The following is a 115343-nucleotide window of genomic DNA, read 5'->3' as shown; positions in this document are numbered from 1 at the left end:
TGGATGACATGCGGGGCGCGGTGCTGGCCGGACTGGCGGGCGCGCTGGTGCTGGGGCTGGCCCTGGCGTTGTTCATCAGCCGCGCCATCGCCGAACCGGTGGCCCGGGTGACGGAGGTGGTGCGGGACGTGGCCCGGGGCGACATGTCGCGCGGGGAGCTGGACGTGCCGGCCACGGGCGAGGTGCGCCTCATGGCGCAGTCCTTCAACAAGATGCTGGGCACGCTGCGCACCTCGGTGATGGAGATGGTGTCGCGCACGGAGCAGCTCTCCGGCGCGTCGCGGGGCCTGCTGGGGGCGTCCGCGGACCAGGAGCACGTCATCAGCCAGCAGGCGGCGTACGCGCAGCAGATTGCCGCCACGTTCGAGGAGCTGAGCCGCACGGCCGAGCAGATCTCCAGCTCCACGGAGGTGGTGGAGTCGAGCGCGCGGCGCACCCACGAGGCCGTGGCGGAGGCCATGGCGGTGGTTGCGCAGGTGGTGGCGGGCATCAACGACATCCGCACCGAGTCCAAGGGCGTGGCGGACGCGATTGTCGGCCTCAACCAGGACCTGCAACAGGTGTCGAAGATTGCCCAGGTCATCAACCAGGTGGCGGAGCGCTCCGACTTGCTGGCGCTGAACGCGGCGCTGGAGGGCACCAAGGCGGGCGAGGTGGGGCGGGGCTTCTCGCTGGTGGCCGCGGAGATGCGCAAGCTGGCGGAGAACGTGTCCGCGTCCGCGCGTGACATCGCCCGCATCGTGGAGAAGGTGCAGGACTCCGGTGAGGAAGCGGCGGCCAAGGCCCGCGTGGGCATGGCCACCAGCGACCGGGGCGTGGAGGTGGCCGAGCAGGCCTCCTCCGTGTTCCAGCGCATCGTCGAGCTGGCGCGCGGCACCAGCGAGGCGGCGCGGCAGATCACCATCGCCACCCGTCAGCAGCGCCAGTCCAGCGAGCAGGCCGTGCAAGGCGCCCGCAACGTCGCGGAGCTGGTGAAGCAGGGCGTGGACGCGACGGGACGCACCACGCGCATCGCCCAGGACCTGCAGGCGGTGGCCGAGGGGCTCACCGCCGTCACCAGCCGCTTCAAGACGACGCGGAACTGAGGCTCACTCCCGCTGCCAGCGCAGCTGGAACTCGACCTCGTCCACGCCGCCCTCGCGCTCGTGCTCGATGTTGAAGAGCGCGTCGGCGGGGATGCGCAGGCGCTCGCCAGCGACCTGGATGTTGAAGGCCTTGCCCTCCTCGATGGCGTCCGCCAGCCGCCGCAGCTTCGCGACGAAGTCCTTGCGCGGGTACGTCTTCTCCAGGTCTCGGTTCGCTCGCTTCGCCTTCTTTTGCGCCATCGTCGAGGGCTCTTTCGTCCAGGGTTTCCCCGGATGATGGCATCGCCCGCGATGGATGCGCAGCCTGAATCAGCGCGGCCGTTGAGACACGCGTCAGCCCATCAGCCGGTGGAGGCTGAGGTCCAGGCGGCTCTGGACGAGGCCCAGGAGGCTCTCCACCTCGCGCCCGTCCAGCTTCAGCCGGGCGGCCAGCTCTCGGTGGGTCTGCTTCAGGAGCCGCTCACGGGCCTGGGCCACGTGGCGTGCCACACTGGAGCGGGGCTCCGCGTACAGCGTGGCGATGCGGTCCATGGTGAGGCCATGGAGGTGGTGCAGGCGCAAGAGCGCGCGCTCCCGTTCGGACAACGTCGCCAGCGCGGCCTGGAGGGATTCGGACAGGGCTTGCCGGGAGTGGGCCTGGAGCACGTTTCGCTCGGGGTCGTCCCGGGACAACAGCTGTTCCAAGGCCTCCGGAGGCGTGGAGGCCTGCTCGTGGCGGCCGGTCTGCTCCAGCAACTCGCCGCCGATGCGCGAGGCGACGATTCGCACCCAGCCGCCCAGCGAGCCCCGGCCCGAGTACTCCGCGATTTTCGGCGCGCCGCCGTGAACGCCCAGCAGGAGCCGCTGGCGCGTCACCTGGAGCACCTCGTCCACCATCGCCGTGAGGTGCCGGGACAGTCGTGCGGCGGATTTCTGGAGGACGTGCTTCTCGAAGAGCTGCAACGCCTGGGGCTCTCCCTGGGCACAGGCACACGCCAGGTAGACGTCCGCGGCATGGAGCTGCTGGAGCGCATCCAGGGGTGTGCCTTCCGCGCGCAGGTGCTGGCCCACGTGGTGCAACAGGGCCGCGGGCGCCAGCGCCACGGTGGGCCACGCCGCACGGCCTTGGTCGAGCAGCTCCGTGAGCAGGGCCTCCAGCGCGGGCGCGGAGCGCAGCGTGTCGTGCAGTGACTCGGGTGCCCCCGCGAGCAGCAGCGGCGTCAGCGTTTCCGGAGCCTGGCTCATCGGGTGACCTCGCTCACACGGGGCAGGTGCCGCGCCTGCCATGCCACGAGTTCGTCGTGCTCGCGCCGGGCGCGCAGACCCTGGGCCTCCAGCCACGCTTTCGCCTCGCGGACGAGGACCGTGGCCTGTTCGCGTCCCTCCGGGGTGGGGCGTTCCCACAGGGCCCGTGCGAGGAGGAAGGACACTCGCGCGGCTTCCTTCCGGTCCAGCCACACCCGAGCATGGATGCGCCGTGCGCGCTCGAGCAACGGGACGGCTTGCTCCGGCGCGCGCAGGCTCAGGTGGGCCTCTCCGAGGCAGGCGAGGTCGAGCGCGACGTCCGGGCTGTCGCCACCCTGCGCGGCTTCATCCAGCGCCAGGGCTCGTTGGCAGCGGGTCAGTGCCGCCCGGAATGCGCCCGTCTCCAGGTCCACCCGGGCCAGGTCCCGCACCACGCCACATGCCACCACGCTGTCGGTGCCGTTCTCCTTCTGGAGGAGGCCAAGCGCCTGCGTCAGGTTGCGCCGCGCCACCGCCGGCCGGCCCGCGCGCAGGTGAATGAGGCCCAGGTTGCGCAGCGACATCTCCAGGCGCGGCGAGTCCTGGCCCACGCTGCGTTGGATGCGCTCCAGCGCCTGCTGGTTGTGGGCGAGCGCCTCGTCGAGCCGGTCGGAATCATAGGCCACCATGCCCAGCCCGCCGAGCGCGGTGACGGTGCTGGGGTGGTCCGTCCCCTTGCTGCGCTCGAAGATGGCCAGCGCTCGCTCATAGTGGCTCCGGGCTTCCTCCAGGCGCCCCTCGCGGCGCAGCAGGCCGGCCAGGTTGTTGAGGGGGGCGGCCAGGCTCGCGTGGTCCCTGGAGCGCGCGGCCTCCAGCAGCGCCAGCGAGCGTTGGAACGTGTCGAGCGCTTCTTGCGTGCGGCCCAGGGCGAGCAGCTCGGTGGCGATGTTGTTGAGGTTGAGCGCGAGCACCGGGTGCTCGGGGCTCCACTGTCGCTCCTGGAACGCGTAGGCCTGCGCTTCCTGGTAGAGCGCCAGGGCCTCCTCCGCGCGAAGCTGCCGCGAGCGGACGCGCCCCAGTCCGGTGAGGAAGTACGTCACGCGAGGCCGTGAGGGGCCCGCGGTCCTCCGCGCCAGCTCCAGCCCCTGGGTGAACTCTGCGTCCGCTTCATCCAGCTTGCCCTGCACCAGGAGCAGTCCGCCCATTCGCAGGTGCAGGTCGGTGGCGATGTGTGGGAAGCGCTCGCGGCCCAGCCGCTCCACCGCGGCGCGGGCGTGGTGCACCAGCCGGTTCGCCTCGTCCATGCGCGCCATCTGGTCGCCCACCACCCACAGGAGGAGGTTCCAGACACGGGCCACGGTTTCGTCGTCGCGGCCCGCCTCGGCGGCCCAGAGCGCCTTGTAGAGGTGCTCCTCGGCTTCCTTCGGCTTGCCCGCGAGCCCATGGGCATAGCCGTGCAGCGTGAGGACCTCTGCCTCCAGCGGCCGGTAGTCCAGCCCCTGGATGTCCTGGAGCAAGGCCGTCGTCTCCTTCAACGCGCCGGAGTGGTTGCCCGCGTCCATGTACGCCCGTGCCTCGGCCAGCTTGCGTCGCGCCGCGTCCACGCGAGGCCGCAGGGCATCCGGAGGCTGCGGCCGGTTCGCCAGCTCTGGAGCATCCCGGCAGCCGGAGACGCCCTCCAGGGACGCCACCATCTGCGGCGCGTGCTGCACCGTTCGCGCGTCCGCCTTCTCCAGCACGTCGACGACGGCGGCCAGGTGCCACAGCCGCGTGTCCAGGCACGCGGCTGTCTGCCATGAGGCATGGGTGTCATCTCGCGAGGCCGTGCACGCGTCGGTGCGCAGCTCGCGCCACGTGTCCGCGTGTCCGTCGAGCGTGCTGGCGACGGCTTCCCACGCGGCTGCGGCGAAGGGCTTGCCCGTGGCCAGGAAGGCCGCATGGATTCGCGCGCGACGCTCCGGTCCCCAGATGGTGGTGAGCCGCTCCGCCTCCAACTCGCAGCGGGCCTGCCTCCGATGCGCCGCCACGTAGCCCACGGTGAGCCCTACGAGACACGCCACGGCGGCGGAGGCGCCCACCCAGGCAAGGCGCCTTCCAGCGCGGGGGGCCAGCTCGGTCAGCAGCGCCTCCATCGATGGGAAGCGCTCTTCCGGCTGGGCTCGCAACCCCCGCAGCACCGCGCGCCGCACGCGGGCCGGGATTTTCGCTTCGCGCTCCGGCGCGCGGATGCGTCCTTCCCGCGCGGCCTGGCCCAACGCCTCCAGCGTCCGGCCCTCGAAGGGGCGCACACCGTGGAGCGCTTCATACAGCGCCACGCAGAAGCTGAACTGGTCCGAGCGCGCGTCCACGCCGTGGCCTTGAAGCTGCTCGGGCGCCATGTACGCGGGCGTGCCCAGCAGCGCGCCCGAATGGGTTAGCGGCGAGTCCACCAGCGAGGCCGGCGCCGTCACCGTGTCCAGGCTCGCTGGCGCGGCGTGGCCCGAGACCCGCCGGTGGGAGGGCCGGGCCAGACCGAAGTCCGTCACCCGCACGCGCCCATCCTTCCCGACCAGCACGTTGCCCGGCTTGAAGTCGCGGTGGACCAGCCCGGCGGCGTGAGCGGCCGCCAGTCCCCGGCCCGCGTCCACGAAGACGCGCACCACGTCCTGCCAGGGCCGCGGCGCCTCCAGCCACTCCGCCAGCGACGCGCCCTCCACCAACTCCAGCGCCAGGAAGACGCAGTCCTCGCAGACGCCCACGTCGTAGACGGTGACGACGTGCGGATGGGCCAGCCGGGCCAGGGCCTGCGCCTCGCGCAGCAGCCGCAAGCGCAGCTCCTCCAGGTGTCGGCCCTCGGGGCGCAGCAGCTTCAGCGCGACCCTTCGGTCCAGCTCCGGGTCATGGGCCGCGTACACCTCGCCCATGGCGCCCCGGCCAATGCGCTCCTGCACCACGTAGCGTGAGAGCTGGGTGCCCGTGGCCACCAGCGGGCCATCGGCGGGCGCGGGCACAGCCTCCGCCACACTGGCGCCCAGGGCCAGGTGCTCCTGGCAGCGCTCACATCCTTCCACGTGGGCCAGGACGCGCGTGCGGTGCGCGTCCGGGAGCGCCCCTTCGAGGAAGTCGCTCAGTGTCGTCTCGCTCGGGCACCCCATGGATGCCCGGAGACTAACAAATTCCTGGACTTTTCACTTTTGCCCGCCTGTGGCGGTTCAGGCCTGGGCGCGCGACTTGAGGCGGGCGAAGAGCTCGGGAGGCATGGAGGCGGAGCCCAGCCGGTGGTCGGCGGAGATAGCCTCGCCGTGGAAGTCGCTGCCAGCGGTGGGGACCAGGCCCAGCTCCTTGGCCAGGCCGAGATACTTCTGGCGCACGCTGGGGTTGTGGTCCTCGTGCAGCACCTCAAGGCCCGCCAGTCCCGCCTGGGCGAGCGCGCGGATCTCCAGTCGCTCCATGCGCGATGCGCCCGGGTGGGCGAGGGTGGCCGTGCCGCCCGCGTTGCGGATGAGGCGGATGGCGTCCTCGCCCGCCAGCTTGAAGCGCTCCACCCAGGCGGCACCGCGCATGCCCAGGAAGCGGTCGAAGGCCTCCTTCACGTCCACCACCCAGCCGCGGTCCACCAGCACGCGGGCCAGATGGGGACGGCCCAGCTGCGCGTCGCCGGCCACCGCCCGGACGTGCTCCATGCGCACGGGGTAGCCCAGCTGCCGCATGCGCTCCAGCAGGGCTTCCATGCGCTGCTCGCGCTCCAGTCGGAGCCGGTCGGCGAAGCGAGCGATGTCCTCGTCGTCCGGCCTCAGGAAGTGCCCCAGGATGTGGCACTCGCGTCCATGAATGAACGCGGAGATTTCGATGCCCGGCACCAGCTCCACGCCGTGGGCGCGCGCCGCCACCTCGGCCTCGGCCAACCCCGCGACGGTGTCGTGGTCGGTAATCGCCAACACCGTCACCCCGGCGGCGGCGGCCCGCGCCAGCAGCTCCGTGGGCGCATATTGACCGTCGCTGGCGGTGGTGTGCGAGTGCAGGTCAATCACGGCGGGCTCCAGGGTGTGGGGTGAATGTTCCCCATACGCGACCTATGCCGGGTTTCACACCAACTTGCGGCATGGGGGGTGCCACCGCCACCCAGTGTGTGGCTACTGTCCGGGCCCTATGGGCAAGAAGTCCGATACGACCATCGAGAACCGGGTCTACCTTTTCGAGTCATTGGCGAGCAGCTACGTGGCGTCCGCCACCGAGGTCTTGTCCTCGGAGGACCCCGCGGTGCGGCAGCGCGCGCGCCGGGCCCTGGCGGAGCTGGCCTTCGTGTCCTGTGTCATGGCGGACACTGCTCATCTGCCGGCCGAGCAGGTTCGGGCCCAGGTGCTCGGCGCGCCTGAGCGCGTCCCGGAGGCACCTTCGAAGGTGTCCGGCGGCGCGGCCCGGAAGCGCAACAAGTAGCGGCCCCTGCCGCGGTTCGGGTGGTATGTCGGCGGAGCCCTTTTGCTTCGAGGAGCGCCGACATGAGCCCGCCGCAGACGCCCGCCACGGGCGTGGTGATGACGCTGGTCAGCCAGCCCCAGTTCAAGACGCAGCTCACCCATGGCCCGTCAGGCACGGTGAATCAGACGGAGGCGCCGCGCGACAACGGCGGCACCGGTGGCAGCTTCTCGCCCACGGACCTGGTGGGCGCGGCGCTGATGTCGTGCGCGGTGACGACGATGCACCTGTTCGCCTCGCGTGAAGGCATTGCCCTGGGCGAGGTGAGCGCCCGTGTGGAGAAGCGGATGTCGCCGCCGCCGCGCCGCATCGCCGAGCTGGTGCTGGACATCCAGATGCCGGCCGGCCTGTCCGCCGAGCACCGGGCCACGCTGGAGAAGGTGGGCCGCGAGTGCCCGGTGGCCCGCAGCCTCCACCCAGACGTGAAGCTGCCGCTGACGTTCAGCTATCCGGACTGAGGACGCCAGGCCGCTTGCCCTCCAGGGGGCCTGCCCGCGAATGCTGCGGGTGGGCCCCTTCGTGTCCATCCTCCCCGACTGCGGGGCTCGTCCTGGAGGACACGGCATGCATGCGAAGCGGCTGGGCATCTACCTCAATGACCACCTGGCGGGCTCGGTGGGCGGGCTGGAGCTGGCAATCCGCACGGAGGCGGAGAACCACGGCAACCTGCTGGGCCGCTATCTGGCGACGCTCATCCCCGAGCTGAAGGAAGACCAGTCCACGCTGCTAGCGGTGATGGACGCCCTGGAGCTGAAGCGAGATGGGCTGAAGACGCGCGCCGCGTGGGCCGCGGAGAAGGTGAGCCGGCTGAAGCTGAACGGCACGCTCGTGCGCTATTCGCCCTTGAGCCGGCTGCTGGAATTGGAAGGCCTGTGCTCGGCCACGGAGGGCCGCTTGTCCCTCTGGCGCACGCTGGCGCGCGTGTCGGTGAAAGACGCGCGGCTCGCGGTGTTTCCCTTCGAGTCGCTCGTACAGCGCGGCGAGGCGCAGCGCTCCGTGCTCCAGCGCCTGAGGGCCCAGGCGGCCGACGTGGCCTTCGCGGAGGAGCCGCAGCCTTTCGGCACCGGAGAGCCTCTCGTCGCGGGCCACTGACGGACGCCCGGGCATGAAGAAGCCCCCTGCCGCGGCGAGCGACAGGGGGCGAGGACTTCAATCTGGCGCGGGGCTCAGGTGCCCGACGTTCCCGAAGCGCCGGCGGGCGGCGTCGTGGGCCGGGCGCCCGAGGCGTCCGGCGTGGGCACCAGGCGGAGCTGGCTGGCGCTGCTGCCGAAGCTCGCGTCCACCTCGCGCTCCAGGTACGTGTAGCCGGACAGGCCATCCTCGTACATGCGCAGCAGGTTGCGCGACTCGTCCAGGGTGATGCGGCCCTGGCGCAGCGCGGCCTCGGTGAACTTGCGCAGCTTCGCCACCAGGTCGTCCTTGGTGTAGCTGACGTAGTTGAGCACCTCCGTCACCGTGTCGCCGGCCACCACATTGTCGATGAGGTAGCCTCCGTTGGGCCCCAGCGACACCTGCACGGCGTGCGTGTCGCCGAACAGGTTGTGGAGGTCGCCGAGGATCTCCTGGTAGGCGCCCACCATGAAGATGCCCAGGTAGTAGTCGTCATCGTTGAGCGCGTGCAGCTCGAGGGCGTCCTTCACCTCGCGCTTGTCGATGAAATGCTCGATCTTCCCGTCCGAGTCGCAGGTGATGTCCGCCAGCGTCGCGCGGCGCGTCGGCTTCTCCGCCAGCCGGTGGATGGGCATCATCGGGAAGAGCTGGTCGATGGCCCACGAGTCCGGCAGCGACTGGAACACGGAGAAGTTGCAGAAGTACGTGTCGTTGAGCGCCTTCTCCAGGGAGTCCAGCTCCTCGGGAATCTCGCCCTGCTCACGCGCGATGCGCATGATCTTGTGGCAGGTGGCCCAGTAGATGTTCTCCGCTGCCACGCGCTGCTCCAGCGACAGGTGGCCCAGCGAGAAGAGGGTGAGGCTCTCCTCCTTGGCGTCCTGCACGTCGTGCCACGCCTCCAGCAGGTTCTTGTTGGTGACCTCGCGGTAGGTGGACCAGAGGTTGCGCACCACGGAGGGCGCCTTCTCGTCCACCTTCTCGGGGACCGGCGCCGGGTCGAACTCACTGGTGCCCAGCACGTCCACCACCAGCACCGCGTGGTGCGCCACCACGGCGCGGCCGGACTCCGACACCAGCGTGGGGTGCGGCACGCCGGCCCGGTCGCAGGCCTCCATGACGCCGAACACCACGTCGTTGGCGTACTCCTCCGTGGTGTAGTTCATGGAAGAGGCGAAGTTCGTCTGGGAGCCGTCGTAGTCCACGCCCAGGCCGCCGCCCACGTCCAGGTACTTCAGCGGCGCGCCCTGACGGGCCACCTCCACGTAGAAGCAGCCCACCTCACGCAGCGCGTTCTTCACATTGCGGATGTTGGAGATCTGGCTGCCCAGGTGGAAGTGCAGCAGCTCGAAGGAGTTGAGCAGGCCCGCGTCCTTCATGAAGCTGATGCAGTTCATCAGCTCGGAGGAGGTCAGGCCGAACTTGGAGCGGTCGCCGCCGCTGGCCTCCCACTTGCCGGCGCCGCGCGTGGACAGCTTCACGCGAATGCCCAGCCGGGGGGCGATGCCCGTGCGCCGGGCGACCTCCGCGATGAGCGGCAGCTCGCTGGGCTTCTCCACCACCAGGATGACGTTGCGGCCCAGGCGCGAGTAGAAGAGCGCCGTCTCGATGTACTCCTCATCCTTGTAGCCGTTGCAGATGACGAGCGCGTTCTCGTTCTCCAGCAGCGCCATCACCGCGAGCAGCTCCGGCTTGCTGCCGGCCTCCAGCCCGTAGTTGTAGCCCTTACCCGCCTCGATGAGGGTCTCCACCACGTAGCGGTGCTGGTTCACCTTGATGGGGTACACGCCGCGGTAGCCGCCCTTGAACCCCTGATCGTTCATGGCCTTGCGGAAGGCCTCGTTCAGGTGGACCACGCGGTGGCGCAGCACGTCCGTGAAGCGGATAAGCAGCGGCAGGCCGATGCCCCGGCGGCGCACTTCATCGACCAGCTCCTTCAGGTCCATGTTCGGGGCCTGGGGACCGTCCGGGTGGACGATGACATGGCCCTTCTCATTGATGCCGAAGTAGGGGTTGCCCCAGTTCCGGATTCCGTACAGCTCGTGCGCGTCGGCAAGGGTCCAGCGGTGGGGAGGGGCGTTTACGGGCATCGGCGTCTCGAGGCTCCCGGGGGTAGATGGGGTGGACTCCCGTGAACAACGGACGATCACAGGAATCGCGCGGGAACTATCGGAAAGCCCCTCGGTATTCAACAGCCGCTTGTGCGGAGGGCAGGCAGGCTGGCGGGGCGGCCGCCCGGTGCTCCTCCTCCCGCGGGCCGACCCTCCATTCAATTCCTACCCTTTTCCCGTGAGTCATGAGGGACGCGTGGAAACAAGGGGAGGGTACATGGAGTCGTCCGCACGCAGGGAAGAGGCGCTGCTGACCCCGCGGGAAATCTACGAGCGGCTGGATCGCTTCGTCATCGGCCAGGACGGGGCCAAGCGCGCGGTGGCCATTGCGGCCCACAATCACCTCAAGCGGCTGCTGGCGCGAAGGCTGCGCCGGACGTCGCTCATCAAGAAATCCAACATCTTGCTGATGGGACCCACCGGGAGCGGCAAGACGCACATCGCCCGCAATCTGGCGGACATCCTCCACGTGCCGTTCACCACCGTGGACGCCACCGAGTACACGGAGGCCGGCTACTACGGGAAGGACGTGGAGGTGATGATCTCCGACCTCCTCTTCAAGGCGAACCACTCCGTGGAGGACACCCAGCGGGGCATCATCTTCATCGACGAGGTGGACAAGATTGCCCGCCGCTCCCAGGGCGCCCGCAACGGCGCGGGCAGCCGCGACATCGGCGGCGAGGGTGTCCAGCAGTCGCTGCTGAAGCTGCTGGAGGGCCGCGAGGTGTACGTGCCCCTCAACGTCACCCAGGCCTGGAACAAGAGCGACTTCGTGCAGGTGGACACGCGCGACATCCTCTTCATTTGCGCGGGCACGTTCAGTGACTTGCACGACTCCGGAGATGAAGGGAGCCGCGCCATGGGCTTTGGCGCGGAGGACCCGGCGACGCGCAGCCAGAAGCGCATCAGCACCCGCCAGCTGACGGACTTCGGCATGCTGGCGGAGTTCCTCGGCCGCCTGCCGGTGGTGGTGCAGTTGGAGCGGCTGGGCGAGGAGGACTTGCTGCGCGTGCTCAGCGAGCCGCCGGACTCCATCGTGCGCGAGTTCCGCGAGCTGCTGTCCATGGACGACCTGGAGGTGGACTTCGCCGAACCGGGCCTGCGTGAGGTGGTTCGCTATTCCGTGGAGCGCGGGCTGGGGGCTCGAGGATTGCGGTCCATCCTGGAGCACGTCATGGCGGACGTCATGTTCGAGGCGCCCGAGCGGCGGCGGCGCCAGGTGACGGTGGACGCGGGCTTCGTGCGAGAGCGGCTGCGGGGGCTGGATTCGACGCAGCTGGACGTGTGAGTCAGGGCTCGCGCTCGGAGGCGCGGGCCGCGGCGCCCAGCCGGGCCGCCACGTCCGGGTCCTGGATGAGCTGGAGCACACCGTCGTGGCGCAGCAGCGCGGCGGTGTCTCCTCGTGCCAGGGCCTGCTTCAGCTTCGGGTCCTGCAGCAGGCGCTGGAAGCGAGGGTCCTTGCGCAGGGCCTTGTAGGCCGGGTCGTCCTGGAGCCGACCCGCGCGCTTCGGATCACTGGCGGCCTTGGCGACCTCCACCAGGTTCTTCACCGGGGCGAACTGCGTCATCTCGAAGAGGTTGTAGCGGCGGGCGACCTCGATGGAGAGCGACTCCTTCGGGGACAGGCCCACGCGGCGGCCCGCGATGACGACGTGCTGTTCGAAGAAGGCGATGGCGCTGAGGACGACCCAGGCGATGATGCCCATCTTCGCGCCGCCCAGCACGAAGCCGAGGAAGCGGTCCACGCCCCGGTTCTCGTGGTGCTGACCGGTGGAGAGGATGCGCAGCAGCAGCGCGCCCAGGGCGTAGCGCACCGCGAGCCACGTGCAGATGAACAGGAGCACCGTGCCCACGATGGCGCCCAGGAAGAGCGGACTGCCCAGGGCCTCGGCCAGGTGGGGGGCCACCACGGGACCCAGGCGGCGCGAGGCGAAGTAGCCCACCGCCAGGCCCACCACGTTGGCGACCTGGCGCGAGGCCCCGGTGATGGCGCCGATCATGGCGAAGAACAGCACCAGTCCGAGGATGATGAGGTCGATGACCATGGGCGCCGCCGCCGTCAGCGGATCTTGAACGAGCCGCCCTTGTCGCGAGCCTCGTCCTGGGACTGCTTCTGGACCTCCGCCAGCCGCTCCTTGTAGCGGGCGTTGGAGGGCTCATAGGTGAGCGCCATCTTCAGGTTCCGCTCGGCGGCGGACCAGTTGCCGGCGTCCGCGTCCTTCTGCGCCTGCTGGAAGAACTGGCGTCCCTTGGGGTGGGTGCCGATCTGCTCTTCCTGCTCCTTCTTGGCGGCGGCCTTGGTCTCCGCTTCGGAGGCTTCGGTGAAGCGCAGCTTCTGGGCGCGCTCGGGGCCCGTCACGTCGACGACGTACTTCTTGCGCTTCGTGTCGTCGCGCAGGACGTAGTAGGCCTCAGTGACGCGCTTGTAGAGCTCGTTGATGCGCTCCTTCAGCTCCTTGGAGTCCACGTGGAAGAAGCGGTCCGGGTGGTAGGTGCGGCTCTCCCGGTAGAAGGCACGCTTGATGTCCGCGGGGGTGGCGGTCCTCTCCAGCATGAGCACTTCGAAGTAGTCGAGCTGGTCCAGCTTCGCGCAGCGTGATTCCAGGTCGGCGAGCTGCTGGATGTCCAGGCCCAGGTCCGTTGACGCAGCAGGCGTCGGCGGTGGCGTGACCGCCGTGGCCGCGGCAGGGGCGACGGGCGGGACGATGGGCGCCACGGAAGGAATCGAGGGCACCGCGCCGGACGAAGCGCGTGGGGCCGGCGTCAGCGGTGCGATGCCCGGGACGGCGGGCGCCACGGACGGGGGAGGGCGCGGCGGCGTGGCGCCGGCGGGCACCAGCGCTGGGAGGGACATGGTGGGCCGGGCACCGGGCTTCTGCTGTGGGGCCGTGGAGGGCGCCACGGGAGGGACAACCTGTCCCAACGCGAGTACGGGAGGCGGCCTCGACGTCGGTGCTGTTCCTTGGGAGCGCGCCGGTGCGGAAGGCACGGCGCCTGCCTGCGGCGTGGCTGCGGGGATTGCCGGGGCGACTGTCGGGACAGCCCTCGTCTGGGCCGGAGCGCGGGGCGCTACCGGGGCCACGGAGGGGACGACGCCTGTCAGTGAGGGCGAAGCCGGAGCGCCCACGGGGGCGATGGAGGGCACTGCGCCCGCGAGTGGAGCGGAGGCCCCCACGGGAGCGATGGGGGGAACGACACCCGCCGAGCTTGGCGACGCGGTTGCTCCCACGGGCGCGATGGCAGGGGCAACGGCGGGAATTGCGCCCATGGTGGGACGCTGCGCCGGAGGAACTGCACCAGCCGGGCGCGGAGGCGGCGTGTTTCCTCCACCTGCCGGGCGAGGCGCGGGCGTCGGTGCTCCCGCCGCATGGGGATTCGGGTCCTGGCGCGGGGCGGACGTGCTGGCTCCAGTGGCAGTGGCGCCAGCCGTCGCGACGCGTGGCACGGGCGTACTCGCGCCAGCGGCGGGGGAGGCCGGTGCCGGTCGCGAAGCGGGCGTGGTGGTGCCTGCGGGGGGCACGCGGGGGACAGGTGTGTTGGCGCCTGCGCCCGTCACCTGGCTCGGTACGAGGGGGGCGGCTCCCGCTGCTCCGGCGGCCGGACGCGGTACGGGCGTAGCGGCCCCGGCTGCATCGGTAGGCGGACGCGGTACGGCTGTGGCGGCTCCCGCTGCATCGGTAGGCGGACGCGGTACGGCTGTGGCGGCTCCCGCTGCATCGGCAGGAGGACGCGGTACGGCTGTGGCGGCTCCCGCTGCATCGGCAGGAGGACGCGGTACAGGCGTGGCGGCCCCCGCTGCACCGGCAGGAGGACGCGGTACGGGCGTGACGGCTCCCGCTGCATCGGCAGGAGGACGCGGTACGGGCGTGGCGGTTCCCGCTGCACCGGTAGGAGGACGCGGTACGGGCGTGGCAGCCCCCGCTGCTCCGGCGGCCGGGCGAGGCGCGGGCGTGGCAGCCTCCGCTGCTCCGGCGGCCGGGCGAGGCGCGGGTGTCCGGGCGTCAGCTCCGCTGGTGCCCTGCGGAGCCGTGGGCGCCTGCACGCCAGGGTTCGCGAGCGCCGAACGTGGCAGGGGTGTCCGAGCGTCAGCACCCGTTGCACTCGCGCCAGCAGCCGTACCCGGCGCGGACACCGAGGTCCCTGTGCCAGCTCCCGCCGGGCGTGGCACCGGCGTCGTGGCGACCGCGGCGGATGGCGCATCTCCACCAGCACTGCGTTGCCCTGGCATTGCGCCACCTGCCGACTGCCTCGCGGCGGGGCTCGTCGCGGCACCCACGGCAGGAATCGCAGGCAGCGTCGTGGGCGTGCCTCGCGGCGCACTCCCCGAACCCGGCACGGACGGCACCGCACCCGACGCCGGACGTGCCGGCGCCGCCGCGGGACTCGCACCCGGCGCCGTCGCACGTCCAGGCGTGGAAGGCGCACCCTCTCCAGCGCCTGTCCGCACAGTGGGAATCCCCGTCGTCGTGGCCCGGGGCGGCACCGGGGGTGTCACGCCGGTGGGACGTGCGACAGGTGTTCCCTGGGGCCGAGGCGGCGGAGTCGGCGCGCTGGCGGCGGGCGACGACGGAATCGTCCCGGGCGCGACGGGGCCGGGGACGGCGGCCGTCACGCGCGGGACTGCGGGCCGGGCGGGCGTGGCCGGTGTCCCGGGCGTGGCTCCCGGCGGTTTGCCGGCGCTGGGGTCTGAAGGCTCGGACATCGGCGTGGTCGAGTCGCGGCCTTACTGCGCCGCGGCGGGCAGGTCGTCGCTGTTGTGGCCAGCAAGCCGGATGTTCCGGTTTGCCTGGATGGACTGCTGGATATCGGCCTCGCTCATGCCGGAGGACAACGTGATGGAGGTCGACGTCTTCTGACCCGTCGCCGTGTCGCACGCGGACACGTGCACCAGGCCATCCGTGTTGATTTCGAAGGTGACCTCGATCTTCACCTCGCCGCGATAGCCGATGCGGAAGCCCGCGAACTCGAACTCGCCGAGCATCTCGCACTCGTCGGCGCGGTTGGACTCACCCTGGTACACGCGAATCTTCACCTTCTCCTGGCCGTCGCGGCTGGTGGTGAACGTCTTCGAGCGGTCGATGGGAACCGGCGTGTTCTTGTCGATGATCTTCTCGGTGTACCCACCCACCGTGCCGATGCGCAGCGACAGCGGCGTGACGTCCACCAGGAACGTCTGCGTCTTGCTGTCCAGCAGCGCGTGCGACTGGAGCGCCGCACCCATGGCCACGACCTGGTCCGGGTTGATGCCTTCCAGCGGTTCCTTCTGGAAGTAGTGCTTCACCGAATTGCGGATGATGGGCAGCCGCGTCGGCCCGCCCACGAGGATGACCGCGTCGATGTCGGCGGCCGTCAGGCGCGCGCTCTGCAGCGCCTCGTCACACACCTTGAAGGTGCGCTGCACCAGGTCCATCACCATGCGGTTGAACTGGTCCTGGTTGAGTTGCCCACGCAGGTCCATGACGTTGCCGTCCGCGTCCTGGCAGATGCCCTGGCAGAGAATCTCCGCGGAGCCCGTCTGGCCCACGTCGATTTTCGCCTTCTCCGCGGCCTCCTTGAGCATCTGCAGGCAGAACTTGTTCTGCCGCACGTCCAGGCGCGTGCGGGCCAGGAAGTCATCCGCCAGCCACGTCATGATGCGGTCGTCGAAGTCGTCGCCGCCCAGGTACGTGTCGCCCGCGGTGGCCAGCACCTCGAAGACGTCCTTGCCAATCTCCAGGATGGAGACGTCGAAGGTGCCGCCGCCCAGGTCGTAGACCACCACGCGCTGGTTGACGTCGCGCCCGAAGCCGTACGCGAGCGCCGCGGCGGTGGGCTCATTGAGGATGCGCAGCACCTCCATGCCGGCGATGCGGCCCGCGTCCTTGGTGGCCTGGCGCTGGTTGTCGTTGAAGTACGCGGGCACGGTGACCACGGCCTTGGTCACCTCCTGGCCCAGGTACGTCTCCGCCACCGCCTTCAACTCCTTGAGCACCAGCGCGCTGATCTCCGGGAGCGAATAGGAGTGCTCGTTCATCGCGATGCGCACCGAGTTGTTGTCGCCCTCGACGATGCGGTACGGCATCACCGCCTGCGCCTTCTTCACCTCGTCGGAGAAGTAGTAGCGGCCGATGAGGCGCTTGGCGGAATAGACGGTCTGCTCGGGGTTGGTGATGATGTTCTTCTTGGCCGCGTTGCCGACCAGGACCGAGCCATCCTCGAGGAACGAGACGCAGGAGGCGTGAGTCGTCTCTCCCCACTCGTTAGGGATGACGGTGGGCTGGCCGTCCTGGACCACCGCCACGCACGAGAATGACGTGCCCAGGTCGATGCCGATTGCGATGTCGTCCGCCATTCCATCTCCGGTGAAGACCTTCAGCAGAGGTCCGTCGGTGAAGGGCACGGAGGTTAGGCACCCCCAGAAGCGGGTGTCAACGTTCCCGTGTCAATAAAGCCCAGCCATTTCAAGGGCTTAGCGAGGGTGCAAGGGAGCACGCCCACTGGCTTGAGGGGGCGCTCCGAGGCCATTATCTCTCATGGCGAAGGGGGTTTACTCATCCATGTCCGTCATCCTCGCCGCTCTGACGTCCGACCCGAACCTGCTGCGCTGTGAGCTGCACCGCCTCCAAGGCCAGGTCCTGCTCCAGGGAGAGCCGAGGGCGAACGCCGTGGGGGTGGGAGCCTACGCCCAGGAGGAGGTCCTGTTGCGGCGCTTCTCCAGTAGCGAGGCACTGTCCCTGGACTCGCTCGTGCCCCCGCATGAATCGGAGGCGCTGCTGTTCCACGCCGGCCAACTGCCCGTGGGCTTGTCGCTGGAGGAGAATACGCAGCCCTTCCGCTCCCGGCGCTGGTTGTTCGCCCTTCATGGCGGCGTACAGGGCTTCGAGCTGCTTCGTGCCCCGTTGCTGGCGTCGCTGCCGGACCACCTGCGGCGTCAGGTGCGCGGCGGAACCGAAGGGGAGCTGCTGTTCGCCGTCTTCCTCAGGCGCCTGCGCGACCTGGGCCGCACGGAGGATCCACGGCTGGAGGCCGAGGTCGCTGGACGCGTGCTGGCGGACACGGCACGCGAGGTGGCTCAGGCCGCGGCCCAGGCCGGCGTGACACGCACGCCCACGCTCAACCTGGTGGCCACCAACGGCATCCTCCTGGCGGCGACCCGGTACGGCGAGCATCCCTTGTACTGCACGCGGCTGGAGGGGGCGGCCGAATGCGAGTTGTGCGAGGTGACGCCCTCGACACCCGATACGCAGCCCGCGGTGGGAGCGCACCGCCGCCGTCGCACTGTCGTGGTGGCCAGCGCGCTCAAGCGCACCACGGGATGGGTGGAGCTGGCTCATGGCCACACGCTGGCGGTGGGGCCGGATCTGCAGATGCACGAGCTGTCCGGCACGTGAGCGACGTGCGCGAGGCAGGTGCCTGGAGGCCGCTCCCGAATCGGATGCGGACCTCGGCGCCGCCTCGTGGAAGTCCCGGCGGTCCCGCCATGAAGCGCTGAACTCCCGACCGCGCTTCACGAATACCCCTCATTCACACCCAGGCTTTCCCGAGATGGGCGCTCCGGGTCCAGGATGACTGCGAGCCGCTTTACATCCCCGGAGGGGAAATGCTTCCATTGAGGATGCTTCATTGAAATGTTGAAGGCTTGCTGGATTTTCGGTGCTTGTGTCTCCCATGCTCTCAGAAGTTGAGCCGATGTTCAGCATCGAGATCCGCTTGAGGTCGGATGCGGCGGTCGCCGCCGCGTTGAGCCGCCGCTACGCCCGTGAGCATGGCCTGACGGCGCAAGCCAGCGCCGAGGTGGCGGTGGTGGTGAGCGAGCTGGCCACCAACCTGGTGCGCCACGCGGGGGGCCGGGGCTGGGTGGAGCTGTGGCTCGAGGCGGAGTGGCTCTTCATCCGCTCCCGCGACCGCGGCCCCGGCATGGAGGACCCATCCCGGTTCTTCGCTGGCAGGGAAGGGCGCCCGAGCCCCCTGCCCGGAGACAGCCTGGGCGAAGGCGGGGCCGCGGTGCGACGGCTCACCGACGACGTCCAGGTGGCCAACCGCGAAGGCGGAGGGTTCGAGGTGCTGGCGCGCAAGCGGGTGGTGGTCCAGGCGAAAAGGAGGCGTGGGTGAGCGGTGGTTGGGTGTGCTCGGCGCTGTTGCGCGTCTTGCAGCAGTTCATGTCGGAGACGGCGGCGCGGTTGGCGCTGCGAGGCACCGTGGAGTCCCTCCGGCTGTCCCTGGACACGGCGACCACGGCGGACCTGTCGCGCCTCATCGAGGCGCTGGAACTCGCCACCCGCCAATTCGTGGACCCTTCTCGCCGGCCGCAGATGATGGCGCAGCTTCGCGCGCAGCTCGCGCCCTCGGCGGGGCCGGAGGGCACGGCCACTTCCGCCTCGGCGGAGGTTCGGGCGACCACCTATCTGGTGCGCACGGAAGCGGACGCCAGCCACGCGCGGCTCGCCGCCCGGATGCTGTGCGAGTCCCTGGGCGGGCGCGGCTACGAGTGCCAGAAGGTGGCCACGGCGGTGAGTGAGCTGGCGCGCAACCAGATTTCGTATGCGGGGGGCGGCACCATCCAGCTCGCGCCGCAGTTGGCGCCCAAGCGGCTGCTGCGTGTCTGCGCCGAGGACTCCGGGCAAGGCATCCCGGACCTGGAGCGCGTGCTGTCGGGGACGTACCAGAGCAAGACGGGGATGGGCCTGGGCTTGTTGAGCGTGAAGCGATTGGCGGACCGCTTTGACGTGCGCACCGGCCCGAAGGGCACGCAGGTGGACTTCGAGGTGTGGCTGTGAGGCTCGCGGTCGCCCACCGCTCCCGTTTGATCGCCCGGGGAGTGGGTGTGCCGGCACGTGCCGCGAGGTGTGCGGGCACTGCTCTCGCTCCCACGCGTGGCGCGTCGACGACTGTGTGTCCATCCCGCACAGTCGGGACATTGTACGAAAGTGGGGCATGGGAACTACGCTAGGGCTCCGTCCCACGTGGGGGCTGTGTCCACCTCCGCGCAGATGCTCGCCATTGACGAATCGCCGTGGTGGCATTCCATTGGGTGAGGTCTGATGGTGCGGCTTAATCGGGACCGGATGGAATCAAGGAGCGGGTCGATGGCCGGCAACTCAGGGGAAGACAACGCCAACCCGGGAAACGCCCGGGAGGTGGCCCCAGAGCGCCCTGACGAGGGCGATTCGCCCGTGCTGGACGGCGTGTCGGATGCGGAGCTGGACGCCATCGTGGGCCAGCTGCGCACGGACAAGAGCCTGCGTGCCCGGCCCAGCGCGCAGCCGCGCTACCGCGAGGCCACGCAGTCGGAGCGACTGCACCGGGGCGCGGGCCGTTCACGGGCGTCCACCTTGGGCGAGGAGGAGGCGCCGCCGAAGGAAGCCGCGCCCGTCGTGAAGCATGCCTGGTACTTCGTCACGGGCGGCGCGGCCTACGGTCCTCACGACCTCGCGGACCTGAAGGCCCACGTGGAGCGGGGCTTTCTGGGCTTTGATTCCCTGTGCTGGCGCGAGGGGTTCAGTGAGTGGCTGCCCCTGGGGCACATCCCGGAGCTCGCCTCCGCGCTGTTGCCGCCAGCCGTGCCCGCGGGACCTCCGCCCATTCCGCCGGAAGCGTCCGGGGCCTTCATGCCCCAGGTCGCGCGCGCGGTGGACGTGTCCGAGGCCACCACGGAGCGGGTGAGCCTGAACGCACCGGACACGGTGGTGCCCCCCTTCGCGGCCATTGCTCCCGCCGCCGTCGTGGCCACTCCCGCGGTGAGTGCTGTCGCCCTGCCGCAGACGCAGGCGTCCGACGCACCCCATTCTGTGGAGGCCCCAGGGGCTCCGGCCGCGGGCGTTGTCGTCGGGCCTGCTCCAGAAGCTGTGGTCGCGACGCTCGCACCGGAACCTGTCACCGCGCCGGCCGCGAGTGACTTCTCCGCGTACGGAACCCCGGCGTCGGACCCGATGCCCGCGGCGGAGCCCGTGGGAACCCACGCGGTGCTCGCGTCGCCGTCCCCTGAGGAACGCGCGCGTCGCAAGCGCCGGCTGGGTTTCATCCTGGCGGGTGGCGCCATCGGCGGGGTGTCGGTGGCCCTGGCGCTGAGCGTCCTGGGTGTTGGGGGCGGCCGTGGTGCCGCGAGCCCCGGTGAGGCCGTGGACACGACGCGTGGCCCCGGTGCGCCGCCGCCCGCGGAACAGCCGGTGGCCGCCGCGCCCACGCCGGACGCGGTCGTGGCCGCGAGCCAGGGCGGCGCGGCAACGGGTACCTCCACGTCAGCGGGCGGCACGGGCAGCGCGGGCCCTGGTTTCCGCGGCGCGGGCGTCGCGACGTCGGCCGCCGAAAGCGCGCACGACCCGAGCCCGGTGCAGGAGCCCACACGCCCATCGACGCCCTCGCTCTCGGCCGCCTCGGTCGAGCGCGGAGGCCGCGTGCCGGAGCTGACCGGCACGGAGAGCACGGCGCGCGCCGCGACCGGCGGCGGACGGCCGTCACCGGAAGAACGCGTCTTCGAGCGGCCCACGGGCAGCCTCTCCTCGCGAGACGTCGCCGTGGCCTTCGTCATCGGGAAGCACTCCGTGGCGCCTGCTCCGGAGCCGGAGCCCGCCAGGCGGCCCGCCACGACGGTGGCCGAAGCCGCGACGGCTGGCGGCTCGGAGGACGACCTGGGGCCCGACGCGGACTTCGACCGCATGCTCTCCGGCCCAGGGCCCAACGCCACCAAGCACCACAAGCCGACCGTCTATGTTCCGCCCGACCCGACGGCGCCGCGCGAGTCGCTCGACCTGGCCACCGTCTTCGCGGTGGTGCATGCCCGGCGTTCGGAACTCGCGGCGTGTGCCCGGGAGCAGTCCGCGCCGCCGCAGGAGGGGGACCGGGCAGTCCTGCGCTTGAGCGTCCTTCCGAGTGGGAAGGTGGAGTCCATCACCACCGAGACGCCGTGGCTGCGAGGCACGTCGCTCGTGCGTTGCATGCAGCAGAAGATAGGCGCCTGGACGTTCCCCAGGCATCGAACGCAGGGAGCGCCCGTCGTCTTCCGATACGAGTTCTGAGCCGCCGCGAGGAGCGCCCATGCCTGCTTACGTCCTGGTCGAGGTCTCGGTGCACGACGCGCAGACCTACGAGCGGTACAAGCAGCTCGCGCCTCCGTCGCTCAAGCCCTACGGGGGCCGCTACCTCGTCAAGGGGGGCCCCACCCAGGCCCTGGAAGGCACCTGGCAGCCCCCGCGCTTCGTCCTGCTGGAGTTCCCCAGCGTGGAGCTCGCCAGGGCCTGGTGGGCATCCCCGGAATACGCCGCCGCCAAGGCGCTCCGTCACGAAAGCGCGCACTCCATCATGTTGCTGGTGGAGGGCGTGCCGGCCACGACGCCCGTCACCGAAATAGGGGAGTCGCCGGCCTGAGCGGCCGCCGGAAAGCCGAAGCCCGGCGCCAGTCCGCGGTGTGTCGCGGGCCGGGCCGGGCTCGGGGGGCTTCAGTGAAGCGGGAGGACTAGTTCACGCCGACGGCGGTCCAGCTCTCCTTGACCTTCGCCACTTCCACGGAGTCCGCGCCGTAGAGGTCCGTGGCCGCGTTGATGGTCGCGGTGCGGGCCTGGGCGAACGTGGTGCTCGGCGTCATGTAGTGGGCCAGGGCGCGGTAGTAGATCTTCAGGCCCTTCTCCATGCCGATGGCGTCCTTCACCTCGATGCCGGACGTGCGGTTGGTTCCGCCGTTGGCCAGCAGGTAGAAGGCGTTGTTCGCGATGCCGCTGGAGCCGTGCACCTCGGTCTGCTTCGGGTAGTTCTTGTAGTTGTCGACCGAGTAGTTGTCCTTCGTCGGATCGTCCATGTAGCGCAGGCCGTCGGTGGGGTCGCCGTCCTTCGGCGTCCAGGCCGTCTCGCCCACCGTCCAGTTGAACTTCACGTCGGGGTTCTTCTGGGACGCGTACCACTCGAGGCCAGCGCCCATGATGTCGCTCATCGCCTCGTTCAGACCACCGGACTCGCCGCGGTAGATGAGGCCGGCGGTGCGCTCGGTGAGGCCGTGGGCAATCTCATGGCCCGCGATGTCCAGCGCGGTGAGCGGACCGGAGTTGCGGCCGTCGCCGTCGCCGTAGCTCATCTTCTCGCCGTCCCAGTACGCGTTCACGTAGTTGTTGCTGACGTGGACGTAGGACACCAGCTTCTCACCCGCGCCGTCGATGGAGTCACGGCCGAGGATGTCCTTCATGTAGTCGTACATCATCTGGCCGCCGTAGTGCGCGTCCACCGCGGCCTTGTTGCGCTCCGGGTCCGTGGCCTCGCCCCACACGTCGTTGTTGTCCTTGATCTGCGTCTGGCCGCTGGCGCGCTCGCGGTTCATCGCGTCGTAGGTCGCCACGCCCTTGCCGCGCGTGCCGTCCTCGAGCGTGTACGTGCCGTCCGCCTGCTTCTTCGTTTCCAGCGCGACCTTGCCGCTGTACATGGACGTGTCGTCCGCGATCTTCTCGCTGGGGCCGGGCTCGTTGGGCTCAACGGCCTTCGGGGTGATGGTCAGGCCCCAGCTGTTCAGCGTGCCCGTGTCGCGGCGCGCGTTGTCCTTCACCGACAGCGTCCACTCGCCCTTCGCGGACTCGCCCGCGAAGGCGCTCAGGTCGAAGCTGCCCTTGATGTGGTCCGCGCTGCCACCCTTGCGGTTGTGCACCGTCTCCGACTTGCCGGAGGGGCTGGTGAGCGTGACCGACAGGTCGCCCTTGAACGTGTGGTCGATGTCCAGGTCCAGCTTCAGCTGGTCCACGGTGCCGTCCTGGGTCACGTTGATCTTCGACGTGACGGTGGCCAGGTCGGCGATCTCCGCCTTCGGCGTGGCCGAGGCCTTGATCTCGGAAGCCGTCGCGGCAGCGCCGTGGGCGTGGTCGGCGCCGTGGGCGTGGTCGGCGTGGTCGGCGTGGTCGGCGTGGTCCGCGCCGTGGGCGTGGCTGTGGCCGTGCGCGGCGCCGTGCTGGCGGGCGAAGCCGTCAATGGTGTTGAACTGCTCGAAGAGCTTCCCGGTGTTGGCGTCCACCAGGTAGTTCATCTTGCGCGGATTGTCGGTGCCATCCACGTTGGTGACTTCCACCCGGTAGGCGGAGTGGTACTCACCGGAGATGTCCTTGTAGATGACGCGCTCGGAGTTCGGCTGGCGGTCCGGCTTGCCGTCGAACGCCTTCATCGCGATGTCCAGCGCCTGGCTGTGCGACACCTTGGGCTTCTGCGCGCCCAGGCCGGCCGGGATCTCAGACTGGTCGCCGGTGGTGCTCTTGACCTTGCCGTCGGCGTCGAGGTGCGTGACGACCTGCTCGCCGAAGACCTTCACGCCCTCGTGCTGGCGGTCCAGACGCACGTGCGTCATGCCCAGCGAGTCACGCTCCACGCTCTTCGGCGTGTACGCCGGGAACTGCACGCCGCCGATGATGCCAGGGTTGCGGATGGAGGTCTGGGTGGAGGGGGCCAGGTGCGCCAGCGACGTCTGGATGGCGGTCTGCGCCTCGCGGCTCTCCAGGGAGAGCCGGCCCACGGGAGGCGGCAGCGGCTTCAGCGTCTTCTCCGCGCGCGCCAGGTCCGACGTCTTGGCCGCGGGACCGAACCCGTCCTTGATGACGTTCGGGGCGATGGTCGCGGGCTTGGCGGCCGTCTTCGACTGAGCCTCGGAAGCAGCAGTGGAGCGAATCGTGGGCTTCGGACCTTCGGTGCGGCGAATCGTCATTGGGGGTCTCGAACTCAGTGCAAGGGGGTTGAAGAGTTATCGCCGCAGTGTGGCGCAGAGTTTCTTGCGATATTTTCAAAGCAATAAGCGATTCTCGAAAGGCAAGTAAAACCCTGTCGCGGTTCCGTTGAAATCAGGTTACGGGCGCGTAAATTCGCCCGTTTTTCACGGGTGGTGTGCTCGGTGCTGCTGCACGGAGTGGGGGGCGCGGCGAAACTCGGCAGAAATCAGCCGAAAAAAGAAACCTCGAGAAACCGCACATAGAGGTTGCAAGCCGCGTGAAACAGGGCGGCGCCGATGACGGTGCCGGTGCGCTCCCGCATCCAGCCGAAGATCAGCGCTGGGAAGAACACGGACAGCCGCCACGCCTGGAAGATGGCCAGGTGGCCCAGGGCGAACAGCAGCGCCGTCAGCCAGAAGGCGGGGCCCAGCCGGCCCCCCAGGAACTTGCGGCCCTGGGGCCAGGCGTCGCGCAGCCGCGTCTGGAGGTAGCCCCGGTAGAAGAACTCCTCCGGCAGCGCGACGACGAAGAGCTGGTCGATGAACCACTCGCCGAAGCGCGGGGGCAGGCGGGGCTGGAAGCGGGCCTCGCCCATCAGCGGAGTGAGGTGCTTGGCCAGCGCCGGGGGCAGGTGGGGGAGCACCTCCACGAACGCGGCGAAGCCCAGGAAGAAGAGGGGGCCCACCACCGCGGACAGCAGCAGGAACAGGCGCAGGTCCTCGCGCCACGCGCGCAGCGACAGGCCGTAGTCCCCGTAGTCCTCGTCCCGCCAGCGCATGGGGATGAGCGGCAGGTAGAGGAAGCCCACGGTCGCGACCAGCTTGGGGATGCTGGTGCCGCCAAACAGGAGGAACGCGGCGACGATGGACAGGAAGCCCACCGCCCACAATCCCACCGCTTCCTGCACGGCGTTCGGTCGCCAGGGCGTCGTCACGGCCTGGGTCATGGCAGGTCCACCGACGCCAGCTCCACCTTCACGGCGCTCAGCGGAAGCACCCGGCAGCCGCGACGGTGCTTCTTCACCACCACCGCCACCAGCCGCCCCTCCGCGTCGAAGACGGGGCTGCCCGCGGGCAGGGCCAGGGGGACGTCATAGAAGGGGGCCTGGGTCGCCCGGGCTCGCGCCGGCACGGGGCGCGCGGGCTGGCCCTTCTTGGCGGGGAGGACGCCCACCAGCCAGCGGCCGTCAAGGCTGTCGCCGTCCCGAAGCACCTTCACGGGCGCCGCCGGGTACGCGCCATCCGGAGCGGCGAGCACCGCCACCTGGAGTTCCTGGCTGGCCATCACCACGCGGGCGGGCAGCGTCTTTCCGTCGTGCTCCACCGTGGCGGCATTCAGGCCGGTGAAGTGGGCCCCCACGGGAGTGACGGACGTGAGGATCTGCCCCGCGGACCCCACGAAGACGCCGGGTCCCGCGTTCCTGGGGCCCTTGACGTGCACCACCGAGCGCCCGTGTCGCTCCAGCACCCGTTGGAGGTCGGCGCGCGAGGGCTTGTCGGCCTCCGCAGCGGCGGAGGCGAAGGGGAGGACGCAGAGGAGGAGCAGCGGCGGCAGGCGGGACATCGGCGGGTGCCGCAGCCTATCACCGGCGCTCGCGCAGCGCGGTGACGAAGCGGTCCGCCGGGAGCGTGTTGAGCACGTCCCCCTTCCGGGCCCAGCCCCGGCGCGCGGTGGCCACCGCGAAGGCCAGGTTCCTCAGGTCCTCCTTCTGGTGCGCGTCGCAGCTCACCACCAGGCGGACGCCCTGCTTCACGGCCTGCCGGACATATTCGGCCTTGATGTCCAGGCGCGCGGGCTTGCCGTTGACCTCCACGGCCACGCCGCGTTCGGCGGCCCGCTCCAGGACCTCGTCCATGCGGACGGGGTAGGGCTCCCGGCTGTTGATGAGCCGGCCAGTGGGGTGCCCCAGAATCTGGAGGCAGGGGTTGTCCATCGCGGCCAGCAGCCGGCGCGTCATCTGGTCCTCGTCCATGCCGTGCCGGACGTGGATGGAGCCGATGACGACCTCGAGCTGCTCCAGGACGCTGTCGGCGTAGTCGAGCGCGCCGGACTCCAGGATGTCGACCTCGATGCCCTTGAGCAGCCGCACGCCGGAGACGGCCGCGTTGATGCGGTCGATCTCCTCCCACTGGCGCTTGAGGTCATCCACCTTCAGGCCGCCTGCATAGATGGCTGCCTCGCTGTGCTCGGTGATGGTCAGGTACTTCAGGCCCAGCGCCCGCGCCGCGAGCGCCATCTCCTCCAGGCTGTTGCGCCCGTCGGACCAGGTGCTGTGCGCATGGACCGCGCCCTGGACGTCCTCCAGCGTGAGCAGGTCCTGGGGAAGCTGTCCCGCGCGCGCGGCCTCCACCTCGCCGTTGTCCTCCCGCAGCTCGGGGGGCACGTACTGCATGTCCAGCAGGGCGTAGATCCCGGACTCCTCCGTCACGGGCACCTTGGTGCCGTCGTCCCGGTGGACGCCCCATTCGGAAATCTTGAGGCCGCGCTCCTGCCCCAGGTTCCGCAGGCGGATGTGGTGCGCCTTGGAGCCGGTGAAGTGGTGCAGGGCGGTGGCGAAGTCCTCGTCGGGCAGCACGCGCAGGTCCACCTGGAGGTCACCGGCCTCCAGCCGCACGGAGCATTTGCTTTCGCCCTTGCCCAGCACCGCGGCCACGCCGGGGGCGTTCGCCAGGGCATCCAGCACCGGTTCAGCCTCCGGCGCGGAGGCGATGATGTCCACGTCCGCCACGGTCTCCGCCTGCCGGCGCACGCTGCCACCCAGGCTGGCGCGTACCACGCCCGGCGCGGCCTTCACCCGCTCCAGCAGCGCCGTGGCCACCGGCAGCACCTCGCCCAGCAGCTTGCGCTCGCCGCGCGCGCGGCGGTACAGGGCGATGCCTTCCAGCATCTTCGCTTCACTCTTCGCGCCGAAGCCGCGGACCTGCCGCACGCGGCCCTCACGGCAGGCCCGCTCCAGCTCCTCGATGCTGCTCACCTGGAGCTCGCGCCAGAGCGTGGCCACCTTCTTCGGCCCCACGTCGGGCAGCTGCGTCAGCTCCAGCAGCCCGGGAGGAAACTGCGCCCGCAGCTCCTCCAGGTAGCCGAGCCGGCCGGTGGACACCAGCTCGGAGATCTTCTCGGCGAGCGCGCGGCCGATGCCTGGGAGGCTCTCCAGCCGGCCTTCCGCGACCAGGGGGCCCAGCTCCTGGGGCAGCCCGGCGATGCGGTCCGCCGCCATGTCATAGGCGCGGACGCGGAACCCGCTTTCGCCTTGGAGCTGGAGCAGGAGGGAGATGTCACGGAGGACCTGGGCGACGGTGGCCTTGTCGACAGCAGTGGGGATGGTCACGTCGGGAGTCACGGGGAGAAGGTAATGCCCGGGCATCGGGAGTGCAGCCAGTCCCGCGTTGTGGGAAAAGGGGCCGCGATGACGAAGATCAAGCTGGGACCGGCGGACTTCGCCGAGAGGGAAATGCGGGGCTACGAGGTCGGCAAGCGCAACGTGTGTATCGCGAAGATCCACGGGCGCTACAAGGGCCTGGATGACTGGTGCAACCACGCCGGGTGTCTGCTGTCCGGCGGTCGCATCGAGGACAACATGGTCGTCTGCCCGTGTCATGAGGTCGGTTTCGACATGGACACCGGGCGCAACGCGACCTCGCCGGGGGTCTGTGACGACCAGCCGACGGTGCAGGTCGCGGTCGAGGACGGCACGCTCGTCATCGATTGGCCCGACACGCCCTGAAGCCCCCTCTCGCACTCCGGAGTACCTGTCATGGCACACGACCACGACCACGACCACGACCACGGGCCTCACGGGCACCATCATCATGACCACGGGCCTCATGGGCACCACGGTCATGACCACGACCACACGCATCCTCACCACGACCACCATCATCACTACCCGCACGGTCACGACCACGGCCCGGCGGAGGAGCACAAGGCGCGAGCGCCGGTGCATGTCAGCACCTTCATCGTGACGTGCTCGGACAGCCGCGACGCGGCGCGCGATGACAGTGGACGGGTCCTGCGCGAGGGCCTGGAGGCGGCGGGCCACGGCATTGCTGGCACCCTCGTGGTGAAGGATGACCCGGAAGCCATTCGCGGCGCGCTGGAAGCCGCGCGCGAGGCGGGGGCCCGGGCCGTGTTGTTCACCGGAGGCACCGGGATTGGCCGGCGCGACTGCACGGTGGAGACGCTGCGTCCGCTGTTCGAGAAGGAACTGCCAGGGTTTGGTGAACTCTTCCGGATGCTGTCCTACCGACAGGTGGGGAGCGCGGCGATGATGTCCCGCGCCACGGCGGGCACCTACCAGGGGATGATTCTCTTCGCGCTGCCGGGCTCGCCCAAGGCCGTACGGCTCGCGCTGGAGGCGCTCATCCTCCCTGAGTTGGGCCACGCCGTCCGTGAGCTGTCGCGATAGCGTCCGCTGCGCGCTTGTCTCAATCCATGAGAATGGCTGAGGCCGGCGTGTTTTGTCGCGAGCAGTGTCCCCTGTTTTCGCCGGAAGTGTAAGTTGACGGTGAAGGCGGGGATTTCTCTCCCTGCCATCTCAACCGCACGTCCCCGCCTGGCAGTGGAGAAACGTATGTCCATGAAGCGCCTCGCTTCAGTCCTCCTGGTGCTCTGTAGTGTCTCGGCGTTTGCGAAGGCGCCCCCGACGAAGGCTCCCGACCGCGAGGTGTGGATCACCCTCGGCTCGGATGCCCTCGAGCACGTCAACGCCGCTTTCGCCAGCGCCGGACATGCGGCGCCATCGATGAGAGGGCAGAAGGCGGATGTGACCGCGCTGCGCGTGCGCGAGTCCCAGCTCAACCTCATCTCGCGGATGATGCACGAGAAGCTCAACCGCTGTGGTGGCTTCATCTACCACGACACCGAAGCGGCCGCGCTCGCCGCCCTGGACCCGTCGGTCGCGGCGAAGGCCGCCAAGGCCACCGCCGTGACGTACAGCCTCGACAACGCGTCGACGGTCAACGCGTTGCAAGCGGGGGTTCAGGAGCTCTCCATCCGAGGGGTCATCGACCACCTGTCCAGCTATGCGACGCGTTACTACACGTCGCCGACGGGCGTGACGTCCGCCAACTGGCTGAAGGGCTACTGGGAGTCGCTGGTTCCGGCGACACGCTCCGACGTCACCGTCGAATTCTTCAACCACGCCTTGTGGGCGCAGCCTTCCGTCATCTTGACGATTACCGGCACCACCCTGTCGGAAGAGGTCGTCGTGCTCGGTGGCCACCTGGACTCCACCAGCAGCGGCAGCACGGCTCCCGGCGCGGACGACGATGCATCGGGAATCGCCACGCTCACCGAGGTGATTCGCGTGGCCATGCTCCAGAACTACCGCCCGGAGCGCACCGTGAAGTTCATGGCCTACGCGGCCGAGGAAGTGGGCCTGCGCGGCTCTTCGGCAATCGCCACCCAGTACGCGGAGGATGAAGTCGACGTGGTGGGCGTGCTCCAGCTCGACATGACGAACTACAACCTGCGGTCGAACATCGACGTGGCGTTGGTGAGCGACCGGACGAACGCGGCGCAGAACACGTTCGTCACCAACCTCATCGACACGTATCAGCCCGAACTCGAATGGACCACGACGATGTGTGGCTACGCGTGCTCGGACCATGCGTCATGGACGAGCGCGGGCTTCGCGGCCTCGATGCCCTTCGAGGCGCCGCTGAGCGCGTCCAACCCGTACATCCACACCGTCAATGACACGCTCCACAACAGCGGGGGCGATGCCCGTCACGCGCTCAAGTTCGCGAAGCTGGCCGCCGCGTACGTGGCGGAGCTGGCGAAGGGTGGGGTGACGATTGACGAGACGCCGCCGGAGGTCGCCATCACCGCTCCTGCCGCCGGCAGCACGGTGACTGGAATCACGACGGTCACCGCCTCGGCCACGGATGCTTCCGGTGTGAACCGCGTGGAGTTCTTCGTGGACGGCGAACTGAAGGCGACGGACACCACGGCGCCTTATGCGTTCGACTGGGACACGGCCGCGGTGCCCAATGGCAGCCACACCGTGACGGCGCGGGCGGTCGACCTCGTGGGCGTCGCGGCGACCAGCGGCGGGGTGTCCGTGACGGTGAGCAACGCGACCAGTACGGCTGGATTCGATTCAGTCCTGGGGGCGCCGCGGTGTGCCGCGGCCTCCAACGCGTGTGATTCCGGCACGCTGCTCAATGGCCGCGGCGGCTACGTCGGGCCCGAGAGGAACGCGCCGAACACCATCAAGAACTCCTGCAAGGACGGCTCGTCGGGCGCGCACCTGGTGGACCAGTCGAACGAGCGCATTGTGGTGTCCACGCTGGACGGGACGAACTTCGCGCCGGGCAAGCTGGTGCGCGTCGATGCAACGGTCTTCGCCTACAACAAGCTCAACGACAAGCTGGACCTGTTCTACGCGGCCGACGCCAACAACCCTGTCTGGACGCTCATCACCACGATGCCCGTTCCGTCCAAGGGCCTCCACACGCTGTCCGCCACCTACACGCTGCAGGAGGGCAGCGCCGCCCAGGCCGTGCGAGCGGTCTTCCGCAACCGCGGGAGCACGGCGCCTTGCGTGGACGGCAACTACAACGACCACGACGACCTCATCTTCGCCGCGCAGCCGTCCGCGTTGCTGCGCTGACGCTCCCGGTGCGTCGGGTCCCCAGGCTTCGTCGCTGTCCGGGCCTGGGGACCTCTGACGGCGCGCGCACCTTGAGTCGCCCCAAGCGCGTCGATAGGGTGCGCGCATGCGAACCGTGGATGAGTGGAAGGCGGCGCTGCGTGCCGCATTGAAGGAGGCCATGCGCTCGCGGAGCTCGCAGGCTTCAGCGGTGCTTCGCGAACTGCTCGCGGCCATCGACAACGCGGAAGCACCGGACATGCGCGTGGCGCCCACCGCCGTGGGTGAGGTGTTCGCCGGAAGCGCTGGTGGGGTGGGGCATGGCGAAGTGCCCCGGCTGGCCTTGACTCCGGAGGCCGTGCAGGCCGTCATCGACCGCGAGCTTCAAGAGCGGCGTGACGCGGTGGCCCTCTACGAGAAGCTCGGCAAGCAGGACGAGGCGAGTGCCGTGAAGGCCCAGCTGGATGTGCTCCTGGCGCTATGAGGCGCGAATGCGCACGAATGCCTGCGGCGGGTATCGGGAAGACGGGCGGGCCGCTTGCCGTTCCTGGACCATGTGGGACCGCCTGACGTGACACCGCGCTCGAAGAGACGCAATGCCCTGGTTGCTGGACTCTCGCCTCGAGCCGCCGAGCACCTCCGGCCACGGCTGGAGGCCGTGCTGACGTCCACAGACGCGCGCGCCCGCATCGCCTTCGATCCGGTGGAGTTCCCGCACCGCTACCAGGACCCACGCGACATCGAGGTCAGCGCGCTGCTGGCGGCCGGGTTGGCGTACGGCCGCGCGGACCTGTTCCGTCCCAAGGTGGACGCGCTGCTGCGCCGCATGGGGCCGTCTCCCGCCGCCTTCGTCACGGCGCTCGACGTGGGGGGCGCGCGGGCGCTGCTCGAAGGCTTCGTGTACCGCTTCAACGTGGGCACGGACGTGGCGGTGCTCCTGCTGGGCATGGGGCGTGTGTTGCGGGAGCAGGGCAGTCTGGAGGCGCTGTTCCTCCAGGGGCTCCAGGCGCGTGACACCCTTCACGGCGCTTTGGACCACTTCACGACGGGCCTGCGCGCCATCCCCATGGACGCCTTGCGAAAGGCCCTGGGGCCGGAGCGCGGCCTGCATCACCTGCTGCCCTCGCCGCTGGGTGGGGGAGCGGCCAAGCGGCTCAACCTCTACCTCCGGTGGATGGTGCGGGGCCCGGACACCGTGGACTTCGGCATCTGGAAGCGCGTGCCACCTTCCGCGCTCCTCATTCCTTTGGACACCCACATTGGTCGCATCTCGCGGCACCTGGGACTGACTCACCGCAATGATTTGACGTGGCGCACGGCGGAGGAGGTGACAGCCGCGTTGCGCGTGTTGGACCCGGCCGACCCCGTCCGTTACGACTTCGCCCTGTGTCACTACGGCATGAGTGGGGCCTGCCCCGCCCAACCCGTGCCGGAGAATTGTGGTCGCTGCCCGCTGCTGCCGGTGTGCGCCGTGGGGCCACAGGTGGTGGCGGCGGCGACCCGCCGGGTCCAAGGAGCCACCGCTCGGAAGCGCAGAGAACTTTCGGCGACGCGACGACGTTGACCGTGGAGCGCCCGGGCGCTGCAATGGGCATGTGGCTTTGGCTCCTGCGCGCGGAACCCGGGGCTCATGGGGCCGGAGGATTGACGCCGTGTTTGTGACGCTGGTGGCATTACCTCCCGAGGTGTCGGAGGAGGTCGAGCGAGGGATTCTCGAGTCCGACGCGGGGCGGAACTGCCAGATCTTGCGTGTGCCCCTGGCGGGGACCCTGCCCGGGGCCATCTCCGAGGGACTCATCATCCTGTGGGACGACGGCGGCCCGCTGTCGGAGCTGTACACGAGCTGTCAGCGGTTGAATGCCCTGCGTCGCATACCCCGCACGCACCTGGTCGTGCTCACGGGCCGCGCGCCTGTGGAAGCCGACGCCCTGGCCGCGGCCGGTGCGGATGAGTGTCTGACCGCGCCCGGGACACACTGGGGCGTGCGGCTCGCGAGCCTGCGCCGGCGCCTGTCGGCGCTGTCGGAGGGGGAAGCCACGCCCACGCCGACCCTCCTCGAAGCCTCGGACCGCGCGCGGCTGGAGTCGCAGTGGGTGTTGGCGGATCGGATGGCGTCGATTGGCACGCTCGCCGCGGGCGTCGCGCACGAAATCAACAACCCCCTGTCCTACGTCAGCTCGAATCTTTCGTACCTGCGCGAGCTGCTCGCCCAGCCGGAGCTGTCCCACGAACAGCTCATGGAGCTGCGTGAGGTGGTGGCGGAAGCGCAGGAGGGCGCTGGACGCGTCAGCGCCATTGTTCGCGACCTGCGCACCTTCTCCCGCGCGGATGAAGAGCTGCATGGTCCGGTGGACATGGTGCACGTGGTGGACGGCGCGCTGCGGCTGCTCCGCAACCAGATTGGGTTGGTCGCCCGGTTGACGTGCACGTTGGAGCCGGTGCTGCCCGTTCATGGCAACGAAGGGCGCCTCACCCAGATTGTCGTGAACCTGCTGTTGAACGCGCTCCAGGCGCTGCCGGACCGTGCGCCCGAGAAGAACCGGGTGCGGGTGTCCCTGCGCGCCAGCAGCAGCCGGCACGTGGAGCTGGAGGTCTCCGACAATGGACACGGCATGGCGCCGGACGTGCAACGCCGCATCTTCGACCCGTTCTTCTCCACCCGTCCCGTCGGAGAGGGCACGGGGCTGGGGCTGTCCATCAGCCTGACGCTGGTGCAGGCCATGGGGGGACGCATCGAGGTCTCCAGCGCGCCCGGCTGGGGCAGCACCTTCCGCATCGTCCTGCCCACGCAGGCCGCGGGCTGGACGGATGGCGTGGAGCAAGCGCAGGTTGTGGATCCGCCGCCCGCTCGCATCCGTCGACGTCTGCTGCTCATCGATGACGAGCCCTCCGTGGGCAACTCGGTGAGCCGGCTGGTGCGTGACGTGTATGAGATTCACGTCGTCCAGGACGCGCGCGAGGCCCTGCGCTTGCTCTCCATGGGAGAGCGGTTCGATGCCATCCTGTGCGACGTGATGATGCCGGGCATGAGCGGGCTGGACTTCGTGGTGGAGCTGGAGCGGCTGGCGCCGGACCTCGCGCTGCGCACCGGGCTGATGACGGGGGGCGCCTTCACCGCGCAGGCACGTGAGTTCGTGGGCCGCCGCACGCGCGGGCTGCTGGAGAAGCCCTTCGAGCGCGAGCGCCTGTGCACCTTCGTGGAGCACCTCTTCCAATGATCCGGGCGGTGCGGCGGAGTCTGGCGGCGTCGCTGGTGGCGCTGCTGGCCGCGGGTTTCTTCGTGGTCCCGGGCTGGCTGCAAGGCGTGTCGCTGGTGGTGCGCGCGGCGGGCATGCAGGGCGGCGTGGAGACGGCGCTCGCGGACTGGCGCACCGGGCCCTTCGACGTGAGCGACGTGCAGGTGCCCACGCGCCACGGCCCGGTGCGTGCCCGGTTGTTCCGGCCGGTGACGCAGCGCGGACGCACGGTGGTGCTGACCTCGGGCGTCCACGCGGATGGCATCGACGAGCCTCGGCTCGTGAAGCTGGCGGAGGAACTGGCCATGGGCGGCCAGGCGGTGCTCACCCCGGAGCCGCCGGACCTGCTGCGCTACGAAATCACGCCGCGCCTGCCGGACATCATCGAGGACGCCGCCGTGTGGGCCTCGTCGCAAGCAGACCTGGCGCCCGACGGCAAGGTGAACCTGTTCGGCATCAGCTTCTCCGGCGGCCTGTCGGTGGTGGCGGCGGGACGGCCCGCCTTGCAGGACCGGGTGGCGGCCACGCTCTCCTTTGGCGGCCACGGGGACTTGCCGCGCGTGCTCACCTTCCTGTGCTCGGGCGAACTGCCGGATGGAAGTCACCTGGCCCCGCATGACTATGGCGTGGTCATCATCCTGCTCAACGTGGCGGAGAAGCTGGTTCCCCCCGAACAAGTGGAGCCCCTGCGCGCGGGCATCCGGACCTTCCTGCGCGCATCCCATCAGGCCATGGTGGATGGCCGCCTCGCGGCGGAGACGTTCGCCAAGGCGCGTGACCTCCAGGCGGAGCTGCCGGAGCCTGCGGCCACGTTGATGGGCTACGTGAACACGCGCGACGTGGCGGCGCTCGGCCCACGCTTGTTGCCCTTCGTGAAGACGTTCGCCGCGGACCCGGCGCTGTCGCCGGAGCGCTCGCCGCCGCCCAGCGCGCGCGTCTTCCTGCTGCATGGCGCGGGGGACACGGTGATTCCCGCCATGGAGTCCAGCCGGTTGACCGCGGCTCTGCGTCCACACACCGAGGTCCACGCGCTGGCGACGCCGCTCATCACCCACGCGGAGATGGACGGGCCACAGGCACTGATGGACGTGTTGCGGCTGGTACGCTTCTGGGCGGAACTGCTCGACGCCTGAGTGGCGCCGGCCTCCGCTTCGCGAGGCGATGCTCGCGGCGGTGCGCATCCCTATACCTTCTTGGCCTTGGGCGCGCGTCTGGGCTTGGGAGCAGCACGTGGGGCCGGAGCCGCCGGTTCGGCCGAGGCACTTGGAGCCGGAGCCGCCGCGGGCGCCTGCGCCGCCGAGAGCTGCTGTCGCGCACGGGAGCTGAAGTTGGGGTTGGTCGTCCACCAGTCCAGGCCCATCTCCTGCGCCCGCTCCACCGAGCAGATGATCAGTCGGATCTGGATGGTCAGCAGCTCGACGTTCGTCAGATTGATCTTGATGTCCCCGGTGATGACGATGCCCTTGTCCAGCACCCGCTCGAGGATGTCGGCCACGGAGCTGCTGCGGGTCGAGGTGGGCGGGTAGTGTCGCTGAGGGGGCGGCGTCACGCGATCGTCGATTTGGGCCATGGCTCCTCGCTCTCTGTCCGCTGCTCGGCCAGCCTCACAGCGTCGTGCCCAGCGGCCCGAGGTCCAGATTCAGGTCCTCGTCCGTCAGGTGGAATTGCTTCTTCAACGCATCCATCTGCTCCTGCAGGCGCAGGAAGGTGACGCCCAGCCTTTCAATCTGCTCCTCGCTCAGTGAGCCGGCGTCGATCCGTCGCAGCGCCTGCCTCTCCAGCAGCTGGCGGATGAGCTCGACGACGGCGAGCACCAGCCGCACCAGCCCGGCCTGGACGTTCTCCTCGTCCAGTTCCAGCTTGGGCGGCTTCGTCGGCTCCAACGCTCGGGCGAGCTCCTCCACCGCCTGTGGTGCGCCCTCGACTGCCATGGTTCACCCCGTCTCCCATCCCGCGCGTGGGCGGGTCCTCCACCCGCCTCACTGCAAGGGCTGCGGATGTTCGGGAAGGGTGCCCACCTCCAGGGCCGTCTCCACCGAGGTCAACAGCAGCCGCAGGCCCAGGTAGATGAGGTCCACGTCGGCCACCGAAATCACCAGGTCACCGCTGATGACCACGCCCTTGTTGAGCACCCGGTCCAGCAACTCCAACACCGAGGCGCGCTCCTGCTGTGCCTCGGGTGTCGTCGCCTGCCCGTTCATCTGTTCTCACCTCCAGGGCCTGTTTCAGGCGTCGCAGGCCCTGCTCCCTCCTGCGCTCCCTTCAACGCGTCCAGGCGGTCGAGCAGCTTCGACTCCTGCTCGTCGAACTGCTCCTCCGTGATCTCGCCGCGCTCGAGCTCCCGGTACAGGTCGCTCAGGCGGGTGCGGAGGTCGGTCTGCTCGTTGGCCTGTTCGTCCTGCACGGCCTTGTGCACCGAGCGGAAGATCCACGCGATGCTCCGGACAGGGGCCATCAGGATGTCGTCTAGAATGATCAAGGCGCCCCCTGCGCTGCCTCCTCCACCTGCTCGAAGTGGATTCGCAGATGGGTGAAGTTGTACGGCGGCCAGGGGCCGGTCACGTCCACCTGGAAGTTCTCGGGCAGCGTCGCGCCCAGCTTCTCCACGGTCGCGTTGAAGGCGTCGACCTTCTTTTGTGGCACCAGCGCGGCCAGATTCACCACCTCCGACTCATTGCGCGGCTCGTTGACCACGGTCTGCTTGACCACGGACTCGATTCCATCGAGCACCTTGTCGGCGGTCGCCTCACGGAAGCCGTTGAGCAGGTCGACGAAGTACTTCCCCAGCTCGATCTTCTCTTCGCGCGACGGTTCCCCCTCGCGGTAGAGGTCGTCCCGCATCGCCTTGAGCTCGGGGAAGGCGTTGACGTAGTAACCGAACGCATCGGGGTCGCTCAGCCGGATCCGAAGGCCCAGCTCCACATTCCCTCTCACCGCACGGAGCTGCGTGAGGAAGTCGTTCTCGTGCTCGGCCAGCAGATTCCGGACCTCCCGCTCGCTGTTGGCAATGATGCCGAACGCGACCGGCAGCATCGGCGCCTGGTCCATCACGTGGCCCAGCACTGCGCTGTGGGTGCTGAGGAGTTTGCGCTCCGGCCGAAGCGTCTGCTGCTCGATATTGCTGACGATGGCCGCCAGCTTTCCGGACGTCACCGGGTGCACGTCTGCACCCTGGATGCCGGGAGTGTCGAGGTTCAGCGAGTCAACCACCTCTATTGGAACCACCGCGTACAGGTAGCGTCCCTCCGGGGTGGACTTCGCGTGTCGAGTCTTGGCGCGTGGCATGACGTTGTCCTGTTCAGGTGGAGATTCAGACCGCGACAGGCGCAGCCGCAGCGGCAGTGAGGCCGATGGCGTCGGCGTACTTGAGGTAGGTCTCGACCGAAGCGATCACGACGCGTGCCTCGATAGAGAGCACCTCGATGCCAACCAGCGAGACCTTCACCCAGGCATCGACCACGATTCCCTTGTCCAGGATCCGGTCGATGACGTCGCCCAACGAGGACGTCCCGGTAGAAGTTGAGACATTTGCCATGACGTATTCATCCTTTCTCTTGGAGGTGCTCCAACTCGGCGAGGGCTGCGACGGCAGGCTTTGCCAGGTCTGCCACGAAGCCGTAGGGGGGCCACGGGCCGCTGAACATCACATTGCCGGGGCAGTCTTTCTGAAAGCGAAGGAAGGCCCGCCGGAACTCGGCGAGCTTGGGGCGCTCCACCAGGAAGGCCATGGAGAGCAGCTGCCCGTCTGGGCGAGCGGCATGGTCCCAGGTGCAGCGGACGAACAACCCGGAGAAGGCCGCCTGCGCCCGCTCCGCCATGCGCTGGGCAGCGCGGTCCACACGTGTCTGCTCCGCGTAGAAGCGACGCCGGTTGTCCAGGTAGGCCCGTCCGCGCGTCTGGGCGTCCGCCCCGGTGGGCGCCCCTGTCTGCTCCGGGGGCTCGGTCATGTCCGACTCCTTGAACAGGATGCGCAGCCCCATCTCGTCACAGCCCTCCACCTGAGCCAGCGCGTCAGAGAACTGCCGCTCGTAACGGTGCAGGAACTCCACCACCTGCTCGGGGTGATGGACGAAGCAGCCGTAGCGCATGGGTAACACCGCCAGTCGGCGGTGCAGCTGCTCGACCACCCGGGCGTACTCCAGCGCCTGCTCGATGCCGGCCGAGGAGGCCAGCTCCTCCGCCACCGGCGAGATGGCCGCAGCCAGGTTGCCGTGCTTCACCGCCATCAGCGGCGCCTGGTTCAGCCCCGGCGGCAGGGCCTCCTTCGCTGCCTGCCGTGAGTCCAGGATGCCGTACACGATTGACTTCACGGCCGCTCCTCCAGGCTGGGGCAGAAGCTGTAGGGAGGCCAGGGGCCGGTCGCCTCCACCGTCAACCCCTGCGGCTGGTACCGGGCCGCGAGCTGCTGCACGCGCTGGGTGAACCGCTTCACCTGCCCGGAGTGCACCAGGAACGCGGCGTTCAGCACCATGTCGTCCTGCCGGCCCGAGATTCCGCGGTCTGCCAGGCGCAGGGGTTTCACCGAGAGCGCCCCCGGGGCGAGCTCCTCGCGGATGTGGGCCGCCAGGCGCTGTCCCTCGTTGCGGCTGCGCACGTCGAGCTCGCGCTGCATCTTCTTCTCGTGGAAGTAGCGCGCGCCGGGAGACTCGGGGAGGTGCTGGAGGCGCTGGCGGAACTCAGGCGCTTGCTCCAGATGCGCGCGCAGGCGCTGGGCGTTGGCGTAGACCTTGACTGCCCATTCCTCCTTGTCGGCGATGTCGTCGAGGAAGCTGGAGATCTCCTGCCGGTGGGCGTCGACCGCCTCGGACAGCGCTCGCGGTGAGGAGAAGATCGCCCCGAAGCTCACCGGAAGCACCGGCGAGGACTGCATCACCTCCTCGAGCACGCCCTCGTGCCTGACCGCCCGGGGGGCCACCCACTCCAGGTCCTGGGTGTGGTCCGCACCCTCCGGCCCCAGGAACTCCTCCATCGAAAGAGGACTGTAGATGGCGGCAAGGGTCCCCAGCTTCAGCGTCCGCACGTCGGCGGCGCCGCTGACACCGGGAACGGAGAAGCGCTCCACCGCTCCTGCCCGCGTGAAGCCATAGACGTACAGGGCCTGCTGGCCCTTGCGACGCCTCTGCACATCGGGATGGCCGTGGGCTCTCATGACCGGCGTGCCTCCTTGTGTCCACGAATCGCCTTGAGCAGGCGCTCGGATGTGATGACGAGGCGCTTTCCCTTGCCGCTGATGACGTGACGCACGGCATCCCAGGCGGCCTGGTTGCACACGGCCTGGATGTCGGCGCCGGAGAAGGACTCGCTGCGTGCAGCGAGCACGCCCAGGTCGAGGTCCTTCTCCACCGGCTTGTCGCGCAGGTGGACCTGGAAGATGTCGCGCCGCGCCTCGCGGTCCGGCAGCGGCACGTCGACGAGCAGGTCGAAGCGTCCCGGGCGCAGCAGCGCAGGGTCGAGCAGGTCCTCGCGGTTGGTGGCCGCAAGCACCAGCACGCCAGTCAGCTCCTCGATGCCATCCATTTCGGACAGGAACTGGCTGACGACCCTCTCCGTGACGCGCTCGTCCATCCCCCCGGCGGAGCGCGTCGGCACGAGCGAGTCGATCTCATCGAAGAAGATGATGCAGGGGGCCGCCTGACGGGCCTTCTGGAAGGTCTCGCGCACCCCCCTCTCGGACTCCCCCACGAACTTGCTGAGCAGCGCCGGGCCCTTGACCGAGATGAAGTTGACCTGGCTCTCGTGGGCGGCGGCCTTGGCCATCAGCGTCTTGCCGCAGCCGGGAGGGCCGCTCAGCAGCACGCCCTTGGGGGGGCGGACCTTGGCCCGCGCGAACTCCTCGGGGTACCGGAGCGGCCACTCCACCGCCTCGATGAGCCGCTGCTTGAGCTGCCCCAGTCCACCCACGTCCTTCCAGCCCACGTCCGGGGTCTCCACGAACACCTCGCGGATCGCCGATGGCCCCACCTCGTGCAGCGCCGCCTGGAAGTCGGCCATCGTCACCTGGACCTGCATCAGCTCGTCGTAGGGAATCTCGGCCGAGGCGAAGTCGATGTGGGGAATCAGCCGGCGCAGGCAGATCATCGCCGCCTCGCGGCACAGGGCCTGGAGGTCTGCGCCTACGAAGCCATGCGTCACGGCCGCCAGATGGTCCACGTCCACGTCCTCTGCCAGCGGCATGCCCCGGCTGTGGATGGCGAGGATCTCCTTGCGCGACGTGCGGTCGGGGATGGAGATGGCGATCTCGCGGTCGAACCGCCCCGGGCGGCGCAGCGCCGGGTCCAGCACGTTGGGGATGTTGGTGGCAGCCAGCACGATGACGTGCCGGCGTTGGGCCAGGCCGTCCATCAGCGACAGCAGCTGCGCCACCACGCGCTTCTCCACCTCGCCCTGCACGTTCTCGCGCCGGGGAGCGATGGCGTCTATCTCGTCCACGAAGATGATGGCCGGGGCCCTGCGCTGGGCCTCGTCGAAGATCTGCCGGAGGTGGGCCTCACTCTCTCCGTAGAACTTGTGCATGATCTCCGGGCCGGTGATGGTGAAGAACGCCGCCGCCGTCTCGTTGGCCACCGCCCGGGCGATCAGCGTCTTGCCGCAGCCCGGCGGGCCATACAGCAGCACCCCCTTGGGGGCGTCGATCCCGAGCCGCTCGAACACCTCCGGATACCGCAGCGGCAGCTCCACGATCTCGCGGATGCGGCCCAGCTCCCGCTTCAGCCCTCCCACGTCCTCGTAGCTGACGGCGCGCGCCCGCTCGTGCGTCACCTTCTCCTTCTCCGGCGCCTTGGCGACCTCCAGCAGGGTGTTGGGGTGAATCACCACCGCCCCCACGGGAGCGGTCTCGACGACGCGGAAGTCGGCCGTGCGGCTGCCGAACAGCAGCGCCCGGACCCGGTCTCCCTTCACCACCGGCAATCCGTCCAGCAGCGTGCCGATGTAGGCCAGGTCACGCTGCGTGGGGGTGAACTCCAGGGGCGCCAGCACGACCTTCTCGGCGTGTCGGGCGGGGGCCAGGCTCAGCTTCACCGGCTCGTCCAACTGCACCCCGGTGTTGGCCCGGGTCACACCGTCAATCTGGAGGATTCCGCGCCCCCGGGCGTCCGGGTAGGAGGGCATCACCTTGGCCGCGCTGCGGCGCTTGCCGGACAGCGTGACGATGTCGCCGATATGTGCCCCCAGCCGCTGCATGTCGGCGGGGTCCATGCGGGCGAGGCCACGGCCCAGGTCCTTGCCGAGGGACTCGGCGGCACGCAGTGTCTGCGTATGTTCCCGTGTCGCGACGGTCACGAGCGGCGCTCCTCCTGGGCGGTGAGGCGGATCTCGAGGACGCCGTTGTGGCAACTGGTGTGCATCTGCCGGCGGGTGAAGCGCCTGGGGAGCAGGACCTCCTTGTGGTACTTGAGCGCCCCGTGCTCGGCATGCAGGGTCAGGATGTCTTCGCGGAGCTCCAGCGTGATGTCCTTGCGGTCGACACCTGGCAGCTCGGCCACCACCAGCACATCCGGCCCCTCCTCGAAGACATCCACCAGGGGCTCGCGGATGGGGTGGACGACTGCCTTGCCGGTCTGGTGGTCCTGGCGGATGTTCCCGAAGGGCTCCACGCGCGGAATGCCGCTCGGTTGACCGGGTGCGCCTCCTCCGATCCGCACGTTGAAGCCATAGACGCCCCTGAGCCCCTTGTCGGAGGCTCCGAACTCTCCGGAGCGTTGGAGCTGTTCGCCCTTCTCCGCGAGCTCCGCCAGTTTCGTGACGAGGGTGGTGATTCCTTCGAGGAACCCTCCACCGCTGATGCCGGTCTTCTCTGCCATGGCTCCACCTGTCGTGATTCAAAGCTCTGGCATCACCCCCTCCATGCCCAGCGGCAAGACGCGAAGGTGGGGATTCCGCCCGCCCCATGTCCGGCGAGGAGCGGCACGGATAGGGGCCGGCTGGTGATGCCTGGTGGCGGGTATTGGCGCATCGCCTGAGGGGGCTCGTCAGTCACGGCGGCCCTCTGCCCATCGCCCGGGAGGTGGCAGATCGACCTGGCAGGGGTGGGAGGGGCGGGGCCGCCTCACCTCCCTGAACTCCGCCGCCTGGCGTGTCTACGTTCTCCATGGACAACACATGCGCGTCTGGCACGCGTGTGCGTCAGCGGTGTGAGCACCCATGGCCTCGGTCAAAGGAAATGCGAACGGGGGGAACACGCGCAAGCGCGTCCAGCAAGAGACGCTCCCCCAGGATGTACAGGCGCAGGAACTGGAACGGCTCCACTCGCAGCGCGAGGCGCTCATCGCCAACGTCGCGCAGTCCGGAGCGAGGCTCCTCACGGTCGCGGCAAGGCGGTTGCCGACCGTGCTGACGCTGCCCGTGCTCGAGGGGGGAAGCCGCGTTCTCCAGGAGACCACCCTCTACCTTCAGGAAGCGTCGATGGAGGAGTTGCTCCGCGCCGCGCAAAAGAAGCTGAAGGCGAAGCCGGGGAGCTCCATCCTTGGGCTCCTGGGCATTGGACTGCTCGCCGGGCGGCTGCTCCGTAAGATGGCGGAGAAGGGGGGCGAGAAGGGAGTGGCCGAGGCCTTCCAAGAACGATTGCGCGAAGGCATGTTCCTGGCGACCCATGGTGGAGTGGGTCGGCCCCCAGCCGCCGCGCGTCAGCGGTTGCTGAGGGGTGGCGCGGGTGGAGCGCCGACGCAGGGCGGAGTGGCCGAGGGCTTCAAGGAGCGATTGCGCGAAGGCATGTCCATGGCGACCCATGGTGGTGGAGTGGGGCGGCCCCCGGCCGCAACGCGCCTGCGCCTGCAGAAGGCTGGAGGGCCGAAGCAGGGGGCGCCACGCAAGCGCGACATGAAGGAGCGAGCGCCGCGCGAGCCCGCGGTGAGGGCGAAGGAAGTGGCGCGAGACGTCGCCGAGGGCGCCCGGGACGCAACACGCGCCTTCGACGAGGTCACCAAGAGCGCCCAGGGTGCAACACGCGCGTTCGCAGAGGCGACCCGGGGCGCAGCGCGCAAGGGCGGTGAGGCTGCGAGCGGCGCGCGCAAGGCGATGAAGGACACCACGCGCGAGATTGCTCGAGGGGCAGCGAAGCCAGGGGTGAAGAAGTCGCCGCCCAGCACCGAGGCCACGTCCACGAAGGCGCCCGCACAAGCGCCGAGCGGCTACCTCGGGATGGGGGCCTTCCCCGTCCGGCTGCCGGAGAGGCTCGCGAAGGCCCATGGCACCCAGAGTGGCCTCAAGGTCGCGAGCGTGGAGCCGGATGGCCCGGCCGAGGAGGCGGGGCTGCATCCGGGCGACACGCTGCTCACGCTCGAGGGGCAGCCATTGCGAGAGGTGGATGACCTGGTCGCGCAACTGCCTCCGGAACGTGTGGGCCAGACCGTGCACGCCAAGGTGCTGCGCGCCGGGGCTGCCAGGGTCATCGACCTCACCGTTGGCACGCACCCCTGAGCCGGGTGTCGCGAGCGCTCATGCGGCTCACGATGACTTGACGGGGCCGGAGGAGGACCTGCGGCGCGAGGACGATGGGCGAGCCCTGGGCGCTCCCTGCTCACGAAGGCGCGCCAGCCCCGCGAGCCCTTTCAAGCCACTTCCGAAGTGCTTGCCTGGCGGTGGACATCTCCCAGCCGAGGAGGCTCGGGACGTGTCGATGTGTTTCGAGGCTCCGGATGGAGGAACTCCCGGGCATAGACTGGTGGCCGTTGTCCTCGCATCCTTCGAAGGGGCCCTCGCGCGTGCGTCCATTCTTCATCGTCCTTGGTTGTTCCTTCGTCCTCGGGTGCGCGTCCACGCCGAAGCCCGTTCCAGCAGCGCCTCCCGAAGCCGCCGAGACGTCCCAGGCGGAGCACGCGACACCGGCGTACCTCTCGCCCTCTGAAATCGTGAAGGTGCTGGAGGATTCCAAGGTCGCCTATCGGGTCGAGGGCAAGGACTCACCCCCGGGCGGGTGGGGCGACCAGCTGTGGCCTCAGCGCGTGGCCCTGATTGACGTCCCCCAGGTGGAGGTGGAGGACGGCCGCCGCACCATCCGCGAGTGGCCCACGCCCGCCGGGATGAAAGCCCTGCTCGATGAGGCCGAGCCCCACTTCCAGGCGAAGCGCTACGACGAGGCCGCGAAGCTGTACGCCCAGGCCACGGACCTGTGTCCCGAGTGCTACGTGGCGTGGGTCTTCCGGGGTGACGCGGACTACTTCGCCGGAGACGCGGCCGCCGCGCTGGAGCACTACGTCCGCGCCACCACCCTCAACCCCTATGACCACCGTGCCTGGTTCTTCCAGGGCAATGCCCTGGCGAAGCTGGGGCGCTTCGAGGAGGCGCTGGATGCCTGGGCGCAGTGCCTGGCGCTGAGCCCGCGCTACCCCGTCATCCGCCAGTTCTTCCGCACCAACGCGCACCTGGGGCTCGTCATCCGCGGCGACACCATTGTCCCGCGCGGGTATGCCGAGCGCGACGCGCAGGGCGTCTCCATCCAGTTCGACCCCAACCATGACCCAGCCTGGCTGGCGTTCGCCAACTGCAAGGCCCTGTGGCTGGGCGAGCCGTCACACCGGGCGAAGATGACGGGCTCCACCGAGGAGCAGTTCACCTCCGTGGAGGAGATGGAGTGCCTGGCATCGGCGCTGGCCGTCCATGAGAGCCAGAAGGCGGAGGGCAAGACGGAGGCCTCGGACCCCACGCTGGACCGCCTCTTCGCCATCGCCCAGGAGGGGCTGCTGCTGGAGGCGGTGTTATTCGAGGTGGGCGCGCGCGTTCACCCGCAAATCGCGCTCACCCTGGAGGATGAGCTCCGCCGGCGCCTCAAGAAGTACGTCCTGACGCACGTCCTGGTACCGGCGGGAGGCCACGGGGGCTGAGCGCCCTAGGCGCCTTGAGAGTCCCCCGCTTCCGTGGACACCCCCGATGCGATGGAAGGGTGTTCGATGTCGGAGCGCGAGGAGTATCGCGAGTGAAGGCGGCGGCGCGGTTGGGGATTGGCGCCGACGGGCTGGCGGGTGGAGGGGCTGACCGCGTGGCCGGTAGCCACTGGCCGAGGTCTTGTGGGGATGAAGGCAAACCGCTGGCTGTTGTTGTTGGCCTTGGGTCTCGTGGCTTGTAGCAGTGGAGACAGCGACAAGCCGCCCAACCCCCCGCCAGTCACGGTGGATGCCGGAACGGACGCGGGGCAGCCCCTGCCCGACGCGGGGCCCGGCTCCCAGTGCCTCGGCGAAGGCACGGCGTGCAGCCGGGACTCGGGCGCCCAGTGCTGTACCGGCCTCTGCTCTGATACGGGCGTCTGTCCTGCCCCCAGTGCCCAGTGCACCGCCGCGGGCGAGACCTGCACCAGCGGCATTGAGTGCTGCACGAACAGCTGCCTGGACGGCAAGTGCTCCACGCTGCAGTGCCTGGACGTGGGCAGCATGTGCGCCAGCGCGGAGGCGTGCTGCACGAAGCTCTGCGGCGCGGACGGCGAGTGCGCGGCGCTGCCTCCCAGTAGCACCGACAGTTGCAAGGTGCCGGGCCAAGCCTGCACCGGCGCGGGGGACTGCTGCTCCAACAACTGCCAGGGGGGGATCTGCAAGCCGGCGTACTCGTGCCAAGCCAATAACGATCTGTGCATGAAGGGCGCGGACTGTTGCGGAGGTGTGTGCACGCAGGAGAACACGGGCACCCCGGGCCGCTGCGTGGCGGTCAGCGGTGGTGGCGCGGGCAGTTGCCTCCAGGACGGCAACCCGTGCTCCGGCTCCAGCAACTGCTGTTCGCGCACATGCGTGGACCTGGGCTACGGGACCACCGTGTGCCAGCCGGTGGGCGGCTGCCGTCCCACGGGCAACTACTGCACCAACGACGGCGTGTGCTGTGGTGGTGAGAAGCTGTCCAACGCGGTGAGCTGCCGCGAGAGCCGCTGTGACAAGCCGAATGGCTGCAACCCCGTGGGCAACATCTGCGGCAGTGGCCAGCTGCCTGATGGCGGCATCATCGACGTGAACGCCCGCGAGGCCTGCTGCGACGGCATGAAGGCCGTGTGCAAGGTGGACTCCGTCGGCGTGCCACGCTGCTTCGGCGGCTGCCCCAACAACAACTGCCCGGCGGGCTGTCCCACGGGCTACACCGGCGAGGAGCCGTGCTGCATCGCGCAGGACCAGCAGTGCCAGTTTTCCGACCAGTGCTGCGGCGGCGCGCGCTGCCTGCCCGGCGCGGATGGCGGCCTGACCTGCCAGAAGGTGACGTGCGATCCCGTGGGCACGCCCTGTGATCCGCAGGATTCCAAGTGCTGTGCTGGCACCACCTGCTCCCTCGTCTCCGAATCCGCCTACGCGTGCCGTGCCGGGACCGTGCCGGGCGGAGGCGGTACGGATGGCGGCACGGGTGGGGCGGACGCGGGCACGTGCGCCGCGAACGGGAATGCCTGTGCCTCGGGGGCCGCCTGCTGCTCCGGCATCTGCAGCAATGGCACCTGCTCGACCCCCAACGCCTGTCAGCCCCAGGGCCAGGCTTGCACCTCGCCCGCGGACTGCTGCGTCGGGCTCGGCTGCAACATCCCGGGTGGGAGCATCGTCGGCACCTGCGAGACGGGTTCGACCTGCTCCGCCAGCGGTCAGGCGTGCTCGCCCACCAGCCCGTGCTGCCCGCGGCTCAACTGCCAGACGGTCGACGGGGAAGCCTGCACCGGCACGACGCCCTGCACGTGCCTCAGCCCCATCGGATGAAAGGCGACACCCATCATGCTCACACCACTTCCGCGTACCGTGACCGCTGTCGCGTGTTCCCTCTTCCTGTCCCTAGGCCTCACGGCTTGCGGTGATGACGAACTCAACTCCGACGAGCAGGCCCGCCGCGCGTACCTCGGACTCGACCCGTCCGTGGGCAAGGCGCTGCAGTTGGGCTTCGCCGGCTTCAACTCCGCGTCCACTGCGAACATCCCGCCCCAGTCCACGACGGGCGCCGTCTCAGGGACGCTGCTCGTCACCGGGCAGGTGGACCAGGGCAGTTCGGCCAACAAGGGCATGCGCCTGCGCATTGGCATGACCGGGTACTCCGACGGCGAGATCATCCTGGGCGGGGACGAGGACCCGGTGAACATCACCTACACTTCGAGCACGGACACGGCGGCGCAGCCGGAGTTCACCCTCCAGTTGCGCGGCATCCCAGACGGCACGTTCACCGGGACGCTCAAGGGGCCCTTCCAGATGACCGGGGACCTGGAGGGCAGCGTCACCCTGGACCTCGCCCTCACGGGTGAAATCGAGCCCGACGGCACCGGCCAGGTCCTCCGCACGATGGGCAGCACCCATGTGACGGGTACCGCCACGTCCAGCGACGGCGTCTATACCGTCGACGTCACGCTGTAACCGAGGGCCCACCGCTACGCCGCGAGGGAAAGCTCCCGCCGCTCCATGCAGCAGGCCTCGGGAACGGGAGGACAAGGCGTGGCTCCTGGGGGCGCGCGGATTCAGTCACCGCACGGGAAAAGCCCAGCAACCCGGTGGGATTGCTGGGCTTCTGAAGGCACCCACGGTGTTTCGGCTCCCCCTCGGCCTACGGCGCGAGGATGTAAGAGCTCGCCGTGCCCCCCCTACCGGTGCGTAGCGCTGACCATGCCGGCGCGCGCTGGACGGCCAGCGGTCAGTCGAAGGGCGCAAGCTTCGAGCATGCCTGCAACGCGCAGGCGGCGGTGGATGCGGCGCGCCAAAAGAGGCACGCGGAATCCGTGCCCTGCTGCGACGAGGACTGAAGGCCGCCTGGGAGGAGTGGGCCCCCATCTGCGCCACCCACAACCTCCTCAAGCTCTTCCGCATGATGGCTGCGTAGCGGCCTGCCTCACCCAGGGGCCGGACCGGCGTCTCGCTCCCAGCCCCATTACCGCTACACGCTCCTAGCGGGGCAGCTTGAGCCGCAGCGTGAACACGTAGGACACGCTCACCGTCCGGCCCTGGTACTGCACCGGGGTGTAGCGGCGGTTGTGCAGCGCATCGAGCACGGCCTCGTTCATGTGCGGCAGGCCCTTGATGATGCGGCAGTCCGTCACGTCGCCGCTCACCGTGATGACGCACTTGGCAATCATGGTGCCCTCCACGCGGGCGGCGAGCGCCTGGTGCGTGTATTCGATGCCCGGGTTTCCCATCAACCTGGGCGGCGACATGCCCTGGCCAAAGGGCATGACGTCGGTGCCCGTGGCTTCCTGCCCGGGGACCAGGCCGGGCACGTATTGCACGCCAATCACGTCGCTATCCTCGTAGCCCTCCGGATGCCCACCCGGTACGCCCGTCCCCGGGTCCGTCTCCTCGTCCGTCGAGGTGCTGGTGTCGTTGCTCGCCACCGTTTCCACCGGCTTGGGCGGCGCATCCACCACCGGCGGCGGCACGCGCGCGGGCACGCGGTCCCGGTTGCGCGGGCGAGGGCGTGGCGCGGTGGCGGCCTTCGGCTGCGCGGGGGCGGGGGAGCCCTTCGCCACGCGCGGGGGCTGCGCCACGCGGAGCACCAGCTCCTTCGGCTCCGGCGGCTCGCTGGGACCCGGCGGCCTCGCGGAGATGAAGAGCACCGCCCCGAACAGGGCCGCATGCAGGACGATGGACACCCACACGCCCGTGCCAAGACGTCCAGCCCGCTGCCGCTCGATGACCGAATTGAACATTCCGGATGGCCTCCCTCAGCGTCAGGCGCTCCCGGTGACGGCCGTGCAGGACGGACGGCACCGACGGGGACGGGTGGCTGCGGAGCGCCCTGTCCACGCAAGAGTCAACCTACGGAGTCGGCGTCTTCGAATGGCGGTGGGTCGGCCATCGCTTCGTCATGGTTGTGTCATGACGAAGCGACCTCCATGCGGTAGCCCACGCCCCGGATGGTGTGGATGGAGAATCCAGAGGTGCTCGTCCACCCCAGCTTCTTCTTCAGGCTGGAGACGAAGTTGTCCACCGTACGCGGGTCCACCACCACGTCGCGGCCCCAGACGGCGTCCAGGATTTCGCCTCGGGGCAGGGCCCGGTCCTGGTGCCGCAGCAGGAAGGCCAGCAGGTCGAACTCCGTGCGCGTCAGCTCCACCACCGAACCGTCCGCGCGGGACACCTGCCGCCGGCCCAGGTCCAGGGTGAAACCGCTGAAGCCCATCTGCTCCGGCGGCGCCGTGCCAGAGCGGCGCACCAGGGCGCGTACCCGGGCCAGCAGCTCCCGCAGCCGGTAGGGCTTGGTGAGGTAGTCCTGCGCGCCCACTTCGAAACCCCTGAGGATGTCGTCCTCCAGTGAGCGCGCGGTGAGCATCAGCACCATGCTCTTGTTTCCCTGCGTCCGCAGCCGGCGGCAGAAGCTGTAGCCGTCCTCTCCGGGCAGCATGACGTCCAGGATGAGCAGGTCGAACGCACGCTCTTGCAGCAGCCGCTCCGCGTCGCGGGTGCTGGGGGCTTCGGCGACGAGGTAGCCCTCGTCCAGCAGGTTGTCCCGGAGGCCGACGCGCAGGTGGGCGTCGTCCTCGACGATGAGGATGGCGGGACGGAGGGGCGGGGTGGATGTGGCGGTGTTCATCGAGCCGGCTCGTTGAATATCAGCGCGAAGGTGGTGCCGTCGGGTCCCGAGGAGGCCACCTGGATGTCGCCCCGGTGCAGCTTCATGATTTTGCGGCACAGGGCAAGGCCCAACCCGCTGCCATGGACCTCCGGTCCGGGCACCGTCAGCCGGTAGAAGTCCAGGAAGGCGTTCTCCCATTCGGATTCGGGGATGCCGATGCCGTTGTCCTGGAAGAGCACCGTGCAGCCGTAGCCGGGAATCATCTGCGCGCGGATGGAGATTTCGACGGGGCTTCTCCGGTTGTAGGCGCACGCGTTGCGGCCCAGGTTGGAGAACACCATCCGCAGCAGGCCCGGGTCCGCTTCCAGCTCCACACCTTCCAGGTCCGAGGTGATGTGGACGGGGACGTTCGTCACGTTGGCCAGGTCGTCGCGCAACAGGGGGATGAGCTCCTCCAGCTGCACGCGCGAGGTCCGCAGCGTCCAGCGGCCCTTGTCGATGCGGTTGAACGACAGGATGTTCTCCACGAGGAAGTGCAGCCCGTCCGCGGCCTGGACGATGCGCGCCGGGTAGTCGCGCACCTCCGGTGCCTGCGCCAGCTTCCGCTCCAGCGTCTCACCCAGCAGGCGGATGGAGGCCAGGGGCGTGCGCAGCTCGTGGGAGACGGTGGCCACGAAGTCGCTCTTGAGCTCCAGGAAGCGGTACTTGCGCTGCTGGGCCACCACCGCGAGCACGAAGATGGCCACCGCGAGCCCTCCGCACACGGCCACCAGCAGCGTCTTCAGCCCGTAGCGCGCGTCGATGTCCGCCTCCTGGCGCGCCCACTGAGGCATGTCCACCGCCAGCTTCAGCGTGCTCAGGGGACGGACGGCGCCGCCCGCGTGCAGCCGCAGGCGCCCCGTTGCGTCGAAGAGGCCGCGCGCCTGCATGTCCTGGGTGATGGGCTGGAGCATCGCCTCCAGGTCCACCGCGATGCCGTACACCGCCTCGCCGCGCAGCGCCACGTACCAGGACTCGCCCAGGAGGGTGGGCTCGTAGAGCTCCTCGGGAATCACCAGCATGCCCGCGTCCGCTTCGCCCGCTCGGGCGAGGAAGTCGCCCGTGGGCTCGCCCAGCGCGGCGCTCACCCGGACGATGCGCGCATGGAGGAAGTCGAAGTCCGCCCGCGTGAAGCGTGAGCGCTCGCGCAGCACGTCCCGCTGCAGCCCCGACGCCCGGGCGAAGCCGCCCAGGTCCTCTGGAAGGCCCTCGCGCAGCAGGGCCCGCACCAGCGGTGTGGTGGCAGGGCCGCGCTGGAGCCGCTCCACCACCAGCAGCAGGAAGGGCAGCTCCTGCTCCGGTGTCAGCCGGTTCGCCGCGTGGTAGCGCAGCAGCTCCTCCACGCGGGTGGCCGCGCCCCGCGCGTCCCGGGCCGCCAGCGCCGCCTCCACCGCGCGCAGCCGCGTGAGGCGGGGCTCCCATTCCCCCGCGGGGGCGCCGTCCTTCAGCCTCGCGCCCAGCAGGGCATGCACGTCCCGCGCGGGCGTCCCGGTGCCCGGCATGGGGATGGTGAGGCGCGGCAGGAACTGGTAGCCGCGGAAGTTGATGTAGTAGCCCTCGCCGGGCTCGAGCGGGTCGCCCACGGCGGCGTGGAGGGGGGGGACGCTCTCATCGAGCTTCTTCGCCAGGTTCTGCCGCAGGGCCTCTTCGGCCGCGTGGGCCAGCGCGTCCCGGCGCGAGCGCAGCTGCGCGTGGGCGTCATCACGCTCCTGGCTGAAGATGCGCTGGAGGCTGACCAGCCCCCAGCCAAGGGCCAGGAGGCCACAACCCAGGGCGACGAGCGTAGGAAGGAGCCGGCGCAGCATGTGGAGCCGCCGCTGACTATCGCACAGCCGCCATCCCCCAGAGGCTTTTCACTTCAGCCTCCTGGCCGGGGCGAGTGTCCTGGGCCGGTGAGCGGGCGGACTTCGGGTCCACGTCCGGACAGCCCCCGGGCCGCGCGGCTGGCGTGGGACGCCCCCACCGGGGAGGTTGGGGCTGGAGGTTCACGCATGCGCGTCGTGTTTCCCTTGTCACGGCCCTGGCCGGGGGGGCCGGTGGTGCTCTGGGGTGGAGCGCTTCCGGCAGGCAGTCTGAAGTACCTGACGTTCTCCCATCACCTCCAGTCCGCGCCCGCGGAGACGAAGGGCCTGGTGGAGCTGTCCGGTGCGTCGTCGGCGCTGGCGCTGGATGCGCTGGGCCGCGAGCGCGGACTGCCGGTGGTGGCCCTCACGGACACGATGGGCACCGCGTACCTGCGCGCCAACGGCTTCGGTGGGGAGGTGCGCACCGTGCACGGCTTCACGCAGGCCTGGGAGCTGGCGCTGGACTACGAGCGCCAGGGCTGGTTCTGGCCCCGGCAGCTCGCCAATGGCGCGCTGGTGGAGAGCGTGGAGTCATGGACCACGCGCCTGCTCGACATCGTCCAGGACGTGTACCCCGCCGTGCGCTGCGTGGTGTGTGGCTTCGGCACGGGCGCCACCGTCGCGGGGCTGTACCGGCCCTTCTCCGCCGCGGGCTACGAGGTGGTGGGCTTGCAACCCGCGTCCGGCAGGACGATGCCCGGCTGGCGGCGCTGGGCGGAGCAGAGCCTGGGCTCCAAGGACCTCTTCTATCCGTACCGCGAGGATGTGCCCCTGGAGACGGCGGATGCGAAGGCGGTGGACGCGCTGGCCGCGCTGCTGGCCTGGGCGCGCTCGGAGCGGCGGCCGGAGGAGGTGCTCGTCATCTCCCACAACGCGAGGCCCCCATTCGAATGATGGGGGCCTTCGTCACGGCGCTTCAGCGGCCTCGGCCCTGGCCACCGCGCTGACCGCCCGGGGGGCCACCCACGGGCCGGTCCTCGCGGCGCAGCGACTGGTACTGGGAGCGCTGGGCCTCGTCGAGGATGGCGTTCATCTCCTGGTCGGTCTGCTGGCTCTCGGTGCGCAGCGCCTGGCGCATGTCTCGCATGGTCTTCGTGCCGGCGCGGACCTCCTCCATGAGCGCCTGGCGCTTGGTGGACTCCGCCTCCAGCCGGCGCGTCAGCGTCTGCTCCTGGGTGTAGTTCAGCCGGGCGTCGGTGATGAACTTGCGCACGCGCTCCTGCTGCTGCGCCTGCTGCTGGATCTGCGCCTGCTGCCACTGCTGCTGCCGCTCGGCGCGCTGCTCATTGCGCATCTCGTTCTGGACGTTGCGCACCGCGTCCTTGAGGTAGTCGCGGCCGCCCTCGGAGTTCAGCGCTTCGCCGGCGACCATGCCGCGCACCTCGGCGCGCAGTTGCTCCACCTCCGCCGCGAGCGCCGCGGGCGGCGGCGAGGCCACCACCTTCCCATCCGCCGTCAACGTGGGGCGCCGCTCCACCTCCATCAGACGCCGGGACAGGCTGATGGACGTGTCCTCCAGGGCTTTTATCCGGCGCTCCAGGTTGATGACGTCCGCGGCGACGCTGGTGGGCTGCTCGGGCGGAGGGGACGGGGGCGGAGCCTGCACCGTCTCACGTGGACTCCAGAGGGCCACCACGAGCGCCGTGGCGGCAAGGAAGAGGGCGGCGATGCTGGCGAGCTTGTTCACGTCTACTCCGACGGAAGCTGGAACGACTTATTCCATATCAGGTGCTGTCCAGCCCCGTCCGCCCACCTGCCGGGAGGGAAATCGCCCCCGGAGCGGCCCGATGGCCCGCCCGGATGCCCGCTCCCCGTCCGCCCCCAGCGCGAGGCCTACTCCGCGCGCAGGGACACCGACGGAGGGACACGGCTGGCCCGCAGCGCGGGCAGCCAGCAGGCGACCAGGGAGATGACCGACAGCGCCACGGCCACGCCCAGGAAGATGTCCGGAGCGAAGGGCTCCACGCCATAGAGGGTCGCCGCCATGAGGCGGGTGCAGCCGAAGGCCGCGATGAGCCCCACGCCCACGCCCGCCGCGGTCAGCCGCAGGCCCTGGCCGAGCACCAGCCCCAGCACCTGCTGGGGATGGGCCCCCAGCGCCATCCGGATGCCCAGCTCCCGCGTCCGTTGGCTCACTGAATACGCGAGCACGCCGTAGACGCCGACCCCGGCCAGGAGGACGGCGAGCACGGCGAAGGCCGCCAGCAACCGTGTCGTGGCCCTGGGGCGGAGCAGCATTTTCTCCACCCGCTCGGTGAAGGGCAGCAAGTCGTAGATGGGCTGCTCGCCGTCCACCGCCTTGACTTCCTCGCGCAGCGCGGCCAACGCCGCCGCGGACGGGCCGTGGGTGCGCACCAGCATCGTCATGGCCCGCAGGGGATATTGCGCGAAGGGCACGTAGCTCTCGGGTTTCGCGGGCTCCGTGAGCGTCTCGTGACGGACGTCCTCCACCACGCCGACGATTTCCCGGAAGGGCTGCTCTTCAGACCAGCCCAGCCGCACCCGCCGGCCCAGGGCCTCCCCGCCACCGAGGAACTTCCGGACGAAGGCCTCGTTGACGATGATGATGGGCGCGCTCTTCTCCGTGTCCTGGGGCCCGAAGTCGCGGCCCTGTCGCACGCCAATGCGCATCGCGGAGAAGTAGCCGGGGGAGGCCACCCGGTACTCGGTGTAGTACCGCTCGCTGGGCGAGGCCGAACCGCCTTCCAGGAAGAAGTCTCCGCCGGAGCCCGAGCCCCCCAGCGGCGCGTCGTTGATGAAGCCCACCGCCTCCACCCCGGGCCGCGCCATCAGCCGCTCCGCGATGCCGTCGAAGAAGGCCCGCTTGCGCGTGTCTTCCGCGTAGGTGTCGGGGGCGAGCGTCAGCCGCGCGGCGACGACACCCTCCGCGTCGAAGCCCGGGTCCACCGCCTGGACGTTCTGCAGCGAGCGCACAATGAGGCCCGTGCCCACCATCAGCACCAGCGCGAGCGCGAGCTGCACCATGACGAGCGCGCTTCGCAGCGGATGTCCAGCGCGCGCGCCCACGGCGCTGCCGGATTGCCGCAGCAGGGGCAGCACGTTCATCCCCGAGGCATGCATCGCGGGCGCCATGCCGAAGAGCAGGCCGGTGCCCACCGACAGCAGCGCGCTGAACCCCAGGACGGTGCCGTTGAGCTCCAGCGGCGCCACGCGCAGCATGCTGGCCGGAAGCAGCGTGCGCACCAGCTCCAGGCCCCACAGCATCAGCAAGACCCCCAGCACGCCGCCGAAGAGGGACAGGAGCACGCTCTCCACCAGGGACTGCTGGAGCCGCCGCCCCTGGCTGGCGCCCAGCGCCGCGCGGATGGCGCCATCCCGCTGCCGGGACATCGTCCGCACCAACATGAGGTTGGCCACGTTGGCGCACGCGATGAGCAGCACGAAGCCCACCGCCGCCCACAGCATCCACAGGGTGTCCCGTGAGTTGGCGGTGAGGTGGTCCTGCCAGCCCTTCAAGCGCACGGTGTGCCGCGACTGCCCCGGCTCGGGCTCGCCAATGATTTCCGCCACGCGCTCCAGGTCCGCCCGAGCCGCTTCCAGCGTGGTCCCCGGCGCCAGCCGCCCCAGCACCGACTGGTAGTGGTTGCCGTGCTGCTGCGGGTCCTGCCACTCGGGAACCCACACGTCCGTCTCCTCGGAGAACTCCGGGAAGGAGAAGTCCTCCGGCAGCACGCCCACCACCGAGTGGCTGCGGCCGTTGAGCACCAGCGTCTGGCCCACCACGTCCGCGCCGCCCCCGAGCGCCCGCTGCCAGAAGCCGTGGCTCACCAGCACCGCGGAGGTGTCGCCCCCGGCCGGCGCGTCCTCTTCGCGGAAGTCACGCCCGTGCGCGGGGCGCACTCCCACCACGGAGAAGAAGTTGGGGGTGATGCGCACCGCCCGGACCCGCTCGGGCTCGCTGGTGCCCGTCCAGTTGAGACTGGTGCGCCCGAAGCCCGCCAGTTGGCTGAAGCCCTTCGAATGCTCCCGCCAGCCGAGCAGCTCCGGCGGTGACACGGAGGCGTGCGTCACCGAGTCCTGCTCGCACCAGACGCGCACCAGCGAATCGGGGGACGGAAAGGGCAGGGGCCGCAGCAGCATGGCGTGGATGGCGCTGAACAGGACGGCGTTCGCCCCGATGACCAGCGCCAGCGTGAGGCCCGCGGCCAGCGTGAAGCCGGGGGTTCGTGTCAGGGTGCGTATCGCGTAGCGGAGGTCCTGGCGGAGCGAATCCATGGCTGCGGCCATGAGCGAAGGCCATGCCAACCGCCTCGCGGGCGCAACCCCTGGGCATGTGGAGGGGGCCTCCCCGGAGCACGCCCTGGGAGTGCGCGGATGCGGGAAGGCCCGTCCCGGAAGCGGACAGGCCCGGGACGGGACGCCCGCTCACCGGCGCGTCAGTGGACGTCCCACCGGGCGGCGATTTCCTCGCACGCCAGCCGGACATCGTTCATTCGGCGCTGCTGGGCCTTGGGCGCCTGGAAGAGTCGGCCTGCGAAGACGTCGAACACGCCCACCAGCCGCGGGTCCACCGGGCCGCGCTGCTCCAGCCGCTCCTCGGCGTAACGCTGGAGCACCGTGGCGATGTACTGACCGGAGCGCTCGTCCAGCGGCGTGTGCTTGGAGAAGTAGAGCTTCAGCAGCCCGGAGCGCATCATCCCCTGGGCATCCACGCTGCGCAGCAGCACGTCCGGGCGCACGCTGATGTCCACGCCCGCCAGCGCCAGCGGCGGCAGGTCCGCGTCCACGGGGCTGGCAATCGCGCGGGTGGCCAGGTCTCCCGCGGACACCAGGCAACGCTGGAGCGCCTCCGCGCACAGGGCCAGCCGGTGCGCGTCGTAGTCGGACTCCGGCTGGGCGTTGAGGAGCCGCCGCTGGTGGTAGCGGAGGATGACCTCGTCCCGGCCTTCGCACAGGAACTCGATGATGGCCTGGGCGGCGGCGGGGTAGCGCAGGTACTGCGGGTCCACCGGGTGCTTCTGGCCCTGGATGATGCGCTTTCGCAGTGACGGCGTCGCGGTGAGGTACTGGCCCAGCTTGTTGACGGAAACGCGCGGACTCTCACGGGTGACGGTCATGGTTCGGCCTTCCTTTCCGGCTTCGGGAATGAAGGCAGACTACCGGAAGGGTCTGACATTCCCGGGGCGGCCCGACGGGCCCGCCGCCCCATGGAAATCACACCCGTGGAGTAGGCCGTGTCAGGCCCGTCGTGATGGGCCCCGGTTGGACATGGAGGCGATGACGGCCATCAGCTCCACCGGTTCGATGGGTTTGGGCACGTGGGTGGTGAAGCCCGCGAGCAGCGCGCGCGTCCGGTCCTCCATGCGGGTGTAGGCCGTGAGGGCCACCGCGGGGATGCCGCCACCCTGTTCCTCGGGCAGGGCCCGGACGCGGGCGATGAAGCGGTACCCGTCCTCCTCGGGCATGCCGACGTCGGAGACGAGCACATCGAACGATGCCTCGCGGAGCTCGGCCAGCGCGTCCTCCGAAGAACTGGCCGTGGTGACGATGCCGCCACACGTCTCGATGATGCTGCGAAGCAGCTCGCGCGTGTCCTCCTCGTCGTCCACCACGAGCACCCGCAGGCTCGAAAGCTGGGGCGGGCAGGGGAGGTCCTGCTCCTGCAACGGGCCGCGGAGGGTGGGGGGCACCAGCACCTCCCGCCTCAGCGCCACGGCCTGCGGCAGGCTGACGATGAAGGTGGCACCCCGGCCCTCGCCCTCGCTGGTGGCAGTCACGGTGCCGCCGTGCAGCTCCACCAGGTGCCGGACGATGGCCAGTCCCAGCCCGAGCCCGCCAGCCTTGCGCGTGGTGCTGCCGTCGGCCTGTCGGAAGCGCTCGAACACGTGCGGCAGGAACTGCGGGGAGATGCCCTGGCCCGTGTCGGCCACCGTGATTTCCACCGAGGAGTTCCGCCGCTCCACCAGCACCTGGACGCGGCCTCCCTTGGGGGTGAATTTCACGGCGTTGGACAGCAGGTTCCACACCACCTGCTGCAGGCGGCTCATGTCGCCCATGATGGTGCCGCCCGAGTCGAGCGCGGCCTGGATGCGGATGCCCTTCGCCTCGGCGGCGGGCCGCAGTGACTCGAGCACGGCCTCCACGACCTGGCTCACGTCGACGGACGACACGTCCAGCTTCAGCTTGCCCGTCATGATGCGGCTCACGTCGAGCAGGTCCTCGACGAGCTGCCCCTGGGCGCGGGCATTGCGCTCCACGGTGGCCAGCGCCCGCTCCCGCTTCTCTGGCGGCAGCGTGCCGGTCCGCAGCATCTGCACCCAGCCGAGCACCGCCGTGAGCGGCGTGCGCAGCTCGTGGGAGATGGTGGCGAGGAACTCGTCCTTGAGCCGGTTGGCCTCCTCCGCCTCCTCGCGCGCCACGCGCTCCCGGGCGAGCAACCGCTCCCGCTCCGCTTCCAGCCGCTTCTGGGCGCGGATGTCGCGGCCGACGGTGGCGATGCCCATCTGTCGCTGGGTGTCGTGCTCCACCAGGGCGAAGGTGTGGTACTGCGCCGCGATGGGCTCGCCCGTCGGGAAGTACCGGAAGCGGAACGCTCCCTCCCGCCGGCCGCCCTGGAGGATGGCGGCCGCGATGTGTTCGTCGACGTAGGTCTGGTCTTCGGGCAGGAAGAAGTCCCGCAGGTGGTACCGGGTGATGTCTTCATCGCGTCCCAGGCCCAGCAGACGCCGCCCCGCATCGTTCACCCACACCGCTCGGCCGGATGGGTCTCCCACGCCGATGAAGTCGGGGGATTGCTCGACGATGGTGGCCAGCCGCTCGCGTTCCCGTTCAGCGCTCCGCTGCTCCGTCACGTCCTGCAGGGCGCCGACGACGCGGTCAGGTTTCCCCTGGGCGTCGAAGTGCGTCTTCACCATGGCCAGCAGGAAGCGCTGCACGCCATCCCAGCCCTGCACGCGGCACTCCAGGCGAATCGCCTCCGCGCCCGGACGCAGCGCCTGTTCGATGGTGCGCCGTGCGCGGTTCACGTCGTCGGGATGAATCCGGGCCGCGGCTTCCTTCAGCGTCGGAGACGTGCCGGGGGGGAGGCCCAGGTGCTGCAAGGCCCGCTCGTCCCACGACAGCACGCCGCGCTCATACTGCAATTCCACGACGCCCAGCTGACCGGCGGCCAGGGCCATCCGCAGGCGTTCCTCGCTGGACCGGAGCGCGGCCTCCGCCTGGGCCCTCCGGGCCACCTCCGCTTCGGCCTGGGCCCGGGCTTGCCTGGCGTGTGTGTAAGCCTCGCGCTCGGCGCGCTTCTCCTGCTCCACCGCCAGGTGGGTGGCCAGCTCGCGCGCCAGGTCCTCGAAGAACTGGCGATAGGTGTCGTCGAAGCGCAGCCGGGGGCTGATGCCCAGGACGACCACGCCCCGGAGGCTGTCCGTGCTGGTGCGCCGCAGGGGCAGCACCAGCGCCTTCTCCGTCGGCTCGGGCCAGGGGCCGAACTGGCGGGCGCCCAGGAGGGATGGCACCGACTCCAGGAGGACGGGGACGTTCGCCGCCACGGCCTGCGTCGTGGCCTCCGTGATTCGTCCCAGGTCCACCACGGCGTGCTGCGCCAGCCCGTCGAGCCCCGTGGACTCCGCCAGCTCCAGCCGCTGTTCGCCCTCGTCCCAGTGGTAGATGAGGGCGAAGGGGATGTCCTTGGGGTTGTCCGCCAGGGCCCGGATGGCATCCGTGGTGGCGCTCTCGGATGGCCCGTTCACCCGGGGGGCCAGCGCGCGAATCGTGGCCAGCCGGCGTTCGCTGAGCACGACGTCGGTGACCTCGAAGACGACCTGGAGGATGCCCGCGATGGTGCCCGCGTCGTCCCGCAGGGGACTGAAGTCGAAGGTGAAATAGGCCTCTTCATTGAACCCGTAACGGGTGAGCATGAAGAAGGTCTTCGCCACCTGCGTCACTTCGCCCGTCGCCAGGAGCTTGCGCATCCAGGGCGAGATGACGGGATAGGTGTCGGGCCAGCACTCGCGGTAGGTGGCGCCCAGGTAACGGGGATGGCGCGGGCCCATGATGACCGCGTAGCCGTCGTTGTAGACCTGGATGAGCTCGTGTCCCCAGAAGATGATGGCCGGGGCCGGCATCTCCAGAATCATGGCGACGAAGGCCTTCAGCGAGCGGGGCCACGCTTCGTAGGGGCCAAGTTGGGTGCGGCTCCAATCGTGCGAGCGCAGCAGTTCGCCCAGTTCGCCACCAGGGACAGGGCGTTCAGTTTGGGAAGTGAGTTGTTTCACGCGGTCGGTGGGGTGCGGGGCGGGTGCGACATCTTGCGTAATCTAGCGATGCAGCCTGCCGCGTCCTGGCTGTATGCGTTCGGCCGAATCGCGGTGAAGCGGGGAGGCAAGCGCTCGAGGCGCGCCCAGCGTCGTGCCGTGAACAGCCCTCCGCCGCCCGGGTGCCACCCGCCGCCAGGGAAAGTTGATGGCGGATTCATGGTGCGGCGCACTGTGCAATGCCCTGACAGTCTCTGGCTGGACTTTGTACTTTTTATGCAGGGGAGCCATCCCTACGTTCGCGACAGGAGGCGCTCCCGACCACGGGGCGCCTCGGTGACTCGCGCGGGCTGTGAAGGCCCGCGCCCCAGCAACGCACGGAGGCGGCGTCATGGCGGATACGGCAGAGAACCCTCTTGGGCTGAATGGCTTCGAGTTCGTGGAGTTCACCAGCCCCCAGCCCGAGGTGATGGAGCGCCTCTTCGAGCGGCTGGGGTTCACCGCGTACTCCAAGCACCCGTCCAAGGAGCTGGTCCGCTACAAGCAGGGCGGCATCAACCTGCTCATCAACCGCGATGCCTCCGGGCAGGCCGCTGAGTTCCGCGCGGAGCACGGCCCGTCCGCCAGCGGCATGGCCTTCCGCGTGGCGAACGCGCGCACCGCCTACGAGATGGCCCTGGAGCGCGGCGCCAAGGCGGCGGACCCGGAGCGGGGCTCGCTGGGCGAGGGCTCCTATGTCCTGGAGGGCATCGGTGGCAGCCTGCTGTATCTGGTGGACCGCCACGGGGAGAAGGGGACGCTCTACGACTCCTGGCAGGAGATTCCTGGCGCCGAGGCGGCCGAGGCGAAGAACAGCGTGGGCCTGGAGACGCTGGACCACCTGACCCACAACGTGCGCCGCGGGCAGATGCGCACCTGGTCGTCCTTCTACAACCGCATCTTCGGCTTCACCGAGCAGAAGTACTTCGACATCAAGGGCCAGGCCACGGGCCTGTTCAGCCAGGCGATGATCGCTCCGGACAAGGCCATCCGGATTCCGCTCAACGAGAGCCAGGACGACAAGTCGCAGATTGAAGAGTTCATCCGCCAGTACAAGGGCGAGGGCATCCAGCACCTGGCGCTCACCACGCCGGACATCTACGACACCGTGGAGCGGCTGCGCGCGCGCGGCGTGGCGCTGCAGGACACGCTGGAAACCTACTACGACCTGGTCGACAAGCGCGTCCCCAACCACGGCGAGGACCTGGCCCGGATGCGCAAGAACCGCATCCTCATCGACGGCAGCGAGGAAGAGGGCCTGCTGCTCCAGATCTTCACCGAGAATCTCTTCGGGCCCATCTTCTTCGAAATCATCCAGCGCAAGGGCAACGAGGGGTTCGGGAACGGCAACTTCCAGGCGCTCTTCGAGTCCATCGAACTGGACCAGATTCGCCGCGGCGTCATCAAGGTCGACTAGTCCGCGCGCCGCGCTTGCGAGGAGAATCCGGTGACCACCCAGTCTTCCTCCGAGGTGTCGCCGGGGAGCGTCCTCAAGACGGCTCCCGGCGCCTATCTGTCTGGCTTTGGCAACGAGTTCGCCACCGAGGCGGTGCCCGGCGCACTGCCCGAGGGACAGAACTCACCCCAGCGGGCGCCGTTCGGCCTCTATGCCGAGCAGCTGTCGGGCTCGGCCTTCACGGCCCCGCGCCGGGAGAACCGGCGCTCCTGGCTGTACCGCCTGCGGCCCAGCGCCAACCACCCTGCGTTCCAGCCGCTGGCGCAGGGGCGCTTGCGCAGCGGGCCCTTCGACGAGGTGCCCGCCTCGCCCAACCGGCTGCGGTGGAGTCCCCAGCCCCCGCCGGCCCAGCCCACTGATTTCGTGGACGGGCTCGTCACCTACGCGGGCAACGGGGACGCGGCGTCGGGCGCGGGCATCAGCATCCACCTGTACGCGGCCAACCGCTCCATGGTGGACCGGGTGTTCTTCGACGCGGACGGCGAGCTGCTCATCGTCCCGCAGGCGGGGCGGTTGCGGCTGGTGACGGAGCTGGGCGTGCTGGACGTGGCGCCGGGCGAAATCGCGGTGGTGCCGCGCGGGGTTCGCTTCCGCGCGGAGCTGCCGGAGGGCCAGGCCGCCGGCTACGTCTGTGAGAACCACGGTGCGTTCTTCCGGCTGCCGGACCTGGGGCCCATTGGGGCCAATGGACTGGCCAACCCGCGCGACTTCCTGACGCCGGTGGCGGCCTTCGAGGACGTGGACCGGCCCACGGAGGTGGTGCAGAAGTTCCAGGGGCACCTGTGGTCGGCGCGGTATTCGCACTCACCGCTGGACGTGGTGGCGTGGCACGGGAACCTGGCGCCGTACAAGTACGACCTGGCCCGCTTCAACACCATCAACACGGTGAGCTTCGACCATCCGGACCCGTCCATCTTCACGGTCCTCACGTCGCCCAGCGAGGTGCCGGGCACGGCCAACTGCGACTTCGTCATCTTCCCGCCGCGTTGGATGGTGGCCGAGCACACCTTCCGGCCGCCCTGGTTCCACCGCAACGTGATGAGCGAGTTCATGGGGCTGGTGCACGGCGTCTACGACGCGAAGGCGGGCGGCTTCGCTCCGGGCGGCGCCTCGCTGCACAACTGCATGAGCGGCCATGGCCCGGACCGGACCAGCTACGAGCAGGCCGTCCAGGCAGACCTGAAGCCTCACAAAATCAAGGACACGCTGGCCTTCATGTTCGAGTCGCGCTGGGTCATCCGTCCCACGCGCTTCGCCATGGAGACGCCCGCGCTCCAGCAGGACTACGACGCGTGCTGGGCGGGCTTCCAGAAGGCGAAGTTGCCTTGAGGGCCGCGTGAGCGCGGGAGGAGAGACGGTGGGGCGCAAGCGCGTCTGGTCGACGCCGGCCAACGTGAAGCTGCTCCCGGTGAGCGCCCTGGAGGACCCCGGGGCGCGCAACCTCGTCCTCCAGATTGGGGACGCCTTCTTCCACGGCTTCCTGGTGCGCAAGGGTGACGCGGTCCACGGCTACGTGGACCGGTGTCCCCACGCGGGCCTGCCGCTCGCGCGCGAGCTGGACCGCTACCTGACGCCGGACAAGGGGCTCATCGTCTGTGCCTGGCACGGGGCCCTGTTCCAGGTGGAGGACGGGCTGTGCGTGGGCGGGCCGTGTTCGGGTGGCCGGCTCACGCCGTGGCCGGTGACGGTGCGCGACGGCATGGTCGTCACCGGCTGAGCACGCGGCTCAGGCGGCCGCTGCGACGGGCGCGGCCTCCGCCTCCGTCTCCGCGTCGAGGGAGACCAGGACCTGCTTCTCCCAGGCGCGGCTCTTCCAGCGCAGCCACATGGTGATGCCGCGCACCCATTCATCCGCGGCCACCGCCATCCACACGCCGGCCAGTCCCAGGCCCATGTGGAAGACGAGGTAGTAGCCCAGCGGCAGGCTCATGCAGACCATGGACGCGATGCCCATGTAGACGGTGAACGTCGCGTCACCCGCGGCGCGCAGGGCGTTGATGAGCACCAGGTTGAAGCAGCGCCCCGTCTCCAGCGCGAGCCCGATGACGATGACCTGCGCTGTCAGCCGGACGATGTCGGCGTTCTCGGTGAAGAGCGAGACGATGGGGACGCGGAGGAGGACGACGGCCACGTCCACGACCAGGGTGATGGCCAGGCCCCACTTCAGGCTGCGCAGGGCCTGCTGGTACGCGTCGTCGGCGCGGTTGGCGCCCACCAGCCTGCCCACGATGATGGACGTCCCCATGCCAATGGCCAGGCTGCACAGGAAGACATACTGGGAGATGGCGTGTGCGTACTGTCGGGACGCCAGCGCCACCGCGCCCAGGAACGTCACGTAGTACAGGAACACCGTCTGGCAGCCCTGGTACGTGGCCTGCTCGAAGGCGGAGGGCAGGCCGACCTTGAGAATCTTGCGGACGTAGTCCTTGGAGAACGTCACGTAGTCGCGCGGCGCCATCTTCACCGGCATCACCCGGTACAGGACGTAGACGAAGACCCCCAGCGCGATGGCCCGGCTCACCACGGTGGAGATGGCCGCGCCCGCCACGCCCATCGCGGGGAAGCCGAAGTGGCCGGCGATGAGCACGTAGTTGCCACCCACGTGCAGCACGTTCATTCCCAGGGAGACGAACATGGACGCGCGTGTGAAGCCGTAGGTGCGCAGCAGCCCGGCGAAGACGTTGATGAGGGCCTGGAGGAACAGGAAGCCGCCGACGATGTGCAGGTACGTCTTGGCGTACGCCAGCATGTGGCCCTGAAGGTTCATCCCGCCCAGGATGGCATCCCCGCTGAGCAGCAGCCCCGCGCTGACGGTGATGCCGAGCGCGAGGTTCAGGGTGACGGCGATGGCGGAGATGCGCGCGGCCTCTGTCTGTTTGCGCGCGCCCAGGTACTGGGCCACGACGATGGCCGCGCCGTGACCCACGACCTCCATGATGAGGATGCAGATGAAGACGTACTGATTGACGACGCCCACCGAGGCGACGGCGTCATCCGACACGCCGCTGAGCATCAGCGTGTCCGCCGTGCCCATCATCATGAAGAGCAGCAGCTCCAGGAAGATGGGCCACGTGAGCCGGAACAGCCCCAGCGACGGTGCGCCGTGTGGATCGGCTTTCGGGGATGCTGCGACTTCCATGGGGCGTCGACTCCGAGAGGCGGGCGCGGCAATGCCTCGGCTCGCGCCAGCGTCTCGCATGTCGCGCAGAGCGCGTCGAGTGACATCGAGGTGTGGGCGCCGCTGCTTGATTTGTGTTCAAACAGCAGGAGCCTTTTGCTCGTCTGCCCGACGGCCAACGCACCGTTCGGTGAAGATGACCCTCACCCTTCCGGCGCAGCCGCGGCCCGGCACTCAGGGTGCGAGCCGCGCGGATGGGGCGTCCGCCCCCTTCGTGCGCGTCACCGTGGACGGCACGGCGATGTCTTCGATTTGCAGATACGCGGAGGCTTCGACGATGACCTCCGCGGGCGCGCCCCGATTGGAGCCCCGGCCGTTGACCTCACAGTCTCCGTCGGTGTGGACGCCCAGCAGGTGCCCTTGCTGGTTGAGTACGCCCGCGCCGGAGCTGCCGACCAGCGTGTCCAGGTCCCCGTAGAAGAAGAGGTTGTTGCACGCGTCCAGATACCGGCCCTCGGCAATGACCTTGGGGCGTCCGCGGGGGTGCTGGATGATGGCCAGTTTCTCGGTGGCCTGGGCCGTCAGCCGGATGGGCCTGACGTCCGGGAGGACGTCGAGCTGGATGAGCGCGTAGTCCGGCTCCATCGACTGCTCGATGACGGTGCCCTCCGTAATCAAAGGGTCGCCGTCCGCGTCGTCCTCGAAGTTGAAGACGATGAGCGGGATGTCCCCGAGGTTGACACAGTGGCCCGCGGTGAGCACCACGGGGCCCGCGCTTGCTTGAATCAGCGTTCCGGTGCAGCGCCCGTCAATGAGCACGACGGCGTCTTCCCGGTCCTGGATGACGTCCGAGAACTCGCCGACGTAGCTGTTGATGGGAGTGAAGTCGAGCGTCGGACCGCACTGCGCGAAAGCACGAACCTCCGGACTGGCGGGTGGCTCACAGACCGCAGGCTCGGTGGGCTCGGACCGTCCTCCGCAGGCGGTGAGGCCCAGGAAGACGGTCCCAGCGAGGAGCGAACCCCACAGCGTCACGTGGATGTCTGTGGGGCGTCGCGCCATGACTCAGTACAGGTACTGGAGCGCCGTGACGTCGGAGCTCTTGAAGTTACCCGTCTCGGACGAGCCGAAGCAGGAGTTCATGAGCGAGCCGCCGCGGGTGGCCGTGGTCGGCGTGCCCGGGATGTGGATGGCGCCAACGCCCGCGCTGCCCTCGTTGGTGGCCGCGCCACCGCAGCTGATGCTGCGGTTGTAGTAGTCAGAGTGACGCAGGCCCACGGCGTGGCCCAGCTCGTGGGTCACGACGTGCTCGACCACGGCCACGCCGTAGGTGGCGGTGCCGGTGCCGATGTTGATGATGCCGTAGGGACGGCCGCCGGAGGGGAAGCCCGCCGAGCCGCCAGCGCCGGACATGGTGCGCGCGGAGATGGTCGCGCTGCAGCCGGAGCCGCCGCGCTGCATGGTGAACGACAGGCCCAGCGCGTTGTAGTTGGCGATCGCCCGGTCAAGGGCGGACATCAGCGTGGAGTTGGCGGCGTACGCGGAGTTCGGGACGATGCAGATGCGGGTGATGGAGGAGGAGACGAGGTTCGTCGTGCGGTACTGCTCCTGCGTCTTCAGGTCCGTCTGGAGCATCTCGCGGGACGCCTCGAGCGTCACGTGCGAGTCGCGACCCACGTACACCTGGCCGTCGGAGACCAGGATGTCGTCCGCCGGGAAGCCGGCCTCGACCAGGTTGGAGATGATCTCTTCATGCTCGTGCTGCGAATCGGCCTGCACGTCAGTGCCGCAGCCCGTCAGCATCATGCTACCGGTCACCGCGAGGACTGCAGCTCCCTTGAACATCTTCTGGAACATGGGCATCGGAGATTCCTCGTCCGTTTTGACTGCGGGGGGACGCGCCGTCCGCCTGGTATCCACCAGCCGCGGCGAGGCGCGTCCCGGCCCATGAGCAAATGGTAGGCCAATGAGTCCCGTAGAGCGAGAAACCAGAAATAGTTGACTAGCGTGGAGTGCCTGCGCTCCAGGCCCGTGTCACGGGCGCGTAAATAGAGTTGACGCCAGTCGCCACAAGCCCGCGTGATTGCTTCGGATTCCCTGGAGACGGCCAGGCGTTTCAAAACCACACAGTGATGTCTGTTTATCGGTCACTCACCCCATGGGGCAAAGACACCCCAGGCATCATCTGTCGCAAGTGAAAACAAACTACAGTCCTGTAATGAGGTGAGAAAGGACACTCCCCTCTGACGAGAGGTGTACGTGAATACACTGTCGGTGTATTCAGTCGCATATGCAAATGCGCCACGTCACCTGTCCTGTCGCCGCGCTGCTGGGCGCGGCCCTGTCGTTCCTTCCTGGCTGTGGGAGCACGATGTCGAGCAATCCCTCGCTCATTGACTCTCAGAGCCAGACCTCCGCTTCTCAGCAGGCCGCGGAGGCCTGGAAGCGTGCCCGCGTGGGCGACCGCGTCACCTATGCCTTCTCCGCGACCCAGGGCCCCACCCCCGGTGCGGCTGACGCCGCGCGCACGCTCGACGGCCAGTTGACGCTGGAGGTCGTGTCCGTCCAGCAGCCCTGGGTCTATGTGCGGGTGGCCTTCACGGACGCGGCGGGCAATCCGTTGACGCAGACGCGGCTGGCGCAGGACCTGGTGGTTCCCGTGCGCTCAGACATGACGCGCTCGCTGGACGTGCCGCGTCCAGGGCAGGTGACGGCGGAGCGTCCTTCCTTCTCCGGGCGCAACTGGGAGGCCACTCGCTATGTCAGCGATCAACGGCCCGTGGACGGTCCGCTGCGCACGCGCGTGTATGCCAATGATTCGGCATTGCTCTACCTGACGCGTGGCCTGCTGGAGGCCAGCACGGAGTCAGCCGGGTTCCGGACGCCGGGCGGCGTCAAGCTGTCGCTGCGTGAGTTCCAGGAGGGTTCCTCCGAGGCCAGCGCCCCCGCGCCCGCGCTGGAGCGGCCCCTGGGGCCCGGCGCGTACTACGACAGGAAGGTGGACATGGCGCCCACGCACGAGGTGCTGCGCGTGTGTTTCACCGCGGAGCGCGGCTACATCCTGCGCGCGGAGGGTCCGTTGGGCACTGGGAGCGAGCCGTGTGCCGACTTCTCCAAGGTGGAGCCTGAGTCCCTGGAGGAGGTGGTGATGGGCCTTCCTTGGGAGGCGCTGGTTTCGGGCGAGTGGCCTCCCTCCAAGGACGGCGCCCGTGGCACCTTCACCGTGGGAGACCGGAACGTGCCCGCCATCACGGACCAACGCACGGAGGACCTGGAGGGCACGCAGCACGTCTTCATGGACACCTACGCGGCGGAGCCCTGGGCGCCGGGGCTCGCGGGCCTGCCGTATGAAGCGCGCTTCCAGTCGCTCTCCAGCGGCTCCGAGCGCGTGGGCCCCGGTGGGCAGCGTGAGTCCGCGGGCGGCAGTCGGATCGTCCAGTGGGGCCCGTGGCTCGGCGGGCAGCCGTGACGGTTCGGTAGACTCCAGACAGACGCCCCGGGGCCGTTGCGCAGCGCGGAGCTACACTGGGGCGTACTGGAGGCTTCATGCACCTTGAGAGATTTCGTCGGCTGCCCGCGCTCGTGCTTCTCGGACTTTCCTTCGCCGGTGGGATGGGGTGCTCGGAGGACGACGGGGGCGTGGACACGCCCAACCCCCTGACGAATCCCAAGGATGGGCCTCCCGCCGGGAATCAGAACCCGGAGGCCACGTGCGCCATCCCGGCCGAGGCTGGCCTCGCGGACGTCTCCCGGCCCACCACGGTCGTCGGCACGGGCAGTCCGGAGAGCTGTACCAGTGACGCGTTCATCCAGGCCGTGGCGCGGGGCGGGGTCATCACCTTCGACTGTGGTCCCGAGCCCGTCACCATCACCCTGGAGCGGACGGCGAAGATCTTCAACGACACCGGGCCGGAGATCGTCATCGACGGCAAGGGGCTGGTGACGCTGAGCGGGGCGGGGCGGCATCGCATCCTGTACATGAACACCTGCGACCGGGAGCAGGTGTGGACGACGGCGCACTGCCAGGACCAGGACCACCCTCGACTGACGCTGCAGAACCTGACGTTCGTGGATGCCAGCTCCAAGACGGAGGCCGAGTTCGACGGCGGCGGCGCGGTCTGGGTGCGCGGCGGGCGCTTGAAGGTCATCAACTCCCGGTTCTTCAACAACGTCTGCGCGGATGTGGGGCCGGACGTGGGCGGCGCCGCGCTTCGTGCGTTCAGCCAGCACCGGAACCAGCCCGTGTACGTGGTGAACACGACCTTCGGTGGCAAGGCCGGTTATGGCGGTGCTTGCTCCAACGGCGGTGGCATCAGCAGCATCGGCGTGTCGTGGACCATCATCAACAGCCTGTTCTCCCACAACCGGGCAGTTGGCAATGGCGCCAATCCCGCGCGGCCGGGGACTCCGGGTGGGGGCAGTGGCGGGGCCATCTACAACGATGGGAACACGATGACGCTGTCACTGTGTGGCACTCGGATTGAGCACAACGAGGTCAATGCGCACGGCAGTGCCATCTTCTTCGTGAGCAATGACCACTCGGGTGATATCCGCATCGACCGCTCCGTGATTCGGAACAATACGGGCGGGTCGTGGTACCCGACGCATCCACAGATTTCGAATCACGATGACACGCCCATCGTCGTGACGAGCTCCACGATTGAGTGACGAATCGCTCGCCTGCCGCGCAACCACTCCGCGTCGCGTCTGAAAGGCTCACAACGCGCTTGACGCTCACCGCCTGGGGACTCAGCGCCGCTTCTTTCCCGGTGCCTTCCCGTCGATGAATACCGCCAGTCCATCGAGCACTCGCTCGAGACCGAAGGCAAACGCTCCCTTGGGGTCGTGTGCCCCGTAGGTCTCTCCCGCGGTCTTCCCGACGCGGGACAGGACGGGGTAGGGCGTGAAGTCGACGGTTTCGAGGAAGGGGGCGACGCGGTACCACCACTCCTCGTCCGTCATGCCGGTCAGGTCCTTGACCATCTTCTCCCGGGCCGCGTTGCGGACCGCGCCGTGGACGTAGTCGAGGACCAGGGTGATGATCCGGTCCATCTCGAGGTCCGAGAGCCCCAGGCCTTCAATGGCACTCAACGCGATGTCGGCGGAACGGAAGGTGTTCGGGCCCAGCACGGTGCGGTGGGTCGCGAGTGGAATCACCCACGGGTGGGTCAGGTAGAAGTCGCGATAGTCCGTCGCCACCCGCGTCAGGTTGGCGCGCCAGTGGGCGGGCTTGAAGGCGGGCCGGTCCTTCAGGATTTCGCCGGACACGACATCCATCATCAAGTCCAGCAGCTCGGCCTTGCCGGGGATGTGCGTGTAGAACGACATGGGGGAGATGCCCACCGCCTCCGCGACGCGACGCGTGCTGACCGCTTCGAGCCCCTCGGCATCCGCGATGGTGACGGCGGCTGACACCAGCTCCGCGACGCTGGCCTTTGCCTTCGGGCCGCGCTTTGGTGCCTCGGCCCGTCCCCATAGCAACTGCAGTGATTTCAACGGGTCGCCCCGGCCGGAAATCTCGTCGCTCATCCGTACCTCAGGATAACTATTTACAGCGTACGGGGTTGTTATGCTAAACCTCGTGCGCCGTACGAAGTTACGGCGCGGCTGAAAAGATGTCGAGCGATTTGCGGGAAGCCCGCTTGTGGACGCACCGCGTCCGCGGGCAGGGCGTCACTCCAAGGAGAAGCCAACCATGTACGGCTCCATCAAGATTCGCGGGGCACGCGAGAACAACCTGAAGAATGTCTCGCTCGACATCCCCAAGCGGAAGATCACGGTCTTCACGGGCGTCTCGGGTTCGGGCAAGTCGTCCCTGGTTTTCGGCACCATCGCGGCCGAGAGCCAGCGGCTCATCAACGAGACCTATCCGGCCTTCGTGCAGCAGTTCATGCCGCACTACGGCCAGCCGGACGCGGAGAGCCTGGAGAACATCTCCGCCGCCATCATCGTGGACCAGCAGCGGCTGGGCGGGAACTCACGCTCCACGGTCGCCACCGTCACCGACGCCGCGCAGATGCTCCGCGTGGTGTTCTCACGCCTCGCCGAGCCGCACCTGGGCAGCCCGGGCTTCTATTCCTACAACGACCCCCGGGGGCTTTGTTCGGAGTGCGAGGGCATCGGTCAGGTCGCGTCCATGGACATGGACGCCGTCATCGACACGTCCAAGTCCCTCAACGAGGGCGCCATCCTGCCCAGGGACTATGCGGTCGACAGTTGGTACTGGGCCATCTACGCACGCTCGGGCTACTTCGACGTCGACAAGAAGCTGTCCAAGTACACGAAGGAGGAGATGGAGAAGCTCCTCCACCTGGACGACGGCCGGAAGATCAAGCTCGACAAGATGAACCTCACCTACGAGGGCCTTGTCCCCAAGCTGCGCCGGACGCTGGGTTCCAAGGACCCTGAGACGGTCCAGCCGCACGTCCGCGCCGAATACGAGCGCATCTTCACCCGAGCCATCTGTCCCTCCTGCAAGGGTGGGCGCCTCAACCAGGCAGCGCTCGGCAGCCACATCCAGGGCAAGAACATCGCGGAGTGCTCCGCGATGCAGGTGTCGGACCTCGCCACGTTCGTCCGGAAGATTGCCGCTCCGTCCGTGGGGCCCATGCTGGAGGCCCTGGCCCACCGGCTCGACAACCTGGTGACCATTGGCCTGGGGTACCTCAGCCTGGATCGCGAGAGTTCGACGCTGTCGGGTGGAGAGAGCCAGCGGGTGAAGATGGTGCGCCACCTGGGCTCCAGCCTCACCGATGTGACGTACATCTTTGATGAGCCCAGCGTGGGGCTCCACCCGCACGACGTGGGCCGGCTCGCGGGCCTGATGCAGCAGCTGCGCGACAAGGGCAACACCGTGCTCATCGTGGAGCACAAGCCGGACATGATTGCCATTGCGGACCATGTGGTCGACATGGGGCCCAAGGCCGGCAACAAGGGTGGACAGGTCGTCTTCGAGGGCACCTACGAGGGGCTGCTGACCTCGGGCACGCTCACGGGCAACCACATGAAGAAGCACCAGCCGCTGAAGACGTCGCCTCGCAAGCCCACGGGGCAGCTTCAAATCAAGGGCGCCCGGCTCAACAACCTCCAGGACCTGTCTGTTTCGATTCCGCGGGGTGTGCTCACGGTGGTGACGGGCGTGGCGGGCTCGGGGAAGTCGTCGCTGATTCAGGGCTGCCTGCCCAAGGCGTACCCCGAGACCATCATCATCGACCAGAACCTGGCTCGGGGCTCGCGCCGCTCCAACACCGCCACGTACACCGGCATTCTCGACAACGTGCGCAAGGCCTTCGCCAAGGCGAACAAGGTGGATGCCGCGCTGTTCTCCGCCAACTCGAAGGGGGCCTGCCCGGACTGCAGTGGCCTGGGCGTCATCTACACGGACCTGGCGCACCTGGACCCGATGGTGACTGTCTGCGAGACATGCGAGGGCAAGCGGTTCACCGAGGAAGTGCTGGCGCACCGGCTGCGCGGCAAGTCCATCAGCGACGTCTACGAGATGGCCGTCAGTGATGCGGTGGCCTTCTTCACCGAACCGGCGATTGCCAAGATCCTCCAGGGGCTGGATGACGTCGGGCTCGGCTACCTCACGCTGGGGCAGCCGCTGTCAACGCTGTCGGGCGGTGAGCGCCAGCGGTTGAAGCTCGCCGCCGAGCTGGGCCGTTCCGGGAACATCTACGTGCTCGATGAGCCCACCACGGGCCTGCACATGAACGACGTGGACACGTTGATTGGCCTGTTCGACCGGTTGGTGGATGCCGGGTCGACGGTCATCGTCATCGAGCACAACCTCGACGTGGTGTCCCGCGCGGACTGGGTCATCGACCTGGGGCCCGGCGCCGGGCATGAGGGCGGACAGGTCGTCTTCGAAGGCCTTCCGGCTCAGCTCGCGACGCACCCGCGCTCGCTGACCGGGCAGCACATGGCCCGCCGAGGCAAGGCATGACGGCGGGCCCGCCGGAGCGGCGCGAGACACCTCGCACCGCTCCGGCCTATGCGTGCAGGTCAGGACTTCGCAGGCTCCAGCTTCCACGGGACGAGGTTGTAGTAGTCGTCCTTGGGGAAGAGCTTGCCGCTGTCCCCGTCGAACGAGAGCGTCTTGTCCGCGCGATCGTCGCCCTTCTCGGCCCGCCAGCGGTTGCGGATGTAGAACTCATCCTTCTTGCCCGGCACGGGGATGAACTTCCAGGGGACGAGGTCCGCCACGTTGTCCCGGTGGAAGAGCTTGAGCGTGTTGCCATCGAATGACAGGTGGTAGTCCAGCCGCTTTTCGCCCAGGTCCGCGCGCCAGCGGCTGCGGATGTAGTACTCGTCCGACTTGCCGGGCACGGGAATCAGCTTCCAGGGGACGAGGTCGTTCGTGTTGTCCTCCGGGTACAACTTCACGTTCTCCCCATCGAAGCTCAAGTGCTTGTTGACGCGCTTCTCGCCGGGGTCGGCCCTCCAGCGGCTTCGGAGGTAGAACTCCTTGTTCGCCATCGAGGAGACATCGGGGCGGGTGAAGCCCTCGGTCCGGATGTGCGTGTCGACGGCTTGCATCATCCAGGTCTTCTTCTTCTGGATGTCCGAGTCCTGGGGGAAGTATTCGGCCGTGAAGAGCTCGTACAGCGGCTTCAAATCAAGCTTGAGCGGCTTGGGGTCCTGCCGGATGCTCTTCACCCACTCATTGAAGTCCGTGCTGGGCGTGCCGCCCACCCACTGGATGCTGTCGATGGTCAGCCCGCTGGACTGCTTGAACGCGGAGCTGGAGGACGTGGAGGTGTTCGTTCCCGTATTGGCGGTGGCGCCCTGGTAGGTGGCCGACGCCGAGGTGGAGATGTCGACGCCCCGCTCCACGAACCTGGAGTACTCCTTGGAGGAGATGTGGACGCGCTGGTACATCCGTCCACCGAACGTGACCTCCCGGGCGTAGTGCGTGCCGAAGGTCTTGATGAACGCGGCGCAGGCGTTCTCCGACGTGAGCTTCGCCACCTCCTGGGTGAACCGGCTGCTCAGCGGCAGCTTCTTGGTGAAGTCGTGGTTGAGCTCAATCGAGCAATCCTCGAAGAAGCTCTGGACGAAGGTCTCGATGGTTTCATTCGAGCTGCTGGTCTTCTCGAACTGCCGATACGTGAGGCTGGCGCTGAATGACACCAGTCCCGGGATGTCCAGCCCCGCGCTGACGGTGTGCTCGAAGCTGTGCGAGAAGTCGAAGGAGGAGAACCACGTCTGCGTGCGAGAGGTGCGCTCGCCCCGGGATTCAGAGAGGTAACGCGTCCCTTCGGGGATGTAGAGACTCTTGTCCGGAGTGAGCTGCGTGCAGGACTCCGGGGGAATCTGGACGATGCTCTCGGTCGTGGCGCCTCCGCCGTCCCGGATGCGCTGGCTCAGGTCCAGCGGGTTGATTCGGATGACGTCGTAGCACCTGCCAAGAAAGTCGATGTTCTTGTAGGGGACGGTTCCCTCGAACTTGTTGAAGTCGATCTGCATTGCTTCGGCCATGCTCGGAACTCCCTGGGTGGGGTGGGGGTGGACATTCCAGGAGGTTGTGCCGGGCGCGACGGAAACACGGGCCGTTTGGCCGTTGGAACGGGGGCAGCCCCGTGGGCCGAGGTGAACGTCGGCGCGAATGTCTGGAAGCCCGCGCTGTTGAGCGGGGCCTGTCCTGGAGCGGAATGTGCGCTCGCCTCAAAGGGCGGTGCTGTCTCCAGGGCACTGCGGAACAGCGCGCGGTACACAGCAAGGCTTTGAAGCGCATGAGGCACTCCAGGAATCGTGGAAGCGGCCTGTTATTGATGACAGGCCATCCCTGGAGTGCGAGTCCTGCGGCAATGGACGTCTACCGGCGCCGGCGCTGCTGCATCGCCCGGCGAGCCGCGGCCCGGGCCTCACCGCGCGCCGCGACTTCCTTGAGCGCTTCTTCCTCGCCGCTGTCTCCCGACAGGAACCCGGAGAGGGCGCGGATGGTGGGGTAGCGGAACAGGTCCACCAGCGTGAGGGGCTTCTCCACCTGGGCCTTGAGCCTCTCCAGCACCTGCACCATCAGCAGCGAGTGGCCCCCCAGGTCGACGAACTTGTCCTCCACGCCGACCTTGTCGAGCTTGAGCACGTCCTGCCAGATGCCGGCAATCAGCGCCTCCGTCTCGCCTTCCGGGCGGACCAGCTCCCCGCGCGCCTGCGCCTGCTCCGGAGGTGGCAGGGCCTTGCGGTCCACCTTCTTGTTCGGCGTCTGGGGGAAGGTGTTCAGCGTCACGAAGGCCTGCGGCACCATGTACTCGGGCAGCCTGGTGCGCAGGAACTCGCGCAGCGCATCCGCCGCGGGCGGCTCGCCCGGCTTCGCGATGAGGTAGGCCACCAGCCGCTTGTCGCCCGGGATGTCCTCGCGGACGATGACCACCGTCTCCCGCACGGCGGGGTGTTCGCCCAGCCGGGATTCGATTTCGCCCAGCTCGATGCGGAAGCCGCGCACCTTCACCTGGTGGTCCAGCCGGCCGATGTACTCCACCAGACCGTCGTGCCTCCACCGCGCGGCATCGCCGGTGCGGTACATCCGCGCGCCCGGCTGGGAGGAGAACGGGTCCGGCACGAAGCGCTCGCGGTCCAGCTCCGGACGGTGGTGGTAGCCCCGCACCACGCCCTCGCCGCCGATGTACAGCTCACCCGCCGCGCCAATGGGCAGCGGACGCTGCTGCGCATCCAGGACGTAGAGTTGCGTGTTCGCGATGGGCGTACCGATAGGGACGCCTTCGCCCACGTTCTTCACCGGGTGCGTGGAGGACCAGATGGTCGTCTCGGTGGGGCCGTACATGTTGATGACGTCGCCGGACACCGTCTCGGAGAGCTGACGCGCCAGCGGGACGGGGAAGGCCTCGCCGCCCACCATCATCTTCTTCAGCCGCTTGAGGCCCTCGCGCGAGCGCTCCTCGGCCAAGAGCATGCTCGCCTGGGACGGCGTGCACTGGAGGTGCGTCACCGCGTGACGCTCCAGCAGCGCGGGGATGGAGCCGTCCAGCTCGGGCTCGGCGCCCGGCTGGCCCACGCCCGAGTTGGCGCGCTGGCGCACCTCGGCCAGCAGCGGCAGGTGCTTCATCACCAGCTCCGTGGGCACCCCGAAGTCCACGAGGCAGGCAATCTCGTCCACGTCCAGGCCCTTGAGCCGGTCCACGATCGCGACGCACGCATCCACGCTGCCGAACAGGCCGGAGGACTGGAAGTAGCGCTCGAAGGAGAAGTCGAGCAGCGCGTCCATCTCCTCGGCGGACAGGTGGTCGGTGCCGAAGTTGCCGTTGGCCAGCGTCGTCTGCGCCTTGAAGGCCGGGAAGCTCCAGGCCGCCTCCTTGATGAGGCCCACCGACGACCTGAGGTACGACTTCATCGGCTCGCGGACGACCTCCTTCACGGACGCCTCGGAGTCACCGACGAAGGTGTGCAGCATCAGTGACACGGTGCCCTTGCCGGGGTGGCCGGCCTTGGCCCACGTCTCCCGGTACAGGGCAATCTTCTGCGCCACCTCTTCCACCGACTGGCCCAGCAGGTGGGTGAGGACGTGGCAGCCCGCGCGCGCCGCTTCCTCGAAGGTCTCCGGGTTGCCCGCGGTGGTGACCCAGATGGGCAGCTCTTTCTGCACCGGGCGGGGCAGGGTGCGCAGCTTCACGGTGTGGCCCGTGCCGCTCTTCGTCTCCAGCGCCTCGCCACGCCACAGCCGGCGCACGTCTTCAATCTGCTGGAACATGATGCGCTTGCGGTCCGGGAAGGTCTCCGGACGCAGCGCGAAGTCGTTGGGCTGCCAGCCCGCGGCGAACGAAATGCCCACGCGGCCGTGGGAGATGTTGTCCACCACGGACCAGTCCTCGGCGATGCGCAGCGTGGGGTGCAGCGGCGACACGAGGCTGCCGGCGCGGAGCTGCACGTTGCGCGTCACCGCCGCCAGCGCGGCCGACGTCACAGCCGGGTTGGGGAAGAGTCCGCCGAACGCGTGGAAGTGCCGCTCCGGCGTCCACACGGCGCAGAAGCCGTTCGTGTCCGCGAAGCGCGCGCTCTCCATGAGCAGGTCATAGCGGCCCTCGGGGCGCTCGCCTTCATCACTGGAGAAGTAGAAGAGACTGAACTCCATGGCGCGCGAGGCGTACTTGCCGGCCTGCGCTGTGTCGTGCCGCTCCGCGTGCAGCACCACCGTGAAGCCGCGCGTGAGCGTCCAGAGCAGCTCCAGCACGGAGATGTCGAAGTTGAGGCTTGTCACCGCCAGCCAGGTGCCGCGCTCCGTGCCCAGGCGCTCGTCCATGCCAACGCCGAAGTTCACGACGTTGCGGTGCTCAATCATCACCCCCTTGGGCTTGCCCGTGCTGCCCGAGGTGTAGATGACGTAGGCCAGGCTGTCCGGCGTGGCCGGCGGCGTCTGGGCCTCCGGCGCGGCGGCGATGCGCTCCCTCTGCTGGTCCACCGCGAGCACGGCCTTCGCCGCGGACGGCACGCGCGACAGCAGCCGCTCCTGGGTGAGGACCAGGTGGCAGCCCGCGTCCTCCACCATGAAAGCGATGCGCTCGGCGGGATAGGCCGGGTCCAACGGCACGTAGCAGCCGCCCGCCTTGTGCGTGGCCAGCACGCCCACCATCATCTCCAGCGAGCGCTCCATGAAGATGCCCACGCGCACGTCGCGGCCCACGCCCGCGCCGCGCAGGTACCGCGCGAGCACCTCCGCGCGCGCGTCCAGCTCGCGGTAGGTCAGCGAGGCGCCCCGACAGATGAGCGCGGTGTCGTCCGGCGTGCGCCGCGCCTGCGCCTGGAAGAGCGAGGCCAGGGTGGCGTCACGGGGGAAGTCGCGGCGCGTGTCGTTCCAGCGCGCCAGGAGCTGGCGCTCCTCCGCGCCCAGCAGGTCATGCTCGCCCACGGCCTTGCCCGGCGCGTCCCGGAGCGAGGCGAGGAACGCGCCAAGCTGCCGCGCCACGTCGTCCACGCGGGCTTTGTCCACGCGCGTGGCGTCGAAGTGCAGGTGGGCGTGACGGCCTTGGGCGTCCACCTCGATGACGAGCGCCGCGCCGCCCACCGGGCCGCTTGCTTCACCCGGCGCGTTGATGCGCAGCGCGACGGGGTACGCCACCTCACCGGCGTGGCGCTGGAGGTTGGAGAGCTGCGCGGAGCGGCCCAGGACGTCCCGGGCGAGCACGCCCTTGTCGCGCAGCTGCGTCAGCGCCTTGCGGAAGGTGCCCGCGGCCAGCTCCGGCGCCTCCTTCATGGGCAGCTCGACGCGCAGCGGGAGCTGTGAGGCGAAGAAGCCCTCCGCGCCGGTGATGCGGGCGCGCGTGGAGGCGTCCGCGTAGCCCACGTCGAAGCGGGGCTCGGGGGACAGACGCGCCAGGAAGGCGGCAGCCGTGAAGAGCAGCCGCTCCTCGGGGGGCAGGTCGGTGGCCCATGCCGCGGGGACGTCCGTGGCCTCGAACTTCAGCGTGTGCGTGCCCACGTCCTTGGAGCTGCCGCCCAGGAAGGGGAGGTCGGGCGGGGAGAGCGTCTCCAGCCGGCGCAGGAAGAAGGACTCCGCCTTGCCGGCCTGGGCGCTCACCTCGGTCAGCCGGGCGCGCAGCTCCGGTGGGGCCGGGGGCAGGACGTCACCCCGGGCGAGCATCCGCGCGCCAAGCAGGTCGGCCCACGACAGCGGCGCGCCGCACTGGCCCTTGGGGCCCTTCAGCGTGAGGTCTCCGCCCAGGAGCGCGACAGTCAGCGCGTCCCCTTCGATGTCGAGCACGGTGCCCGGGGCCGCCTCGGAGGCGGGTTCGGCGCGCCGCGCCTCGGAGATGGCGACGGGCCCGTTGCCCAGCCACACCTTCGCGAAGGCGAGCGGGTTGGGGTAGCCGCCGTAGTCCAGCGCCGACACCAGCGCGTGCGCCACGTCCACGTCGCCGTGGAGGTCCAGCACGGCCGCGGCCTCCGGGCGCTGCGCGAGGCCGAAGTAGCTGCGCTGCGAGAAGTCCTGCGCCTTCGCCTCGGACGTGCCCGCGACCAGCTCCTCCGCGAGCTCCGCGAAGGTCTCCATGCCCAGCGTGTAGCAGCGGGCATTGAGGCTGAAGGCCGTCTCGCCGGGGGCGATGTCGAAGAGGCGCTGCTTCAGGATGCGGCCCTCGTCCGCGCCCGTCGTCATCTCGTGCCAGGTGACGCCGTGCCGGGGCTCCCGGTTCAGCAGCGCCCACGACGTGACGTTGAGGCCGGCGTAGCGGGGCAGCGGGCCGTCGTGGAAGTTGATGGCCATGCGCCGGGGCAGGCGGAGGATGTCCTCCTTCACCATGCTCAGGTTGACGATGCTGAAGAGCCAGTCGAAGGGCGCCTGGGACAGGAACGGCAGCACCTGCTCGCCGGGCGGCACGTGCGGCACGCCCTGCTCCTCCGCCCACTTCTGGAGCGCGGGCTCGCGCGTGACGAGCCCGAGAATCTGGACGCCGCGCTCGGTGAGGGCCTGCGCGCAGGGGACGACGAGGGTGCCCTCGCCGATGATGAAACAACGGGGCGACTCCGGAGCCGCGCTCATGCTGTGCCTCCTGTGGTGCTGCGATTCGGGTGCCCCCGGCTCACAAGCCCAGGCCTTGCCGGGCGTCAGCGAGCGCGGGGGGATGCTTCAAGAGCTCGGCGTGCCCGATGCCGGGGTACGTCATCAACCGCGCGCCCAGCCCACGCCTGACGAGCTCGCCCTGGACGAGCGGCAGCGCGCTGTCGGCACCGCCGTGCAGCACGAGGGTGGGAACCTTCCGGTGGGTCCGCAGCAGCGGCCGGTTGTCGTACTCATGCCGTCCGAAGACGCGGCCCATGAGGCCCGCGGGCCTCACCTTCATCCGGTGGAAGGGCGCGAACAGCACCAGTCCCTTGGCGGGGGTGTCGCGTTCTTGCAACGCGCCAGCCGCGCTGAGCGCCGCCATGCTGCCCATGGAGAAGCCCACCAGATGGATGCCCTGGGCCGCGGCGGGGTGCGCCGTCACCAACCAGTGCATGGCGTTCACGGCGCTGTCGCGGAGCGCTTCGGGGGAGGGCTCTCCCGGTGAACCGTCGAAGCCGGGCGGCGCGAACGCGGCGAGGCCCCACCCGCGCCCCTGGTCGAGCGTGCTCAGGACGGACTTCGCCTCGGCGAGATACCCCGGGGTGTTACCGCCGAAGTAGACCAGCCACCGTGTCTCACCGGCCGCGGGAGGGCGCGTCAGCGCGAGGTTCCAGGGCGCCTCGTCCGGGCCCGTCAGGGTCCATCCGTCGGACGTCAGCCCGCTCCGCTCCTCCGCGGTCAGCGGTGTGCCGGTGTACGGGAACGGGCCCGGGAATTCAGGGTCGAATCGAGGCCATCCCATGATGATGATCCCCACCAGCAGTATGACGGCGGTTGCGGGGGTCGCGTTCCGAGCGTTCCACCTCCTGACCTCGCGGCTCGATGTCTCTACCTTGAACCAGTCCATCGAACCTCTCCGCTCGCTCCGCGCTGGGCCTCGTCCAGGGCCTCCCGGAGCAGCCGCCCCAGGACGTGGACGTTGGGCTCGCGGACTAGGCTGTCGTGGTCACCCGGCACCTCGCGGATGTTCAGCAGCGGCACCAGCGGCTCCCAGCCCAGGCTGGTGCCCATGTGCGCGTAGATGGCGTGAATCTCCTGCGCGCGGAACAGCGTCACGGGGCCGGCATAGGGGCTCGGCACGTAGCGGCTGGCCAGGAGCTGGAAGCGCTCGGTGAGCTGGAGGTTGCGCAGCTCGATGGGGAGCGCTTCGCCGCGCTGCTCGTACCAGCGCAGCTTGAGCTGGCTCCACAGCCGGGTGCCGTCGCGCTCCATCTTGGTGCGCAGCTTCCGGCTGACGTAGCTGGTCGCGCCTTCCCGGCGGAGCTCCCGCAGGCGCTCGTTGAGCGACTGGCGCCGCTCCTGGGTGGCCGGGTGGAAGGTGTCCAGGAACGCGACCAGGGCCACGGGCTCGCCCAGCGCGCGCAGCCGCTGCGCCATCTCGTAGGCGACCACGCCGCCGCCGGAGTAGCCGCCGAGCAGATAGGGGCCGTGGGGCCGCACCTGGCGGATGCTCTCCAGGTAGATGGACGCCATCTCCTCGATGCTGTCGGCCGGGGGCAGCTTGCCGTCCACGCCGCGCGCCTGGAGCCCGTAGAAGGGCTGCTCCTTGCCGAGCGTCTGCGCCAGCTCGCGGAAGTTGAGGACGTTGCCGCCCGCGCCGTGAACGCAGAAGAAGGGCAGGGCATTGCCGCCCTTCTGGATGGTGACGAGCGGAGACCAGCTCTTCGGCGCCGCCTTGGCGCCCGGGGCCTGCATTGCGGGCGCCGCGTCACCCGGAGCGGCGTCTGGCGTGAAGGGAATTCCGGCGGCCTCACGCACCAGCGCGGCGCACTGCTCCAGCGTGGGGGCCTCGAACAGGGTCGCCAGCGTCAGGTCCGCGCCCAGCGTCTTCTTGATGCGCGCGAACAGGCGCACCGCGATGAGCGAGTGTCCACCCAGCTCGAAGAAGTTGTCCTTGAGCCCCACCTTCGGCGCGCCGAGCAATTGCTGCCACAGCTCCGCCAGCTTGCGCTCCACGTCGTCGCGCGGTGCGTCCGCGGCCGCCACGCCGGACGGCGCGCCTGCCTGGGCGGTGGCCGCCGCCGTCGCCGCGGGCTTCGCCTCCGGCTTCGGGCGCATGCGGGCCGCGAGCGTGTGCAGATCCATGGAGCTGACGAAGAGCGCGGACGTGCCCTGGAGGGCCAGCGCGCGCAGGAAGGCGTCCTGGCCTTCCGCCGGCTTGATGCCCAAAGGCAGCCAGCTCTCCAGCAGTGAGCCCTTCTTCTGCGGCGAGCGGCCGAAACGCCGCGCCTCGACGGACGCGACGAGGTAGCCCTCGATGACGCAGAAGACATTCCCGTCCGTGTCGGTGAGCGTGACGTCGAGCAGCGCGCCGCGGCCTTCCTCCTGCCGCACGCGGACGTGGCTCAGCGCCACCTGGGGCCAGGGGCCCCAGACCTGAAGCTGCCGGTAGGAGACGGGCACGTGCAGCCTGCCCGGCTGGCCCGCGTCGGGGAGCAGGGAGAAGGCAAAGCCGGAGGCGATGTCCAGCAGCCCGGGCGGAATCCCGTACGTCGACAGGTCCTCGCGGTAGGCGGCGGGCAGCTCCAGACGGCCCAGGGCCTCGGACGTGCCGAAGCCCGCGTCGCGCAGCACCTTCCAACGCGGACCGAACGCGATGAGCGCGTCCTGCGGCAGGGACTGCTCGCCCTCGCCGAAGGTCAGCGGCCGCTCACCGCAGCGAACCTTCGCCGCGGACACGTTCAGCGCCGCGGGACGCTGGCCCGTGGCCTGGTGGAGCCGCGCGGTGGCGTGCTCCGTCCATGCGTTTCCAGCGGCGCGGCTGCGCACGCGGAAGGTGAAGCCGTCGCCCTCTGGCGCCAGCCCGATTTCCACCTCCCGTACCTCGCCGTCCGGGACGTCCAGCGGTGACACCAGCGAGAGCTGCGACAACTCGAGCGGCTCGCCAGGACGTGCCAGCGCCCAGGCGGCGCGGGCCAGCTCGACATAGGCCGTGCCGGGGAGGACGGGGCCTCCGCCGCGCATCCGGTGCTCATCCAGCACCCAGTGGGCCTTCGCGTCGTAGATGGCGCGGAAGACGTGGTGCCCTTCGGGGGCCTCCACGCGCCGCTGGAGCAGCGGGTGGCTGACGGACTCACCGGGCGGCAACTGCGGCGCGAGCTGCGCCGCGGCCATGCCGACCTCCTGCCACACGCCCCAGCCCAGCGCGAGTGCGCGCTTTGCGATGCCCGTGGCCTCCAGCCGTGTCGCCTGAGCCAGCAGGTACGCGTTGGCGGCGACGTAGTCCACCTGCCCCGGGGGCCCGAGCCACGCGCTCGTCGACGCGAAGCTGACGAAGAAGTCCAGGGCCGCGCCTTGCAGCGCTTCTTCCAGCGCGAGCGCCCCCATCGCCTTGGGCGCGAGCACCCGCAGGGCGGAGTCGCGCGTCTTCGTCTCCAACGGCCCGTCCTCGAGCGTACCCGCCGCGTGCACCACGCCATGCAAGGCGCCGAAGCGCTCCCGCACCTGGGCGATGGCCGCGCGCAACTGGCCGGCGTCGGTGGTGTCCGCCTTGAGCAGCAGCACCTGCGCGCCCAGGCCTTCCAACGTGCGCTGAAGCTCCGCGTGCGACGCGCTGGCCGCCGAACGCGACACCAGCGCGAGCCGGGCCTTCACCTTGCGAGCGAAGAGCTCGGCGAGCGTGCGGCCGATGCCGCCCAGGCCGCCAGTGATGAGGTAGACGCCCTGCTCACGCAGCGGCGACGGGCCCTCGTCCAGCGGCGTCCGCTCCACCACCTGCACCAGCCGGCGCCCGCCTCGCAGCGCCACTGGCGCTTCGACGTCCGGGCGCAGCAGCTCGTCCGCGAGCTCCCGCGCCTGACCCATCACGTTGACCACCAGCTGCAGGTCCACCACGCGGGCCTTGAGCTCAGGAAGCTCCTTGGGGCCCACGAGCAGCGGACCGAAGCTGAGCGCCTGCTCGGGGCTCGTGGCGTGTCCTTCGGCGGGCAGGGCCTCCTGGGTCACCCGCATGTAGCGCAGGCCCGGAGGCAGCGACTCGGAGGTCAGGGACTGCATCAGCGCCAGCGGCGTGAGGAAGTACCGCGACACCGCGCGTTCCCAACCCAGCGGGGCCATGTCCCGGCCGGTGATGTCCACGATGCGAGGTGGCACGCGCCCCTCGGCGCCCAGCGCATCCCAGAGCGCTTCCCAGTCCTCACGCGCGTCGACCCGCAGGGTGAAGTGCCCCGCGTCCGCGCGGCCAAAGGCATCGCCCGGCAGCACGCGCATCACCTGGGCGCCGCGCGCCGACAGCTCGCGAGCCAGCTCGTTGAGCAGCAGGTGCTGCTCGCCCACGAGGAGCCAGCGCTCGTTCTCCGTGGGTGCCTCCGGCGCCGTACCGGCCTGCTCGCGGAAGCGCGGCACGTAGCCCCAGCGCGACACGTTCTCTTCGCGCACCAGCGGGCGCTCACCCTCGCGCCGCGCCATGAAGGTGCCGCTGCCCGGCTCCACCCAGTGGCGCTCGCGCTCGAAGGCGTACGTGGGCAGCGCCACGCGGCGCCGCTTCTGGCCATCGAAGAGCGCGGCGGCGTCCAGGTCCACGCCCGCGGCCCAGAGGCGGCCGAGCGCGAGCTGGAAGAACGCCAGGTCCGCCACGGTGTCGTTGGGGTGCCGCAGTGACGGTACCAGCTGCTCGGCCTGCGGCTTCTCCACCTGGGCGCGCAGCAGCTGCGTCAGCGTCTGGCCGGGACCGACCTCCAGGTAGACGCGCGCCTTGTCCGCCAGGAGCACGCCTGCGCCCTCAGCGAAGCGCACCGGCTGGCGCAGGTGCCGCACCCAGTAGTCGGGCGACGTGGCCTCCTCCGGTGTCACCCACGTCCCGGTGACGTTGGAGATCCACGGGCCGGTGGGCTTGGAGAAGCGCACCGTGCCCAGGAACTCACGGAAGGGCGCGAGGATGGGCTCCAGCATGCGCGAGTGCGCGGCCACGCGGATGTGCAGCCGCCGCGCCTCCACCTCGCGAGCCTTGAGCTGGGCCTCCAGCGCCTCGATGGCGGCCACTTCACCGGAGACGAGGCACAGCCCCGGCGCGTTGTGCGCGCCCAGGTCCAGGCCCTCGCCCAGCAGCGGCTTCAGCTCCGCCTCGGGCATCTCCACGCTGAGCATCGCGCCGGCGGGGAGCTGGTCGAAGAGGCGGCCACGGCAGGCGACGATGCCCAGCGCGTCCTTCACCGAGAACACGCCGTTGAGCTGCGCGCAGGCGTACTCGCCCATGCTGTGGCCCATGCACGACTGCGGCGTCAGGCCCCGCGCCTTCCACAGCGCGGCGAGCGACAGCTCCACGGACAGCAGCGCCGGCAGCGCGTACGTGGCCTGCTCCAACTGGGCGCGGGCCTCCTTTTCGGCGCCGGCCTCCGGGAAGAGCAGGGGCCGCAGCTTCAGCGACTGGTGCTGTTCGAGCAGCGACAGGCACTCATCCAGCGCGCGGCGGAACACGGGCTCCTGCTCGTAGAGGCCCTTCGCCATGCCCGGGTACTGCGCGCCGCCGCCCGGGAAGAGGAAGACGACGGAGCGGCCCTCCGCCTCCGTCTGTGCCTGGGCCGTCCGTGCGGCCTCTGGCTGCGACAGCAGGCGCACGGCCTCCTCGCGGGACGATGCCACCACGGCGCGGCGATGCGCGAAGCGGCGGCGGCCCTCGAGCAGGGTGTACGAGGTGTCACCCAGGTTCGGCGCGTCGGCTTCACCCAGCCGCGTGGCCAGCCGCTGGGCGGCGCGCTCCAGGGCGGCGGGGGTGCGCGCGGACAGCCACAGCGTCTCGAAGGGGCGCGCGGCGGACGTCTGTGGCTGCGCGGGCGCCTCCTCCAGGATGACGTGCGCGTTGGTGCCACCCACGCCCAGCGAGTTCACCGACGCCCGGCGCGGCCGGCCCTTGGCGGCGGGCCAGTCGCGCAGCGCGGCGTTCACGCTGAAGGGCGAGCGCGCGAAGTCGATCTGTGGGTTGGGCTTCTCGAAGTGCAGCGTGGGCGCCATCTGCTTGTGGCGCAGCATCTGGACGACCTTGACGAAGCTCGCCACACCCGCGGCCGTGTCCAGGTGGCCGATGTTCGTCTTCACCGAGCCGATGCGGCAGAACCCGCTCTTCTGCGTCTGCGTGCGGAAGGCCTGCGTGAGGGCGGTGATTTCAATCGGGTCGCCCACCGGCGTGCCGGTGCCGTGGCACTCGATGTAGTCGATGGAGTCGGCGCTGATGCCGGAGACGTTGAGCGCCTCCACGACGGCGTCCGCCTGCCCGTCCACGGACGGCGCCAGGTAGCCCACCTTGCGCGCGCCGTCGTTGTTCACCGCGCTGCCCTTCACCACCGCGTAGATGGTGTCGCCATCCGCCAGCGCGTCCTCCAGGCGGCGCAGCACGATGACGCCCGCGCCGCTGCCGAAGAGCGTGCCCTGGGAGCGGTGGTCGAACGCGCGGCAGTGCCCGTCCGGTGAGAGGATTTCTCCCTCCTGGTACAGGTAGCCGCGGTAGTGCGGCAGCTCCAGCGTGACGCCGCCCGCCAGCGCCAGGTCGCACTCGCGCGCCAGCAAGCTCTGGCAGGCGGAGTGGATGGCGACGAGCGACGTGGAGCACGCCGTCTGCACGTTCAGGCTGGGCCCGCGCAGGTCCAGGCAATACGAGACACGGGTGGTGAGGAAGTCCTTGTCGTTGCCCGTGTGCCGCACGAGGAACAGTCCGACCTGTTCCATCAGCTGCGGGTTGGTGAAGAGGTTGTAGGGCATGTATGCGTTCATGCCCGAGCCGCCGAACACGCCGACGGGCCCCTTGAACCGCTCCGGCGGATGGCCGCTGTGCTCCAGCGCTTCCCAGCACACTTCCAGGAAGTGGCGGTGCTGCGGGTCCATGAGGGACGCCTCGCGCGCGCTGAAGCCGAAGAAGCCCGCGTCGAAGTCCTCCAGGCCCTCGTACACCATGCCCGACTTCACGTAGTTCGGGTCCTGGAGCAGCGCCGGGTCCACGCCCGCGCTCAAGAGCTGCGCGTCACTGAAGTGCGTGACGGACTCGACGCCGTCGCGCACGCGGCGCCAGAACGTGTCCACATCGCGCGCACCAGGCAGTCGCGCGGCCATCCCGACCACCGCGATGTCTGGTGAATCCGCAAGCCCTTCAACGTCTTCCGTCATGACAGTAGTCCTGGAAAGTACCGCTTCCAGCAGTTCAAATCAGCACAGTTTGAGGAGGGTCGAACCCGCCCCAGCTTTGGAACCGGCGTACAAAGGTCTGTCACGACATCCCCCCGCTGCGCCCAGCCTACTCGTGTGTGGCATTGAGCCCGAATATCTGGCGCAGCCGTCCGAGTATACGGCCGACCTCGGCGGGAATGGCGTCGTTGCTCGTTCCGCTCGCTTCGGCCACCGCGCGCAGCTGGGTCCGCCGTTGGGCAAGCATGGAGGAGAGCTGCCGGGCCAGGCCGGGATACTCGGTGAAGAGACGGGCGAAGGTGGGACGGTCTACTTCGAGGAGCAGTGAGTCCTCCACTGCCACCACCGTGGCCGAACGGCGCTCTCCCGTCAGCAGGCACATCTCTCCGAAGTAGCTGCCCCGACCCAGGCGGGTGACTTCCGACTGCGACTTCCCCGTGCGCACGCTCACCTCTCCGGAGGCGAGCACGTAGAAGGTCCGGCCCTCGTCGCCCTCCTGGATGATGCGCTCGCCGGCGCCGAAGCGGCGCACCAGCGACTCCTGGCGCAGCCGGTCCAACTCCTCCGTGTCCAGGGACTGGAAGAGGTCCACGGCGCCCAGGAGGCTGCGGATGGTGTCCTCCGACAGCTCCGTGCGCGCCATCTCCTGCCGCACGTGCACCGTGCGCTGGGCGTAGGGAATCTCGATGTTCGCCCGGCGCAGCCGGTACCACAGGCGGGTGTGGAGGTCCTCTTTCACCGCGTCGGCCAGGCCGTAATCGCCGATGAAGAATCGCACCATGTAGCGGATGGCGGAATCCTCGTAGCTCAGCGTGCGCGCGATGGGCGACGGCTCCGGGAGGATGAGGGGGGTCTCCCGCATCGTCTCCAGCAGCGCGTGCTTGACCTGGTTGGGCGCGGCGTCCCGTGACAGGCGGAACTCCACGTCGATGCCGACGGGGTTGGGGTCCTGGGTGAAGTTGAGGACCAGCTCCTTGGCCACCATGCTGTTGGGCAGCGTGATGACCTCGCGGCGGAAGTTGGCCAGCCGGATGGAGCGCCAGCCAATGAAGACCACGCGCCCGGTGTGTGTGCCGATGCGGATGAAGTGGCCGACCTCGAATGGGCGGTCCAGTTGGAGGGACAGGCCCGCGAAGAGGTTGCCCAGCGTCTCCTGGAGCGCCAGACCGATGACCACCGACAGCACCGCGGACGTGGCCACCAGGCCTGCCAGGTCCACGTTGAACTGGGTGCGCAGGAGCGGCAGCACCGCCAGTGGGTACAGCGTGAAGTCGATGACGTTGCGCAGGATTTTCGGTGTGCCCACCGCTGGCGCGCGCAGCCGGATCACCTTCAACGCCAGGGCCACGCTGGCGCGGATGCCACCGAAGGTGAACATCAGCATCCAGCTGATCTGGAGCGCCTTCTGCATGCCCTCCGGCGCCGTCGCGGGCAGGGCCCATGTGGCCAGCCGGAGGACGATGAACGCGATGAGGAGCCGGATGGCGCTCTTCAAATCCTGTCGCAGGTCGCCGTCATGGGAGGCGGCGCGCACCCCCATCAGCACGACGATGAGCAGCGCACCCACGGCCAGGGACAGGTTGCTCTGAAGGAAGGGCAGCAAGGCGAGGGGGAATGTCTCCCGCCATCTCCATGGGGGTCAAGGCGGCCGTTGACGCGTGCCGCGTGAGCGGGGATACACGCGCCATGACGCTCGCAACGGTACTGGGACAGCCTCGCGCGGTGGACGCCCTCCAGGCGGCCCTGCGCAGCGGCGCGGTCCACCACGCGTACCTCTTCGCCGGGCCAGAAGGGGTGGGCAAGGAGCTGGCGGCCGTCGGGCTTGCCCAGGCCCTCACGTGTCCCGAGCAGCCAGACGTGGGCTGCGGCGCCTGCGCGAGCTGCCAGCGGGTGGAGAGGGGCCTCCACCCGGACGTCACCTGGGTGATGCCTGACGATGAGCGGGTGTCCCGGGGGCTGGCGGGCCGGTCCGACTTCACCGGGACGCCCAGCCGGGAGCTGCGCGTGGAGCAGGTGCGCCAGCTCCAGGAGCGCATCGCCCTTCGCGGCCTGGAGTCGCGCCGCAAGGTGGCGCTCATCGTCTCCGCCCAGACCATGAACGTGCAGGCGCAGAACGCGTTCCTCAAGACGCTGGAGGAGCCGCCTTCGGACACCACGATCATCCTGGTGGCCAGCGCGATTGACCGCCTGCTGCCCACCATTCGCAGCCGGTGCGGAAAGGTGCACTTCGGCCCACTGCCGGTGGACCTGGTGGCCCGGCGCGTGGCGGAGGCGCGCAAGCTGGACGCGGAGACGGCCATGCTCGCGGCCGTCATGGCGGGCGGCAGCCTGGGCCGGGCCATGGCGCTGGACGTGGACGCGCTGTCGCGGCGCAAGGACACCATCACCGCCTTCGAGGCCCTGCGCGGCGAGGACGCCGTCGGCCTGCTGCGCTTCGCGGAGGCCCATGGCGGCTCGCGCGAGGAGGCGGAGAGCACCCTGGAACTGCTGGCGCTGTGGACGCGCGACGTGGCGCTGGTGAAGTCAGGCCTGGAGTCGGGGCTGGCCAACCGCGACCTGGTGGAGCTGGCCCGGCAGGTGTCGGCCCGCACGTCCGACATCCTCCTGCACCGCCGGCATTCGCTGCTGGAGGCGGCGCGGGCAGCCATTGCCCGGAACGGTGCGCCCCGGCTCCAGCTGGAGCGGATGCTCATCGACCTGTTCACGGAGACGTCGCGATGAGCGCCAGTGACCTGGATGACGTGCTGGCCAGCGTGAAGGGGGGCAAGGTCGCCCCGGTGTACCTGTTGGTGGGCGAGGAGTTCCTGGTCCGCAAGGGCGCCGACGAGTTGGTGAAGCTGCTCGTCCCCGACGCGGCCATGGGCCTCAACCTGGCCGTGTTGGACGCGGGCAGCCCGCGCGAGGTGGCGCAGGAGTTGGCCACGCTGCCGCTGTTCCCCGGCCGCAAGGTGGTGCTGGTCCGTGACCCGGAGTTCCTGGCGCCCAAGAAGGGGCGAGGAGACGCGCTGGGCAAGGCACGCGAGGCGTGGAAGGCGGGCAAGCGGAAGGAAGGCGCGCGGCGACTGTTGGCGCTGGCGGCCCGCGCGGGCTGGGGCGTGGAGCAGTTGGACCCGAGCACTCCCGGCGCGCCGTCGGTGGAGAAGTGGAAGGACGAGCTCAACGTCGAGCTGGCCGACGTGGACATTGCCTTCCTCAAGGAGGCGGCCGCCTTCTGCCGCGAGGAGCGCATCTCCGCGCCGGAGGGGGATGCCTCGGCGCTGCTGGACCTCATCCAGAAGGGCGTGCCGGCGGGCCATGCGCTGGTGCTGGCCGCGTCCGACGTGGACGCCAAGAATCCGCTGGTGAAGCTGGCCCACGACAAGGGCCATGTCGTCGAGCGGAAGGTGGCGGCGCGTCACAAGGACCTGGACCTGACCGACATCGCCAAGGAGTTCCTGGCGCCCTTCAAGAAGAAGCTGGGCCCCGGCGCACTGGACGAACTCAAGGAGCGCATCGGCGGGAACATCCGTCTGCTTCAGTCGGAGCTGGAGAAGCTGGCCACGTATTCGGAAGGGCCCGCCATTGAGCGGGCGGACGTGGCCGCGCTGGTCCACCACGCGCGCGAGGAGGAGTTCTTCGAGCTGTCCGAGGCGCTCCAGAAGCGCGACTTCGGCGGAGCGCTGTCCTACGCGGACGACGCCATGGGGCAGGGGACCCACGCGTTGCAGTTGCTGGGCGCGGTGGCCTCCATCGTCCGGAGCCTGCTGGAGAGCCATGAGTGGCTGTGGCGCTATGCGGGAGGCAATCCGCCTCGCACCGCGAAGGACGTGGAGGCGCGCGTCTTCCCCCGGCTGGAAGCGGAGCTGAAGGGCAGCAAGCGGAAGATGCCCAACGCGTGGGCGCTCACGTTCAGCATGAAGGCCGCGGCGGGCTATGAGCGGCGGGAGCTGCTGGGCGCGCTGGTGGCCTGCGCCGAGGCGGACCTGGCGCTGAAGTCGTCAGCGAACGGCCGGCTGGTCATCGAGCGACTGCTGGCCACGGTGTGCGTGCGCCAGCAAGGCGCGGGTTATTAAGAGGAGGCGCATATGGCGGACAAGCGTCGTTTCGACCTCTTCGCGGACTTCCTGGTGGAGCGCTTCACCGCGCCGCGCGTCTTCGACGTGGCGGGCGGGCAGGGAAAGCTCAACGAGGCGCTGACGAAGCGGGGCCGTGCCGTCACCACCTTCGACCTGCGGCACAAGCACCTGCCTGTCACCTACGCCCAGCGCATCTTCACGCTGGAAGAGCCGTGCGAGGCGGAGCTGGTGGTGGGCATGCACCCGGATGGCGCCACCCGCATCATCATCCAGTACGCGGCGGCGCACCGGCTGCCCTTCGCCGTGGTGCCGTGCTGCTCGGACAACGGCATGCCTTACAACCCGTGGATGCGGCATCTGGCCGAGCTGGCTCGCGAGTCGGGCTTCACCACCGTGGAGGAGGTGAAGCTCTCCATGGACGGGCGGGCCCGGGTCATCGTGGGCGAGCACAGCGCCGCTGCGTCTTGACGGCGTCGGAGTCCCCGCCGCCTGTCACTCGGTGGGCCCGGCCAGCAGGCCCGTGACGTCCTTCCACGGCCCCTGGCAGGGCGGCGTGTCCGAGGCGAGGTAGTGCCCGACGCGCCCCGGCGCCAGCGCCACCACGGCGGATGAGCGCGTGCCGTAGAGCGGCGTGTGGATGCAGAGCGCCTGGAGCCGTTGCAGGAAGTCGCGGGGCAGGTCCTCACCGGCGCCAGGGGGCGGAATCAGCTCCTCGGCGGGGAGGGTCGGGTCCGACAGTACCGCCTTCAAGCCCGCCTCCAGCTCCGGCCAGGGCTTCTTCGCCACCTCGGTGGTCAGCAGCCGGGCTCGCTCCACCTTGGGCAATTCCGGGGCGTTCAGGACGTCATTGGGCAGGACATGCACCCCCGGGGGGACATCCTCCCGCCGCAGCTGCCGGTCTGTCCTCCGGGCGTAGGCCACGCGCAGGCGCTGGGCGTCTCCATAGAGGAGGTTGAAGGGCATGAACGCATCCCCTGGCAGGGTATCCAGGTACCGGTCCACGGCCTCCACGCTGCCGGCCTGGAGGGCCTTGAGCACCACCTCGCCCCGCGAGCGGGGGGCCGGGCCCTGGCCTCGCTCGCCCCGCTGGTTCGTCAGGCCGACGAACAATCCGCCTTGGGTTACACCCATCCACGTCCCACCGCGCTCCTCATCCCGGCCGCCCACGGCGAGCGGGGACTCCAGAAGCACTTGGGGACCGGTGGCGGGGCGGGCGTAGAACTCGTCCCGGTTGGCCGCGAGCACCAGCGGCCATTCGGGGTGGACGTGGCGCAGGATGATGATGGTGCACATGCGTATCCGGTCGATAACATCTCCGGCTCCGTGGCGCATTCGTGCCCGCGGTCCTCACGCCGTCGATGACCTCGGCCATCCGAGCGGCTAAGGTCCGCCGCCCTCAGGAGAATCCATGGCTGAGAGAACCCTCGTCACCAGCGCGCTGCCCTACGCGAACGGCCCGCTCCACATCGGCCACGCCGTCGAGTACGTGCAGACCGACATCTACGTTCGTTTCCTCCGCTCGTGCGGTAGGGACGTCGTCTACTTCTGTGCCGATGACACCCACGGCACGCCCATCGAGCTGAACGCGGCGAAGCAGGGCCTCAAGCCCGAGGAGTTCATCGCCCGCTTCCACGAGGAGCACCAGCGGGACTTCCACGACCTCGATGTCCGCTTCGACTACTTCCACTCCACCAACTCGCCGGAGAACCGCCAGTACGCGGAGCTCATCTACGGGCGGCTGAAGGAGAAGGGCGACATCGAGCGCCGGAACATCGAGCAGACCTACTGCGAGAACGACCGCCGCTTCCTGCCGGACCGCTTCATCAAGGGGACCTGCCCCAACTGCAAGGCTTCCGACCAGTACGGCGATGCCTGTGAGAAGTGCGGCAAGGCCTACGACCCCACGGACCTCATCGACGCGCGCTGTGCCCTGTGTGGCACGCCGCCGGTCCGGAAGCACTCCGAACACTTGTTCTTCAAGCTGTCGCGGCACGCGGACTTCCTCCAGGACGTGCTGCGCAAGCCGGGCTTCATCCATCCGGGCCTGGCGACCCAGCTCCAGGGCTTCTTCGAGAAGGGCCTGTCGGACTGGGACATCAGCCGCGATGGGCCGTACTTCGGCTTCGCCATTCCGGGTGAGACGGACAAGTACTTCTACGTCTGGCTGGATGCGCCCATCGGGTACATCGCCACCACGGAGAAGTGGGCGAAGGAGACGGGTAAGGCAAAGAGCGCACTGGACTACTGGAGCGCGGACGCCGACACCCGCATCATCCACTTCATCGGCAAGGACATCGTCTACTTCCACGCGCTGTTCTGGCCGGCCGTGCTCAACGTCGCGGGCTTCCACATGCCCAGCGAAATCAAGGTCCACGGCCACCTGATGTTGAACGGCGAGAAGATGTCGAAGACACGCGGCACCATGGTGCCGGTGCGCGACTACCTGGACCAGTTGGACCCCAGCTACCTGCGCTACTTCTACGCGGCCAACCTGGGCCCGGGCGTGGAGGACCTGGACCTCAACCTCAAGGACTTCCGCCAGCGCGTGAACGGCGAGCTGGTCAACAACGTGGGCAACCTGGCCAACCGCGCCCTGTCGCTGCTGGCCGGTCCGCTGGAGAAGCGTCTCGCGCCCGGCCGTGCCGAGGGCCCGGGCCGCGAGTTGGTGGAGGCCGCGCTCGCCCGCGTGCCGGAGGTTCGCGACGCGTTCGACAAGCTGGAGTACCGGTCCGCCATCCGCGTCATCACCGAGATTGCCTCGGCCGCCAACGGCTTCCTCCAGACGGCCGCGCCGTGGGCCCAGGTGAAGAAGGACGCGGAGGTCGCTCGCGCGGACCTGTCCGACGCCGCGGACGTGGCCTACCTCCTGGGCGCGCTGCTCGCCCCGGTGACGCCGCGCCTGTCGGAGAAGCTCTTCGCCCAGCTCGGCGCGGAGCCGCTGACGTTCCAGGCCCTGGAGGGCGCGAAGTACCCGCTGTTGGATCGCAGCCGTCCCATTGGCACGCCCGAGCCGCTGCTGCCGCGGCTGGAGGAGGAGCGCGTCAACGCCATCATCAAGCTGCCGGAAGGCGCCGCTGCGCCGCAGGCCGCGGAGGCCAGGCCGGCCAAGGGCGCCAAGGCGGAGAAGAAGCCCGCCGAGGCTCCCGCCGCGACGCAGGCGGCGGCTCCGAGCGCTGGCGCGGCCGAGTCGTCGGGTGAAATCGAGTACGACGACTTCGCCAAGGTGGTGCTGAAGGCCGGCAAGGTGCTGGCCGCGGAGAAGGTCCAGAAGGCGGACAAGCTGCTCAAGCTCACGGTGGACGTGGGCGAGGGGAGCCCGCGCACCATCGTCTCCGGCATCGCGGAGGCCTTCGCTCCCGAGGCGCTCACCGGGCGCAACGTGGTGGTGGTGGCCAACCTCAAGCCGCGCAAGCTCAAGGGCATCGAGTCGCGCGGAATGCTCCTGACGGCAGGGCCGGGCGGCAAGGAACTGTCGCTGCTCGACCCGGGCGATGTGGCCCCTGGCAGCGAGGTGAAGTGAGGTGACGGACTGGCGTGCCGACCGGGACCGGGCCCTCCTGACGCTGGAGCGCGAGAAGCGCCCGGCGTTCAGGACGGAAGCCGCGCTCCAGCTCTATCACCTCGCGTCGGAGGTCCCCGAGCACGCCGCCGAGTTCCTCGAGGCGCTCCCCCGGCTGCTGGCGGACAAGCAGGTGGAGGTGCGCCGCGCGGGGGTGAGCCTGGCCTCCGTGGTGGTGCCTCCGGAGGAGCTGCCGGATCTGCTCATCGCCCGGCTTCGGGACGAGGAGTGGCAGATTCGCCTGGAGGCCACCGGCCGGTTGGCGGACCTGGCCCGGCCGGAGCTGCGTGGGGCGCTGGCCTCCATGCTGGAGGACGGCACCTTCGAGGTCCGCTTCGAGGCGGCACGCGGCATCGCCAGCCTCCATCACGCCGCGGGGCTGGAGGTGTTGCTGGAGGCGCTGGACGCGGACCTGCTGCGCTTCCGGGCCCTGGGGGCGCTGGCGGAGCTGGGGGACGCGCGCGCGCTGCCCCAGGTGAAGAAGCTGTTCGGCCGGTGGCTCCTGCCCGCCTTCGACAAGACGCAGGCCGCCGGGGTGCTGGCGAAGCTGGGCGATTCGGACGGCTCGGCGTACCTCATCCAGCGGATGGCGAAGAAGCGGTGGAGCCCGGACCGGGCCCTGGCCGTGGAGCTCTGCGGCGAGGTGAAGATGCCCGGCGCGCTGGAGCGGCTGAAGGAAGTCCTGGACGACGTGAAGGACCCCTGCCGGGGCGCGGCCGCGAGAGGCCTGGGCCGGCTGGGCGATGCGCGGGCGCTGCCCTGGCTGGTCGGGCTGCTCCAGGACGCGCAGGCCTCCGAGGACAGCCGATTGGACGCCGCTGACGGGCTGTGGCGCCTGGGCGGGGCGGAGGCGCGTGAGGCCGTCCGCAACGCGGTGAGTACCTTTCCCTCACCGGAGGCCCGCGCCGAACTGGAAGAGCTGTTGCAGGAGGAGCCATGAGATTCGTCGACGCCCATTGTCACCTCGAGGTGAAGGACTACCCGGACGTCGTGGCCGTGCTCGACGCGGCTCGCGCGGCGGGGCTGGTCCATGCCGTCGTGGTGGGGCAGTTCCACGGCCCGGGCAACTGGGGCAACGCGCTGGAGGTGGCGGCGGCGCACCCGGAGTTCCTGTCGCCCACGTTGGGCATCCACCCGCACGAGGCCGCTCGGGCCACCGAGGAGGACCTGGCCACGCTGGAGCGCACCTGCGCGCGTCCCGAGGTCCGGGCGGTGGGGGAGGCGGGCCTGGACTACTACTACGAGCACTCACCGCGTGAGGCGCAGGCGGAGGTCTTCCGGCGGCAGTGCGCGCTGGCGCTCCGGCTGGGCAAGCCGCTGGTGGTGCACGTGCGCGACGCGCATGACGACTGTGACGCCATCCTCGGCGAGACGGGCGTAGCGAAGGGCGTCATCCACTGCTTCACCGGCGACACGGACGCGGCCCGGCGCTACCTGGACCGGGGCTTCCTACTGTCGCTGTCGGGCGTCATCACCTACAAGAAGACGGAGGCGCTCCAGGACGCGGTGCGCTTCGCGCCGTTGGACAGGCTGATGGTGGAGACGGACAGCCCGTACCTGGCGCCGGTGCCGCACCGGGGGCGGAAGAACCAGCCCTCGCACGTGGTGGAGACGGCGAAGAAGGTCGCCGAGCTCAAGGGCGTGACGCTGGAGGAGGTGGCCGCGGTCACCACCGCCAACGCCGCCGCCCTCTTCAACCTCAACCTGCGTTGAGGCCGCCGGCCAGGGCCGCGAGGTCCTGGTCCATCTGCGGCACGTCCAGCAGCAACGCGTCCGGGTCGTACTGGAAGTCCGCCTGCTTCAGCTTCAGCAGCGCCTGTAGCGCGGGCTCGCCTGAGTGACCACCGAAGGACGCGAAGACGACGCGGCCCCGCTCCAGGTGCAGGTAGCCCTCCAGCGTGTGCTGGCGCAGGTTGAGCCGGCCGCTCTTGTGGCCACCGCCCAGCGTGCGCAGCAGCTCGCGCGGGGGGAGCTCGTCGAAGCTGCCGCGCACCACGCGCCCCGGGCCATTGTGTTGAACCCGGTCGTCGTAGAGGGCCTGCACCGTCTTCGCGATGGCGGGCTTGTCCGCGGGCGACAGCACGTCCGTGGCGCCCGCCATGAGCAGGCGCTCTCGCGTGGCATTGTCGGGCTCGCCCACCACCGCGATGGGCAGACCCGCCGTCTCCGGCGCCGAGCGGGCCTGCGCCAGCAGGTCCGTCACGTCCTGCAGCCCCAGCCGCAGGCTCACGACCAGCACGTCGCAGTCCTGCCGCGCCAGTCCGTCCTGCGCGCCCTCGACGGTGGACAGCGCGTGCGCCACCAGGCCCTGCTTCAGCACCGCCTCCAGCAGCTCGCCGCGCGCCGTCTCGTCCGGCTCCACCACGAGCACCTGGCGGCCTTCGCTCTCCAACCGGTGGCGCAGCAGCTCACCGCTCTGGAGCTGGATGACGATGTCCGCCACCACCGGGTCATAGAGCACGCCCGCGTACTTGCGCAGGTGCTCCAGGGCCTGCTCCTTGAGCAGCACGCGGCCCAGGGCATTGCCCGGGTTCTTCGTCAGCTCCAGGAAGCTGTCCACCGCGGCGAGGATGCGCGCGCCCAGGGTGATGTCCTCGCCCTTGGCGCCCTGGGGCGTGCCGGAGCCGTCCCAGGCTTCGTACATCTGCGCGAGGATGGTGTTCGTCTGCGCGGGCAGGTGCACCGTCTCGAACATGCGGGTGGGGATGCGGCAGGCCAGCTTCGCCTGTGCCTTCCACTCCGGGTTGACGGCGTTGCTCGCCAGCGAGAAGTGCCGCTCCGCCGGCTTGCCCAGGTCGTGCAGGTAGGCGGCGATGGTCAGCGCGGCCAGCTCCTTGTGGGGCATGCCCATGCGCTGGCCCACGATGCCGGCCTGCCGCGCCAGCTGCGCGGAGTGCCCGCGGTGGCGCTGCCGGTCCTGCTCCAGCAGGCCGACCATGATGCCCAGCGTCTCCACGTAGTCGCTGTCGCTCACCAGCCCGCGCGGCCCGCCGGGCTCGCGCCGCTGGGTGGACGGGCGGACCGCGGGGGTGCCGGTGCTGCTGCCGCGTTGCAGCCGCATCCGCGCGTCCGTCTCCACGCGGAAGTTGAGGCTGAGTCCGCCACGGTTGCCCGCGCCCGTCCCGGTGGCGCTGCCCGCGTAGGTGCGTCCGTGCTCCGGGGCGCCCGTGCGGGACGGCGCGGCCGGGGCCTGGCCCTGGGCGTTGGCGCCTTCCAGCAGCGCGGCGAAGGCGGTGGGATCTCCGTAGTAGTGCTTGCGGATGGCGGCGGAGATGGCGCTGCGCAGGCCCACGTATGCGTAGACCTCCGACATGCCCGTGACGAGGGCAATCTCGTCCATCAGCGACTTGTTCTGCGGCTCGGCGGCGACCACGGAGAGCAGTTTGCGCTCCGGGTCCACCGCCAGCGGCAGCACGTTCTGCGCCTCGGCCAGGCGCACCGGAAGCCGGTCCAGCACCTCGGTGGCGATGCGCGCCTTCGCCAGCTTGTCCGCGCTGACGAAGCGCGTCTGGAACTCCGCCGCCAGGAAGCGCAGCAGCGCCGCTTCCTGGAGCAGTCCCAGCTCCACCAGACAATCACCGACCTTGTGGCCGGTGATTTTCTGGTGCTCCAGGGCCTGTTCCACGGCCCCGGCGTTGACGAGTCCCGCCTCGATGAGGCGCTCTCCCAACCTCTTCGCCATGTGCTGCCTCAGCTCTCCGAGGAACCCTCACCGCCCTTGTTGCCGGAATCGGACGGTAACGACGTCAGCGCGCTGAACGGCTTGAAGGTCAGCTCCTTGGGCAGCGAGCTCGCGTCACGCGGCGGACGCTCCTCGCGGGGCGGACGGGGCGGGCGCTCCTCACGCGGACGCTCCTCACGCGCGCGCTCCTCGCGGGGCGGACGCTCCTTGCGGGGCGGGCGCTGGGCCTGCTCCTGCTGCGGGGCGCCCTCGGCCGGGGTGCCCGGCTGCTGCTGCTTCTCCGCCCGGGCCTTGCGCTTCTCCTCGCGGCCCTTGCGGCGGCCACCGCCCTCCACCGGGGCGCGGCCCCGCGAGGTGGGCGAGGGGCCCTTCCACAGCTGGCGCTCGTAGGGGCGCACCACGTCCGTCCACTTGTCGTGCGAGTCGCGCTGCATGGCCTCCAGCCACGAGGCGATGCGCGCGTCCAGCGACTCCAGCGAGTGGATGATCTGCGCTTCCAGCGTCACCGGCGACTTCGGGCTGCCGTGCTGCGCGTCGCCGTGCTGGGAGATGACCAGGTGCGTGAGGTGCTGCTCCAGGAGCGGCGGGAAGCCGGGGATGGCCAGCGCCTTCTCGCGCAGCTTCTGCGCCGTCAGGACGAGGTTGCCCACCAGCCGGCCCTCGTCGGAGGACTCGGAGGCGTCCGCCGCCTTCAGCACCTGCTGCAACAGCGCGCCGGCCAGCAGCAGGTCGCGGTCCGCCATGGGGTACTGGTCCGCCACGCGGAGCGTCAGCCGCATCACCGACAGGATGTGCTCCGCCAGTCCGCCACGCCACGCGTGGTGCGTGCCCCGGACGCCCTGGGCCACCGGCAGGCCGGCCGCAATCTTCGGGTCGTCCAGGAAGGCCAGCAGCAGCTGCTTCACGAAGGTGTCGCCGATGCGCTCGGTGACCATCTCCCGGATGAGGCCGGCGGCGCGCGCGCCACCCGGGCCCTCGTTGCCGCGGGCCTCGCCCTTGTCGGCCTTCTCGGGCTTCTCAGCCTTGGCTTCCGGGGCGGCCTTGGCCTCCGGCGCGGGCTTCGCCTCGGCGGCGGGCGGGGCCGGGGGCGGCTCGAACTCCTTGGGGTCCAGGGGCTCGGGTTCCAGGCGCTCCAGGGCCTCGACGACGACCTGGGTGCGGCCGTGGAACTGGATGACGTTGCCCTGGACGAGCACGAAGTCGCCCGGCTGGAAGACGGGCTCGAGCGCGTCGACCTTGTCGAAGATGCGCGCGTCCACCTCGCCACTCTTGTCGACGAGCGTGGCGGCGACGAACACCTTGCCACTGCGGGCGGTCACCTTCTCCTTCTTGGTGACGCGGAAGACGGTATGGACGCGGTCCTTCTCCCGCAGGTCGGCCGCATACACCTTGCGGACGGTCTCCACGGAACCTTCCTGGGCGGGGGGCGCGGACTCGGGCACGTTTTCGTTGGTCATTGCGGCGGCGGACACTAGCACTCCATCGGCCGCGCGGGTGGACCGCTTCAGCTGACTTCCAACGCCATCGCGTGGAGGTGCTCGGCCCCGTGGGAGCCGGCCAGGGTCGGGTGGTCCGGCGGCAGGCCCGGGCGGGCCAGCCGGGTGGCAATCCGGGCCTCGCCCTCGCAGGCGGTGGCCACCAGGTCGTCAAAGCCGTCCTGGGGGAGGGGTGGATGGTACCCGGTGACCATCAACCAGCCACCGTGGCGCGTCCTGCGAAGCGCGTGACGCAGCAACTCCACGAATTCCTCGTCGGTCGCCACGGCCGGTGTGTCCAGGAGGACGAGGTCGAAGGTGTCTCGCACCGCACGGAGGGCCTGGAGGGGCTTGCCCGTCTCCACCATCACCCGGCCCAGCAGGCCGTTGGCCTCCGCGTTCTCACGCGCCAGGTCCGCGGCGTCTGCGTCGGCGTCGAAGGCGAGGATGTGCCGGGCCCCGTGCACCCCCGCGTGGACGAAGAGCCCTCCCACGTTGCAGCTGGCGTCCAGCACGCGCGAGCCCTGGGACATGCGGGCCACGAAGCGGCGGACCTCGCGCTGGTCATACGCGTAGCCCGTGCCCTGGCCGTACGTGAGGTCCACGGTGAAGCGGGCCCCCATCTCCAGCAGCCGGCACCAGCGGGGTGGGGTGCCGTACAGGACATGGGGGCGCTGCGTGGGCAGGCCCAGCGCCTTGCGGCGAGGGGTGTCGTTGCGCAGCAGCACCGCGCCCGCGCCCGCCACCTCCACCAGCGCGCGCGTCAGCTCCTCGATGCGCGCGTCCATGGCACGCGTGAGCGTCTGCACCACGAAGTGCGTGTCGTAGCGGTCCACGATGAGGCCGGGCAGGCCGTCCCCGTCATCGTTGACGACGCGGCAGAAGCGCGGGTCGTCCACCAGCCGTGCCCGCCGCTCGAAGGCGCGGCGGAGATGGCGCGGGATGAGTCCCTCCACCACCTCGTCCGGCTGGCCGAGCCGCCGCACCGCGTAGGACGCCTCTAAATCCACATCTCCCAGGCCCAGCACCGAACCGTCCTCGTCCCGAAGCTGTACGGGCTCTCCGGGCTGCGGCGTGCCTTCCATGGAGATGATGTCTTCCCGGCGCACCCATGGCGCGCCATGGCGCAGTCGGCGGGCGGCGTCGCGGGACAGATAGGTGCTGAGCACGGTGGGTTCTCCTCTCGCGGCGACCCGAGGGCACCGGCGCCCGGGGCGTGCTGCCAGGGAAGAACATGGGGTGCTGGCCCGCGGATGGCTGCCCGTCCCAGAGCGCCACGTCGGGGGGCGGCCGGGCGGGCGGGCCCGTGCGCCGTCGCCCCGTTGCTTCAGCCCCCGCTGGGCGGGCGCTTGAAGGCCTTGGTGGTGACCTGGAAGAGCAGCGTGCTGGCCGCCAGCGCCAGGACGATGCCGATGCCGCGCAGCCGCAATTCGTCGCGGAACACCAGGGACAGGGCCAGCGCGCTCAGCAGCACCACGGCCGCCACGCGAAGCACCTGCCCCCGCTGCAATGCCCCTGAGCGCGCGGGTTTCGCCTGGGCAAGAACGGGGATGCTCGCCGCCTTGCGCCAGGTGGTGGCGGTCTCCTCCCGGACTTCGTCCTCCGCGTCCACCAGCCCCTGGACGTAGGCCCGCTCCACATCCAGCAGGCTGGGGTAGACCAGCTCGCCCTCTGGCGTCCGCACGACGTATCCCATGAGCCCTCCTCCCGGCCGTCCGTCAGGACAGTTCGGTGGCAATCTGCTCAGCGACGCGCAATCCATCAACGGCGGACGACACGATGCCGCCCGCATAGCCGCAGCCCTCGCCCGCCGGGTAGAGGCCCTTCATGGACACCGACTGCAGGTCCTCGCCGCGGGTGATGCGCACCGGTGAGGACGTGCGGCTCTCGATGCCGATGAGCTTGCCCTCCTCGCTGATGAAGCCGCGCATCTTCCGCTCGAAGGTGCGCAGGGCCTGCTTCAGCGCCTCGGTGAGCCGCTCCGGGAAGAGTTGGTTGAGGTCCGTGTGCGCCAGGCCGGGACGGTAGCTGGTGCCGCCCGGGTCCTTCTTCACGCGCCCGGCCAGGTAGTCCGGAATCGTCTGGGCCGGCGCGTAGAAGCGGCCTCCGCCCAGCTCATACGCCTTGCTCTCCCAGTGGCGCTGGAACTCCAGGCCCGCCAGCGGCCCGCGGAAGCCCTCGCGCTCGAAGTCCGCCACGGACACGGACACGACGATGCCCGAGTTGGCGTAGCGCGCGTTGCGCCGCGAGTTGCTCATGCCGTTGGTGCACTGGAGCCCGTCCTGCGTGGGCGTGGGCACCACGATGCCGCCGGGGCACATGCAGAACGAGAAGACGCCGCGCACCTCGCCGTCCACCTCCAGGTTCTCCGCCAGCTTGTAGTCCGCCGGGGGCAGGCGCGGGTTCTTGGCCGCGTTGCCGTACTGGATGCTGTTGATGAGCGTCTGCGGGTGCTCGGCGCGGAAGCCCAGGGCGAAGGGCTTGGCCTCCACAATCACCCGGCCGTCGGCGGCGAAGCGCTCGTAAAGCTCGCGCGCGGAGTTGCCGGGGGCCAGGATGACGCGGTTGCTCTCCAGCGTGCGTCCGTCGGACAGCTTCACGCCCGCGATGTGGCCGTCCTTGTAGAGCAGGTCGTCCACGCGCGTGCTGAAGTGGACCTCGCAGCCGCCGGCGATGAGCTCCTCGCGCAGCTTCGCCACCGCGCCGGGCAGCAGGTCCGAGCCGATGTGCGGCTTGCCCTCGATGAGGATGTGGTCCGGCGCGCCGTAGCGGGCGAAGGCCTCGATGACCTTGCGCACCATGGGGTGGTTGATGCGCGTGGACAGCTTGCCGTCCGTGTACGCGCCCGCGCCGCCCTCGCCGAAGTTCATGTTGCTTTCGGGGTCCAGCGTCCCGTCGCGCATGAGCTTCGCCACGTCCTTGCGGCGCGACACGACCTCGCGGCCCCGCTCCAGCAGGATGCTGCGAACCCCGCGCTCCAGCAGGCCCAGCGCGGCGAAGAGCCCCGCGGGGCCCGTGCCGATGATGATGGGCCACTGCTCCGGCGCCTTCACCGGGCCCAGCGCTTCGGGAGGAGGGGGCGTCTCACCCACGTCCGGTGGCAGCTTCGCCGGCTTCTTGCCCCGGGCCAGCTCCACCTCCAGCGTGTAGATGTAGCGCGGGCTGCCCTTCTTCCGCGCGTCCAGCACGGAGCGCACCACCCGCACGGACGCGAGGTCGGAGCGGGTGACGCCCAACTTCTCCGCGGCGCGCTGACCGAGCAGCTCCTCTGGCTCGTCCAGCCACAGCCCGATGTTGTTCACCCGATACGCCATCGCATCCGCTCCTGGTGGGGCGCGTATCTCGCCGCCCTGTTGAAAGATTGCAAGCCCTTGAAATCCGGGTGCGAACCCGCTGATGCACCCCCTCACGCCAATCCCCCGTACCGCCGAGGACTGCGCAAGCGCGTTCGCACTGCCCTCCAGGGCCGTTCGGGGCCCTGGTCTACTTCAACCCTTGGGAAATGTTGAGGAATCCGTGAGGAAGAGAACGACTGGCACGGGGGTTGAAACAGGGCTGTCTCGTGATTAGGCGGCGTCGCTCCTTCCCGGCCGCGTTCTTTATGGAGGCACTGACCTTGAGCACCGATCAAAAGGGCACCCGGATCCTGGCGCGCACGTTCTTCAACCAGCTGCGCGCGAGCGGCTACACCCCGCAGCAGGTGATTGGCATCGCCACGGAGCTGCTCGAGCTGGTGACGACGGACATCAAGGAGGGCGAGAAGGCGACAGCCGTCCAGGCGGCGCAGGAGCAGGCCCCGGAGCGTCGCCCGCACGCCTGAGGCTCGCATCAGGTTCTCCCCGCGGGCGCGCGGGCTCCGGACGGGTTTCCGGGGCGCCCGCCCGCGTGTGGAGGCAGCGAGGTGGTGAAAGGACCGGCCCTGGCCGGTCTTTTCGTTTCGACTGATTGGGAAGTCAGGCGCGGGGCGCCCGCTGCTCCCGCCTCCGCTGGTACGCAGCCGCGCCGGCGACAAAGAGCAGACCCGCGGTGAGGGCGCTGAAGACGCTGCTGGCCGTCTGCGTGGCCTGGAGCGCCATCAGCACGCCGCCCGCGGTGAAGGCGGCCACATCCACCCACGCGGGACGGCGCTGCGGCAGCACCAGCACCAGGATGCAGGCCGTCAGCGGCAGCCCCAGCGCCACCTGGCGGATGATGGCGTCGGTGCTCGTGCGCACCGTGTCCCAGTTGTGCACCAGGATGGCGGCGAAGATGACCACCGTGCCCAGCGCGAGCACCAGCACGCCCGCGGCGGCCGCGTCCTTGGCCAGCCGGGCCTTCTCGTCGAACTGCTGGACGGCCAGGTCCACCAGGTGCTCCAGCGCGCTGTTGAGGATTTCCGCGAAGAAGATGAGCAGGACGCAGAAGATGAGCGTCACCTTCTCTGCGAGCCCCAGCGCGATGCCGCTGCCCACCAGCCCCACCAGCACGGCGGCGATGAGGTGGATGCGCATGTTGCGCTGGTAGATGACGGTGTGGATGAGCCCCGCCCACGCGTGACCGAAGGAGGCGAGCAGCCCCGAACCGTGACGGGGAGGGAAGGACGAGGGTGGCCGGGGAGGTGCGTTCATCGATGGCGAAAGCGCGGGGGAGGCTAACACCCGCGGGACGGATTGCCCCTTCGTCGTGAAGGGGTATGGTCCGACCCTGTGAATGCCCCTTCCTACTCTCTTCGTGTCCGTCTGGGTGGCGCACTTCTCGCGCTGTTGTTGACTTCCTCCCTGGCCCGCGCCGAGCCCCACGCCGCGCACGACCCTGCACTGGATGAAGGGGCGTGTGGCCTGGAGCCGCCGGGCGTGGAGTACGTGCCGATGCCCGGGCCCCGTCCGCATGAGACGCGCCGCCTGTCCGCCGCGGAGCCGCCGGTCGTCCGGCGCGAGCTCCGGACGGGGGCTTCCGGGACGAAGTCGGGCGTGCCGCAGACGCGGCAGCGCACGGGCGCGCTCTCCGGCAAGGTGGTGTACCTGAGCCCGGGCCACGGCTTCACGCGCAGCGCGCCGCTGAACCGCTGGGCCACGCAGCGGCCGAACACCTGGGCCGTGGTGGAGGACCTCATCTCCGCCGAGGTCCTCAACCAGTACCTGCTGCCCATGCTGACGGGCGCCGGCGCCACCGTGGTGCCCCTGCGGGAGCCGGACCTCAACGGACACATGGCCATCGTCGACGACGGGCAGGCCGGCTATTCGGAGGACGGCGACGTCTTCGAGTCCTCCGCTCAGCCCGGCTGGGGCACACCGCCGACACCCATGGGCAACGCGGTGGAGCCCTTCTCGTTGGGCACGACGCGGGTGATGGCCTCCGCGCGCAGCGCCACCGCGAGCGCGACATGGACGCCGGAGATTCCCGCGGAGGGCAGCTATCACGTCTACGTCTCCTACGCGGCCGACCCCACGCGCGCGCCGGATGCGCACTACGTGGTGAAGCACGCGGGCGGTGAGAGCCACTTCCGCGTCAACCAGCGCCGTCACGGCGGGACGTGGGTGCTGCTGGGGCGCTTCTATTTCAAGGCGGGGCAGCACCCGGAGTCCGGCGCGGTGGTGGCGCTGAACGACACCGCGGAGGGCGGCACGCTGTCGCTGGACGCGGTGCGCTTCGGCGGTGGCAGCGGCGTCATCGGTGACGCGGCGATGGCGCCCCTGGCGCGGCCCCGCTACGAGGAGTCCGCGCGCTACCACGTGCAGTTCAGCGGCGCGCCCTTCACGGTGTACGCGCCCACGGGGGCCAACGCGCTGACCAACGAGCGCAACGCGGACGTCACCGCCCGTCCGCGCTTCGCCGCGTGGCTGCACGAGGAGGGCGAGGACGCGGTGTACGTGGCGTGGCACACCAACGCGTCCACCACGGGCAACGTGTCGGGGACGGAGGCCTACGTGTACGGGCCCAACCCGGTGGACGGCACGCTCAACTTCACCGGCTTTCCGGGCAGTGACGTGCTGGCGCGGGCGCTGCTGGACGAGCTGGCGCAGGACATGCGCCGCGAGGTGGACCCGAGCTGGCGGGTGCGCAACCTGCGCTCGGCGAACCTGGGCGAGGTGAACCCCACGCACAACAACGAGATGCCGTCCGTGCTGCTGGAGGTCGCCTACCACGACAACGTGACGGATTCGAACCGGCTGAAGGAGCCCGCGTTCCGCCGGGTGGCCGCGCGCGCCATCCTCCAGGGACTCATCAAGTACTACGCGGCCCGGGACAGCGTGCCTGTCGTCCTGCCGCCCGAGGCGCCCGAGTCGGTGGCCGCGCTCAACGGCAGCGGCGGCACGGTGGAGTTCCGCTGGGCGGCGCCGCCGGCCAACCCGGACGAGGAGGGCCGTGACGCGCCCACGGGTTACCGCGTCTACCAGAGCGCGGACGGGCTGGGCTGGGATGACGGCACGGATGAAGCGGGCACGTCCTTCCGCACCACGCTGGCGCCGGGCACCGTGCGCTACTTCCGCGTGGCCGCGCACAACGCGGGCGGCGAGGGCTTCCCGTCCGTCACCGTGGGCGTTCGGACGCCAGGCGGCGCGGAGTCCCCGGTGCTGGTGGTCAACGGCTTCGAGCGGCTGGATGCCTCCCAGGCGTGCGCCGAGCCGCTGGACGCCTATGACCTCCAGGCGCCTGTCCGCTTGCTGGTGGAGACGATGAACGACGGCACCTACGTGCGCCGCCACGGCGCCGCGCTGGCGCACGCGGGCACCGCCTTCGACAGCGCGACGCGCGCGGCGGTGGCGGCGAACCTGGTGACGGTGGGCGCGCCGTACCGGCTGGTGGACTGGTTCACCGGCCGGGGTGGGGCGGGAGGGGCCCGTCCTACCCGTGAGGAGCAGGACGCCCTGCGCGGGTTCGTGATGCAGGGGGGGCACCTCCTCCTGTCGGGCAGCCACGTGACGTCGGCGCTGGCCGTGGGCTCGGCGGAGGACCAGGCCTTCCTGGCGGACATTCTTCGCGCGGCGCCGGGCAGCGGAACGCCCCCATTCACCGTGGAGGGCATGCCGGGCGACTGGCTGGCCCAGCTCACCGGGGTGGCGCTGGATGACGGCACGCGGGGCGGCTACGCGGTGGGCGTGACGGACGTGCTGACGCCCGCGTCGGGTGGCACATCCGTGCTTCGCTATCTGGGAACAGACCTGGCGGCGGGCGTGATGTCGGCGCCCAACGGGCGGGTGCTGCTGCTGGGCGTGCCTTTCGAGGGCATCGTCAGTCCGGTGCAGCGCGCCGGGCTCATGTCCTCGTTCCTGGTGCAGGCGGGCCTGCTCACGGAGCTGCCCCCGCCGCCGGCCGAGGAATCCGGCGCCGCGAGCCTGCTCACCGCCTGTGTGGCGGCGCGGGGCGTGGACCCGCACCCGCCACCGGAGCCCGAGCCGGAGCCTGAACCCGAGCCCCTTGTGGTGGGGGTGCTGCCGCAGTTCTATCCGCTGGGAGATTCCGGCTGTGGCTGCGGGGCGGGTGGGGGAACGGGCACCGCCGTCTGGCTGTTGCTCGGGGTGATTGTTCAGCTTCGGCGTGCGCGTCGTCGCGGGGATGTCGCCGGGCGTTGACTCGGCCGGTCGCGATGCCTACGGTCGGCCGCCCTCGATTTTGACGTGACGACCCGTGGGTGCCTGGCACCCACTGCTCAAGGAGACGACGAACATGGCTACCCGGATTGCCATCAATGGTTTTGGCCGCATCGGTCGCTGCATCCTCCGCGCGGTGCTCAGCCGCAAGGAAGACCTCGAGATTGTCGCCATCAACGACCTCGACAAGCCCGCGGCGCTGGCGCACCTGTTCAAGTACGACTCCGTGCACCGCACCTGGCCGGGTGAGGTGAAGGCGACGGAGAAGGGCATCGTGGTGGACGGCAAGGAGATCACCGTCACCGCGGAGAAGGACCCGACGCTGCTGCCCTGGAAGAGCCTGAATGTGGACGTGGTGCTGGAGTGCACCGGCCGCTTCACCGCGCGTGACGCGGCGGAGAAGCACCTGAAGGCGGGCGCGAAGAAGGTCATCATCTCCGCCCCGGCCAAGGGCCCGGACATCACCATCGCTTACGGCATCAACCACAACGAGTACGACCCGGCCAAGCACCACGTCATCTCGAACGCCTCTTGCACCACCAACTGCCTGGCGCCCATCGCCAAGGTGCTGGTGGACAACTTCGGCATCGAGAAGGGCCTGATGACCACGGTCCACAGCTACACCAACGACCAGCGCATCCTGGACCTCACCCACGAGGACATGCGCCGCGCCCGCGCCGCCGCGCTCTCCATGATTCCCACCAGCACCGGCGCCGCGAAGGCCATTGGTGAGGTGATTCCGCAGCTCAAGGGCAAGATGCACGGCCTGGCCGTCCGCGTGCCGACCCCGAACGTGTCCCTGGTGGACCTGACGGTGAACACCGAGAAGAAGGTCACCGCCGAGGCCGTCATCGAGGCCTTCCGCAAGGCCGCCGAAGGCCCGCTCAAGGGCGTGCTGGAGTTCAGCGACGCGCAGACGGTGTCGGTGGACTACAACGGCAACCCGCACTCGGCCATCTTCGACTCCACCAACTGCTTCGTGATGGGCGACAACCTGCTCAAGGTCATGGCCTGGTACGACAACGAGTGGGGCTTCTCCAACCGCATGGTGGACACGGCGAAGTTCCTCGTCTCCAAGGGCATCTAGTCCCAAGGGCGTTCAGGGCACCGAGAGAGAAGGACCGAGATGATCCGTTACATCGATGATCTGCAGCTGACCGGGAAGCGCGTCTTCATCCGCGTGGACTTCAACGTCCCGATGGAAGGACGGCGCGTGACCGACGACACCCGCATCCGCGAGGCGATGCCCACCATCCGGCGCGCGCTCGAAATGGGCGGGAAGGTCATCCTGGCCTCCCACCTCGGCCGCCCCAAGGGACCGGACCCGAAGTTGTCGCTGGAGCCTGTTGCCGTGCGGCTCGCCGAGCTGCTCGGCGGCAAGCACGAAGTCATCCTCACCGACGACTGCGTCGGTGACGGCGTGAAGAAGCAGGTGAAGGAGCTCAAGGAAGGCCAGGTGGTCGTCCTGGAGAACCTCCGCTTCCACAAGGAAGAGGAGGCCAACGACGAGACGTTCGCCCGCGAGCTGGCGGCGCTGGCGGACGTCTATGTCAACGACGCCTTCGGCACCGCCCACCGCGCCCACGCGTCCACCGCGGGCATGGTGCCCTTCGTGAAGGAGAAGGCGGCCGGCTTCCTGATGCGGAAGGAAATCGAGTACCTGGGTAAGGTGCTCAAGAACCCGGACAAGCCCTTCGTGGCCATCCTGGGTGGCTCGAAGGTGAGCGATAAGATCAAGGTCATCGAGAGCCTGCTGCCCAAGGTGGACGCGCTGCTCATCGGTGGCGCCATGGCGTACACCTTCCTGAAGGCGCAGGGCGTCGAGGTGGGCAAGTCCCGCGTCGAGGGTGACAAGCTGTCGCTGGCCACGCGCCTGCTGGAGGCGGCGCACCGGTTCAAGACGCAGCTGGTCCTGCCGGTGGACCACATCGTGGGCACCGAGCCCACGGAGAACAGCCCCGCCACGGAGACGCCGGACAACGCGATTCCGCCGGACATGATGGGCCTGGACATCGGTCCCAAGACGCGCGCCATCTTCGCGCAGCACATCCGCGATGCGAGGACGGTGGTGTGGAACGGGCCCATGGGCCTGTTCGAGGTCCCCAAGTTCGCCGAGGGCACCCGCTCCGTCGCCGCGGCCATGGCCATCAACACGCAGGCCACCACCGTCATCGGCGGCGGGGACAGCGCGGCGGCCGTGGAGCAGATGGGCTTCGCGGACAAGATGAGCCATGTGTCCACTGGTGGAGGTGCGTCCTTGGAATTCCTGGAAGGACGCGACTTGCCGGGCATCAAGGCGCTGGAGACGCGGTAGGCTCCGCGTCCGACACACCACACACCCCTGGGGGACACCATGGCCACCGCGCGTCGTCGGAAGATCGTTGCTGGCAACTGGAAGATGAACAAGTCGGTACCGGAGGCGCTGGCCCTGGTGCGCGACCTGCGAGGGCAGGTGGCTTCCCTGGGGGACACCGTGGAGGTGGTGGTGGCGCCGCCGTTCGTGGCGTTGCAGCCGCTGCATGTCGCGCTGGAAGGCGCGCCGCTGGCGCTGGCGGCGCAGAACTGTCACTGGGAGTCCTCGGGCGCCTTCACGGGTGAGATTTCCGCGCCGATGCTGGCCGAGCTGGGGTGCGCCTACGTCATCGTGGGGCACTCCGAGCGCCGGCAGCTCTTCGGGGACACGGACGAGCAGGTGAACAAGCGGGCGAAGGCGGTCCGCGCGGCGGGGATGACGCCCATCATCTGCGTGGGCGAGACGCTGGCCGAGCGCGAGGCGAACCAGACGCTGGCGGTGGTGGAGCGTCAGGTGCGAGGGGCGCTGGAGGGCTTCGGGGTCAAGGACGTGGCGGGCTTCGTGCTGGCCTACGAGCCGGTGTGGGCCATTGGGACGGGGCGCAACGCCACGGCGGCGCAGGCGCAGGAGGTCCACGCGGCGATCCGGGGCCTGGTCGAGCGCCTGTATGATGGGGAGACGGCCGGGCGGGTGCGCATCCAGTACGGCGGCAGCGTGAAGCCGGACAACGCCGCGGAATTGCTGGGCCAGCCGGATGTTGATGGGGCGCTTGTCGGGGGCGCGAGCCTGAAGGCGGGCGACTTCGCGGCCATCGTCAAGGCGGCCACTTAGAGTTGATCCTGGGGGCGGGCGGAAGATGTTGTCACCCGTTCACCACTTTGGTGTAGGGTGCGCCTCCTTTTCACGGAACGTCTGAAAGAGTCCACATGCTGACCTTCGTCACGATCGTGCACGTCCTGGTGTGCGTGTTCATGATCTTCGTCATTCTGCTCCAGCCGGGTAAGGACGCCGGTATGGGCTCCGCGCTGGGCGGTGGTGCCGCCACGAGCGCCTTCGGCGGCCGGGGTGCGGTGACGTTCCTCAGCAAGCTGACCGGCGTCTTCGCGGCGCTCTTCTTCTTCAGCTCGCTCGGCCTGTCCTTCGTGGGGCTGCGCTCCTCGGTGGCGGCGGGTGGCTCGGTGGCTTCGCCTCCGGCGCAGTCTGCCCCGGCGACCTCGGGTGACGCGGCGCCGGGCAGCATGGAGCAGCCGCGCGGCGAGCAGTCGACTCCGCCCGCCGAGGGTGGTGGCAACCCGGCGACGGGTGAGTCCGCTCCTGCGACGCAGGAGCCGGCTCCGGCGCAGTAGTCGTTCGCGGTACGTGGTTCGTAGTAGGAAGAATCTGATTCACGCAGCGGTTGAGATTGTCGTTGCGTGAATCAGAAAGCTCCGGTAGATGGACGCCGCAGCAAACGCCCAGGTGGTGGAACTGGTAGACACACCATCTTGAGGGGGTGGCGCCGAAAGGTGTGCGGGTTCGAATCCCGCCCTGGGCACTCCGAAAAAGCCTCCAAGTCCTTGGGACTTGGGGGTTTTTTCGTTTTCCGGGTCAGGCTTTCTGGCTATGTGCCCCCAATGTGCCCCTGGGGCGCACGTCGAGGGCCCGTACCGCGTCCGCCTTCACGTCCGGGCTGAGGTGGGCGTAGCGCATCGTCATCTCGATGGTCGCGTGCCCCATCAGCTCCTGGACAGCCTTGAGCGGCACTCCGCGCATGGCGAGGTGACTGGCGAAGGTGTGGCGCAGCGTGTGCCACCCGATGGGTCGGATGTCCGCCCGCGTGGCGTTGCGGAGGATGGCCTCCGCACAGGTGTGCTGCGGGTTGCGGATGAAGCCCCCGTCCCGCTGGGGGAACACCCACGGCGAGTCGATGCGCTGCGGGTACTCCCGGAGGGCTTTCAGCGCCCGTTCATTGAGCGGCACCTCCCGCTCGCGCCCGCCCTTCGGCGTACCGAGGTGGCCCCGGTAGACGTTGCGCTTCACCACCAGCCGCCCGGAGGCCAGGTCCATGCAGTCCCACGAGAGCGCGGCCAGCTCGCCGATGCGCAGGCCGGTGTTGAGGGCGAGGGTAATCATCGCCTTCCACCGGCCGGGCTCCGCGAGCGCCTCCAGCCTTTCGGCCTCCTCGAACGAGAGGAAGTCGGTTTCGGGCTTGGGCGCCTTGAGCCACTCCACCTTGGGCACCGCGTTGAGCTCGCCGAACTCCTGGGCGAGGGCCAGGAGCTTGCGCAGGGCCGTCAGCAGGTTGTTGACGCTCTTCTTGGAGAGAGCCCCTCCTTCACCTTCTGCGCCTTGAACGCCTCGATTCGCGCGGTATCGATCTGATCCAGCTTCAGGTGGCCGAAGGCGGGGACCAGGTGCTTGCGCAGGATGTCCACCTTGCTTCTTCGCCGTGGAGGCCTTGTTGTTCGTTCGTGCGTGCTCGAGGAACCGCTCCTGGAACTGCTCCAGGGTGGGAACCTCCTTCTTCTCCTTTCCGTAGGTGCCGTGGAGGAGGGCTTGGCGGAGTTCCCGCTCGTACTGCTCGGCCCCCCGGCGGGTGTTCACCGGGGACGCCTTGCGTACGCGCTCCACGCGCCCGTCCGGGTGCTGGAACTTCACGTCCACCCACCACGCCTCCTGCACCTTGCCCTCCTTCGAATTCCACTTCTGCAGTCTCACGCTCATCGCTTTTCTCCGAGCGCAGGACCGCCGTTACCCTGGACCCAACCTATCAGGGCGGCTTTGTTGATGCGGATGACCCGACCCAACCGGACGACACCCGGGATGCTGCCCAGGCGGACGGCCTCGTAGAAGGTCTTGCGGTTCACCCGCAGGAAGGCCGCGGCTTCCTCCACGGTGAGCATCTCCGGGATGGGGGCGGGGGCTTCCGCTCCATCATTCTGATGAGACACGACGCCACATTCGCGCCCGGGCACTCAGGCGCGTCCATCGCGAGGTGCCGGTCCGGCTGGGTCGCGGCGATGCACCGCGGGGGCCGACGGATTTTCAGGGGGCACCCTGCAAGGGCAGGCGTGTGGCTCCCCCGGTCAGCTTCAACTGCCGCGTGCCGAGGTCAGCCGGAGCGTCCCTCGCGCTGGTGAGTTCGTGGGTTCGGCCATGCCGCCGAAGAGCCACGGCCCGCCTTGGCGGACCCTCGATATGGGAGCGGGCAGGCGATTCGCTCGGCCCGGCCCCATCCACAGAGAATTCATCCCGAGCCCGATTTCCGTCAAGGCCCGCCGGCCACCTCGAAACCAAAAAAAGCAGCTCGCGCTCGGTGCTGGAGCGAATGGCCCCTGTCGCTCCGGGCGAGCTGACTGCTATCGGGCGCGTTGTCGCGTCAGTCTTCTCGGCGGGGAGCGGGCTTCTCGCGCTCTTCGTCCCGCTCGGCCGCCGCCTGCTGCTGGGCGTGGAACGCGGCGCGCTGCGAGGGGGGCCACGGGCGCAGCCGCACGTCAGGGTCGTCCCCCGGCTGCGGCTCTCCGGTGGCGTTGTGAGGCGTGAGGATGTCCGCCGGGTCCTCGGCGCCATGCAGCACGCGGCGCAGCTGCATGATGCGCGCGTGCACGAGTCCCAACACAGCGGTAACGGCGGATGGCGCCTGTACGGTGGCTTCGGCCGTGGAGAGAGCTCCTTCGGTCACGGCCTGGGACAGCAGAGTGGCGGCGCTCACCGCGTCGCCGAGGTGTGACAGCTCAGCCGCGAGGCTGACGAGCTGCTCGGCCTCCTCGGCGGGCTCCCGCGGTGAACCTGCGGACGTAGCTTCATCATCAGATGGCTGCGCCATCATGGGCCTCCTTGGGTTTGAAGGATGGGACTGCGTGAAAAACGAAGGGCGCCGTCATGGAGACCGGCGCCCTCCACTCCTTGAGCTACCATTCGTGCGCGCTGTCGCCGTACGGGCTGTTGCCGTACGCGCGTCGGGTGAAACGGTCAGCGGCGCCGAGTTCCTCGACGATGACCGCCAGTGCCGCAGCGAGAAGACGACGGGCCAGCCGCGACTGGATGACCCATCTCAAGAACGTCCGCATGGCTTCTTTCTCCCGCCATACCGGCGCCGGCAAAGCTGCAAGGTGCAGATGCTGAGCGGGAGGGAAGCAGTAGCCCGAGGATTGCTGGAGCCCTCTCCCCAGAAGGAGTAGATGGCGATGTTGCTGCTCGGCGTGCCCATGGAACTGGGCCTGACGAGGCGGTGAAGAAGGAGCTACTTGAGCACCTTGAGGCCCTGGTGGGCGTGAACGTCGCGTGCGAGCTCCGCGTGCAGCTCGTTCAGCTCGGTGATGGCGTCGTCGATGACGCCGCGGGCGCGCTTGCTGGCGGTTTCGGAGAGGCGCGCCAGCATCTCCACCTGCGCCCGCAGCATCAGCATCGTCCGGGCTGCCTGGGCCAGGTAGGACCGTCGATGCTGATGCTGCTTGAGGGCATGCGCCTTGGCCGCCGCTTCGCGTCCGTCCTCCAGTACCTCGTTGGCCTCGTAGACCGCCGGGTTGATCAGCTTGTTCACGAGGCGAGACAGGCGGGGGCGCTCGTGGGGATGGCGCCAGAGGACGTCCACCAGAATCGTGAGGTCCTCGGGGCAGGTTTGCGCCTCGCCCGCGAGGAAGGCGGCGGCCTGGACCAGGTGCAGCGACTTCTTCCACCGCCGGTCGGAGATCACCACGCCCTCGTCCTTCAATGCGTTCCTCAGCACGATGATTGCGTCGAGAGTGTCTTCCGTCAGCCTCACGTTGGAGGCGTCCGCCTGCATGGCTCGCAGCGCCTCCATGCCCCACACGGTGGAAGCGGCGGGTTCTGGCGCGGTGAGGACGGCACGCATGCTGCTGGGCCGCTGGAGGTAGTCCATCTCGAACCGCAGGAGGAAGCGGTCGAGGATGTGCTCGTGTGCGGTGTTCTCGGACAGCTCGGTGGCGGCGCCGAAGATGCTGACGAGGGGGACGTGCACGGGGGCGCCGTTGTCGACGAAGGTGCGCTCGTCCATCAGCGGGAGGAGGAGGTTGAGCACGGGGCTGCTGGCCGCGAAGATTTCGTCCATGAGGGCGAAGAGGGCCTCGGGCAGCATTCCCGTGGTGACGTGGGTGACGCGGCCTTCGTCGAGCGCCTGAAGAGACAGGGGGCCGAGGATCTCCTCGGGGGTGGAGCTCCGGGTGAGAAGCCGCTCGAAGAGGACAGTGCCAAAGGCGCGCGCGAGGGCCCGGATGAGGGCGGACTTCGCCGTGCCCGGTGGGCCGAGGAGGAGGACGTGCTCGCCGCAGAGAATGGCGGCAAGGCTGCCGTCGATGACGTCCTGTCGCTCGGGAAAGCCTGCGCGGCACTCGTCGCGCAGCTCTTGAAGCTGAACCTGCATTTGGCCTCCTGGGAGAAGAGTGAACGGGGAGGGCGGCGCAGATCGTGCGAGGCGGTTCTCACGCGTGCTGGGGCTCTCTGCTCGCGTTACCGCTGCGGTATCTCGCCGGTGAGCAGCTAGCAAAGGGGGCAGGAATCCCGACGCCCAGGCGCTCACGCACGGCCATGCCGCCGACTTACAGCCGCCCGTTTGCTCTTATACCCACGCACTGGGCGTCTCTTCGGGGCGCGCGCGGTTCTTTCCAGAGCTGGCTCTCACTGGCGACCGATCCTGGCGTGGCAGCAATGCGGACGGTAGCACCACGCGCCACTGCGCATGGCGGAGCTGCTGTCCTCGGCTGCGTACTCGGCCTAGTTCAGTGGAGGCTTCGGCAGTGGCCGATCGGGGAACTTTCGCAGCCGCCAGCGAGTCAGAATCTCCACCTCCCGCAGTAAGATCCAATCACTTCGTCGGGTGACCCACTGGAGGAGATGCGCGACGAAGAGGAGGCGTTCGAGTAGCTGCCGCCGCCGTTCGCGATGGCCGTGATTCGGGCGCCCGCCCGCCTTGCGCCACTCGAAGATGGAGCGGGCGCTGGCACCTGTTCCGAGCACCGACTCGACGGCCTCTGCGGCGAAGTTCACCGGGCCACCGCGCTCCGAGATGAACTCCACCTTCGTCAGGTACTGCAGGCTGCGCCTGTTCAACTGGCGGATGCCGAAGGCGAAGAAGTGGTCCTCGACTGCTTCCTGGAATGCCGACCGATCAAGCTTGCCAGTCTTGACGCGGGCATAGATGTCCGCGAGGCCGTTTACGAGATCCACCACAAAGCGGTGCTCAAGGTCCCTCAGTTGAAGTTGCCCCGTTTTCGCGGAGTCCTACTCGCTGTGCGAAAAGGACCCCACGATGCCGAAGACACGTCCCCCGTACGACTCGGAGTTCCGGCAACGCATTGTTGAGCTGCACCGGTCCGGCCGGTCGTTGAAGAGCCTGGCATCCGAGTTCGGATGTACCGAGCAGAGCATCCGCAACTGGAGCAAGCATTCAGGAGGTACTCCCAGCAGTGCCCCCAAGCCCGGCCTCGGCGCGGACGAGAAGGCTGAGTTGGAGAAGCTGAGACGCGAGGTACGCACGCTGCGGGAGGAGCGCGATATCCTAAAAAAAGCTGCGGCCTGGTTCGCTCAGGAGGCCGCGGCGACGCCCAAGCGGCGTACCGACTCGTGAGGGCGAATCAGGCCGTCCACGCCGTTTCCACTCTCTGCCGGGTGCTGGGCGTCTCCGAGAGCGGCTATCATGCCTGGCTTACGCGGCTGCCCTCCAAGCGCGCCGTGGCCGACGCCCAGCTGGTTGAGCGCATCCGCGCCATTCACGCCAGGAGCCGACAGACGTACGGGGCCCCCCGCATCCATGCGGAGCTGGCCGCCGAAGGCGTCTGCATCGGCCGCAAACGCGTCGCGCGCCTGATGCGTGCAGCCAACCTACAGGGGGTGAGCCAACGCACAGCATGCACCACGACGATACGGGACGAGCGGGTGCGTCCGGCTCCGGACCTGGTCGACCGCCGATTCGAGGCGCCCGGGCCAGACCAAGTCTGGGTCGCCGATATTACGTACGTGCCCACCTGGGGTGGATTCCTCTACCTGGCCGTGGTGATGGATGTCTGGAGCCGCAAAATCGTCGGCTGGGCCATGGCTACTCACCTGCGAACTGAGCTTGTCCTGCAAGCGCTCGAGATGGCCTTGCGGCAAAGGCGCCCCACTGGCGTCATCCACCACTCGGACCAGGGCACCCAATACACCTCGGTAGCCTTCGGACTGCGCTGCCGGGAAGCCGGCGTGCGTCCCTCCATGGGCAGCGTGGGGGATGCCTACGATAACGCCATGTGCGAGAGCTTCTTCGCCACGCTCGAATGCGAGCTGCTAGGCCGTCGTAGTCTTCGCTCGCAGGCAGAGGCGCGGATGGCCCTCTTCGAATTCATCGAGGGTTGGTACAATCCACACCGGCGGCACTCCGCGCTCGACTACGAATCGCCCGCCAACTACGAAAAGAAGTACCGGGCTGCCGCCTGATGGCGATAGCCCGGGACACTCTGCGGAACCGGGGCAGCTTCAG

The 115343-nt window shown here is 69.5% G+C and carries 92 protein-coding genes and 1 tRNA gene (1 of these 93 running past the window's edge); 42 read left to right on the top strand and 51 right to left on the bottom strand.

Features of this window, described 5'->3' with window-relative positions:
• Positions 1 to 1085, top strand: partial view of a methyl-accepting chemotaxis protein gene (locus BLU09_RS10775; protein WP_186817811.1) — the 3' portion only. 478 nt of this gene lie to the left of the window's left edge; 1085 of the gene's 1563 nt are visible here — the last part of the coding sequence; its start codon lies off the left edge, out of view; the stop codon is at positions 1083 to 1085.
• 3 nt (positions 1086 to 1088) lie between these two features.
• On the opposite strand, the gene BLU09_RS10770 is transcribed toward BLU09_RS10775, so the two are convergent.
• The 4 genes from BLU09_RS10770 to BLU09_RS10755 all read right to left on the bottom strand — a co-directional run bounded on the left by BLU09_RS10770 (position 1089) and on the right by BLU09_RS10755 (position 6298).
• On the bottom strand, positions 1089 to 1325 hold the full coding sequence (locus tag BLU09_RS10770) for an amphi-Trp domain-containing protein (protein WP_090488968.1): 237 nt from the start codon (positions 1323 to 1325) through the stop codon (positions 1089 to 1091).
• A gap of 93 nt (positions 1326 to 1418) precedes the next feature.
• Positions 1419 to 2309, bottom strand: coding sequence for a sigma-70 family RNA polymerase sigma factor (locus tag BLU09_RS10765; RefSeq protein WP_090488966.1), 891 nt, complete (start codon positions 2307 to 2309; stop codon positions 1419 to 1421).
• Positions 2306 to 5422 (bottom strand): tetratricopeptide repeat protein, encoded by a 3117-nt coding sequence (locus BLU09_RS10760; RefSeq protein WP_090488964.1) that lies wholly within the window; start codon positions 5420 to 5422, stop codon positions 2306 to 2308. Before BLU09_RS10760 ends, BLU09_RS10765 begins: the two co-directional genes overlap by 4 nt.
• A 57-nt stretch (positions 5423 to 5479) precedes the next feature.
• The gene (locus BLU09_RS10755; RefSeq protein WP_090488962.1) at positions 5480 to 6298 is read right to left on the bottom strand and encodes a PHP domain-containing protein; all 819 of its coding nucleotides are present in this window, start codon (positions 6296 to 6298) and stop codon (positions 5480 to 5482) included.
• A gap of 118 nt (positions 6299 to 6416) precedes the next feature.
• Here BLU09_RS10755 and BLU09_RS10750 point away from each other — a divergent pair, with 118 nt between their 5' ends.
• The 3 genes from BLU09_RS10750 (at position 6417) to BLU09_RS10740 (ending at position 7835) form a co-directional block, all read left to right on the top strand.
• Positions 6417 to 6704, top strand: a complete 288-nt coding sequence (locus BLU09_RS10750) for a hypothetical protein (protein WP_020478791.1) — start codon at positions 6417 to 6419, stop codon at positions 6702 to 6704.
• Between the two features lie 62 nt (positions 6705 to 6766).
• Entirely contained in the window at positions 6767 to 7201 is a 435-nt protein-coding gene (locus BLU09_RS10745) for an OsmC family protein (RefSeq protein WP_011552807.1), read from the top strand.
• A 106-nt stretch (positions 7202 to 7307) separates the two neighbouring features.
• Positions 7308 to 7835 carry a hypothetical protein gene (locus tag BLU09_RS10740; RefSeq protein ID WP_244171617.1) on the top strand — a complete coding sequence of 176 codons (528 nt, stop codon included), beginning with the start codon at positions 7308 to 7310 and terminating at the stop codon, positions 7833 to 7835.
• A gap of 74 nt (positions 7836 to 7909) precedes the next feature.
• On the opposite strand, the gene speA is transcribed toward BLU09_RS10740, so the two are convergent.
• Positions 7910 to 9940, bottom strand: a complete 2031-nt coding sequence (speA, locus tag BLU09_RS10735; protein ID WP_186817810.1) for a biosynthetic arginine decarboxylase — start codon at positions 9938 to 9940, stop codon at positions 7910 to 7912.
• A 238-nt stretch (positions 9941 to 10178) separates the two neighbouring features.
• Here speA and clpX point away from each other — a divergent pair, with 238 nt between their 5' ends.
• Positions 10179 to 11249 carry an ATP-dependent Clp protease ATP-binding subunit ClpX gene (gene clpX / locus BLU09_RS10730; RefSeq protein ID WP_090488956.1) on the top strand — a complete coding sequence of 357 codons (1071 nt, stop codon included), beginning with the start codon at positions 10179 to 10181 and terminating at the stop codon, positions 11247 to 11249.
• A 1-nt stretch (position 11250) separates the two neighbouring features.
• Here the strand turns inward: clpX and BLU09_RS10725 are convergent, their stop codons facing one another.
• From BLU09_RS10725 to dnaK, 3 genes are all read right to left on the bottom strand, one after another.
• Positions 11251 to 12006, bottom strand: coding sequence for a CvpA family protein (locus tag BLU09_RS10725; protein ID WP_090488954.1), 756 nt, complete (start codon positions 12004 to 12006; stop codon positions 11251 to 11253).
• A 14-nt stretch (positions 12007 to 12020) separates the two neighbouring features.
• Positions 12021 to 12863: a J domain-containing protein gene (locus BLU09_RS10720; RefSeq protein ID WP_244171616.1), complete on the bottom strand. Its 843-nt coding sequence runs from the start codon at positions 12861 to 12863 to the stop codon at positions 12021 to 12023.
• A gap of 1821 nt (positions 12864 to 14684) precedes the next feature.
• A complete protein-coding gene (dnaK, locus tag BLU09_RS10710; RefSeq protein ID WP_011552814.1) occupies positions 14685 to 16292 on the bottom strand; it encodes a molecular chaperone DnaK in 1608 nt (535 codons plus the stop codon).
• Positions 16293 to 16497: 205 nt separating this feature from the next.
• Here dnaK and BLU09_RS10705 point away from each other — a divergent pair, with 205 nt between their 5' ends.
• The 5 genes from BLU09_RS10705 to BLU09_RS10685 all read left to right on the top strand — a co-directional run bounded on the left by BLU09_RS10705 (position 16498) and on the right by BLU09_RS10685 (position 21304).
• Entirely contained in the window at positions 16498 to 17331 is an 834-nt protein-coding gene (locus BLU09_RS10705) for a class II glutamine amidotransferase (protein ID WP_186817809.1), read from the top strand.
• A gap of 298 nt (positions 17332 to 17629) precedes the next feature.
• On the top strand, positions 17630 to 18052 hold the full coding sequence (locus tag BLU09_RS10700; RefSeq protein WP_186817808.1) for an ATP-binding protein: 423 nt from the start codon (positions 17630 to 17632) through the stop codon (positions 18050 to 18052).
• Positions 18049 to 18717, top strand: coding sequence for an ATP-binding protein (locus BLU09_RS10695; protein WP_090488946.1), 669 nt, complete (start codon positions 18049 to 18051; stop codon positions 18715 to 18717). Before BLU09_RS10700 ends, BLU09_RS10695 begins: the two co-directional genes overlap by 4 nt.
• A 309-nt stretch (positions 18718 to 19026) precedes the next feature.
• Positions 19027 to 20955: a GYF domain-containing protein gene (locus BLU09_RS10690; protein WP_244171615.1), complete on the top strand. Its 1929-nt coding sequence runs from the start codon at positions 19027 to 19029 to the stop codon at positions 20953 to 20955.
• 19 nt (positions 20956 to 20974) lie between these two features.
• Positions 20975 to 21304: a DUF1330 domain-containing protein gene (locus tag BLU09_RS10685; protein ID WP_090488942.1), complete on the top strand. Its 330-nt coding sequence runs from the start codon at positions 20975 to 20977 to the stop codon at positions 21302 to 21304.
• A gap of 88 nt (positions 21305 to 21392) precedes the next feature.
• On the opposite strand, the gene BLU09_RS10680 is transcribed toward BLU09_RS10685, so the two are convergent.
• The 4 genes from BLU09_RS10680 to polX form a co-directional block, all read right to left on the bottom strand.
• A complete protein-coding gene (locus BLU09_RS10680) occupies positions 21393 to 23606 on the bottom strand; it encodes a M4 family metallopeptidase (protein WP_090488940.1) in 2214 nt (737 codons plus the stop codon).
• A 227-nt stretch (positions 23607 to 23833) separates the two neighbouring features.
• The gene (mrtX, locus tag BLU09_RS10675) at positions 23834 to 24553 is read right to left on the bottom strand and encodes a myxosortase MrtX (RefSeq protein ID WP_090488938.1); all 720 of its coding nucleotides are present in this window, start codon (positions 24551 to 24553) and stop codon (positions 23834 to 23836) included.
• The gene (locus tag BLU09_RS10670; protein ID WP_090488936.1) at positions 24550 to 25170 is read right to left on the bottom strand and encodes an MXAN_2756 family trypsin-like serine endoprotease; all 621 of its coding nucleotides are present in this window, start codon (positions 25168 to 25170) and stop codon (positions 24550 to 24552) included. Before BLU09_RS10670 ends, mrtX begins: the two co-directional genes overlap by 4 nt.
• 19 nt (positions 25171 to 25189) lie before the next feature.
• Positions 25190 to 26935, bottom strand: a complete 1746-nt coding sequence (polX, locus tag BLU09_RS10665) for a DNA polymerase/3'-5' exonuclease PolX (RefSeq protein ID WP_090488934.1) — start codon at positions 26933 to 26935, stop codon at positions 25190 to 25192.
• A 78-nt stretch (positions 26936 to 27013) separates the two neighbouring features.
• Between polX and BLU09_RS10660 the strand changes: the two genes are divergently transcribed.
• The 7 genes from BLU09_RS10660 to BLU09_RS10630 all read left to right on the top strand — a co-directional run bounded on the left by BLU09_RS10660 (position 27014) and on the right by BLU09_RS10630 (position 34568).
• Positions 27014 to 27331, top strand: coding sequence for a Rieske (2Fe-2S) protein (locus tag BLU09_RS10660; protein WP_090488932.1), 318 nt, complete (start codon positions 27014 to 27016; stop codon positions 27329 to 27331).
• Between the two features lie 213 nt (positions 27332 to 27544).
• Complete coding sequence (locus tag BLU09_RS10655) at positions 27545 to 28012, top strand: MogA/MoaB family molybdenum cofactor biosynthesis protein (RefSeq protein ID WP_090488930.1); 468 nt, start codon at positions 27545 to 27547, stop codon at positions 28010 to 28012.
• 165 nt (positions 28013 to 28177) lie between these two features.
• Positions 28178 to 30220 (top strand): M20/M25/M40 family metallo-hydrolase, encoded by a 2043-nt coding sequence (locus BLU09_RS10650; RefSeq protein ID WP_090488928.1) that lies wholly within the window; start codon positions 28178 to 28180, stop codon positions 30218 to 30220.
• 106 nt (positions 30221 to 30326) lie between these two features.
• Positions 30327 to 30683 carry a GatB/YqeY domain-containing protein gene (locus BLU09_RS10645; protein ID WP_090488926.1) on the top strand — a complete coding sequence of 119 codons (357 nt, stop codon included), beginning with the start codon at positions 30327 to 30329 and terminating at the stop codon, positions 30681 to 30683.
• 174 nt (positions 30684 to 30857) lie between these two features.
• Positions 30858 to 31763, top strand: a complete 906-nt coding sequence (locus tag BLU09_RS10640) for a TIGR02757 family protein (RefSeq protein ID WP_090488924.1) — start codon at positions 30858 to 30860, stop codon at positions 31761 to 31763.
• A gap of 88 nt (positions 31764 to 31851) precedes the next feature.
• Entirely contained in the window at positions 31852 to 33417 is a 1566-nt protein-coding gene (locus tag BLU09_RS10635) for a hybrid sensor histidine kinase/response regulator (protein ID WP_167371068.1), read from the top strand.
• Positions 33414 to 34568, top strand: coding sequence for a dienelactone hydrolase family protein (locus BLU09_RS10630; RefSeq protein WP_186817807.1), 1155 nt, complete (start codon positions 33414 to 33416; stop codon positions 34566 to 34568). Before BLU09_RS10635 ends, BLU09_RS10630 begins: the two co-directional genes overlap by 4 nt.
• 50 nt (positions 34569 to 34618) lie before the next feature.
• On the opposite strand, the gene BLU09_RS10625 is transcribed toward BLU09_RS10630, so the two are convergent.
• Genes BLU09_RS10625 through hsp20 form a run of 10 tightly spaced genes read right to left on the bottom strand, consistent with a single transcriptional unit; the run spans position 34619 to position 41237 of the window.
• A complete protein-coding gene (locus BLU09_RS10625; protein WP_090488918.1) occupies positions 34619 to 35005 on the bottom strand; it encodes a gas vesicle protein in 387 nt (128 codons plus the stop codon).
• 34 nt (positions 35006 to 35039) lie between these two features.
• Positions 35040 to 35366 (bottom strand): gas vesicle protein K, encoded by a 327-nt coding sequence (locus BLU09_RS10620; RefSeq protein ID WP_090488917.1) that lies wholly within the window; start codon positions 35364 to 35366, stop codon positions 35040 to 35042.
• 48 nt (positions 35367 to 35414) lie between these two features.
• Positions 35415 to 35636 carry a gas vesicle protein gene (locus BLU09_RS10615; protein WP_090488915.1) on the bottom strand — a complete coding sequence of 74 codons (222 nt, stop codon included), beginning with the start codon at positions 35634 to 35636 and terminating at the stop codon, positions 35415 to 35417.
• On the bottom strand, positions 35633 to 35914 hold the full coding sequence (locus BLU09_RS10610) for a gas vesicle protein GvpG (RefSeq protein ID WP_090488913.1): 282 nt from the start codon (positions 35912 to 35914) through the stop codon (positions 35633 to 35635). Before BLU09_RS10610 ends, BLU09_RS10615 begins: the two co-directional genes overlap by 4 nt.
• Positions 35911 to 36720 (bottom strand): GvpL/GvpF family gas vesicle protein, encoded by an 810-nt coding sequence (locus tag BLU09_RS10605; protein ID WP_090488911.1) that lies wholly within the window; start codon positions 36718 to 36720, stop codon positions 35911 to 35913. Before BLU09_RS10605 ends, BLU09_RS10610 begins: the two co-directional genes overlap by 4 nt.
• Positions 36721 to 36745: 25 nt before the next feature.
• Positions 36746 to 36970, bottom strand: a complete 225-nt coding sequence (gene gvpA / locus BLU09_RS10600; RefSeq protein ID WP_090488909.1) for a gas vesicle structural protein GvpA — start codon at positions 36968 to 36970, stop codon at positions 36746 to 36748.
• A 7-nt stretch (positions 36971 to 36977) separates the two neighbouring features.
• Complete coding sequence (locus BLU09_RS10595) at positions 36978 to 37745, bottom strand: GvpL/GvpF family gas vesicle protein (RefSeq protein WP_090488907.1); 768 nt, start codon at positions 37743 to 37745, stop codon at positions 36978 to 36980.
• On the bottom strand, positions 37742 to 38584 hold the full coding sequence (locus BLU09_RS10590) for a GvpL/GvpF family gas vesicle protein (RefSeq protein ID WP_244171613.1): 843 nt from the start codon (positions 38582 to 38584) through the stop codon (positions 37742 to 37744). Before BLU09_RS10590 ends, BLU09_RS10595 begins: the two co-directional genes overlap by 4 nt.
• Positions 38581 to 40716, bottom strand: a complete 2136-nt coding sequence (locus BLU09_RS10585) for a CDC48 family AAA ATPase (protein WP_090488903.1) — start codon at positions 40714 to 40716, stop codon at positions 38581 to 38583. Before BLU09_RS10585 ends, BLU09_RS10590 begins: the two co-directional genes overlap by 4 nt.
• Positions 40713 to 41237 (bottom strand): archaeal heat shock protein Hsp20, encoded by a 525-nt coding sequence (hsp20, locus tag BLU09_RS10580; RefSeq protein ID WP_090488901.1) that lies wholly within the window; start codon positions 41235 to 41237, stop codon positions 40713 to 40715. The genes BLU09_RS10585 and hsp20 overlap by 4 nt, the downstream gene beginning before the upstream one ends.
• Before the next feature lie 340 nt (positions 41238 to 41577).
• Here hsp20 and BLU09_RS10575 point away from each other — a divergent pair, with 340 nt between their 5' ends.
• The 4 genes from BLU09_RS10575 to BLU09_RS10560 all read left to right on the top strand — a co-directional run bounded on the left by BLU09_RS10575 (position 41578) and on the right by BLU09_RS10560 (position 46730).
• Complete coding sequence (locus tag BLU09_RS10575; protein WP_090488899.1) at positions 41578 to 42852, top strand: PDZ domain-containing protein; 1275 nt, start codon at positions 41578 to 41580, stop codon at positions 42850 to 42852.
• A 284-nt stretch (positions 42853 to 43136) separates the two neighbouring features.
• Positions 43137 to 44255 (top strand): tetratricopeptide repeat protein, encoded by a 1119-nt coding sequence (locus tag BLU09_RS10570; protein WP_244171612.1) that lies wholly within the window; start codon positions 43137 to 43139, stop codon positions 44253 to 44255.
• A gap of 189 nt (positions 44256 to 44444) precedes the next feature.
• Entirely contained in the window at positions 44445 to 46088 is a 1644-nt protein-coding gene (locus tag BLU09_RS10565; RefSeq protein ID WP_143043126.1) for a hypothetical protein, read from the top strand.
• Positions 46089 to 46103: 15 nt separating this feature from the next.
• Entirely contained in the window at positions 46104 to 46730 is a 627-nt protein-coding gene (locus BLU09_RS10560; RefSeq protein ID WP_090488893.1) for a hypothetical protein, read from the top strand.
• A gap of 524 nt (positions 46731 to 47254) precedes the next feature.
• Here the strand turns inward: BLU09_RS10560 and BLU09_RS10555 are convergent.
• From BLU09_RS10555 to BLU09_RS10545, 3 genes are all read right to left on the bottom strand, one after another.
• On the bottom strand, positions 47255 to 48013 hold the full coding sequence (locus BLU09_RS10555; protein ID WP_090488891.1) for an energy transducer TonB: 759 nt from the start codon (positions 48011 to 48013) through the stop codon (positions 47255 to 47257).
• 167 nt (positions 48014 to 48180) lie between these two features.
• Positions 48181 to 48897 carry a response regulator transcription factor gene (locus BLU09_RS10550; protein ID WP_090488889.1) on the bottom strand — a complete coding sequence of 239 codons (717 nt, stop codon included), beginning with the start codon at positions 48895 to 48897 and terminating at the stop codon, positions 48181 to 48183.
• The gene (locus BLU09_RS10545) at positions 48894 to 50723 is read right to left on the bottom strand and encodes a sensor histidine kinase (protein WP_090488887.1); all 1830 of its coding nucleotides are present in this window, start codon (positions 50721 to 50723) and stop codon (positions 48894 to 48896) included. Before BLU09_RS10545 ends, BLU09_RS10550 begins: the two co-directional genes overlap by 4 nt.
• 186 nt (positions 50724 to 50909) lie before the next feature.
• On the opposite strand from BLU09_RS10545, the gene BLU09_RS10540 reads away from it, so the two are divergent.
• Positions 50910 to 51656: a pyridoxal-phosphate dependent enzyme gene (locus BLU09_RS10540; protein ID WP_216612234.1), complete on the top strand. Its 747-nt coding sequence runs from the start codon at positions 50910 to 50912 to the stop codon at positions 51654 to 51656.
• A gap of 22 nt (positions 51657 to 51678) precedes the next feature.
• Here the strand turns inward: BLU09_RS10540 and BLU09_RS10535 are convergent, their stop codons facing one another.
• From BLU09_RS10535 to BLU09_RS10520, 4 genes are all read right to left on the bottom strand, one after another.
• Complete coding sequence (locus BLU09_RS10535; protein WP_090488874.1) at positions 51679 to 52449, bottom strand: hypothetical protein; 771 nt, start codon at positions 52447 to 52449, stop codon at positions 51679 to 51681.
• Positions 52450 to 52595: 146 nt separating this feature from the next.
• Complete coding sequence (locus BLU09_RS10530) at positions 52596 to 54998, bottom strand: ABC transporter permease (protein WP_186817806.1); 2403 nt, start codon at positions 54996 to 54998, stop codon at positions 52596 to 52598.
• Between the two features lie 161 nt (positions 54999 to 55159).
• Entirely contained in the window at positions 55160 to 55840 is a 681-nt protein-coding gene (locus BLU09_RS10525; protein ID WP_090488870.1) for a hypothetical protein, read from the bottom strand.
• A gap of 120 nt (positions 55841 to 55960) precedes the next feature.
• The gene (locus BLU09_RS10520) at positions 55961 to 58855 is read right to left on the bottom strand and encodes an ATP-binding protein (protein WP_244171611.1); all 2895 of its coding nucleotides are present in this window, start codon (positions 58853 to 58855) and stop codon (positions 55961 to 55963) included.
• A gap of 508 nt (positions 58856 to 59363) precedes the next feature.
• On the opposite strand from BLU09_RS10520, the gene hppD reads away from it, so the two are divergent.
• Genes hppD through BLU09_RS10505 form a run of 3 tightly spaced genes read left to right on the top strand, consistent with a single transcriptional unit; the run spans position 59364 to position 62184 of the window.
• Positions 59364 to 60428: a 4-hydroxyphenylpyruvate dioxygenase gene (hppD, locus tag BLU09_RS10515; protein WP_090488868.1), complete on the top strand. Its 1065-nt coding sequence runs from the start codon at positions 59364 to 59366 to the stop codon at positions 60426 to 60428.
• A 30-nt stretch (positions 60429 to 60458) separates the two neighbouring features.
• Positions 60459 to 61796, top strand: a complete 1338-nt coding sequence (hmgA, locus tag BLU09_RS10510) for a homogentisate 1,2-dioxygenase (protein ID WP_090488866.1) — start codon at positions 60459 to 60461, stop codon at positions 61794 to 61796.
• 7 nt (positions 61797 to 61803) lie between these two features.
• Positions 61804 to 62184 (top strand): Rieske (2Fe-2S) protein, encoded by a 381-nt coding sequence (locus BLU09_RS10505; RefSeq protein ID WP_090488864.1) that lies wholly within the window; start codon positions 61804 to 61806, stop codon positions 62182 to 62184.
• A gap of 9 nt (positions 62185 to 62193) precedes the next feature.
• Here BLU09_RS10505 and BLU09_RS10500 read toward each other — a convergent pair whose 3' ends face one another.
• The 3 genes from BLU09_RS10500 to prtB form a co-directional block, all read right to left on the bottom strand.
• Positions 62194 to 63606: an MATE family efflux transporter gene (locus BLU09_RS10500; protein WP_090488862.1), complete on the bottom strand. Its 1413-nt coding sequence runs from the start codon at positions 63604 to 63606 to the stop codon at positions 62194 to 62196.
• 213 nt (positions 63607 to 63819) lie between these two features.
• Positions 63820 to 64647, bottom strand: a complete 828-nt coding sequence (locus tag BLU09_RS10495) for a trypsin-like serine peptidase (protein ID WP_090488861.1) — start codon at positions 64645 to 64647, stop codon at positions 63820 to 63822.
• Between the two features lie 3 nt (positions 64648 to 64650).
• The gene (gene prtB / locus BLU09_RS10490) at positions 64651 to 65448 is read right to left on the bottom strand and encodes a M57 family metalloprotease PrtB (protein WP_090488859.1); all 798 of its coding nucleotides are present in this window, start codon (positions 65446 to 65448) and stop codon (positions 64651 to 64653) included.
• A gap of 433 nt (positions 65449 to 65881) precedes the next feature.
• On the opposite strand from prtB, the gene BLU09_RS10485 reads away from it, so the two are divergent.
• Together BLU09_RS10485 and BLU09_RS10480 are read left to right on the top strand one after the other, a co-directional pair.
• Positions 65882 to 67054, top strand: a complete 1173-nt coding sequence (locus tag BLU09_RS10485; RefSeq protein ID WP_244171610.1) for a DUF6068 family protein — start codon at positions 65882 to 65884, stop codon at positions 67052 to 67054.
• A 77-nt stretch (positions 67055 to 67131) separates the two neighbouring features.
• Positions 67132 to 68253, top strand: a complete 1122-nt coding sequence (locus tag BLU09_RS10480; RefSeq protein ID WP_090488855.1) for a hypothetical protein — start codon at positions 67132 to 67134, stop codon at positions 68251 to 68253.
• Between the two features lie 81 nt (positions 68254 to 68334).
• Here BLU09_RS10480 and BLU09_RS10475 read toward each other — a convergent pair whose 3' ends face one another.
• The gene (locus BLU09_RS10475; RefSeq protein WP_090488853.1) at positions 68335 to 69114 is read right to left on the bottom strand and encodes a TetR/AcrR family transcriptional regulator; all 780 of its coding nucleotides are present in this window, start codon (positions 69112 to 69114) and stop codon (positions 68335 to 68337) included.
• Between the two features lie 166 nt (positions 69115 to 69280).
• On the opposite strand from BLU09_RS10475, the gene BLU09_RS10470 reads away from it, so the two are divergent.
• On the top strand, positions 69281 to 71530 hold the full coding sequence (locus BLU09_RS10470) for an ATP-binding cassette domain-containing protein (RefSeq protein WP_090488851.1): 2250 nt from the start codon (positions 69281 to 69283) through the stop codon (positions 71528 to 71530).
• Positions 71531 to 71589: 59 nt separating this feature from the next.
• Here the strand turns inward: BLU09_RS10470 and BLU09_RS10465 are convergent, their stop codons facing one another.
• The 5 genes from BLU09_RS10465 to BLU09_RS10445 all read right to left on the bottom strand — a co-directional run bounded on the left by BLU09_RS10465 (position 71590) and on the right by BLU09_RS10445 (position 86858).
• A complete protein-coding gene (locus BLU09_RS10465; RefSeq protein WP_244171609.1) occupies positions 71590 to 73065 on the bottom strand; it encodes an MAC/perforin domain-containing protein in 1476 nt (491 codons plus the stop codon).
• A gap of 337 nt (positions 73066 to 73402) precedes the next feature.
• Complete coding sequence (locus BLU09_RS10460) at positions 73403 to 78079, bottom strand: MupA/Atu3671 family FMN-dependent luciferase-like monooxygenase (protein WP_090488849.1); 4677 nt, start codon at positions 78077 to 78079, stop codon at positions 73403 to 73405.
• A gap of 40 nt (positions 78080 to 78119) precedes the next feature.
• On the bottom strand, positions 78120 to 78884 hold the full coding sequence (locus tag BLU09_RS10455; protein ID WP_244171608.1) for an alpha/beta hydrolase family protein: 765 nt from the start codon (positions 78882 to 78884) through the stop codon (positions 78120 to 78122).
• An 86-nt stretch (positions 78885 to 78970) separates the two neighbouring features.
• Positions 78971 to 85237 (bottom strand): type I polyketide synthase, encoded by a 6267-nt coding sequence (locus tag BLU09_RS10450; protein WP_090488847.1) that lies wholly within the window; start codon positions 85235 to 85237, stop codon positions 78971 to 78973.
• 127 nt (positions 85238 to 85364) lie between these two features.
• Positions 85365 to 86858: a mechanosensitive ion channel family protein gene (locus BLU09_RS10445; protein WP_228557861.1), complete on the bottom strand. Its 1494-nt coding sequence runs from the start codon at positions 86856 to 86858 to the stop codon at positions 85365 to 85367.
• A gap of 83 nt (positions 86859 to 86941) precedes the next feature.
• Between BLU09_RS10445 and holB the strand changes: the two genes are divergently transcribed.
• From holB to BLU09_RS10430, 3 genes are read left to right on the top strand one after another with little or no spacing between them, the layout of a single operon-like run.
• Positions 86942 to 87976: a DNA polymerase III subunit delta' gene (holB, locus tag BLU09_RS10440; protein WP_090488845.1), complete on the top strand. Its 1035-nt coding sequence runs from the start codon at positions 86942 to 86944 to the stop codon at positions 87974 to 87976.
• Complete coding sequence (gene holA / locus BLU09_RS10435; RefSeq protein ID WP_090488843.1) at positions 87973 to 89307, top strand: DNA polymerase III subunit delta; 1335 nt, start codon at positions 87973 to 87975, stop codon at positions 89305 to 89307. The genes holB and holA overlap by 4 nt, the downstream gene beginning before the upstream one ends.
• Before the next feature lie 12 nt (positions 89308 to 89319).
• The gene (locus tag BLU09_RS10430) at positions 89320 to 89778 is read left to right on the top strand and encodes a hypothetical protein (protein ID WP_090488841.1); all 459 of its coding nucleotides are present in this window, start codon (positions 89320 to 89322) and stop codon (positions 89776 to 89778) included.
• Between the two features lie 24 nt (positions 89779 to 89802).
• On the opposite strand, the gene BLU09_RS10425 is transcribed toward BLU09_RS10430, so the two are convergent.
• Positions 89803 to 90603, bottom strand: a complete 801-nt coding sequence (locus tag BLU09_RS10425; RefSeq protein ID WP_090488838.1) for an NRDE family protein — start codon at positions 90601 to 90603, stop codon at positions 89803 to 89805.
• A gap of 115 nt (positions 90604 to 90718) precedes the next feature.
• Between BLU09_RS10425 and metG the strand changes: the two genes are divergently transcribed.
• The 3 genes from metG to BLU09_RS10410 are packed head-to-tail and all read left to right on the top strand — an operon-like array spanning position 90719 to position 94582.
• Positions 90719 to 92830, top strand: a complete 2112-nt coding sequence (gene metG, locus BLU09_RS10420; protein ID WP_090488836.1) for a methionine--tRNA ligase — start codon at positions 90719 to 90721, stop codon at positions 92828 to 92830.
• A gap of 1 nt (position 92831) precedes the next feature.
• Entirely contained in the window at positions 92832 to 93809 is a 978-nt protein-coding gene (locus BLU09_RS10415) for a HEAT repeat domain-containing protein (RefSeq protein ID WP_090488834.1), read from the top strand.
• Positions 93806 to 94582: a TatD family hydrolase gene (locus BLU09_RS10410; protein ID WP_090488832.1), complete on the top strand. Its 777-nt coding sequence runs from the start codon at positions 93806 to 93808 to the stop codon at positions 94580 to 94582. The genes BLU09_RS10415 and BLU09_RS10410 overlap by 4 nt, the downstream gene beginning before the upstream one ends.
• On the opposite strand, the gene BLU09_RS10405 is transcribed toward BLU09_RS10410, so the two are convergent.
• The 5 genes from BLU09_RS10405 to BLU09_RS10385 all read right to left on the bottom strand — a co-directional run bounded on the left by BLU09_RS10405 (position 94569) and on the right by BLU09_RS10385 (position 101340).
• Positions 94569 to 96551 (bottom strand): HD domain-containing phosphohydrolase, encoded by a 1983-nt coding sequence (locus BLU09_RS10405; RefSeq protein ID WP_090488830.1) that lies wholly within the window; start codon positions 96549 to 96551, stop codon positions 94569 to 94571. The two genes, BLU09_RS10410 and BLU09_RS10405, sit on opposite strands and share 14 nt — an antisense overlap.
• A gap of 8 nt (positions 96552 to 96559) precedes the next feature.
• Complete coding sequence (locus BLU09_RS10400; RefSeq protein WP_090488828.1) at positions 96560 to 98008, bottom strand: OB-fold nucleic acid binding domain-containing protein; 1449 nt, start codon at positions 98006 to 98008, stop codon at positions 96560 to 96562.
• 47 nt (positions 98009 to 98055) lie between these two features.
• A complete protein-coding gene (locus BLU09_RS10395; protein ID WP_090488826.1) occupies positions 98056 to 99195 on the bottom strand; it encodes a class I SAM-dependent rRNA methyltransferase in 1140 nt (379 codons plus the stop codon).
• A gap of 158 nt (positions 99196 to 99353) precedes the next feature.
• Positions 99354 to 99722, bottom strand: coding sequence for a hypothetical protein (locus BLU09_RS10390; RefSeq protein ID WP_090488824.1), 369 nt, complete (start codon positions 99720 to 99722; stop codon positions 99354 to 99356).
• 22 nt (positions 99723 to 99744) lie between these two features.
• Complete coding sequence (locus BLU09_RS10385) at positions 99745 to 101340, bottom strand: NAD(P)/FAD-dependent oxidoreductase (protein WP_090488822.1); 1596 nt, start codon at positions 101338 to 101340, stop codon at positions 99745 to 99747.
• Between the two features lie 302 nt (positions 101341 to 101642).
• Here BLU09_RS10385 and BLU09_RS10380 point away from each other — a divergent pair, with 302 nt between their 5' ends.
• On the top strand, positions 101643 to 101846 hold the full coding sequence (locus tag BLU09_RS10380; RefSeq protein ID WP_244171607.1) for a hypothetical protein: 204 nt from the start codon (positions 101643 to 101645) through the stop codon (positions 101844 to 101846).
• Between the two features lie 133 nt (positions 101847 to 101979).
• On the opposite strand, the gene mprA is transcribed toward BLU09_RS10380, so the two are convergent.
• Positions 101980 to 102633 carry an MprA protease, GlyGly-CTERM protein-sorting domain-containing form gene (mprA, locus tag BLU09_RS10375; protein ID WP_090488818.1) on the bottom strand — a complete coding sequence of 218 codons (654 nt, stop codon included), beginning with the start codon at positions 102631 to 102633 and terminating at the stop codon, positions 101980 to 101982.
• A 78-nt stretch (positions 102634 to 102711) separates the two neighbouring features.
• Here mprA and BLU09_RS10370 point away from each other — a divergent pair, with 78 nt between their 5' ends.
• The 6 genes from BLU09_RS10370 (at position 102712) to BLU09_RS10345 (ending at position 109424) form a co-directional block, all read left to right on the top strand.
• Positions 102712 to 105579: a golvesin C-terminal-like domain-containing protein gene (locus BLU09_RS10370; RefSeq protein ID WP_090488816.1), complete on the top strand. Its 2868-nt coding sequence runs from the start codon at positions 102712 to 102714 to the stop codon at positions 105577 to 105579.
• Between the two features lie 94 nt (positions 105580 to 105673).
• Positions 105674 to 106684: a type I glyceraldehyde-3-phosphate dehydrogenase gene (gene gap / locus BLU09_RS10365; protein WP_090488814.1), complete on the top strand. Its 1011-nt coding sequence runs from the start codon at positions 105674 to 105676 to the stop codon at positions 106682 to 106684.
• A 39-nt stretch (positions 106685 to 106723) separates the two neighbouring features.
• Positions 106724 to 107911, top strand: a complete 1188-nt coding sequence (locus BLU09_RS10360) for a phosphoglycerate kinase (protein ID WP_090488812.1) — start codon at positions 106724 to 106726, stop codon at positions 107909 to 107911.
• Positions 107912 to 107950: 39 nt separating this feature from the next.
• Entirely contained in the window at positions 107951 to 108721 is a 771-nt protein-coding gene (tpiA, locus tag BLU09_RS10355) for a triose-phosphate isomerase (protein WP_090488810.1), read from the top strand.
• Positions 108722 to 108816: 95 nt separating this feature from the next.
• On the top strand, positions 108817 to 109236 hold the full coding sequence (gene secG, locus BLU09_RS10350; RefSeq protein WP_090488808.1) for a preprotein translocase subunit SecG: 420 nt from the start codon (positions 108817 to 108819) through the stop codon (positions 109234 to 109236).
• 106 nt (positions 109237 to 109342) lie between these two features.
• Positions 109343 to 109424 (top strand) — tRNA-Leu (locus BLU09_RS10345).
• Between the two features lie 53 nt (positions 109425 to 109477).
• On the opposite strand, the gene BLU09_RS40070 is transcribed toward BLU09_RS10345, so the two are convergent.
• From BLU09_RS40070 to BLU09_RS10320, 6 genes are all read right to left on the bottom strand, one after another.
• Positions 109478 to 110593, bottom strand: coding sequence for a tyrosine-type recombinase/integrase (locus BLU09_RS40070; RefSeq protein ID WP_373284014.1), 1116 nt, complete (start codon positions 110591 to 110593; stop codon positions 109478 to 109480).
• Complete coding sequence (locus BLU09_RS10335) at positions 110590 to 110820, bottom strand: helix-turn-helix domain-containing protein (RefSeq protein ID WP_306440778.1); 231 nt, start codon at positions 110818 to 110820, stop codon at positions 110590 to 110592. Before BLU09_RS10335 ends, BLU09_RS40070 begins: the two co-directional genes overlap by 4 nt.
• A gap of 428 nt (positions 110821 to 111248) precedes the next feature.
• Positions 111249 to 111695, bottom strand: a complete 447-nt coding sequence (locus BLU09_RS10330) for a hypothetical protein (protein ID WP_143043125.1) — start codon at positions 111693 to 111695, stop codon at positions 111249 to 111251.
• A gap of 85 nt (positions 111696 to 111780) precedes the next feature.
• Positions 111781 to 111939: a hypothetical protein gene (locus BLU09_RS38725; protein WP_167371067.1), complete on the bottom strand. Its 159-nt coding sequence runs from the start codon at positions 111937 to 111939 to the stop codon at positions 111781 to 111783.
• Between the two features lie 173 nt (positions 111940 to 112112).
• Entirely contained in the window at positions 112113 to 113252 is a 1140-nt protein-coding gene (locus tag BLU09_RS10325; RefSeq protein ID WP_090488802.1) for an AAA family ATPase, read from the bottom strand.
• Between the two features lie 350 nt (positions 113253 to 113602).
• Positions 113603 to 114055, bottom strand: a complete 453-nt coding sequence (locus tag BLU09_RS10320; protein ID WP_143043124.1) for a hypothetical protein — start codon at positions 114053 to 114055, stop codon at positions 113603 to 113605.
• Positions 114056 to 114137: 82 nt separating this feature from the next.
• On the opposite strand from BLU09_RS10320, the gene BLU09_RS10315 reads away from it, so the two are divergent.
• Positions 114138 to 115300, top strand: a protein-coding gene (locus BLU09_RS10315; RefSeq protein ID WP_090488796.1) for an IS3 family transposase whose coding sequence is annotated in 2 segments (ribosomal slippage) — positions 114138 to 114387 and positions 114387 to 115300 — 1164 coding nt in all. Because the reading frame shifts where the segments join, the coding sequence is not laid out codon by codon here.
• Positions 115301 to 115343: the final 43 nt, after the last annotated feature.

Origin of the sequence: Myxococcus virescens (genome assembly GCF_900101905.1) — a bacterium.
Taxonomy (GTDB): Bacteria; Myxococcota; Myxococcia; order Myxococcales; family Myxococcaceae; genus Myxococcus; species Myxococcus virescens.
The sequence above is the reverse complement of the archived record's forward strand: the minus strand, read 5'-3'. Positions and strand labels throughout refer to the sequence as shown.

Bases quoted from the DNA above. Each gene is read 5' to 3' on its own strand.
- BLU09_RS10770 (WP_090488968.1), bottom strand. From the start codon at position 1,325: ATGGCGCAAAAGAAGGCGAAGCGAGCGAACCGAGACCTGGAGAAGACG.
- BLU09_RS10765 (WP_090488966.1), bottom strand. From the start codon at position 2,309: ATGAGCCAGGCTCCGGAAACGCTGACGCCGCTGCTGCTCGCGGGGGCA.
- BLU09_RS10760 (WP_090488964.1), bottom strand. From the start codon at position 5,422: ATGGGGTGCCCGAGCGAGACGACACTGAGCGACTTCCTCGAAGGGGCG.
- BLU09_RS10750 (WP_020478791.1), top strand. From the start codon at position 6,417: ATGGGCAAGAAGTCCGATACGACCATCGAGAACCGGGTCTACCTTTTC.
- BLU09_RS10745 (WP_011552807.1), top strand. From the start codon at position 6,767: ATGAGCCCGCCGCAGACGCCCGCCACGGGCGTGGTGATGACGCTGGTC.
- BLU09_RS10740 (WP_244171617.1), top strand. From the start codon at position 7,308: ATGCATGCGAAGCGGCTGGGCATCTACCTCAATGACCACCTGGCGGGC.
- speA (WP_186817810.1), bottom strand. From the start codon at position 9,940: ATGCCCGTAAACGCCCCTCCCCACCGCTGGACCCTTGCCGACGCGCAC.
- clpX (WP_090488956.1), top strand. From the start codon at position 10,179: ATGGAGTCGTCCGCACGCAGGGAAGAGGCGCTGCTGACCCCGCGGGAA.
- BLU09_RS10725 (WP_090488954.1), bottom strand. From the start codon at position 12,006: ATGGTCATCGACCTCATCATCCTCGGACTGGTGCTGTTCTTCGCCATG.
- dnaK (WP_011552814.1), bottom strand. From the start codon at position 16,292: ATGGCGGACGACATCGCAATCGGCATCGACCTGGGCACGTCATTCTCG.
- BLU09_RS10705 (WP_186817809.1), top strand. From the start codon at position 16,498: ATGTCCGTCATCCTCGCCGCTCTGACGTCCGACCCGAACCTGCTGCGC.
- BLU09_RS10700 (WP_186817808.1), top strand. From the start codon at position 17,630: ATGTTCAGCATCGAGATCCGCTTGAGGTCGGATGCGGCGGTCGCCGCC.
- BLU09_RS10690 (WP_244171615.1), top strand. From the start codon at position 19,027: ATGGCCGGCAACTCAGGGGAAGACAACGCCAACCCGGGAAACGCCCGG.
- BLU09_RS10685 (WP_090488942.1), top strand. From the start codon at position 20,975: ATGCCTGCTTACGTCCTGGTCGAGGTCTCGGTGCACGACGCGCAGACC.
- BLU09_RS10680 (WP_090488940.1), bottom strand. From the start codon at position 23,606: ATGACGATTCGCCGCACCGAAGGTCCGAAGCCCACGATTCGCTCCACT.
- mrtX (WP_090488938.1), bottom strand. From the start codon at position 24,553: ATGACCCAGGCCGTGACGACGCCCTGGCGACCGAACGCCGTGCAGGAA.
- BLU09_RS10670 (WP_090488936.1), bottom strand. From the start codon at position 25,170: ATGTCCCGCCTGCCGCCGCTGCTCCTCCTCTGCGTCCTCCCCTTCGCC.
- BLU09_RS10660 (WP_090488932.1), top strand. From the start codon at position 27,014: ATGACGAAGATCAAGCTGGGACCGGCGGACTTCGCCGAGAGGGAAATG.
- BLU09_RS10650 (WP_090488928.1), top strand. From the start codon at position 28,178: ATGTCCATGAAGCGCCTCGCTTCAGTCCTCCTGGTGCTCTGTAGTGTC.
- BLU09_RS10645 (WP_090488926.1), top strand. From the start codon at position 30,327: ATGCGAACCGTGGATGAGTGGAAGGCGGCGCTGCGTGCCGCATTGAAG.
- BLU09_RS10630 (WP_186817807.1), top strand. From the start codon at position 33,414: ATGATCCGGGCGGTGCGGCGGAGTCTGGCGGCGTCGCTGGTGGCGCTG.
- BLU09_RS10625 (WP_090488918.1), bottom strand. From the start codon at position 35,005: ATGGCCCAAATCGACGATCGCGTGACGCCGCCCCCTCAGCGACACTAC.
- BLU09_RS10620 (WP_090488917.1), bottom strand. From the start codon at position 35,366: ATGGCAGTCGAGGGCGCACCACAGGCGGTGGAGGAGCTCGCCCGAGCG.
- BLU09_RS10615 (WP_090488915.1), bottom strand. From the start codon at position 35,636: ATGAACGGGCAGGCGACGACACCCGAGGCACAGCAGGAGCGCGCCTCG.
- BLU09_RS10605 (WP_090488911.1), bottom strand. From the start codon at position 36,720: ATGCCACGCGCCAAGACTCGACACGCGAAGTCCACCCCGGAGGGACGC.
- gvpA (WP_090488909.1), bottom strand. From the start codon at position 36,970: ATGGCAAATGTCTCAACTTCTACCGGGACGTCCTCGTTGGGCGACGTC.
- BLU09_RS10590 (WP_244171613.1), bottom strand. From the start codon at position 38,584: ATGAGAGCCCACGGCCATCCCGATGTGCAGAGGCGTCGCAAGGGCCAG.
- hsp20 (WP_090488901.1), bottom strand. From the start codon at position 41,237: ATGGCAGAGAAGACCGGCATCAGCGGTGGAGGGTTCCTCGAAGGAATC.
- BLU09_RS10575 (WP_090488899.1), top strand. From the start codon at position 41,578: ATGGCCTCGGTCAAAGGAAATGCGAACGGGGGGAACACGCGCAAGCGC.
- BLU09_RS10565 (WP_143043126.1), top strand. From the start codon at position 44,445: ATGAAGGCAAACCGCTGGCTGTTGTTGTTGGCCTTGGGTCTCGTGGCT.
- BLU09_RS10560 (WP_090488893.1), top strand. From the start codon at position 46,104: ATGCTCACACCACTTCCGCGTACCGTGACCGCTGTCGCGTGTTCCCTC.
- BLU09_RS10555 (WP_090488891.1), bottom strand. From the start codon at position 48,013: ATGTTCAATTCGGTCATCGAGCGGCAGCGGGCTGGACGTCTTGGCACG.
- BLU09_RS10550 (WP_090488889.1), bottom strand. From the start codon at position 48,897: ATGAACACCGCCACATCCACCCCGCCCCTCCGTCCCGCCATCCTCATC.
- BLU09_RS10545 (WP_090488887.1), bottom strand. From the start codon at position 50,723: ATGCTGCGCCGGCTCCTTCCTACGCTCGTCGCCCTGGGTTGTGGCCTC.
- BLU09_RS10540 (WP_216612234.1), top strand. From the start codon at position 50,910: ATGCGCGTCGTGTTTCCCTTGTCACGGCCCTGGCCGGGGGGGCCGGTG.
- BLU09_RS10530 (WP_186817806.1), bottom strand. From the start codon at position 54,998: ATGGATTCGCTCCGCCAGGACCTCCGCTACGCGATACGCACCCTGACA.
- BLU09_RS10525 (WP_090488870.1), bottom strand. From the start codon at position 55,840: ATGACCGTCACCCGTGAGAGTCCGCGCGTTTCCGTCAACAAGCTGGGC.
- BLU09_RS10520 (WP_244171611.1), bottom strand. From the start codon at position 58,855: ATGATTCTGGAGATGCCGGCCCCGGCCATCATCTTCTGGGGACACGAG.
- hppD (WP_090488868.1), top strand. From the start codon at position 59,364: ATGGCGGATACGGCAGAGAACCCTCTTGGGCTGAATGGCTTCGAGTTC.
- BLU09_RS10500 (WP_090488862.1), bottom strand. From the start codon at position 63,606: ATGGAAGTCGCAGCATCCCCGAAAGCCGATCCACACGGCGCACCGTCG.
- BLU09_RS10495 (WP_090488861.1), bottom strand. From the start codon at position 64,647: ATGGCGCGACGCCCCACAGACATCCACGTGACGCTGTGGGGTTCGCTC.
- prtB (WP_090488859.1), bottom strand. From the start codon at position 65,448: ATGCCCATGTTCCAGAAGATGTTCAAGGGAGCTGCAGTCCTCGCGGTG.
- BLU09_RS10485 (WP_244171610.1), top strand. From the start codon at position 65,882: ATGCGCCACGTCACCTGTCCTGTCGCCGCGCTGCTGGGCGCGGCCCTG.
- BLU09_RS10480 (WP_090488855.1), top strand. From the start codon at position 67,132: ATGCACCTTGAGAGATTTCGTCGGCTGCCCGCGCTCGTGCTTCTCGGA.
- BLU09_RS10475 (WP_090488853.1), bottom strand. From the start codon at position 69,114: ATGAGCGACGAGATTTCCGGCCGGGGCGACCCGTTGAAATCACTGCAG.
- BLU09_RS10470 (WP_090488851.1), top strand. From the start codon at position 69,281: ATGTACGGCTCCATCAAGATTCGCGGGGCACGCGAGAACAACCTGAAG.
- BLU09_RS10465 (WP_244171609.1), bottom strand. From the start codon at position 73,065: ATGGCCGAAGCAATGCAGATCGACTTCAACAAGTTCGAGGGAACCGTC.
- BLU09_RS10460 (WP_090488849.1), bottom strand. From the start codon at position 78,079: ATGAGCGCGGCTCCGGAGTCGCCCCGTTGTTTCATCATCGGCGAGGGC.
- BLU09_RS10455 (WP_244171608.1), bottom strand. From the start codon at position 78,884: ATGGGATGGCCTCGATTCGACCCTGAATTCCCGGGCCCGTTCCCGTAC.
- BLU09_RS10450 (WP_090488847.1), bottom strand. From the start codon at position 85,237: ATGACGGAAGACGTTGAAGGGCTTGCGGATTCACCAGACATCGCGGTG.
- holB (WP_090488845.1), top strand. From the start codon at position 86,942: ATGACGCTCGCAACGGTACTGGGACAGCCTCGCGCGGTGGACGCCCTC.
- holA (WP_090488843.1), top strand. From the start codon at position 87,973: ATGAGCGCCAGTGACCTGGATGACGTGCTGGCCAGCGTGAAGGGGGGC.
- BLU09_RS10430 (WP_090488841.1), top strand. From the start codon at position 89,320: ATGGCGGACAAGCGTCGTTTCGACCTCTTCGCGGACTTCCTGGTGGAG.
- BLU09_RS10425 (WP_090488838.1), bottom strand. From the start codon at position 90,603: ATGTGCACCATCATCATCCTGCGCCACGTCCACCCCGAATGGCCGCTG.
- metG (WP_090488836.1), top strand. From the start codon at position 90,719: ATGGCTGAGAGAACCCTCGTCACCAGCGCGCTGCCCTACGCGAACGGC.
- BLU09_RS10410 (WP_090488832.1), top strand. From the start codon at position 93,806: ATGAGATTCGTCGACGCCCATTGTCACCTCGAGGTGAAGGACTACCCG.
- BLU09_RS10405 (WP_090488830.1), bottom strand. From the start codon at position 96,551: ATGGCGAAGAGGTTGGGAGAGCGCCTCATCGAGGCGGGACTCGTCAAC.
- BLU09_RS10400 (WP_090488828.1), bottom strand. From the start codon at position 98,008: ATGACCAACGAAAACGTGCCCGAGTCCGCGCCCCCCGCCCAGGAAGGT.
- BLU09_RS10390 (WP_090488824.1), bottom strand. From the start codon at position 99,722: ATGGGATACGTCGTGCGGACGCCAGAGGGCGAGCTGGTCTACCCCAGC.
- BLU09_RS10385 (WP_090488822.1), bottom strand. From the start codon at position 101,340: ATGGCGTATCGGGTGAACAACATCGGGCTGTGGCTGGACGAGCCAGAG.
- mprA (WP_090488818.1), bottom strand. From the start codon at position 102,633: ATGAACGCACCTCCCCGGCCACCCTCGTCCTTCCCTCCCCGTCACGGT.
- gap (WP_090488814.1), top strand. From the start codon at position 105,674: ATGGCTACCCGGATTGCCATCAATGGTTTTGGCCGCATCGGTCGCTGC.
- BLU09_RS10360 (WP_090488812.1), top strand. From the start codon at position 106,724: ATGATCCGTTACATCGATGATCTGCAGCTGACCGGGAAGCGCGTCTTC.
- tpiA (WP_090488810.1), top strand. From the start codon at position 107,951: ATGGCCACCGCGCGTCGTCGGAAGATCGTTGCTGGCAACTGGAAGATG.
- secG (WP_090488808.1), top strand. From the start codon at position 108,817: ATGCTGACCTTCGTCACGATCGTGCACGTCCTGGTGTGCGTGTTCATG.
- BLU09_RS40070 (WP_373284014.1), bottom strand. From the start codon at position 110,593: ATGAGCGTGAGACTGCAGAAGTGGAATTCGAAGGAGGGCAAGGTGCAG.
- BLU09_RS10330 (WP_143043125.1), bottom strand. From the start codon at position 111,695: ATGGCGCAGCCATCTGATGATGAAGCTACGTCCGCAGGTTCACCGCGG.
- BLU09_RS38725 (WP_167371067.1), bottom strand. From the start codon at position 111,939: ATGCGGACGTTCTTGAGATGGGTCATCCAGTCGCGGCTGGCCCGTCGT.
- BLU09_RS10325 (WP_090488802.1), bottom strand. From the start codon at position 113,252: ATGCAGGTTCAGCTTCAAGAGCTGCGCGACGAGTGCCGCGCAGGCTTT.